The sequence below is a fragment of the Actinoplanes campanulatus genome, from assembly GCF_014647795.1.
Taxonomy (GTDB): Bacteria; Actinomycetota; Actinomycetes; order Mycobacteriales; family Micromonosporaceae; genus Actinoplanes; species Actinoplanes campanulatus.
In genome coordinates this window covers 113,130-228,472 of the sequence record NZ_BMPW01000002.1, presented here as the reverse complement: position 1 = coordinate 228,472, position 115,343 = coordinate 113,130, and the positions used below count along the sequence as shown (strand labels likewise).

Annotated in this window: 102 protein-coding genes and 1 tRNA gene (2 of these 103 cut by a window edge); 30 read left to right on the top strand and 73 right to left on the bottom strand. The window is 70.9% G+C overall.

What is annotated here, in order from left to right:
- A protein-coding gene (locus tag IEZ13_RS05870; protein WP_183217589.1) for a COX15/CtaA family protein crosses the window boundary here: on the top strand, positions 1 to 619 show its 3' portion. 368 nt of this gene lie to the left of the window's left edge; only the last 619 of its 987 coding nucleotides appear in the window; its start codon lies off the left edge, out of view; its stop codon occupies positions 617 to 619.
- A gap of 90 nt (positions 620 to 709) precedes the next feature.
- On the opposite strand, the gene IEZ13_RS05865 is transcribed toward IEZ13_RS05870, so the two are convergent.
- The 3 genes from IEZ13_RS05865 to IEZ13_RS05855 form a co-directional block, all read right to left on the bottom strand.
- On the bottom strand, positions 710 to 1,546 hold the full coding sequence (locus IEZ13_RS05865; protein WP_229794513.1) for an ATP-grasp domain-containing protein: 837 nt from the start codon (positions 1,544 to 1,546) through the stop codon (positions 710 to 712).
- 41 nt (positions 1,547 to 1,587) lie between these two features.
- Complete coding sequence (locus IEZ13_RS05860; protein WP_183217587.1) at positions 1,588 to 1,881, bottom strand: hypothetical protein; 294 nt, start codon at positions 1,879 to 1,881, stop codon at positions 1,588 to 1,590.
- 199 nt (positions 1,882 to 2,080) lie between these two features.
- The gene (locus IEZ13_RS05855; protein WP_183217586.1) at positions 2,081 to 3,040 is read right to left on the bottom strand and encodes a heme o synthase; all 960 of its coding nucleotides are present in this window, start codon (positions 3,038 to 3,040) and stop codon (positions 2,081 to 2,083) included.
- Positions 3,041 to 3,227: 187 nt separating this feature from the next.
- On the opposite strand from IEZ13_RS05855, the gene tkt reads away from it, so the two are divergent.
- The 6 genes from tkt to IEZ13_RS05825 all read left to right on the top strand — a co-directional run bounded on the left by tkt (position 3,228) and on the right by IEZ13_RS05825 (position 10,896).
- Complete coding sequence (gene tkt / locus IEZ13_RS05850; RefSeq protein WP_183217584.1) at positions 3,228 to 5,414, top strand: transketolase; 2,187 nt, start codon at positions 3,228 to 3,230, stop codon at positions 5,412 to 5,414.
- A 40-nt stretch (positions 5,415 to 5,454) separates the two neighbouring features.
- Positions 5,455 to 6,564 carry a transaldolase gene (tal, locus tag IEZ13_RS05845; protein WP_183217582.1) on the top strand — a complete coding sequence of 370 codons (1,110 nt, stop codon included), beginning with the start codon at positions 5,455 to 5,457 and terminating at the stop codon, positions 6,562 to 6,564.
- A gap of 77 nt (positions 6,565 to 6,641) precedes the next feature.
- The gene (gene zwf / locus IEZ13_RS05840) at positions 6,642 to 8,159 is read left to right on the top strand and encodes a glucose-6-phosphate dehydrogenase (RefSeq protein WP_183217580.1); all 1,518 of its coding nucleotides are present in this window, start codon (positions 6,642 to 6,644) and stop codon (positions 8,157 to 8,159) included.
- Positions 8,156 to 9,139 carry a glucose-6-phosphate dehydrogenase assembly protein OpcA gene (locus tag IEZ13_RS05835; protein ID WP_183217578.1) on the top strand — a complete coding sequence of 328 codons (984 nt, stop codon included), beginning with the start codon at positions 8,156 to 8,158 and terminating at the stop codon, positions 9,137 to 9,139. Before zwf ends, IEZ13_RS05835 begins: the two co-directional genes overlap by 4 nt.
- A 62-nt stretch (positions 9,140 to 9,201) precedes the next feature.
- A complete protein-coding gene (gene pgl / locus IEZ13_RS05830; RefSeq protein WP_183217577.1) occupies positions 9,202 to 9,948 on the top strand; it encodes a 6-phosphogluconolactonase in 747 nt (248 codons plus the stop codon).
- Between the two features lie 441 nt (positions 9,949 to 10,389).
- Positions 10,390 to 10,896, top strand: coding sequence for a hypothetical protein (locus IEZ13_RS05825; RefSeq protein ID WP_183217574.1), 507 nt, complete (start codon positions 10,390 to 10,392; stop codon positions 10,894 to 10,896).
- On the opposite strand, the gene IEZ13_RS05820 is transcribed toward IEZ13_RS05825, so the two are convergent.
- Entirely contained in the window at positions 10,838 to 11,413 is a 576-nt protein-coding gene (locus IEZ13_RS05820; protein ID WP_229794477.1) for an RNA polymerase sigma factor, read from the bottom strand. The genes IEZ13_RS05825 and IEZ13_RS05820 overlap by 59 nt on opposite strands.
- Positions 11,414 to 11,460: 47 nt before the next feature.
- A complete protein-coding gene (locus tag IEZ13_RS05815; RefSeq protein WP_183217572.1) occupies positions 11,461 to 11,919 on the bottom strand; it encodes a hypothetical protein in 459 nt (152 codons plus the stop codon).
- 106 nt (positions 11,920 to 12,025) lie between these two features.
- Between IEZ13_RS05815 and IEZ13_RS05810 the strand changes: the two genes are divergently transcribed.
- Positions 12,026 to 12,631: a GNAT family N-acetyltransferase gene (locus IEZ13_RS05810; protein ID WP_183217570.1), complete on the top strand. Its 606-nt coding sequence runs from the start codon at positions 12,026 to 12,028 to the stop codon at positions 12,629 to 12,631.
- Positions 12,632 to 12,702: 71 nt separating this feature from the next.
- On the opposite strand, the gene IEZ13_RS05805 is transcribed toward IEZ13_RS05810, so the two are convergent.
- From IEZ13_RS05805 to rsgA, 14 genes are all read right to left on the bottom strand, one after another.
- The gene (locus IEZ13_RS05805; RefSeq protein WP_183217568.1) at positions 12,703 to 13,044 is read right to left on the bottom strand and encodes an RNA polymerase-binding protein RbpA; all 342 of its coding nucleotides are present in this window, start codon (positions 13,042 to 13,044) and stop codon (positions 12,703 to 12,705) included.
- Positions 13,045 to 13,185: 141 nt separating this feature from the next.
- Positions 13,186 to 13,440, bottom strand: coding sequence for a preprotein translocase subunit SecG (secG, locus tag IEZ13_RS05800; RefSeq protein WP_183217566.1), 255 nt, complete (start codon positions 13,438 to 13,440; stop codon positions 13,186 to 13,188).
- A gap of 92 nt (positions 13,441 to 13,532) precedes the next feature.
- Positions 13,533 to 14,318: a triose-phosphate isomerase gene (gene tpiA, locus IEZ13_RS05795; RefSeq protein ID WP_183217564.1), complete on the bottom strand. Its 786-nt coding sequence runs from the start codon at positions 14,316 to 14,318 to the stop codon at positions 13,533 to 13,535.
- Positions 14,318 to 15,514, bottom strand: a complete 1,197-nt coding sequence (locus tag IEZ13_RS05790) for a phosphoglycerate kinase (RefSeq protein WP_183217562.1) — start codon at positions 15,512 to 15,514, stop codon at positions 14,318 to 14,320. Before IEZ13_RS05790 ends, tpiA begins: the two co-directional genes overlap by 1 nt.
- 8 nt (positions 15,515 to 15,522) lie before the next feature.
- On the bottom strand, positions 15,523 to 16,524 hold the full coding sequence (gap, locus tag IEZ13_RS05785) for a type I glyceraldehyde-3-phosphate dehydrogenase (protein ID WP_183217561.1): 1,002 nt from the start codon (positions 16,522 to 16,524) through the stop codon (positions 15,523 to 15,525).
- Between the two features lie 318 nt (positions 16,525 to 16,842).
- Positions 16,843 to 17,823, bottom strand: a complete 981-nt coding sequence (gene whiA, locus IEZ13_RS05780) for a DNA-binding protein WhiA (protein ID WP_183217560.1) — start codon at positions 17,821 to 17,823, stop codon at positions 16,843 to 16,845.
- Positions 17,824 to 17,880: 57 nt separating this feature from the next.
- A complete protein-coding gene (locus tag IEZ13_RS05775; protein WP_183217559.1) occupies positions 17,881 to 18,897 on the bottom strand; it encodes a gluconeogenesis factor YvcK family protein in 1,017 nt (338 codons plus the stop codon).
- Positions 18,894 to 19,796 carry an RNase adapter RapZ gene (gene rapZ / locus IEZ13_RS05770; RefSeq protein WP_183218345.1) on the bottom strand — a complete coding sequence of 301 codons (903 nt, stop codon included), beginning with the start codon at positions 19,794 to 19,796 and terminating at the stop codon, positions 18,894 to 18,896. The genes IEZ13_RS05775 and rapZ overlap by 4 nt, the downstream gene beginning before the upstream one ends.
- Positions 19,797 to 19,857: 61 nt before the next feature.
- Entirely contained in the window at positions 19,858 to 21,789 is a 1,932-nt protein-coding gene (gene uvrC / locus IEZ13_RS05765; protein ID WP_183217558.1) for an excinuclease ABC subunit UvrC, read from the bottom strand.
- 99 nt (positions 21,790 to 21,888) lie between these two features.
- Complete coding sequence (locus IEZ13_RS05760) at positions 21,889 to 22,419, bottom strand: Rieske (2Fe-2S) protein (RefSeq protein WP_183217557.1); 531 nt, start codon at positions 22,417 to 22,419, stop codon at positions 21,889 to 21,891.
- A gap of 224 nt (positions 22,420 to 22,643) precedes the next feature.
- A complete protein-coding gene (gene uvrA / locus IEZ13_RS05755) occupies positions 22,644 to 25,598 on the bottom strand; it encodes an excinuclease ABC subunit UvrA (protein WP_183217556.1) in 2,955 nt (984 codons plus the stop codon).
- Positions 25,599 to 25,701: 103 nt separating this feature from the next.
- Entirely contained in the window at positions 25,702 to 27,498 is a 1,797-nt protein-coding gene (locus IEZ13_RS05750; protein WP_229794476.1) for a glycosyltransferase family 87 protein, read from the bottom strand.
- A gap of 165 nt (positions 27,499 to 27,663) precedes the next feature.
- Entirely contained in the window at positions 27,664 to 27,825 is a 162-nt protein-coding gene (locus IEZ13_RS05745) for a hypothetical protein (protein ID WP_183217555.1), read from the bottom strand.
- A gap of 259 nt (positions 27,826 to 28,084) precedes the next feature.
- Positions 28,085 to 29,134 carry a ribosome small subunit-dependent GTPase A gene (gene rsgA / locus IEZ13_RS05740; protein WP_183217554.1) on the bottom strand — a complete coding sequence of 350 codons (1,050 nt, stop codon included), beginning with the start codon at positions 29,132 to 29,134 and terminating at the stop codon, positions 28,085 to 28,087.
- A 209-nt stretch (positions 29,135 to 29,343) separates the two neighbouring features.
- Here rsgA and IEZ13_RS05735 point away from each other — a divergent pair, with 209 nt between their 5' ends.
- On the top strand, positions 29,344 to 30,042 hold the full coding sequence (locus tag IEZ13_RS05735; RefSeq protein ID WP_183217553.1) for a maleylpyruvate isomerase family mycothiol-dependent enzyme: 699 nt from the start codon (positions 29,344 to 29,346) through the stop codon (positions 30,040 to 30,042).
- Positions 30,039 to 30,683, top strand: a complete 645-nt coding sequence (locus IEZ13_RS05730; RefSeq protein WP_183217552.1) for an MBL fold metallo-hydrolase — start codon at positions 30,039 to 30,041, stop codon at positions 30,681 to 30,683. Before IEZ13_RS05735 ends, IEZ13_RS05730 begins: the two co-directional genes overlap by 4 nt.
- Positions 30,684 to 30,701: 18 nt before the next feature.
- Here IEZ13_RS05730 and IEZ13_RS05725 read toward each other — a convergent pair whose 3' ends face one another.
- The 3 genes from IEZ13_RS05725 to IEZ13_RS05715 are packed head-to-tail and all read right to left on the bottom strand — an operon-like array spanning position 30,702 to position 36,688.
- Positions 30,702 to 31,376 carry a hypothetical protein gene (locus IEZ13_RS05725; protein WP_183217551.1) on the bottom strand — a complete coding sequence of 225 codons (675 nt, stop codon included), beginning with the start codon at positions 31,374 to 31,376 and terminating at the stop codon, positions 30,702 to 30,704.
- Between the two features lie 15 nt (positions 31,377 to 31,391).
- Entirely contained in the window at positions 31,392 to 31,901 is a 510-nt protein-coding gene (locus IEZ13_RS05720; protein WP_183217550.1) for a SigE family RNA polymerase sigma factor, read from the bottom strand.
- Entirely contained in the window at positions 31,898 to 36,688 is a 4,791-nt protein-coding gene (locus tag IEZ13_RS05715) for a sensor histidine kinase (RefSeq protein WP_229794475.1), read from the bottom strand. The genes IEZ13_RS05720 and IEZ13_RS05715 overlap by 4 nt, the downstream gene beginning before the upstream one ends.
- Positions 36,689 to 36,829: 141 nt before the next feature.
- Here IEZ13_RS05715 and IEZ13_RS05710 point away from each other — a divergent pair, with 141 nt between their 5' ends.
- Positions 36,830 to 37,432: a ClpP family protease gene (locus tag IEZ13_RS05710; protein WP_183217547.1), complete on the top strand. Its 603-nt coding sequence runs from the start codon at positions 36,830 to 36,832 to the stop codon at positions 37,430 to 37,432.
- A gap of 30 nt (positions 37,433 to 37,462) precedes the next feature.
- Here the strand turns inward: IEZ13_RS05710 and IEZ13_RS05705 are convergent, their stop codons facing one another.
- A complete protein-coding gene (locus tag IEZ13_RS05705) occupies positions 37,463 to 37,888 on the bottom strand; it encodes an uL11 family ribosomal protein (RefSeq protein ID WP_183217545.1) in 426 nt (141 codons plus the stop codon).
- 154 nt (positions 37,889 to 38,042) lie between these two features.
- Entirely contained in the window at positions 38,043 to 38,840 is a 798-nt protein-coding gene (locus IEZ13_RS05700) for a lytic transglycosylase domain-containing protein (RefSeq protein ID WP_183217543.1), read from the bottom strand.
- A 150-nt stretch (positions 38,841 to 38,990) separates the two neighbouring features.
- Here IEZ13_RS05700 and typA point away from each other — a divergent pair, with 150 nt between their 5' ends.
- Entirely contained in the window at positions 38,991 to 40,853 is a 1,863-nt protein-coding gene (typA, locus tag IEZ13_RS05695; RefSeq protein ID WP_183217541.1) for a translational GTPase TypA, read from the top strand.
- Positions 40,854 to 40,962: 109 nt separating this feature from the next.
- Here typA and IEZ13_RS05690 read toward each other — a convergent pair whose 3' ends face one another.
- Positions 40,963 to 41,964, bottom strand: coding sequence for a TerC family protein (locus IEZ13_RS05690; RefSeq protein ID WP_183217539.1), 1,002 nt, complete (start codon positions 41,962 to 41,964; stop codon positions 40,963 to 40,965).
- 482 nt (positions 41,965 to 42,446) lie between these two features.
- On the opposite strand from IEZ13_RS05690, the gene IEZ13_RS47435 reads away from it, so the two are divergent.
- A complete protein-coding gene (locus IEZ13_RS47435) occupies positions 42,447 to 42,569 on the top strand; it encodes a hypothetical protein (RefSeq protein WP_260178780.1) in 123 nt (40 codons plus the stop codon).
- 196 nt (positions 42,570 to 42,765) lie between these two features.
- Here IEZ13_RS47435 and IEZ13_RS47430 read toward each other — a convergent pair whose 3' ends face one another.
- The 5 genes from IEZ13_RS47430 to rpsA all read right to left on the bottom strand — a co-directional run bounded on the left by IEZ13_RS47430 (position 42,766) and on the right by rpsA (position 48,669).
- Positions 42,766 to 43,029: a GNAT family N-acetyltransferase gene (locus IEZ13_RS47430; RefSeq protein ID WP_239171090.1), complete on the bottom strand. Its 264-nt coding sequence runs from the start codon at positions 43,027 to 43,029 to the stop codon at positions 42,766 to 42,768.
- Entirely contained in the window at positions 43,026 to 43,388 is a 363-nt protein-coding gene (locus IEZ13_RS47425) for a GNAT family N-acetyltransferase (protein ID WP_239171091.1), read from the bottom strand. Before IEZ13_RS47425 ends, IEZ13_RS47430 begins: the two co-directional genes overlap by 4 nt.
- A gap of 84 nt (positions 43,389 to 43,472) precedes the next feature.
- Positions 43,473 to 45,590, bottom strand: coding sequence for an excinuclease ABC subunit UvrB (gene uvrB / locus IEZ13_RS05680; RefSeq protein ID WP_183217537.1), 2,118 nt, complete (start codon positions 45,588 to 45,590; stop codon positions 43,473 to 43,475).
- A 291-nt stretch (positions 45,591 to 45,881) separates the two neighbouring features.
- Positions 45,882 to 47,039, bottom strand: a complete 1,158-nt coding sequence (coaE, locus tag IEZ13_RS05675) for a dephospho-CoA kinase (RefSeq protein ID WP_183217535.1) — start codon at positions 47,037 to 47,039, stop codon at positions 45,882 to 45,884.
- A 130-nt stretch (positions 47,040 to 47,169) separates the two neighbouring features.
- The gene (rpsA, locus tag IEZ13_RS05670; protein WP_183217533.1) at positions 47,170 to 48,669 is read right to left on the bottom strand and encodes a 30S ribosomal protein S1; all 1,500 of its coding nucleotides are present in this window, start codon (positions 48,667 to 48,669) and stop codon (positions 47,170 to 47,172) included.
- Positions 48,670 to 48,993: 324 nt separating this feature from the next.
- Between rpsA and IEZ13_RS05665 the strand changes: the two genes are divergently transcribed.
- From IEZ13_RS05665 to IEZ13_RS05655, 3 genes are all read left to right on the top strand, one after another.
- Positions 48,994 to 49,794, top strand: coding sequence for a class I SAM-dependent methyltransferase (locus IEZ13_RS05665; RefSeq protein WP_183217531.1), 801 nt, complete (start codon positions 48,994 to 48,996; stop codon positions 49,792 to 49,794).
- 79 nt (positions 49,795 to 49,873) lie between these two features.
- Positions 49,874 to 50,092 (top strand): hypervirulence associated TUDOR domain-containing protein, encoded by a 219-nt coding sequence (locus IEZ13_RS05660; protein ID WP_183217529.1) that lies wholly within the window; start codon positions 49,874 to 49,876, stop codon positions 50,090 to 50,092.
- The gene (locus IEZ13_RS05655) at positions 50,085 to 50,414 is read left to right on the top strand and encodes a DUF3140 domain-containing protein (protein ID WP_183217527.1); all 330 of its coding nucleotides are present in this window, start codon (positions 50,085 to 50,087) and stop codon (positions 50,412 to 50,414) included. Before IEZ13_RS05660 ends, IEZ13_RS05655 begins: the two co-directional genes overlap by 8 nt.
- Before the next feature lie 162 nt (positions 50,415 to 50,576).
- On the opposite strand, the gene IEZ13_RS05650 is transcribed toward IEZ13_RS05655, so the two are convergent.
- The 9 genes from IEZ13_RS05650 to IEZ13_RS05610 all read right to left on the bottom strand — a co-directional run bounded on the left by IEZ13_RS05650 (position 50,577) and on the right by IEZ13_RS05610 (position 60,819).
- Positions 50,577 to 50,963 carry an ArsR/SmtB family transcription factor gene (locus tag IEZ13_RS05650; protein WP_183217525.1) on the bottom strand — a complete coding sequence of 129 codons (387 nt, stop codon included), beginning with the start codon at positions 50,961 to 50,963 and terminating at the stop codon, positions 50,577 to 50,579.
- Between the two features lie 177 nt (positions 50,964 to 51,140).
- Entirely contained in the window at positions 51,141 to 53,834 is a 2,694-nt protein-coding gene (gene polA, locus IEZ13_RS05645) for a DNA polymerase I (protein ID WP_183217523.1), read from the bottom strand.
- 93 nt (positions 53,835 to 53,927) lie between these two features.
- Positions 53,928 to 54,638, bottom strand: coding sequence for an ABC transporter ATP-binding protein (locus IEZ13_RS05640; protein WP_183217521.1), 711 nt, complete (start codon positions 54,636 to 54,638; stop codon positions 53,928 to 53,930).
- Positions 54,628 to 55,521: an ABC transporter ATP-binding protein gene (locus tag IEZ13_RS05635; protein ID WP_183217519.1), complete on the bottom strand. Its 894-nt coding sequence runs from the start codon at positions 55,519 to 55,521 to the stop codon at positions 54,628 to 54,630. Before IEZ13_RS05635 ends, IEZ13_RS05640 begins: the two co-directional genes overlap by 11 nt.
- Entirely contained in the window at positions 55,514 to 56,659 is a 1,146-nt protein-coding gene (locus tag IEZ13_RS05630) for a branched-chain amino acid ABC transporter permease (RefSeq protein WP_183217517.1), read from the bottom strand. The genes IEZ13_RS05635 and IEZ13_RS05630 overlap by 8 nt, the downstream gene beginning before the upstream one ends.
- The gene (locus tag IEZ13_RS05625; RefSeq protein ID WP_183217515.1) at positions 56,656 to 57,597 is read right to left on the bottom strand and encodes a branched-chain amino acid ABC transporter permease; all 942 of its coding nucleotides are present in this window, start codon (positions 57,595 to 57,597) and stop codon (positions 56,656 to 56,658) included. Before IEZ13_RS05625 ends, IEZ13_RS05630 begins: the two co-directional genes overlap by 4 nt.
- Before the next feature lie 63 nt (positions 57,598 to 57,660).
- Complete coding sequence (locus IEZ13_RS05620; RefSeq protein WP_183217513.1) at positions 57,661 to 58,815, bottom strand: branched-chain amino acid ABC transporter substrate-binding protein; 1,155 nt, start codon at positions 58,813 to 58,815, stop codon at positions 57,661 to 57,663.
- Between the two features lie 244 nt (positions 58,816 to 59,059).
- On the bottom strand, positions 59,060 to 60,199 hold the full coding sequence (locus tag IEZ13_RS05615; RefSeq protein ID WP_183217511.1) for a hypothetical protein: 1,140 nt from the start codon (positions 60,197 to 60,199) through the stop codon (positions 59,060 to 59,062).
- Between the two features lie 5 nt (positions 60,200 to 60,204).
- On the bottom strand, positions 60,205 to 60,819 hold the full coding sequence (locus tag IEZ13_RS05610) for an ANTAR domain-containing response regulator (protein ID WP_183217509.1): 615 nt from the start codon (positions 60,817 to 60,819) through the stop codon (positions 60,205 to 60,207).
- Between the two features lie 126 nt (positions 60,820 to 60,945).
- On the opposite strand from IEZ13_RS05610, the gene IEZ13_RS05605 reads away from it, so the two are divergent.
- Positions 60,946 to 61,029, top strand: a tRNA-Leu gene (locus tag IEZ13_RS05605).
- An 815-nt stretch (positions 61,030 to 61,844) separates the two neighbouring features.
- A complete protein-coding gene (locus IEZ13_RS05600; RefSeq protein WP_229794474.1) occupies positions 61,845 to 62,783 on the top strand; it encodes an HdeD family acid-resistance protein in 939 nt (312 codons plus the stop codon).
- Between the two features lie 56 nt (positions 62,784 to 62,839).
- Here IEZ13_RS05600 and IEZ13_RS05595 read toward each other — a convergent pair whose 3' ends face one another.
- The 4 genes from IEZ13_RS05595 to gltB all read right to left on the bottom strand — a co-directional run bounded on the left by IEZ13_RS05595 (position 62,840) and on the right by gltB (position 71,655).
- On the bottom strand, positions 62,840 to 63,709 hold the full coding sequence (locus IEZ13_RS05595) for an acyl-CoA thioesterase (RefSeq protein ID WP_183217507.1): 870 nt from the start codon (positions 63,707 to 63,709) through the stop codon (positions 62,840 to 62,842).
- Between the two features lie 2 nt (positions 63,710 to 63,711).
- On the bottom strand, positions 63,712 to 65,148 hold the full coding sequence (gene pyk, locus IEZ13_RS05590; protein ID WP_183217505.1) for a pyruvate kinase: 1,437 nt from the start codon (positions 65,146 to 65,148) through the stop codon (positions 63,712 to 63,714).
- 458 nt (positions 65,149 to 65,606) lie between these two features.
- Positions 65,607 to 67,079 carry a glutamate synthase subunit beta gene (locus IEZ13_RS05585; protein WP_183217503.1) on the bottom strand — a complete coding sequence of 491 codons (1,473 nt, stop codon included), beginning with the start codon at positions 67,077 to 67,079 and terminating at the stop codon, positions 65,607 to 65,609.
- Positions 67,072 to 71,655, bottom strand: a complete 4,584-nt coding sequence (gltB, locus tag IEZ13_RS05580; protein WP_183217501.1) for a glutamate synthase large subunit — start codon at positions 71,653 to 71,655, stop codon at positions 67,072 to 67,074. The genes IEZ13_RS05585 and gltB overlap by 8 nt, the downstream gene beginning before the upstream one ends.
- A 163-nt stretch (positions 71,656 to 71,818) precedes the next feature.
- Here gltB and IEZ13_RS05575 point away from each other — a divergent pair, with 163 nt between their 5' ends.
- Positions 71,819 to 72,691, top strand: a complete 873-nt coding sequence (locus IEZ13_RS05575) for a GNAT family N-acetyltransferase (RefSeq protein WP_183217499.1) — start codon at positions 71,819 to 71,821, stop codon at positions 72,689 to 72,691.
- A gap of 394 nt (positions 72,692 to 73,085) precedes the next feature.
- Here IEZ13_RS05575 and IEZ13_RS05570 read toward each other — a convergent pair whose 3' ends face one another.
- From IEZ13_RS05570 to trpC, 5 genes are all read right to left on the bottom strand, one after another.
- A complete protein-coding gene (locus IEZ13_RS05570) occupies positions 73,086 to 74,273 on the bottom strand; it encodes an FAD-dependent oxidoreductase (RefSeq protein ID WP_183217497.1) in 1,188 nt (395 codons plus the stop codon).
- Between the two features lie 5 nt (positions 74,274 to 74,278).
- Positions 74,279 to 75,349 carry a prolipoprotein diacylglyceryl transferase gene (gene lgt, locus IEZ13_RS05565; RefSeq protein WP_183217495.1) on the bottom strand — a complete coding sequence of 357 codons (1,071 nt, stop codon included), beginning with the start codon at positions 75,347 to 75,349 and terminating at the stop codon, positions 74,279 to 74,281.
- Positions 75,350 to 75,426: 77 nt separating this feature from the next.
- Positions 75,427 to 76,224, bottom strand: coding sequence for a tryptophan synthase subunit alpha (gene trpA, locus IEZ13_RS05560; RefSeq protein ID WP_183217493.1), 798 nt, complete (start codon positions 76,222 to 76,224; stop codon positions 75,427 to 75,429).
- Positions 76,221 to 77,462, bottom strand: coding sequence for a tryptophan synthase subunit beta (gene trpB, locus IEZ13_RS05555; RefSeq protein ID WP_183217491.1), 1,242 nt, complete (start codon positions 77,460 to 77,462; stop codon positions 76,221 to 76,223). The genes trpA and trpB overlap by 4 nt, the downstream gene beginning before the upstream one ends.
- Positions 77,459 to 78,262: an indole-3-glycerol phosphate synthase TrpC gene (gene trpC / locus IEZ13_RS05550; RefSeq protein WP_183218337.1), complete on the bottom strand. Its 804-nt coding sequence runs from the start codon at positions 78,260 to 78,262 to the stop codon at positions 77,459 to 77,461. Before trpC ends, trpB begins: the two co-directional genes overlap by 4 nt.
- Positions 78,263 to 78,651: 389 nt before the next feature.
- On the opposite strand from trpC, the gene IEZ13_RS05545 reads away from it, so the two are divergent.
- Complete coding sequence (locus IEZ13_RS05545; protein ID WP_183217489.1) at positions 78,652 to 78,918, top strand: hypothetical protein; 267 nt, start codon at positions 78,652 to 78,654, stop codon at positions 78,916 to 78,918.
- 8 nt (positions 78,919 to 78,926) lie between these two features.
- Here the strand turns inward: IEZ13_RS05545 and IEZ13_RS05540 are convergent, their stop codons facing one another.
- Genes IEZ13_RS05540 through hisI form a run of 3 tightly spaced genes read right to left on the bottom strand, consistent with a single transcriptional unit; the run spans position 78,927 to position 81,327 of the window.
- Positions 78,927 to 79,469 carry a Trp biosynthesis-associated membrane protein gene (locus IEZ13_RS05540; protein ID WP_183217487.1) on the bottom strand — a complete coding sequence of 181 codons (543 nt, stop codon included), beginning with the start codon at positions 79,467 to 79,469 and terminating at the stop codon, positions 78,927 to 78,929.
- Positions 79,466 to 80,974: an anthranilate synthase component I gene (locus IEZ13_RS05535; RefSeq protein ID WP_183217485.1), complete on the bottom strand. Its 1,509-nt coding sequence runs from the start codon at positions 80,972 to 80,974 to the stop codon at positions 79,466 to 79,468. Before IEZ13_RS05535 ends, IEZ13_RS05540 begins: the two co-directional genes overlap by 4 nt.
- Positions 80,971 to 81,327, bottom strand: coding sequence for a phosphoribosyl-AMP cyclohydrolase (gene hisI / locus IEZ13_RS05530; protein WP_183217484.1), 357 nt, complete (start codon positions 81,325 to 81,327; stop codon positions 80,971 to 80,973). The genes IEZ13_RS05535 and hisI overlap by 4 nt, the downstream gene beginning before the upstream one ends.
- Positions 81,328 to 81,600: 273 nt before the next feature.
- Here hisI and IEZ13_RS05525 point away from each other — a divergent pair, with 273 nt between their 5' ends.
- A complete protein-coding gene (locus IEZ13_RS05525; RefSeq protein ID WP_183217482.1) occupies positions 81,601 to 83,121 on the top strand; it encodes a hypothetical protein in 1,521 nt (506 codons plus the stop codon).
- 126 nt (positions 83,122 to 83,247) lie between these two features.
- Here IEZ13_RS05525 and IEZ13_RS05520 read toward each other — a convergent pair whose 3' ends face one another.
- Complete coding sequence (locus IEZ13_RS05520; RefSeq protein ID WP_183217480.1) at positions 83,248 to 83,982, bottom strand: DUF2470 domain-containing protein; 735 nt, start codon at positions 83,980 to 83,982, stop codon at positions 83,248 to 83,250.
- 70 nt (positions 83,983 to 84,052) lie between these two features.
- On the opposite strand from IEZ13_RS05520, the gene rpsD reads away from it, so the two are divergent.
- Positions 84,053 to 84,661 carry a 30S ribosomal protein S4 gene (gene rpsD, locus IEZ13_RS05515; protein ID WP_183217478.1) on the top strand — a complete coding sequence of 203 codons (609 nt, stop codon included), beginning with the start codon at positions 84,053 to 84,055 and terminating at the stop codon, positions 84,659 to 84,661.
- A 109-nt stretch (positions 84,662 to 84,770) separates the two neighbouring features.
- Here rpsD and IEZ13_RS05510 read toward each other — a convergent pair whose 3' ends face one another.
- Complete coding sequence (locus tag IEZ13_RS05510; RefSeq protein WP_183217476.1) at positions 84,771 to 86,531, bottom strand: ABC transporter ATP-binding protein; 1,761 nt, start codon at positions 86,529 to 86,531, stop codon at positions 84,771 to 84,773.
- Between the two features lie 73 nt (positions 86,532 to 86,604).
- Positions 86,605 to 88,368: an ABC transporter ATP-binding protein gene (locus IEZ13_RS05505; RefSeq protein WP_183217474.1), complete on the bottom strand. Its 1,764-nt coding sequence runs from the start codon at positions 88,366 to 88,368 to the stop codon at positions 86,605 to 86,607.
- Positions 88,369 to 88,484: 116 nt separating this feature from the next.
- Here IEZ13_RS05505 and IEZ13_RS05500 point away from each other — a divergent pair, with 116 nt between their 5' ends.
- Complete coding sequence (locus IEZ13_RS05500) at positions 88,485 to 89,111, top strand: TIGR03085 family metal-binding protein (RefSeq protein ID WP_183217472.1); 627 nt, start codon at positions 88,485 to 88,487, stop codon at positions 89,109 to 89,111.
- A 66-nt stretch (positions 89,112 to 89,177) separates the two neighbouring features.
- Positions 89,178 to 90,440: an APC family permease gene (locus IEZ13_RS05495; protein ID WP_183217470.1), complete on the top strand. Its 1,263-nt coding sequence runs from the start codon at positions 89,178 to 89,180 to the stop codon at positions 90,438 to 90,440.
- Here the strand turns inward: IEZ13_RS05495 and IEZ13_RS05490 are convergent, their stop codons facing one another.
- A complete protein-coding gene (locus tag IEZ13_RS05490; protein WP_183217468.1) occupies positions 90,441 to 91,316 on the bottom strand; it encodes a carbohydrate kinase family protein in 876 nt (291 codons plus the stop codon).
- A 163-nt stretch (positions 91,317 to 91,479) separates the two neighbouring features.
- Between IEZ13_RS05490 and IEZ13_RS05485 the strand changes: the two genes are divergently transcribed.
- Together IEZ13_RS05485 and IEZ13_RS05480 are read left to right on the top strand one after the other, a co-directional pair.
- A complete protein-coding gene (locus tag IEZ13_RS05485; RefSeq protein WP_183217466.1) occupies positions 91,480 to 93,303 on the top strand; it encodes an AMP-dependent synthetase/ligase in 1,824 nt (607 codons plus the stop codon).
- Positions 93,304 to 93,748: 445 nt separating this feature from the next.
- Entirely contained in the window at positions 93,749 to 94,192 is a 444-nt protein-coding gene (locus IEZ13_RS05480) for a pyridoxamine 5'-phosphate oxidase family protein (protein WP_183217465.1), read from the top strand.
- Positions 94,193 to 94,622: 430 nt separating this feature from the next.
- Here the strand turns inward: IEZ13_RS05480 and yczR are convergent, their stop codons facing one another.
- Entirely contained in the window at positions 94,623 to 96,077 is a 1,455-nt protein-coding gene (yczR, locus tag IEZ13_RS05475) for a MocR-like transcription factor YczR (protein ID WP_183217463.1), read from the bottom strand.
- A 59-nt stretch (positions 96,078 to 96,136) separates the two neighbouring features.
- Between yczR and yczE the strand changes: the two genes are divergently transcribed.
- The gene (gene yczE, locus IEZ13_RS05470; RefSeq protein WP_229794473.1) at positions 96,137 to 96,799 is read left to right on the top strand and encodes a membrane protein YczE; all 663 of its coding nucleotides are present in this window, start codon (positions 96,137 to 96,139) and stop codon (positions 96,797 to 96,799) included.
- Positions 96,786 to 97,214, top strand: coding sequence for a hypothetical protein (locus IEZ13_RS05465; protein WP_183217461.1), 429 nt, complete (start codon positions 96,786 to 96,788; stop codon positions 97,212 to 97,214). Before yczE ends, IEZ13_RS05465 begins: the two co-directional genes overlap by 14 nt.
- Here IEZ13_RS05465 and hisF read toward each other — a convergent pair.
- Together hisF and IEZ13_RS05455 are read right to left on the bottom strand one after the other, a co-directional pair.
- A complete protein-coding gene (gene hisF, locus IEZ13_RS05460) occupies positions 97,211 to 97,972 on the bottom strand; it encodes an imidazole glycerol phosphate synthase subunit HisF (RefSeq protein WP_183217459.1) in 762 nt (253 codons plus the stop codon). The two genes, IEZ13_RS05465 and hisF, sit on opposite strands and share 4 nt — an antisense overlap.
- Complete coding sequence (locus IEZ13_RS05455; protein WP_183217457.1) at positions 97,969 to 98,853, bottom strand: EamA family transporter; 885 nt, start codon at positions 98,851 to 98,853, stop codon at positions 97,969 to 97,971. The genes hisF and IEZ13_RS05455 overlap by 4 nt, the downstream gene beginning before the upstream one ends.
- Before the next feature lie 73 nt (positions 98,854 to 98,926).
- On the opposite strand from IEZ13_RS05455, the gene IEZ13_RS05450 reads away from it, so the two are divergent.
- Positions 98,927 to 99,835, top strand: a complete 909-nt coding sequence (locus tag IEZ13_RS05450; RefSeq protein WP_183217455.1) for a LysR family transcriptional regulator — start codon at positions 98,927 to 98,929, stop codon at positions 99,833 to 99,835.
- On the opposite strand, the gene priA is transcribed toward IEZ13_RS05450, so the two are convergent.
- From priA to hisD, 7 genes are read right to left on the bottom strand one after another with little or no spacing between them, the layout of a single operon-like run.
- The gene (gene priA, locus IEZ13_RS05445) at positions 99,801 to 100,520 is read right to left on the bottom strand and encodes a bifunctional 1-(5-phosphoribosyl)-5-((5-phosphoribosylamino)methylideneamino)imidazole-4-carboxamide isomerase/phosphoribosylanthranilate isomerase PriA (RefSeq protein ID WP_183217453.1); all 720 of its coding nucleotides are present in this window, start codon (positions 100,518 to 100,520) and stop codon (positions 99,801 to 99,803) included. The two genes, IEZ13_RS05450 and priA, sit on opposite strands and share 35 nt — an antisense overlap.
- 17 nt (positions 100,521 to 100,537) lie before the next feature.
- Positions 100,538 to 100,855, bottom strand: a complete 318-nt coding sequence (locus IEZ13_RS05440; protein ID WP_183217451.1) for a hypothetical protein — start codon at positions 100,853 to 100,855, stop codon at positions 100,538 to 100,540.
- The gene (gene hisH / locus IEZ13_RS05435; RefSeq protein WP_183217449.1) at positions 100,852 to 101,469 is read right to left on the bottom strand and encodes an imidazole glycerol phosphate synthase subunit HisH; all 618 of its coding nucleotides are present in this window, start codon (positions 101,467 to 101,469) and stop codon (positions 100,852 to 100,854) included. Before hisH ends, IEZ13_RS05440 begins: the two co-directional genes overlap by 4 nt.
- Complete coding sequence (locus IEZ13_RS05430) at positions 101,469 to 101,630, bottom strand: hypothetical protein (RefSeq protein WP_183217447.1); 162 nt, start codon at positions 101,628 to 101,630, stop codon at positions 101,469 to 101,471. The genes hisH and IEZ13_RS05430 overlap by 1 nt, the downstream gene beginning before the upstream one ends.
- Positions 101,627 to 102,238, bottom strand: coding sequence for an imidazoleglycerol-phosphate dehydratase HisB (gene hisB / locus IEZ13_RS05425; RefSeq protein WP_183217445.1), 612 nt, complete (start codon positions 102,236 to 102,238; stop codon positions 101,627 to 101,629). Before hisB ends, IEZ13_RS05430 begins: the two co-directional genes overlap by 4 nt.
- Positions 102,235 to 103,389, bottom strand: coding sequence for a histidinol-phosphate transaminase (locus IEZ13_RS05420; RefSeq protein WP_229794472.1), 1,155 nt, complete (start codon positions 103,387 to 103,389; stop codon positions 102,235 to 102,237). Before IEZ13_RS05420 ends, hisB begins: the two co-directional genes overlap by 4 nt.
- Entirely contained in the window at positions 103,386 to 104,696 is a 1,311-nt protein-coding gene (hisD, locus tag IEZ13_RS05415; RefSeq protein ID WP_183217443.1) for a histidinol dehydrogenase, read from the bottom strand. The genes IEZ13_RS05420 and hisD overlap by 4 nt, the downstream gene beginning before the upstream one ends.
- Before the next feature lie 121 nt (positions 104,697 to 104,817).
- Between hisD and IEZ13_RS05410 the strand changes: the two genes are divergently transcribed.
- A complete protein-coding gene (locus IEZ13_RS05410) occupies positions 104,818 to 105,513 on the top strand; it encodes an LON peptidase substrate-binding domain-containing protein (protein ID WP_183217441.1) in 696 nt (231 codons plus the stop codon).
- 127 nt (positions 105,514 to 105,640) lie between these two features.
- Here the strand turns inward: IEZ13_RS05410 and IEZ13_RS05405 are convergent, their stop codons facing one another.
- The 8 genes from IEZ13_RS05405 to IEZ13_RS05370 all read right to left on the bottom strand — a co-directional run.
- Entirely contained in the window at positions 105,641 to 106,462 is an 822-nt protein-coding gene (locus IEZ13_RS05405; protein WP_229794471.1) for a DUF2567 domain-containing protein, read from the bottom strand.
- Positions 106,463 to 106,492: 30 nt separating this feature from the next.
- Positions 106,493 to 110,029: a DNA polymerase III subunit alpha gene (gene dnaE / locus IEZ13_RS05400; protein ID WP_183217439.1), complete on the bottom strand. Its 3,537-nt coding sequence runs from the start codon at positions 110,027 to 110,029 to the stop codon at positions 106,493 to 106,495.
- Between the two features lie 60 nt (positions 110,030 to 110,089).
- Positions 110,090 to 111,607 carry a MinD/ParA family ATP-binding protein gene (locus IEZ13_RS05395; RefSeq protein WP_183217437.1) on the bottom strand — a complete coding sequence of 506 codons (1,518 nt, stop codon included), beginning with the start codon at positions 111,605 to 111,607 and terminating at the stop codon, positions 110,090 to 110,092.
- A gap of 179 nt (positions 111,608 to 111,786) precedes the next feature.
- Positions 111,787 to 112,794 (bottom strand): hypothetical protein, encoded by a 1,008-nt coding sequence (locus IEZ13_RS05390; protein WP_183217435.1) that lies wholly within the window; start codon positions 112,792 to 112,794, stop codon positions 111,787 to 111,789.
- A gap of 17 nt (positions 112,795 to 112,811) precedes the next feature.
- Positions 112,812 to 113,741: an RluA family pseudouridine synthase gene (locus IEZ13_RS05385; RefSeq protein WP_183217433.1), complete on the bottom strand. Its 930-nt coding sequence runs from the start codon at positions 113,739 to 113,741 to the stop codon at positions 112,812 to 112,814.
- Positions 113,742 to 113,814: 73 nt separating this feature from the next.
- Positions 113,815 to 114,411 carry a signal peptidase II gene (gene lspA, locus IEZ13_RS05380; RefSeq protein WP_183217431.1) on the bottom strand — a complete coding sequence of 199 codons (597 nt, stop codon included), beginning with the start codon at positions 114,409 to 114,411 and terminating at the stop codon, positions 113,815 to 113,817.
- Complete coding sequence (locus IEZ13_RS05375) at positions 114,384 to 114,806, bottom strand: TraR/DksA family transcriptional regulator (protein WP_183217429.1); 423 nt, start codon at positions 114,804 to 114,806, stop codon at positions 114,384 to 114,386. The genes lspA and IEZ13_RS05375 overlap by 28 nt, the downstream gene beginning before the upstream one ends.
- Positions 114,807 to 115,116: 310 nt before the next feature.
- Positions 115,117 to 115,343 carry the 3' portion of a DUF167 domain-containing protein gene (locus tag IEZ13_RS05370; RefSeq protein WP_229794470.1) on the bottom strand. The gene runs 52 nt beyond the window's last position, so the window shows 227 of its 279 coding nt (coding positions 53-279); its start codon lies beyond the right edge, outside the window — the gene reads right to left on this strand; it ends in the stop codon at positions 115,117 to 115,119.

Below are 115,343 nucleotides of genomic sequence, written 5' to 3'. Positions count from 1 at the left end.
CGGCCAGGGCGTGATCGGCGGCATCACGGTGCTCACCAACCTCAACCCGTGGGTGGTCGGGCTGCACTTCGTCCTGTCGATCGCGCTGGTCACCGGGGCCTTCGCGCTCTGGCGCCGGGTCGGCGAGGGCGACGGCGACCCGGTTCCGCTGGTCCCGGCCCCGCTGCGGCAGCTCGCCCGGGTGCTGGCCGCGGTCAGCTTCGCGGTGATCGCGGCCGGCGTGGTGGTGACCGGCAGCGGCCCGCACTCCGGCGACCAGGGCGCCAAGCGCAACGGCCTGGACCCGGAGCAGATCTCCCAGGTGCACGCCGACCTGGTCTTCCTGCTGATCGGCCTCACCGTGGCGATGTGGTTCGCGCTGCGCGCGGTGCAGGCGCCGGCGGCCGCGGTGCGCGCCGTCGCGGTGCTGTTCTGGGTGGAGATGGGCCAGGGGCTGATCGGCTTCGTGCAGTACTTCACCCACCTGCCGGTGGCCCTGGTCGCCGCGCACATGCTCGGTTCCGCCCTGGTGTGGACCGCGACGCTGGCGGTGGTGTGGTCGCTGCGGGCCCGGCCGGTCACCCCGGTCCCGGCCGAGCCGTCCCCGGCGACCGCGAGCGAGCCGGTCCCGGCCGCCTGACAGTGCGGCCGCTCACGCCGTACCGGAAATGGCCCTGCAACGCGAAAGGCCGCCCCGGAGGGCGGCCTTTCGCGGTGAGCGTGAGTGGCGTCAGAGACGGGCGATGATCGCGTCGGCGAGCCGCTCGGCGGAACCGGGCGCGGTCAACAGGAACAACGACGGCTCGGTGAGCTCGAGCTCGATCAGCATCGGCGCCCCGTCCGGTCCCGGAATCAGGTCGACGCGGGCGTAGAGCAGCCGCTTGGTCCCGCCCGGGATGACCGCGAGCGCCCGCTCGGCGACCTCCCGCTCGGCGGGCGACGGCTGCCGCGGGCTGATCTCCTCGAAGTAGGGATCGACCGGCTCGCCGGCCGGCCCGGTGAGCATCGGGCCCTTCCGGATGCCGTGGCTGAACGTCAGCTCGCCGGTCCCGTCCGGCGTGCACAGCACCGCGGTCTCGCCGGCGGTGTCCACGGCCGACAGGTACGGCTGGATCATCGCGGTCCGCCCGGCCGTGGTCAGCCGCTCGACATGCGCCGTGGCGAGATCGGCCTGACCGGGCAGGGTGTAGCGGGCGGTGTCCCGGCTGCCGGCGCTGACCGCCGGCTTGACCACCCACTGCCCCTCGGCCGGCGGGGTCCAGGCGTCACCGGGCCCGACGAACGTGGTCGGGATGATCGGGATGCCGGCCGCCTCGAGCTCGCTCAGATACCGCTTGTCGGTGTTCCACGCGACGATGTCGGCCGGGTTGGCCAGCCGCGGCACCGAGCCGGCCCAGTCGACGAACTCGTCGTGACGGGCCGTGTAGTCCCACGGTGAGCGGAGCACCACCATGTCGTAGGCGGCCCAGTCGGCCACCGGGTCGTCCCAGCGGACTGCGTCGACCGCCACCCCGCGCTCGCGCAGCGCGTCACGCAGGGGGTGGTCGTCGTCCCAGAGGTCGGGCATGTCCGCGGAGGTGACCAGCGCGACCCGGAAGTCGCGGATCGTCAACGGGCCATGCTCCGGCGGGACATCGAGCGCCACAGGTCGTTGCTGGGCCGCATCTGCTCCAGGAGCTCGCGCTCCCACTCGTTCTCCACCTGGACGCCGGCGTGGTCGCAGGCCTCCCGGGCGACGCCGGTGTCCGGGGCGAACTGGTCGGACCACTCACCGTCCTCGCCGACGAGGACGATGCGGGCGCCGCGCTTACCGACGTACTCGATCACCGCCTTGGCGCCGCCGTGACCGGCGGCGAAAGACTTGATCTCGGAGGTCAGCGTCATTACGGAACCTTCTGCCATGCTGCGCAGCCTAAGCAGTCGGCAACCCCGCCGTGGGCACTCCAAGCCGCTTTTGTGACTGCAATTACCTGCGGGTTTCAGGAGCCAGCGGATTGTTATCAGCCGATTACGCCCCAATTGCGCCCGGGCCGGGAATCCGCCCTACGAGTGACGGACAGTGACTGACACTGGCGACAATCCGGGCATCCTGTGCGACAGATCAGACCAGAGCGTCAACCGCGACGGCCATGAAGACCACGGTGAGGTACGTGATGGACAGATGGAACAGGCGCATCGGCTTCATCGCGACCCCGGCCCGGGTCTGCCGGACCAGCCGGACCGCCTCGGCCAGGAAGACCGCGCCCGCCACGATCGCGGTGACCCCGTAGATCGGGCCCAGCCCGAGCGGCCAGGCGGCGAGCGAGGCGGCCACGGTGAGGACGGTGTAGACGAGGATCTCGAAGTTCACCCGCTCCATCGAGCGGACCACCGGGAGCATCGGGATGCCGGCCCGCGCATAGTCGTCCTTGTACTTCACAGCGAGCGCATAGAAATGCGGCATCTGCCAAAAGAAGACAACCGCAAAAAGCGCCCATGCCATCGGCGGGATGGTGCCGGTCACCGCCGCCCAGCCGATCACCACGGGAGCCGCGCCGCACACTCCACCCCAGAACGTGTTCGCCGGGGTGCGCCGCTTCAGCCAGAGCGTGTAGACGACGTCGTAGTAGAAGATCGAGAAGGCGGTCAGCGCGGTGGCCAACCAGTTGGTGAGAAGCCCCATCAGCGCGACCGAGATCACAGCGAGGGTGAGGCCGAAGATCAGCACGGCCCGTGGCGTCATCTGGTTGTTCGGCAGCGGGCGCCGCTTGGTGCGCCGCATCAGCTCGTCGATGTCGCGGTCGATGTAACAGTTCAGCGCGCTCGCGGCGCCGCCCGCCAGACCGCCGCCGACCAGCACGGCGGCGAAGGTGACCGGGTCGGGCCACCCGCCGGCGGCCAGCATCATGGTCGGCACTGTGGTGACCAGGAGCAGCTCGACGATCTGCGGCTTGGTCAGGGCGAGGTACGCCCGGAACACCGCCGTCCAGCTCTGCCGGGCCCCGGGGCGGGGCGTGCGCGCCGGGCGCTCCGCCGCGCCGGGCGTCCGTCCGCGGACAGGACGCTCGGTGATCATGCTCACGGACAGCCACCTTCCGGCTTCGGCTCAATTTCGCGGCCGTTGACCGGGTGACGATCCGGCGGCCAGCCCGGACAGCCTACGCGCAGCCGTCTCCGCTGCTCGGGGCACCCGGTACGGGTGCAAGCGGTCACACCCGTTGAACCGGCATGTCCGCTCACAGCGTATGTGCCTAGGGCGTTCGCTGCGCATGCGTTTAGCCCGACTGGATAGGGTCAACTCGAAAACGGTTCCATTATTTTGCCCGAGGAGCACAACCGACGTGGCTGCCACAGATCCCGTTCTCAACTGGTCCGACCTCGACCGCAAGGCGGTGGACACCGCCCGGGTGCTGGCCATGGACGCTGTGGAGATGGCCGGCAACGGCCACCCCGGCACGGCCATGAGCCTGGCCCCGGCCGCCTACCTGCTGTTCAACCGTGTCATGCGACACGACCCGACGGACCCGGAGTGGGCGGGCCGCGACCGCTTCGTGCTCTCCTGCGGTCACTCCAGCCTCACCCTTTACGTCCAGCTCTTCCTCAGTGGTTACAGCCTGGCGCTCGACGACCTGAAGGCGCTGCGCCAGTGGGAGTCGCTCACCCCCGGTCACCCTGAGTACGGGCACACCCCCGGCGTCGAGGTCACCACCGGCCCGCTCGGCCAGGGCATCGGCAACGCGGTCGGGATGGCCATGTCGGCCCGCCGCCAGCGCGGTCTGCTCGACCCGGACACCGCCGCCGGTGAGTCGCCGTTCGACCACTTCGTCTACTCGATCGCCTCCGACGGCGACATCGAGGAGGGCGTGAGCCACGAGTCGAGCGCCATCGCGTCGGTGCAGAAGCTCGGCAACCTCGTGGTCATCTACGACGACAACGAGATCTCCATCGAGGACGACACCCGGATCGCCAAGAACGAGGACGTCGGCGCCCGCTACGAGGCGTACGGCTGGCACGTCCAGACGGTGAACTGGCGCGGCTCGGACCCGTACGTCGAGGACGTCGAGGAGCTCTGGAACGCGATCCAGGCCGCCAAGGCGGTGACCGACAAGCCGTCGTTCATCGTCCTGAAGACGATCATCGGCTACCCCGCGCCGAAGAAGCGGAACACCGGCAAGATCCACGGCTCCGCCCTGGGCGCCGCCGAGATCACCGCCACCAAGGAACTGCTGGGCTTCCACGACCGGCCGTTCGCGATCGACGACGAGGTCGTCAAGCACACGCAGCAGGCCGTCGAGCGTGGCCGGGCCGCCCACACCGAGTGGCAGGCGGCGTTCGACGCCTGGGCCGCCGGCAACGCCGAGGGCAAGGCGCTCTTCGACCGGCTCGCCACCCGGACCCTGCCGGTGGGCTGGCACAAGGCGCTGCCCGAGTTCCCCGCGGACGCCAAGGGCCTGGCCACCCGTGCCGCGTCCGGCAAGATCCTGGAGGCGCTCGCCCCGGTGCTGCCCGAGCTGTGGGGTGGCTCCGCCGACCTGGCGGAGAGCAACAACACCACCATGAAGGGCGAGCCGTCGTTCATCCCGGCGGAGTACTCGACCAAGGAGTTCCCGGGTCACGAGTACGGCCGCACGCTGCACTTCGGCATCCGCGAGCACGGCATGGGCTCGATCCTCAACGGCATCGCGGTGCACGGCGGCACCCGCCCGTACGGTGGCACCTTCCTGGTCTTCAGCGACTACATGCGCGGTTCGGTCCGCCTGTCCGCGCTGATGAAGCTGCCGGTCATCTTCGTCTGGACGCACGACTCGATCGGCATCGGCGAGGACGGCCCGACCCACCAGCCGATCGAGACGGTGACCGCGCTGCGCGCCATCGTCGGCCTCGACGTGGTCCGCCCGGCCGACGCCAACGAGACCGCCTACGCGTGGCGGGGCGCCCTGGAGCACACCGACCGGCCGACCGCGCTCGCGCTGACCCGGCAGAACGTGCCCACCATCGACCGTTCGAAGTACGCGTCGGCCGAGGGCACCCTCAAGGGCGGCTACATCCTCGCCGAGGCGTCCTCCGGCCACCCCGAGGTGATCCTGATCGCCAGCGGCTCCGAGGTGGCGATCGCGCTGACCGCCCGGGAGCGCCTGGAGGACCAGGGCACCCCGACCCGGGTCGTCTCGATGCCCTGCCAGGAGTGGTTCTTCAAGCAGGACCTCTCCTACCAGCACCACGTGCTGCCGCACGGTGTGCGGGCCCGGGTCTCGGTCGAGGCCGGCATCCGGATGAGCTGGGACCGCATCATCGGCGACGCCGGCGAGGCCGTCAGCATCGAGCACTACGGGGCGAGCGCGCCGGCTCCGGTGCTCTTCGAACAGTTCGGGTTCACCGCTGACAACGTCGTCGCGAAGGCCCACGCCTCCCTCGCCAAGGTCGGCAAGATCCTCGGCGAGACGACCGGAAACTGAGCTCCTACCACCTGCGACCTTCATTCAGGAGTTGAGGGAAATGACCGACAGACTTGCCGAGCTGTCCGCGCAGGGCGTGGCGGTGTGGCTCGACGACCTCTCCCGGGTGCGTCTGACCAGCGGCTCGCTGGACAAGATGCGCACCGAGCAGCACGTGGTCGGCGTGACCACGAACCCGAGCATCTTCCAGAAGGCGCTCTCCGACGCGCATGCGTACGACGAGCAGCTGCGTGACCTGGCGCTCCAGAAGGTGACGGTCGAGGAGGCCGTCCGTCTGATGACCGCCAAGGACGTGCGCTGGGCGAGCGACGTCATGCGCCCGGCGTACGACACGTCGAACGGCGTCGACGGCCGGGTGTCCATCGAGGTGGACCCGCGCAAGGCGCACGAGACCGCGTCCACGGTCGCCGAGGCGAAGACGCTGTGGTGGCTGGTCGACCGGCCCAACCTGTTCATCAAGATCCCGGCGACGCTGGCCGGCCTGCCCGCCATCACCGAGGTGCTGGCCGCGGGCATCAGCGTCAACGTCACGCTGATCTTCTCGGTCGAGCGGTACCGCGCGGTCATGGACGCGTTCCTGGCCGGTCTGGAGAAGGCGAAGGCGAACGGCCACGACCTGTCCAAGATCGGGTCGGTCGCCTCGTTCTTCGTCTCGCGCGTGGACACCGAGGTGGACAAGCGCCTCGACAAGATCGGTTCGGACGCGGCGAAGGCGCTCAAGGGTAAGGCGGCCATCGCCAACGCCCGGCTGGCGTACGAGGCGTACACCGAGGTCTTCGGCACCGACCGCTGGAAGGCCCTGGCCGCCGCCGGCGCCCACCCGCAGCGCCCGCTCTGGGCGTCGACCGGCACGAAGAACCCGGAGTTCCTCGACACCATCTACGTCGAGGAGCTGATCGCGTTCGGCACGGTGAACACCATGCCGGAGCCGGTGATCTTCGCGTACGAGGACCACGGCACCACCCGCGGCGACACGGTGACCGGCAACTTCGCGGACGCCCACCAGGCCTTCACCGACCTTGCGGCGGCCGGCATCGACTTCGCCGACGTGTTCAAGGTCCTCGAGGAGGAGGGCGTCGAGAAGTTCGAGGCGAGCTGGAACGAGCTGCTGGAGGGCGTCGCGGCGTCCCTCAAGGCGGCCGGTTCCTGACGACCAGCGTTCGCGGCCTGTCGCGGGGCTCCCGCGACAGGCCGCTCCGCCTTCGATGAAACTGGCAGGATGAGAACGTGGGTAATCCGCTGCGCACCGCACAGGACCGAAGGCTCCCACGGATCCCGGAGCCCTGCGCTCTGGTGATCTTCGGGGTCACCGGCGACCTGTCCCGAAAGAAACTCATCCCGGCCGTGTACGACCTGGCCAACCGTGGTCTGCTTCCCCCCGGCTTCGTGGTGGTGGGCTACGCCCGCGCCGACTGGGGTGACGGCAGCTTCGAGTCGCTCGCCCACGCGGCCGCCAAGAAGGGCGCCCGGACCCCGTGGCGCGACGACGTCTGGCAGCGCCTCTCCGAGCGATTCCACTTCATTCCCGGCTCGTTCGACGACGACGAGGCCTTCGACCATCTCGCGAGCACACTGGACGAGCTGAAGGAGCGCAACGGCATCGCCGGCAACGCGGCCTTCTACTTCTCCATCCCGCCCGCCGCCTTCCCGCTGGTGCTCAACCAGCTCAACCGCACCGGCATGGCCGACCCGTCGAAGTCCGGCGGCTGGCGCCGGGTCGTCGTGGAGAAGCCGTTCGGCCACGACTTCCAGAGCGCCGTGCAGCTCAACGAGCTCGTCGACGACGTGTTCATCCCGGAGGACGTCTTCCGGATCGACCACTACCTCGGCAAGGAGACGGTCCAGAACATCCTGGCCCTGCGCTTCGCGAACAGCCTGTTCGAGCCGGTGTGGAACTCGAAGTACGTCGACAGCGTGCAGATCACCATGGCCGAGGACGTCGGCATCGGCACCCGGGCCGCCTTCTACGACGCCTCCGGCGCCGCCCGCGACGTGCTGCAGAACCATCTGCTGCAACTGCTCGCGCTGGTCGGCATGGAGGAGCCGACGAGCTTCGACCCCCAGGAGGTACGGGCGGAGAAGCTCAAGGTCCTCAGGGCGATCAGTCTGCCGGCCGACATCACCACCGGCTCCGTCCGCGGACAGTACCTTCCCGGCTGGGTCGCCGGCGAGCGTGCCGTGGGTTACCTGGAGGAGCCGAACATCCCGGCCGACTCCATCACCGAGACGTACGCGGCGGTCCGCCTCGGCATCCAGAACCGGCGCTGGGCGGGTGTCCCGTTCTACGTCCGGGTCGGCAAGCGGATGCCCCGCCGGGTCACCGAGATCGCGATCATGTTCAAGAAGGCGCCGCACCTGCCCTTCGACCCGGCCGACGTGGAGATGCTGGGCCACAACCAGCTCGTCATCCGGGTGCAGCCGGACGAGGGCGTGGTCCTGAAGTTCGGGTCCAAGGTGCCGGGCACGTCGATGGAGGTCCGCGACATCGCGATGGACTTCCAGTACGGCGAGGCGTTCACCGAGTCCAGCCCGGAGGCGTACGAGCGTCTGGTCCTGGACGTGCTGATCGGCGACCGGACGCTCTTCCCGGACGCCGCCGAGATCGAGCAGTCCTGGCGGGTCATCGACCCTCTGGAGGCCGCCTGGGCGGGCACGAAACCGGAGCCGTACCGGTCCGGTGAGTGGGGCCCCCGGGCTTCCGACGAGATGCTGGCGCGCGAGGGCCGCACCTGGAGGCGGGCATGATCGGTTTGTGGGACACCACCGGCACCGAGGTCGTCAAGGCCCTGGCCGCGGAGCGCCGCAGCGCCGGTGGCGTGGCCTCCGGCCTGGCACTGACCCTGGTCTCGGTGGTCGAGGAGAAGAAGGTCCGGGAGGCCGAGGCGGCGGCTACCATCGCCGCCGCCGCGCACCCCTGCCGGCTGCTCATCGTGGTCCGCTCGGACGTCGAGGGCCGCAGCCGGCTGGACGCGGAGATCGTCGTGGGCGGTCGCCTGGGCCCGGCCGAGGCGGTGGTCATGCGGATGTACGGGCGTCTCGCGCTGCACGCCGAGTCGGTCGTCATGCCGCTGCTCGCCCCGGACGTCCCGGTGGTCACCTGGTGGCACGAGGAGCCGCCGAACATGATCGCCAACGACTTCCTGGGCGTGGTCGCCGACCGGCGGATCACCGACAGCGCGCAGTCGCCCGACCCGGTGGCAGCGCTCCGGCAACGGGCCGCCGACTACGCGCCCGGCGACACCGACCTCACCTGGACCCGGATCACGCTGTGGCGGACGCTGGTGGCCGGCGCCTTCGACAGCACCGAGGCCCGGGTCACCGGTGCGAAGATCGTGGCGCCGGACCGCGACCCCACCGCCTGGCTCATGCTCGGCTGGCTGAAAGCCCGTCTCGGCATCGAGCCGGTGCTGGAGCACACCGACCGGGCCCCCCGGATGTACTCGGTGGAGTTGCAGTGCGAGAACGGCGACTGCGTCCGGGTCACCCGCGAGGAGGGCACGGCGCTGTTCAGCCGTACCGGCCAGGAGGACCGCTACATGCCCCTGCCGAAGCGGCCGGTCGGTGACGAGCTGGCCGAGGAGCTGCGCCGGCTGGACGCCGACCAGATCTACGCGGACGCGCTCGGCGCGATGGCCGGCATGTCCGGGCTGGAGCACCGCAACCCGAACCGGGTGCACGTCTGGAAGGATCCGGCGCTGGCCGCGATCGCCGGTTCCGCCGTCTGATTTCAGTATCGAGGCCGCCCACCGCACCGCGGCGGGCGGCCTCTTCACAAGGAGAGACTCAATTGAGTGAGACCGTGGTCGTGGTGGTACCGGACGCCGACATCCTGGCGTCCACGGTGGCGGCACGTCTCGCCATCAAGATCATCGACGCGCAGGCGGTGCACGGATCGGCGAGTGTGGTGCTGACCGGCGGCCGGGTCGCGGCCAAGGTGCTGCGCGCGGTCCGCGAACTGCCGGCCTCCGCCGCCATCGACTGGTCCCGGGTGGACCTGTGGTGGGGTGACGAGCGCTACCTGCCGTCCGGCGACCCGGACCGCAACGAGACCCAGGCGCGCGACGCCCTGCTGGACAAGCTGCCGCTGGATCCGGCCCGGGTGCACGCCATGCCCGCCTCGGACGGCCCGGACGGCGCCGACGCGGTGGCCGCCGCGGCCGGCTACGCGTCCGAACTGGCCGCCGCCGCGGAACCGGGCGCCGCGCTCCCCCGGTTCGACGTGCTGATGCTCGGCGTCGGCGAGGACGGGCACGTGGCGTCGCTCTTCCCCGACCACCCGGTGCTCCAGCAGACCGGCACGACGGCCGCCACCTTCGACAGCCCGAAGCCGCCGCCGGTCCGGGTCACCCTCACCCTGTCCACCATCCAGAGCGCCGACGAGGTGTGGCTGATCGCGGCCGGCCCGGACAAGGCCGCCCCCATCGGCACCGTCCTCTCCGGCGGTCATCTGCCGGCGGCGAGCGCGTCCGGCGTACAGAGGACGCTCTGGCTGCTGGACCAGGCAGCGGCGGCGAACGTGCCCACACGGGCCTGACCCCCACCCCGGCCATTCCGGTCCCGGGCGCGTGACGCGCCCGGGACCGTCGCCGTCCAGCGATCTTTCGTGGTCGAGGTCCGCGTTCCGCTTCCGGCTCCGGCCTGTCGCCGGGCCGGGTGGTCGCGGTTCCACCAGGGTGGGTGGGCGCACACAGCGGCGATGTCGTGGTCGCCTACGCGGCATATAGCCGTGATGGCCGCGCACGCGCCGTCTTCCGTGTGCGGTCACCACGGCTTCGACCGCCCGACCGTGTGCGCCCACCCGCGGCCAGGCCGACCGTGTGCGCCCACCCGGCCACCGATCTACGCCCGGCGGGCGCGGCACGGGCCGGAGCGGGCAGCAAGCACGCGCCGACCGGACGGAACGGGCTGGATGAGGCGGGACGAGGTCACGCGTACCGGGAATGATCTCTAGCCCGGCGTCACCTGCGGTCCGGCGGTGACCGACCTCGTCCCCGTCGCCGTCGGCGGGGATGTCTCCGGCTCGGCCCTCGTCGGCGCGGACGTCTCCGGTCCGGCCCCCGTCCTCGACGGCGTGGTGGTGATCGCCCGGCTCGGCGTCGCCGGGGCCGACGAGGGCGACGGACCGGCGGGCGACGGCCCGGACGGCGCGGGTGACACGGCCGGGGCGGGCGGCGACGTGCCGGGCCCGGGATCGGCGGGAAGGATCGGTGCCGGCTCGGAAGGGCCGGTGAGCAGCGTGAATCCCAGCGCCACCCCGGCGGCCGCCGTCGTGATCGCGATCGCGGTCGCGGCCCACCATCCGCGCCGCACCGGCGCACGGGCCGTGGCCATCGTCGGCGGCGGCTCGAACCGCAGCCGTTCCGCGGTGATCTGCCCGGCCCGGGCCGTCAGTGCGCTGCGCAACCTGCGCTCCACCTCGTCGGTCACCGCTCCCCCAGTCGCTCGCGCAGGATCGACAGCGCCCGGTGCGCCGTCGACTTGACCGTGCCGCGGGAGACCCGCAACGTATCGGCGATCTCCCCCTCGGAGAGCTCCGACCAGTAGCGCAGCACCAGCACCTGCCGCTGCCGGACGGTCAGGCCGCGCAGCGCCCGCATCATCTCGCGGTCGCTCTCCCCGAGCAGCGCCTCGTCCTCCGCGGCCGGGATCGCCCTCGGCGGCGGAGCGACATAGGCGCGGGCGGTGCGGCGGCGGCGCAGCGCCGAGCGCGCCGCGTTCGTCACCCCGGTCACGAGGTACGCGTTCGGGTCCGTCACCCCGCGCAGATCCGGTCCGTGTCGCCGGTAGAGCGCCGTGAACACGTCCTGCACGACGTCCTCCGCCGTCGGCAGGTCGTCGACCATCAGCACCGCCAGCCGGACCAGGCTGAGCCGCCGGCTGTGGTAGAGCTCGTTGATCGCCGGGGCCCCGCCCGGGTCGCCGCGGCCGGCCGCGCGCACCTCGGCGGACAGGCCCCGCAGCCAGGCGAACAGGGCGGGGAAGGGCAGAACGGAGAGCACAGGCGAACCTCGGGGTCAGGCGGCGGGAACGAACGGTACCCGCCGGGTCAGCGTGACCGCGACGGCGTGACGGCCGGCTTCTGCGGCGCCCGGGTGGCAGCCGGTGTCTCCGGCGCCCGGGTGACGGCCGGCTTTCCCGGTGTGACGGCGGGCTTCGGGGGCGCCTTGGTCACGGTGACCTTCGCGGACGGCGCGGGCGTCGGGTCCTTGTAGCCGGTGGCCGGCGCCGGGGACGCTGTCGGCTCCTGCCCGGTGACCGGCGCGGGGGATGCTGCCGGGTCGGCGGGCCCGGGCGTCGTCGCCTCGCCGCTGGGGCTCGGGGCGGGCTCCGTCGTCGCCTCGCCGCTGGGGCTCGGGACCGGCTCGGCGGTCGGCGCCGTGACCGTCGGGGACGGCTTCGGGGTGGGCGCGGCGTCGTCGGCGAACGCGGCGGCCGACAGCCCGCCGATCCCCAGCACGGCCGCCGCGCCGAGGGTGAGGCTCAGGCCACGGGTCGAGAAACGCATCGGGACTCTCCTGATCATCGGTGCCTTGTCGCAGGAGTAGACGCGCGTCCCGGCGAAAGGTTGGCGCCGCGACTGTGATCGCCGCCACAGTCCTAGACTCCCCGGGGTGCAACCGACGATCCGCGCCTACCGGCCCAGCGACCTCGACGCGATCTACGACATCTGTGTGCGCACCGCCGCGTCCGGTGGCGACGCGCGCGGCAGGCACAGCTCCGACCGCCTGCTCGGCGACGTCTGGGCCGTCCCCTACGTGATCCGGGAGCCGGAGCACGCGCACGTGCTCGACGACGGGACCGGCGCGGCGGTCGGCTACATCCTGGGCACGGCGGACACCCCGGCGTTCGTCGAGTGGTACCGCTCGGAGTGGTTACCCGCCACCGTCGACCGGTTCGCGGCGGACGATCCGCGCGACACCGACCTTCTCGCGGTGCACCGCAACCCGGACCGGATGCTACGGCCGGAGTTCGCGCCCTACCCGGCGCATCTGCACATCGACCTGCTGCCGGAATGGCAGGGCCGCGGCCTGGGCCGTGGGCTGATGGGGGCCTTCCTGGACGGTCTGCGCGCGGCCGGGATCACGGGGGTGCATCTCGGCATGGCCGCGGAGAATCACGGCGCCTACGCCTTCTACCGCCGGCTGGGCTTCGAGGACCTGGTGATCGCCGACCCCGGCGCCCGTTTCGTGGCCCGCGACACCGGCCCACTGGCCTGAGCGGACACACCGGCCCGGTGTGAACCGATGAGGAGCGCACCGGCCGCCCCGCTCGGCCGGTGCGCTGTCGATCATTCGCCGCGTCGCTGGCGGACCTTGGCGAGCGCCTCGGCGAGAATCGCCGCGGCATCCTCCTCGGAGCGCCGTTCCTTCACATATGCCAGATGCGATTTGTACGGCTCGGTGCGCGCCCGCCCCGGCGGGTTGGAACTGTCGAGCCCGGCGGGCTGACCGCAGCGCGGACAATCCCAGGTCTCGGGGATCGCGGCCTCGGCCGCGAACCAGATGATGCTGTCGTGTCCGGCCGAGCAGAAATAGGTCACCTGCCGGCGCGGAGCGGGTTCGGTGCGCTCGTCGGGTCGCATCGGGCTGGACCCGACACGGCTGCCGCGGATAGCGCTGCCACTGGACACGGACGTCACTCCTGTCTCGAGGGGCCTCGAAGGTCCGTCCGGCTCGAAGCGGAGATGAGGAGCAAACCGGACGGTGATGACAAAAAACCGCGCGGCCGGAGAAACCGGCCGCGCGGCAGATTCTACGACTACGAGCCGCCGTCAGGCAGCCAGCTCCAATTTGAGCCAGAAGCCCAGCCCGACGATGCAGGCGAACCAGATGATTCCCACCAGAACGGTGTACCGGTCCAGGTTCTTCTCGGCGACCGAGGAGCCCGCCAGACTGGAGCTGACGCCACCACCGAACATGCTGGACATGCCGCCGCCCTTGCCCCGGTGGAGAAGGATCAGCAGAGTCAGCAAAACGCTGGTGATGATCAGCAACACGATCAACGTGTAAGCGAACGCGATCGGCATCGTCGGGTTCATTCCTCTCGAAGGGCACAGCAGCGGTCCCACAATAGCGGGTGCCCGGCCGATTCATACGGCCGGGCACGCGCTATTTACCATCAGCGTGCGACGTGCTCCGGGAAACGCACGATGGAGACGAACTCCTCGGCGTCCAGGCTCGCGCCGCCGACCAGCGCGCCGTCCACATCCGGCTGCGCCATGATCTGGGCGATGTTCGCCGCCTTGACCGAGCCGCCGTACTGGATACGGACGACATCGGCCACCTCGGCGCCGAACTTCTCCACCAGCCGCGCCCGGATCGCGCCACAGACCTCCTGCGCGTCGTCCGGGGTCGCGGTCTTGCCGGTGCCGATCGCCCACACCGGCTCGTACGCGATCACGATCTGCTGGAGCTGCTCGGTCTTGAGCCCCTCCAGCCCGGCGTCGACCTGGGCGAGCACGTGCTCGACCTGGTTGCCGGCCTCACGGATGTCGAGTCCCTCGCCGACGCAGAAGATCGGAACGAGACCGGCCGCGAAGGCCGCCTTGTTCTTCGCGTTGATCAGCTCGTCGCTCTCGTTGTGGTACTCGCGGCGCTCGGAGTGCCCGATCACCGCGTACGAGCAGCCCAGCTTCGCGAGGAAGGCGCCGGCGATCTCACCGGTGTACGCCCCGCCGGCGTGCGGCGACACGTCCTGCGCGCCGTACTTGATCTTCAGCTTGCCGTCCGCGATCACCGACTCGACGGTGCGCAGGTCGGTGAACGGCGGCAGGACGACCGTCTCGACGGCCTCCAGCTGCTCGGCGGTCAGGCTCGCGGCCAGCTTCTGCACCAGGAGATTCGCCTCGAAATGGTTGAGGTTCATCTTCCAGTTGCCGGCGATGATCGGCTTACGGGTCGTCATCACTTCTCCAGTGCGGCGACGCCCGGCAGCGTCTTGCCTTCGAGGTACTCCAGGGACGCGCCCCCGCCGGTGGAGATGTGGCCGAACGCGGACTCGTCCAGGCCGAGGGTGCGGACCGCCGCCGCCGAGTCACCGCCGCCGACGACCGAGAAGCCGTCGATCTTGGTGATCGCCTCCGCCACGCCACGGGTGCCCGCGGCGAACGGGGCGAGCTCGAAGACGCCCATCGGGCCGTTCCAGAACACGGTCTTCGCTCCCGCGATCGCTTCGGCGAACAGCGAGGTGGACTCGGGGCCGATGTCCAGGCCGAGCCGGTCCGCCGGGATCTCCGACACGGAGACCACATCGTGCGCCGCGTCAGCCGAGAACTCGGCGGCCGCGACGACGTCGACGGGCAGGACGATCCGGCCCTGAGCCTGCTCCAGCAGGTCAGCGCACACGGAGATCATCTCGGCCTCGAGCAGCGACTTACCGACCTCGTGGCCCTGGGCCTTGAGGAAGGTGAAGCACATGCCGCCACCGACCAGCAGCTTGTCGACCTTGGGCAGGAGCGCCTGGATGACGGCCAGCTTGTCGGAGACCTTGGAGCCGCCGAGCACGACGACGTAGGGCTGCTCGGGCGTCTCCGACACCTTGCGCAGGACCTCGACCTCCTTGAGGACGAGACCACCGGCGTAGTGCGGCAGGCGAGCCGGAACGTCGTACACCGAAGCGTGCTTGCGATGCACGGCGCCGAAGGCGTCGTCGACGTAGAAGTCCGCGAACGCCGCCAGCTCGTCGGCGAAGGCGCCCCGAACCGCGTCGTCCTTCGAGGTCTCGCCCTCGTTGAACCGCAGGTTCTCCAGCAGCAGCACCTGGCCGTCCTGGAGGGACTCCACCGCCTGCTTCGCCTCCGGGCCGACGGTGTCGTCAGCGAAGACCACCGACGAACCGAGCAGCTCGGCGAGCCGCGTCGCGACCGGCCGCAGGGTGAACTTCGGGTCCGGCGCGCCCTTCGGGCGGCCCAGGTGGGACGCTACGATCACGCGAGCGCCCGCGTCACGCAGGGCGATCAGCGTCGGCAGCACCGCGCGGGCGCGGCCGTCGTCGCTGATGACGCCCGGGTTTGCCTTGTCGAACGGGACGTTCAGGTCGGCGCGCACGAACACGCGCCGACCCGAGACACCCTCGCCGAGCAGGTCGTCGAGAGTCTTCATGATGAGAATCAGGCTCCGACGAGCTTGACCAGGTCGACGAGGCGGTTCGAGTAGCCCCACTCGTTGTCGTACCAGCCGACGACCTTGACCTGGTTGCCACCGATGACCTTGGTGAGGCCGGCGTCGAAGATGCAGGAACCCGGGTCGGTGACGATGTCGGCCGACACGATCGGGTCCTCGGTGTAGACCAGGATGCCCTTGAGCGGGCCCTCGGCGGCGGCCTTGATCGCGGCGTTGACCTCCTCGACCGTGGTGTCACGGGAGGCGGTGAAGGTCAGGTCGGTGGCCGAGCCGGTGGGGATCGGCACCCGCAGCGCGAAGCCGTCCAGCTTGCCCTTCAGCTCCGGCAGCACCAGGCTGACGGCCTTGGCGGCACCGGTCGAGGTGGGGACGATGTTCAGCGCGGCGGCGCGGGCGCGACGGAGGTCGCTGTGCGGGCCGTCCTGCAGGTTCTGGTCCTGGGTGTACGCGTGGATCGTGGTCATCAGACCCTTTTCGATCCCGATCGTGTCGTTCAGGACCTTCGCCATCGGGGCGAGGCAGTTGGTGGTGCAGGAGGCGTTCGAGATGATGGTGTGCTTCGCACCGTCGTAGAGGCCGTCGTTGACGCCCATCACGATGGTGATGTCCTCGTTCTTGGCCGGAGCCGAGATGATGACCTTCTTGGCACCCTTGTCGATGTGTGCCTTGGCCTTGGTGGCGTCGGTGAAGAAGCCGGTCGACTCGATCACGACGTCGGCACCGAGGTCGCCCCAGGGCAGGTTGTTGGGGTCGCGCTCGGCGAACGCCTTGATGGTCTTGCCACCGACGGTGATCTCGTCCGCCGACGCCTTGACCTCCTGGCCCAGGCGGCCCAGGATGCTGTCGTACTTCAGCAGGTGAGCCAGCGTGGCGTTGTCGGTCAGGTCGTTCACGCCGACGATCTCGATGTCGGCGCCGGAGGCGAGAACCGCCCGGAAGAAGTTACGACCGATACGGCCGAAGCCGTTGATGCCAACCCGGATGGTCACAGGTGGTCTCCTCGTTTCGGTCCGCCGGATTCTGCGACCGGCGGAGGGGTCTGCATGCCGACCGTATGAGCGGCCGACATAGGCGTCCGGCCGCCACACCCAGACTTTCGATGACGGGGGCTCGGCCGAACTGCCGGCAGCGTCGCCGTCATCCGCGACACTATCCGAGTCCGCACGCCCGCGAAGCGGCGGGGCGCGACCTGAACGTTACCTAAACGGATCACCGCGACGTTGCCTAACGACGGCATCAGCCTCACCCCTCCGGCCATACCCGATAAGGACCGAAGGTCCCTCGATGGGCGTGATCGGCATCACCTGTCAGCAGGCCATCATCTCTGGTGTGACAGCGGCCTCAGTGTCCGGAATACCGAGATCCCGGGCGCGTTTGTCGGCCAGCGCCAGCAGCCGCCGGATCCGGCCGGCGATCGCGTCCTTGGTCAGCGGGGGATCGGCCAGGGCGCCCAGCTCCTCCAGGGAGGCCTGACGGTGCTCCAGGCGCAGCCGGCCCGCCGAGGTGAGGTGGTTCGGCGCGTCGTCGGCGAGGATCTCCAGCGCCCGGGTGACCCGGGCCGCGGCCGCGACCGCCGCGCGGGCCGAGCGGCGCAGGTTCGCGTCGTCGAAGTTGGCCAGCCGGTTCGCGGTGGCGCGCACCTCACGGCGAACCCGGCGTTCCTCCCAGGCGAGCACGCTGGAGTGGGCGCCGACCCGGGTGAGCAGCGCGGCGATCGCGTCGCCGTCCTTGATCACCACCCGGTCGACACCGCGCACCTCACGGTCCTTGGCGGTGATGCCGATCCGGCGGGCCGCGCCACGCAGCGCAAGCGCCGCCTCCGGCCCCGGGCAGGTGATCTCCAGGGCGCTGGAGCGGCCCGGCTCGGTGAGCGAGCCGTGCGCCATGAACGCGCCCCGCCAGGCCGCCACCGAGCAGCACACGTTGCCGCTGACCACGTGCTGCGGCAGGCCCCGCACCGGGCGGCCGCGCACGTCGAGCAGGCCGGTCTGGCGGGCCAGCACCTCGCCGTCCTTGACGATCCGCACGATGTAGTGGCTGCCCTTGCGCAGGCCGCCGGACGCCAGGACGTGCACCTCGCTGGGGTAGCCGTACACGTCGGCGATCTCCCGCCGCAGCCGCCGGGCCACCGCGCCGGTGTCCAGCTCCGCCTCGACGACCACCCGGCCGGAAACGATGTGCAAACCTCCGGCGAAGCGCAGCAAAGCCGCCATCTCCGCCCGGCGGCAGCAGGGCTTGGGCACGTCGACCCGGCTCAGCTCGTCCTTGACCGCTGCCGTCATCGCCATCGTGTTGTCACCTCATGCGCCGGATCTTGAACAGTGTGTGCCCCACTACGTCAGTTATCAACGAGTGGCGCCCAATACTGGCACCAGGGCGGCGCCCAATGCCTCAGGATCATGCCGTGGGCTTCCGTCGGCAACGGCCACCGGCACCAGAACCAGCTCGGCGCCGAGCTCCTGAGCGGCCGCGCGGACCGGTTCCGGTTCCCCGGCCCACTTGACGTCGGCCAGCACGGTGTCCACCCGGAGCGAGGAAAGATACCAATGCAGGGCGGCCAGGTGATCGGCGGTGGAGAGCCCGATCGTCTCCTTGTCCGGGCTGAGGTTCAGCGTGACCAGCCGGCGGGCCGGGCTCGCCACGATCGCCTCGGCCAGCCGTGGCACCAGCAGGTGCGGCAGGACGCTCGTATACCAACTGCCCGGGCCGAAGATCAGCCAGTCGGCCTCCCGGACCGCGGTGATCGCCTCGGGGCAGGCCGGCGGATCCGCCGGGTCCAGCCGCACCGCCTCCACCCGGCCCTCGGCCACGGCCACCGAGTGCTGCCCGCGGACCGTCTCGCGGGAGCCGTCGGCGTGCACCACGTCGGCCTCTATCCCGACCGCGTGCAGCGCCATCGGGAGCACCCGGCCCTGCGCGCCGACCATCTCGGCGGCGTGGTCCAGTGCGGCGACCGGGTCGCCGAGCATCTCGATCAGCCCGAGCAGCAGCAGGTTGCCCACCGTGTGCCCGGCCAGGGTGTCCTTGCTGCGGTCGGCGCGCCGCTCGATCCGCGGGCCGCGGCCGGCCACGGACTCCCGCGCGGGGGCCGTCATCGCCTCGAAGCGGTGCTGCATCAGGGTCGCGGTGAGCCGGTGCGTGGGATGGTCGGCGGCCAGCGCGGCGAGCGCCTGGCGCAGGTCGCCCGGCGGCAGCAGCGCGTCCCGTTCGACGCGCAGGCGGCCGCTGGAGCCACCGTCGTCGCCGACCGTCACGATCGCGGTGATCTCCAGATCCAGGTCCCGGGCACTGTGCCGCAGTGCGCGCAGCGAGGCGCTCAGCCCATGTCCGCCGCCGAAGGCGACCACCCGGATCGCCGTCACTCGCGCCCCAGGTCACGGTGCGACGTGTGGGCGGACAGCCGCATCGCGCTGAGCCGGGAGGTGAGCTCCTCGGCGATCGCGACGCTGCGGTGCTTGCCGCCGGTGCACCCGATGGCGACGGTCAGATAGCGCTTGCCCTCGCGCTCGAAACCCGGGGCGGTGGCGGCGATCAGCCCGGCGTACGTCGCGACGAAGTCGGTCGCGCCCTCCTGACCCAGGACGTAGCCGCTCACCCCCTCCTCCAGGCCGGTGTGCTCACGCAGCTCGGGCACCCAGAACGGGTTGGGCAGGAACCGCGCGTCCAGCACGTAGTCGGCGTCCGGCGGCAGGCCGTACTTGAAGCCGAAGGAGAGCACGGTGATCCGCAGCTTGCGCGAGTCCTCACCGCCGAACAGCTCCTCGACCCGGCGGCGGAGCTGGTTCACGTTCAGATGGCTGGTGTCGATGATCACATCGGACTGCTCGCGGGCCTCCTCGAGCAGTTTGCGCTCGGCCGCGATGCCGTCGGCCAGCCGCCCGTCGCCCTGTAGCGGGTGCGAGCGCCGCACCGACTCGAAGCGCCGGATCAGCACCTCGTCGTCGGCGTCCACGAACACGACGCGGGGCGAGAAGCCGCGCTCCTTGAGCGCGCGGACCGCGCCGGTCAGGTCGGTGGAGAAGGCGCGGCTGCGCACGTCCAGCACCATGGCGGTACGCCGGGCCGCTCCCCCGGCGGCGAAGGCCAGCTCGGCCATCTCCAGCATCAGGGCCTGCGGCAGGTTGTCGACCACGTAGAAACCGACGTTCTCCAAGGCTCGCGCCACCGTGCTGCGCCCACCGCCGGAGAGCCCGGTCACCACCACCAGGTCGGTCCCGGCCTCGTCGGGCTCCAGCACCTCGTCGGATCCGAGGTCCGGCATCGCTTCGGTCACGCACGCCTCCTGTGTCGATATCGCGGACAACATGGTAGGCCGGGGAGCGTTACCGCTCTCCAGTCTTCCCCGAGTCGGGTGAACGCAGGGCCGCCAGAACCGATTCCGCCGTCCGCAGGCCGATGCCGGGCACCTCGGCGATCTCCTCCGGGGTGGCCTCGGCGATGCGCTTCATCGACCCGAAGTGCCGCAGCAGCGCCTTGCGCCGCACCTCGCCCAGCCCGGCCACCTCGTCCAGCGCGGACGCCGTCATCCGCTTGGAGCGGCGCTGCCGGTGGAATGTGATGGCGAAGCGGTGCGCCTCGTCACGGACCCGCTGCAACAGGTAGAGCGCCTCCGACGTCCGCGGGAGGATGACCGGGAAGTCGTCGGCCGGCAGCCACACCTCCTCCAGCCGCTTGGCCAGCCCGCACAGCGCCACGTCGGTGACGCCCATCTCGGCGAGCACCGCGGCGACCGCGTTGACCTGCGGCTGGCCACCGTCCACCACGATCAGCTGAGGTGGATAGGCGAACCTGCGCGGCTTGCCGGTCAGCGGGTCGATGCCCGGCAGGTCGCCGTCGTCGGGCTGTTCGAGAGCCTTGAACCGGGCGAACCGCCGCCGCATCACCTCGCTCATCGCCGCCAGGTCGTCGGTGCCGCTGCCGTCCGGGTTGCCGCGCACGATGAAGCGGCGGTACTCGCTCTTGCGCTCCAGCCCGTCCTCGAAGACCACCATCGAGGCGACCACGTCGGTGCCCTGGATCTGCGACACGTCGAAGCACTCGATGCGCAGCGGCACCCCCTCCATCCCGAGAGCCTCGGCGATCTCCTCGAGCGCCCGGTTGCGGGTGGTCAGGTCGCCGGCCCGGCGCAGCTTGTGCCGTTGCAGCACCTCGGCGGCGTTGCGGGCGACGGTCTCCATGAGCGCCTTCTTGTCGCCGCGCTGGGGCACACGCAGGCTGACCCGGCTGCCCCGGTTCGCGGACAGCCAGTCGGCGAGCGCGGCGGCGTCGTCGGGCAGGTCGGGCACCAGCAGCTCGCGGGGGACGTCGGTCTCGCCGTGCTCCTCGCCGTACACCTGCGTGCAGAAGTGGTGCACCAGGTCGCCGGTGGACAGCTCCTCGACCTTCTCCACCACCCAGCCGCGCTGGCCCCGCACCCGGCCCCCGCGCACGTGGAAGACCTGCACGGCGGCCTCCAGCGGGTCGTCGGCGAAGGCCACGATGTCGGCGTCGGTGCCGTCGCCGAGCACCACGGTCTGCTTCTCCAGGGCCCGGCGCAGCGCCACCAGGTCGTCGCGCAGCCGGGCCGCGCGCTCGAACTCCAGATCCTCGGAGGCGCGCAGCATCTCCCGCTCGACCCGCTTCAGGAACTGGTCGGTCCGCCCGGCCATGAAGTCGCAGAACTCGTCGACGATGCCGCGGTGCTCCTCGGCGCTGACCCGGCCCACGCACGGCGCCGAACACTTGCCGATGTCGCCGAGCAGGCACGGCCGGCCGATCTGGTGGGCCCGCTTGAACACCCCGGCCGAGCAGGTCCGTGCCGGGAAGACCCGCAGCAGCAGGTCGAGCGTCTCGCGGATGGCCCAGGCATGCGAATAGGGGCCGAAGTAGCGGACGCCCTTGCGCTTGACGCCGCGCATCACCTGGAGGCGCGGGAACTCCTCGTCGAGGGTGACGGCGAGGAACGGGTACGACTTGTCGTCCCGGTATTTCACGTTGAACCGCGGGTCGAACTCCTTGATCCAGGAGAACTCCAGCTGGAGGGCCTCGACCTCGGTGCCGACGGTCACCCAGTCCACGCCGGCGGCGGTGGTGACCATCTGCTGGGTCCGTGGGTGCAGTGTCCACACGTCGGCGAAATACGAATTCAGCCGGCTGCGCAGGCTCTTCGCCTTGCCGACGTAGATCACCCGGCCGGCCGGATCGCGGAAGCGGTAGACACCGGGAGCGTCCGGGATGGTACCCGGCGGCGGGCGGTACGTGGACGGGTCTGGCACAACTCCAACACTAGTGCCAGGGACTGACAGAATTGCCCGACCGGAGGTCCGGTGCCGCCGCCACGGCGCCGGGCCTCCGGCCTCGAGAACGAGGCGGGATCAGGCCGCCGTCACCACGTTGTCGCCGTCCACGTCGATCGCCACCGCGGCCAGCGGCTGACCGGCCGGGCCCGAGGTCGGGGCGCCGTCCTCGATCGAGAAGAGGCTGTTGTGGCACTTGCAGATGATCGAGCCGTCCTTGATCACGGAGACCTTGCAGCCCTGGTGCGTGCACACGTTGCTGAACGCCTTGTAGGTGCCCTCGGTGGGCTGCGTGACGACCACCTCGTCCAGAATGACGCCGCTGCCGACCGCCACCTTCGACGTCGCCACCAGCACGTTGCCGCTGCCGCCACCCGTGTTTCCGCCGGCGTCACCGCCGTCGCCGGCATCGGCGCTGCCGGCCGGGACCGGGTTGTCACCGAAGTCCGTGCCGTTCGGGTTGGTCCCGCTGGTGCCGGTGCCGCAGGCCGAGAGGACCGCGGTCGCGCCGACGGCGCCGGCGCCCATCAGGACGACGCGCCGGGACGAGGCGGTGCCCGGTCGGTCCTGCTGGATCTCGGCGTCGGTCCTCGGCTGCACGTCAGTCATTTGTCGCCCTCCACTACCTGTTCTCTGCCGCCAATGTCACGCGGAGTCGCCCCGGGGTACGGATCAGATGCCGTGATCAGTTCAACGGTCCCGAGTGAGATTTTCCCGCTTTCTCCACGTTCGCCCGACCGGTTTGCCTGGTGCCGACAAACAGTGCCGCACCCGGGAGACCTTAGGAGACCAACCGGGTGCGGTAGCTGAGAGTCGTCTAAGAAGTTTCTAAATCAGGCGGTGGCCTTCGCCCGGGACCGAGTGGCGCGCGCCCGCGGGGCGGCGGTGGACCCGTTCGCCTTCGAGGCCCGGCCGGTCGCGGCCGCCGAGCCCCGCCCGTCGCCGGTGAGCCCGAGCATGTGCCGCAGGAACTGCCCGGTGTGGCTCTCCGGCACCTCGGCCAGCTCCTCCGGGGTGCCGGCGGCCAGCACCAGGCCGCCCTTGTGGCCGCCCTCCGGGCCCATGTCGATCAGCCAGTCCGCCGTCTTGATGACGTCCAGGTTGTGCTCGATGGTGATCACCGTGTTGCCCTTGTCGACCAGGCCGTTGAGCACGATCAGGAGCTTGCGGATGTCCTCGAAGTGCAGGCCGGTGGTCGGCTCGTCGAGCACGTAGACGGTCCGGCCGGTGGAGCGTTTCTGGAGCTCGGAGGCGAGCTTGACGCGCTGGGCCTCACCGCCGGACAGCGTGGTGGCGGGCTGGCCCAGGCGCACGTAGCCGAGGCCGACGTCGACCAGGGTCCGCAGGTGCCGGTGGATCGCAGGGAGCGCCGAGAAGAACTCCGCGGCCTCCTCGATCGGCATGTTCAGCACCTCGGAGATGGTCTTGCCCTTGTAGTGCACCTCCAGGGTCTCCCGGTTGTACCGGGCGCCCTTGCAGACCTCACAGGGGACGTAGACGTCCGGCAGGAAGTTCATCTCGATCTTGATGGTGCCGTCACCGGAGCAGTTCTCGCAGCGGCCGCCCTTCACGTTGAAGGAGAACCGGCCCGGGCCGTAGCCCCGCACCTTGGCCTCGGTGGTCTCCGCGAACAGCTTGCGGACGTGATCGAACACACCGGTGTAGGTGGCCGGGTTCGACCGGGGCGTCCGCCCGATCGGCGACTGGTCCACCCCGACGACCTTGTCGACGTGCTCCAGGCCGGTGACCCGGGTGTGCCGCCCGGGCACCTGCCGGGCCTTGTTGATCTGGTTCGCCATGACGGTGTGCAGGATGTCGTTGACCAGCGTCGACTTGCCCGAACCGCTGACCCCGGTGACCGCGATGAACTGGCCCAGCGGGAACGGCACGGTCAGGTTGCGCAGGTTGTGCTCGCGGGCGCCGTGCACCACGACCTCGCGCCCCGGCGTCTGCGGCCGCCGGGTGGCCGGCAGCGGGATCGACTTCCGGCCGGACAGGTAGGCCCCGGTCGGCGACTTCTCGTTGGCCAGCAGGCCCTCGACGGTGCCACTGTGCACGATCTGCCCGCCGTGCTCGCCGGCGCCCGGCCCGATGTCGACGATCCAGTCCGCGGTCCGGATGGTGTCCTCGTCGTGCTCCACCACGATCAGCGTGTTGCCCAGGTTGCGCAGCCGCACCAGGGTCTCGATGAGACGGTGGTTGTCCCGCTGATGCAGGCCGATGGACGGCTCGTCCAGCACGTACAGCACGCCGACCAGGCCGGAGCCGATCTGGGTGGCGAGCCGGATGCGCTGCGCCTCGCCGCCGGAGAGGGTCCCCGCGCCGCGGTCCAGCGACAGGTAGTCCAGGCCCACGTCGACCAGGAACCGCAGCCGGGCGTTGATCTCCTTGAGCACCCGCTCGGCGATCATCTTCTGCCGGTCGTCGAGCTCCAGGCCGGACAGCAGCTCGGCGCACTCGCCCACCGACAGGTTGCACACCTCGGCGATGCTCTTGCCGGCCACCGTCACGGCCAGCACCTCGGGCTTGAGCCGGGCGCCGCCGCAGACCGAGCAGGGGACGTCGCGCATGTACCCCTCGTACTTCTCGCGCGACCAGTCGCTCTCGGTGTCGTTGTGCCGCCGCTCGATCCACTGCACCACGCCCTCGAAGCCGGTGTAGTAGGAGCGTTCGCGGCCGTACTTGTTCCTGTACCGCACGTGGACCTGGTCGTCGGCGCCGTACAGCACGATCTTCTGCACCCGGCTGGGCAGCGCCCGCCAGGGCGTCTCGAGGCTGAAGCTCTCGGCGCCGGCCAGGGCCTCCAGCAGGCGCAGGAAATACTCCTGGGTGGTGCCGCCGGCCCACGGCTGGACGGCGCCCTCGCTGAGGCTCTTCTCCACGTCCGGGATGATCAGCTCGGGGTCGACCTCCTTCTTCGTCCCGAGGCCGGAGCACTCGGGACAGGCACCATACGGCGCGTTGAAGGAGAAGACCCGTGGCTCCAGGTCCTCGATGGCGAGCGGATGGTCGTTGGGGCAGGCCAGATGCTCGGAGAAGCGGCGTTCCCGCTCCGGGTCGTCCTCCGGCAGGTCGACGAAGTCGAGCACCACGATGCCGCCGGCCAGCCCGAGCGCGGCCTCGACCGAGTCGGTGAGGCGCTGCTTGCTGGACGCCTTCACGCTGAGCCGGTCGATCACCACCTCGATGGTGTGCTTCTCCTGCTTCTTCAGCTTCGGCGGCTCGGTGAGCGGATGCACCACACCGTCGACCCGGGCCCGCGCGTAGCCCTTGGACTGGAGTTCGGCGAAGAGGTCGACGTACTCCCCCTTGCGGCCGCGGACCACCGGGGCCAGCACCATGAACCGGGTCCCCTCGGCCATCGCCAGGACCCGGTCGACGATCTGCTGCGGGGTCTGCCTGCTGATCCGCTCCTTGCAGACCGGACAGTGCGGGATGCCGGTCCGCGCGAAGAGCAGGCGCAGGTAGTCGTAGACCTCGGTGATCGTGCCCACGGTCGAGCGCGGGTTGCGCGACGTCGACTTCTGGTCGATCGAGACGGCCGGGGACAGACCCTCGATGAAGTCGACGTCCGGCTTGTCCATCTGGCCGAGGAACTGCCGCGCGTACGACGACAGGGACTCCACATAGCGCCGCTGACCCTCGGCGAAGATCGTGTCGAAGGCGAGGCTCGACTTGCCGGAACCGGAGAGGCCGGTGAAGACGATCATGGCGTCGCGGGGCAGGTCGAGGTTGACGTCACGCAGGTTGTGTTCGCGGGCGCCACGGATTGTCAGTCGGTCGGCCACGGCCAGCCTTTCCGCATTCAGGGTCGAACCCGTACAGGTGTATGAGTCGAGCAGACACTCTAGCGACGGGGTATGACAATTTCCCGGACACACCCGCTCACTCTTACGAGTTAACCCGCCAGATCTCGACGCCGCCCACCAACTGCGGCTCGCCGAGCACGTCTACCAGAACCGATCGCAGAAGCGAGCCATTCCGGCTGTCCGGAACCAGCATCACCACGGCGGCGCGCCAGTAATCCAGATCACCGCGGATCCGCAGGCGGTCGGCGTCGGTCAGCACCGGCCGGAAGCCGTACTCCCGGACGCTCCAGAGCAGCTCCGAGGTGTAGCGGTGCGGGGCGAACCAGGAGCCGGTGTCGTCGAACGGCGCGTTGGCCGGGCCCATGAAGTAGCCGCGCGGCGTCGGGTAGTCGAGATTGTTGAGGGCCGCCCAGCGCTGTCCGGTCCGCCCGGTCGTCACGTCCGGCAGCGGGACGGTGACCAGCGTCTTCCCCTCCGGCACGTACTGCCGCCAGATCCCCTCGGTGAGGAACGCCGGCATCGGGTCGCCCTGCACCACCGGCAGCGGTTTCGGGAACAGCGGCACCAGGGCCAGGGTCATGCCGATCCAGAACCGGCGGCGGCGCTCCGGCGGGTACGACCCGATCCGGTCCGCCGCGAAGGCCAGCAGGATGCCGGCTACCGTGGCCGGCACCATGGCGAACCGGGTCACGCTCACCAGGTCGATCACCGGCACGTGGCTGACCAGCGCGAACGGCAGCGGGATCCGGGTGCTGAAGCCCAGCACCCGCAACTGCGGGCCGAGCGACATGACCAGCAGCGCGAGCCCGGCGATCGCGGTGGCCCGCAGCGCCACCGACCGCCACAGCATCACCATCGCCACGATGATCATCACCAGACCGAACAGGCCGAAGAACGTGTTGTCCTCGGTCGCGCTCACGCTCAGCCGCCGGGTCACCACGCCCAGGCCGGCCAGTGACTGCCGGGCGTAGGCGCCCAGCGAGGCCAGGTCGGTGACGTAGGCGGTCGGCTCGAACGGCTGCCCGTGATAGTTGCCACGGGCGAAGAACTGGTACCAGAGCGGGTAGCCGGCCAGCACGCCGGAGGTCAGCGCGGCCACCCCGAGCCCGGCCGTGAAACGTCGCCACACCAGCCGGGCCTCGTCCCGCGCCATCAGCGCCCAGGAGCCCGCGAAGATCCCCAGAGTGAGCGCCGCGAAGAGCAGCGCCTCCTCGTTGATGAAGATCTGCAACACGATCAGCAGACCGAGAATGATCCCGCCCCGCCACACCCGGCCGGGCTCCCGCAGACGCAGCACCTGCCAGACGATGAACGGCAGCACGTAGTTGCTGACGAAGTTCACGTGCCCGTTCGCGTGCGAGACCATGGCCGGGGCGAAGCCGCACCAGACGCCACCGATCCAGGCCGCGAGCCGGCTGCGCACCAGATGCCGGCTGAGCACCCAGTACCAGGCGAAGGCCGTCCCGCCGAGACCGAGAGTGATCAGCAGGGCGACGGTCACTCCACCGCCGAGGAAGTGTGTGACCGGCGCCAGCGGCAACGCCAGCGCCAGGATGGACGTGTTCGCCATCATGTTCACACCGACCGGCACGTTGAACCGGTCCTCGTAGAACAGCGGCGCCCCGTCGAAGATCACCCGCTCGGCGTGGGCCAGCATGAACAGGAAGATCCCGTGATCGTCGTCGTTGCCGGCGAGCACCCGCCCGTTCGGGTCGATCCACAACTGGATCACCACGAGCACGGCCAGCGCCAGGAACCCCAGCGCGATCCACAGATCGACGAGCCGCCACCGGGCGTCCCGCTCATCGCCCGGGCTCGCCGCCGGCTCCTCCACGACCGCCGCCGCCTGCTCTCCGGTCATCCCATCCGCCGCACGCACCGGCCGAATTGTGCCAGAGCCGCAACCGCCCCTCCCAGCGCCGCCACCCGCGCCATGACGTGCGCTTACTCTCAAAAATCAAGATCAAGACCACGCTTTTGTACGCGGCGGACCGTCATCACAGAATCGTTCCAGTTCCGCCCAGCCGGCGAGCACACTGCCCGCTCACGCCTGTGCCGCCCCCGCCGGGCGGAGATCGGTGGCCGGGCCGGCCCGGCTGACCGCCACCATCCGCATGTGCCGCCGCTCACCCCAGGCGTCCCCGCTGGCCACCCCGCGCCCGCCCCTCACGCGGATGGCCGCACGCACGGTCACGGTCACGGTCACCCAGGGAGCGCAGGCGCACACGATCGCAATGCCGTGACCGCCCACCCACACCACAGCCACGACGGGCACACACGCAGGGCCAGTCGTGTGCGCTTGCCGTTCCGCAACGGCCCGGACCACCGCCCGGTTCGGGGCGCGCAGCGCCCCGGAGGCCATGCGGGACAGCCCGGCGGCGGGCGACGGCCTGGGGTGGGCAGCGAGATCACCGGTAGGGCAGCGCTCCGCAGACCCGTACAAGAAAATGGTGTTGATCTTGTATTTACCGGCGGCGGGAACTCGGGGGTGTGGGGGTGCGGCGCTGGCGGGCCAGGCGCACCGAGCGCCGCCCGCTCTCCACCTCGACCTCGCGGCGGAGTTTGCGCCAGCTGGCCAGGCGGCGCGGTGGCAGCGAGCCGTCGGCGAGGGCGGCCTGGACGGCGCAGCCCGGCTCCCGCTCGTGGCGGCAGTCGTCGAAGCGGCAGCGCCCGGCCAGGCCGGTCACGTCGGCGAAGGCGCGGTCGAGGCCGCCGCCGGTGTCGAGGAGGCCGACGCCCCGGATGCCGGGCGTGTCGATGACCGCGCCGCCGCCGGGCACGGTGATCAGGTTGCGGTAGGCGGTGGTGTGGCGGCCTTTGCCGTCCGCGTCACGAATCTCCTGGACCGGCATGACGGTGGCGCCGGCCAGCGCGTTCGCCAGGGTCGACTTGCCGGCGCCGGACCGGCCGAGGAGGGCGAGCGTGCGGCCCGGGCCGACGTGCTCACGGAGCCGGTCGAGGCCCTCGCCGCGCTGGACGCTGATCGGCAGCACCGGCACGCCGGGCGCGAGGGCGCCGAGCTGACGGGCTATCGCGCCGGGGTCGGCGCAGGTGTCGCTCTTGGTGAGCACCAGCAGCGGGTCGGCCCCGGACTCCCAGGCCAGGGCGAGCAGGCGTTCGACGCGGGCGTCGTCGGGCTCCGGATGGATCGGTTCGACGACCGCGATGGTGTCCATGTTCGCGGCGAGGACCTGGCCGGACGCGTCCTTGTCGGCGGTACGGCGGATCAGCGTGGTCCGGCGGGGCAGCACCAGCTCGAGGGTGGTCCGCCGGTCGGGCCATCGGCGCAGCACCACCCAGTCGCCGGAACAGGGCAGGGTGGCGGGGTCGCGGGCGGCGTCGAGCAGGACGCCCCCGCCGAGGGTGGCCCGGGTCACCCCGGTGGCGGTCAGCACCGTGCACACGCCACGGTCGGCCCGCAGGACCCGCCCGGGTTCGGAGTCGGGCCGGTCGAAACGCCGGAAGGTGGATACGAAGTGGTCGTCCCAGCCGAGCTGGGACAGGGGGTACGACATGGAAACCCTTTACGGTCTTGGGGGACGGCGGCGCCTGGGGATCAGGCGAAGGCCCCCGGGTGAAGGGACGCGGCACGGGTGAAACGCACGGTCCTCACCTCCTCCGCTGGGTTCGATCGATCAGCGCGTCTGCCACGACGGTACGGCCCTGGTCAGCGCGGCGAAAGCGAATTCCGTGGCGGCGGGCGCCGCACCGGTAAGGTCGGGCTGTGACCATGGATCCGCTGGTGTTGATGACGGACGTGGAGGACGCCACCGAGGCGCTGCTGCGTGCCTCGGGTTCGCTGGCCGACGGCGAGATGGGCGCGCCGTCGCTGCTTGCGGGCTGGACGGTCGGGCACGTGCTGACCCATCTGGCGCGCAACGCGGACGCCCTGACCAACCTGTTGACCTGGGCCCGGACCGGGGTGGAGACACCGGCGTACGCGTCGCCGGAGGACCGGACGGCGGGCATCGAGGCGGGCGCGGCCCGTCCGGTGGCCGAGCAGCTGGCGGATCTGCGGGCCGCGCACGAGCGGTTCGCCGACGCCGCGGCCGCGATGCCGGCGGCCGCCTGGACCACCCGGCTGCCGCTGGCGAAGAGCGCCGCCGCGGTTCCCTGGCTGCGGTTGTGCGAGGTGGAGGTGCACCGGGTCGACCTGGGCCGCGGCTACACCCCCGCCGACTGGCCGGACGCGTTCGCGCTGCGCCTGCTGCGGGCGATCGTCACCGATCCGCCGGCCGGCTCGCCGGACATGGTGCTGCGCCCGTTCGGCCTGGAGCACCCGCTGGTGATCGGCTCCGGTGCGGGCCCGGTCGTCGGCGGCCCGACCAGGGCGCTGGCCGCCTGGCTGATCGGCCGGGCGGACGGCGCCGATCTGACGGTCTCGCCGGACGGCGAGCTACCCGAGCCCGCGAGGTGGAGATGAGTTCCGAGTACACCGGCGACGTGGTGACCGGCGGCGAGCCGGCGGTCCGTGACCTGGGCGACGGCCTGACCCTGACCAAGGTGTCGGTCGGCGCGATGGACAACAACGCCTACCTGCTGCGGGCGGCGACCGGCGAGCAGCTGCTGATCGACGCGGCCAACGACGCCGGGACACTGCTGGCCCTGATCGGCCCGGCCGGGCTGCGCGCCGTGGTGACCACCCACCGGCACGCCGACCACTGGCAGGCGCTGGACGAGGTGGTGAAGGCGACCGGCGCCGAGTCGCTGGCGCACGCCGACGACGCCGCCGGGATCCCGGTGGTGACCCGGACCCTGCTCGACGGCGACACCGTCGAGGTGGGCGGGCACACGCTCGACGTGATCCACGTGGTGGGGCACACGCCCGGTTCGATCGTGCTGTCCTACCGGGGCGAGCATCTCTTCACCGGCGACAGCCTGTTCCCCGGAGGTCATGGGCGGACGGCGAGCCCGGAGAACCACCACCAGATCATGGACCATCTGGAGGCCCGGGTCTTCGGCCGGTTCGGTGACGCCACCTGGTTCTACCCGGGCCACGGCAAGGACTCGACACTCGGCGCGGAACGCCCGAACCTCCAGGAGTGGCGGGCGCGCGGCTGGTGACGCGCGCCCACCCGTCACCTATCCGTGGGTGACCTTGGCGCTGTCGTCGACGTGGATGCCACTGGCGAACTCGACGACCTGCTGCTCACCCCAGCCCAGGCCGTCCCACACCTGGACGATCATCCAGCGGTTCTCGCCCAGGTTCACGAACAGGGCGTGACCGGTGGTCTGGTCGAGCATCTTGGTGAGCACGGCCTCCTTGCCGTTGATGGTCAGCTTCTTGCCGCCGGCGATGTCCTCGCCCGGCCCGAACTCCTGGAGCTGGGCCATGATCTTGCCCGCGAAGCTGTGCGGGTCGTTGTCGGGAGCGCCCTTCGGGGCGATGGTGATGCCGTATTCGTCAGCGCCCTGGAGCACCCAGCCCTCGGGGACCTTGTCCAGGGTGAAGCCCTTCGGCTGCTCACCCTGGTAGGCGACCAGCGCGGTGGGACCGGTCGCCGGGGAACTGGTGGACGGCCGGTCGCCGGCGGCCTCCGGGCCGGAAGGGCCGGACGGGCCGGAGGCGATGCCGGTGCCGGCGACGATCACGGCGGCCAGCGCGGCGGCCATGAAGACGGAGCCGCCGGCGGCCTGCACGGTACGGCGGCGGCGCAGCGCGGTCCGGCCGCGGGCCAGGTCGGCGGCGACCTGCTCCGAGGTCGGCTCGGCGTCTGGGCCGGCGATCCGCGCCAGCCCGTCGTGGAGGTTCATCATGTCAATTTCTCCTGATCAGAGCAGTGCCAAGGAGGGATTGGGGCCGAGCACGGCCCGGAGCCGGTCGAGTGCCCGGGCGGTCTGGCTCTTCACCGTCCCCTCGGAGCACCCGAGGGCGTCGGCGGTGTCGGCGACGTCGAGGTCGTAGAAGTAGCGGAACACCAGCGCCGCCCGCATCCGCGGTGGCAGCTCCCGCAGGGCCGCGCGCAGCCCGTCGGAGACGTCACCACCGGCATGCTCGGCGGCCGCCCGGTCCGGGACCTCGGCCATCGGCCGCTCACTGCGCCGCCACCACCGCCGCCGCTCGTCGGTCAGCGCGTTGACCAGCGCCCTCCGGACGTAACCGTCCGGGTTGTCGGCACGCTGGAACGCCGGCCAGGCGACGTACAGCTTCGTCAGCGTGGACTGGACGAGGTCCTCGGCCAGGTGGGCGTCGCCGGCCGTGAGCAGAGTCGCCGTACGCACCAGCGCGGCCCTCCGGCTGACCACGAACTGGTGGAATTGCTCATCACGCTCGTTCTTCACACGAGCCCCTCCTTCGCTCTCACGCCTCCCTGACGACTCCCACCTCCCTCAGGTTGCATGAGGGTCACCTCGAAGCTCGATCCTCCTCCGGCGCCGGCCCGGTAGTGGACGTCCCCATGGTTGGCACGGGCCAACTCCCGGACGATGTAGAGCCCCAGACCGGTGCCCGGCACCTTCCCCGCGGTCGGCTCGGCACGGGCGAACCGGTCGAAGAGCCGGTCCCGGAACTCCGGCGGCACGCCCGGCCCCTCGTCGCGGATCTCGATCGTCACGGCCGCGGTGTCCGCCCGGGCCACGACCGCGGTGGCGCCACCGCCGTACTTGGCGGCGTTGCTGACCAGGTTGGTCAGGATCTGGTCGAGGTGGCTCGGCTGCACCAGGGCGACCAGGTCCGGCGGGCACGTCACCGGGACGTGGCCGGTGCCGGCGACGGCCAGGGCCGCCTCGACGTGCTCGGCCACCCGGACCGGGACGGGCGCCGCGACGAGCCGGCCGGCGTCGAGGCTGACCAGGTCGAGAACCTCCTGGACGATGGCGGCGAGCCGCCGGGTGGTCCGGTGCACCCGGATGAGGGAGTGGTGGACGGGATCCGGCAGCTCGTCCTCGTCGAGGATCAGGTCGAGGCCGCCGAGGATCGCCGCGAGCGGGTTGTTGATCTCGTGGCCGAGCATGCCGATCAGGTCGGCCTTGAGCTGGTTCGCGGCCTCCAGATCGGAGGTCCGGACCCGTACGGTGTCCTCCAGCGAGTCGTAGAGCAGCGCGTTGTCCAGCGAGACCGCCAGCTGCCCGGCGATCAGCTCCACCGTCTCCAGGCGGTCGGTGGAGAACACGCCGCCCTGCCGGTGGTTCTCCAGCACCAGGACGGCGACGTCGACGGTCCGGCTCGGGATGGGCATCGCCAGCAGGGAGCAGTGGTCCAGCGCGGCGACGTACGGGTCCCGCGCGAACCGGTCGTCCTGGGTCGCGTCTGCCACCAGCAGCGGGCGGCGGGTTCGGGTCACGTACCGGACCGCGGTCGCCGGCGCCGGCCGCGGATCCCGCGTCCCGGGGTGACGAAGCACCAGGTGCACCCGGGTGGCCCCGGTCATGGCGCTGAGCACGTCCCCGACCTGCGCCTCCAGGTCGGCCAGCGTGATGGCCGAGCTCAGCGCGCGGGAGGCCCGCAGGATCGCCATCAGGTCGATCCGGTCGGCGCCGGTCCCGTGGCCGGAGTCGCTCACCCGTTCCGCGCGCAGGAACGGGTGCTCGGCCTCCAGCCGTCGCAGCGGCCCCTCCGCACCCCACTGACGGTAGGTGTCGCGCGCCTCGGTGAGCAGCTGCCGCCCGGCGTGTGCGAGCCCTCGGTCGAGGTGGAACCGGGCCGCCCGCTGGGCGAGCACGGCCCGGTGCCACGGCCGCCCGGCCACCTCGTGCAGGCCGGCGTCGAACTCGCGGGCCGCGCCGTCCGGATCGCCGAGCGCCCAGCACCGTTCGGCGTCGACCAGACGCAGCAGCGGCCGGAAGTTGCGGGGCTCGTCGGCGGCCCGGCGGGCGATCCAGTCGCGGACCGTGCCGAGCTCGGCGGCGGCGCCGGTGTCGCCGGACCGGACCCGGGCGGCCAGGGCGATCGCGCGCACCACCCGGGCCAGCGCCCAGATGTAGAGCCCGCGGATCGCCTCGCAGTGCTCCATCGCCCCGGCGGCGTACCGGTCCAGTTCCTCGTCGTCCTGGCACATCAGCGCGGCGAGGGCCCGGTTGACGTAGTGGATGGCCAGCGCCACCGGGAAGGTGGGGCGTCCGTGCGGTTCGGCGCCCGGCTCCCGGCCGCGCAGCACCCGCACCAGCTCCCGGTATTCGGTCAGCGACAGCGCCGCGATCCGGTTGCCGGTGCGCCCGGCGAACGCCAGCGAGGCGTCGATCTCCTCGGCGACCGTCTCCAGCGAGTCGGCGGTCTCCAGCAGCACGGCCGCCAGGCGGGCCGAGAGCATGCCGGCGACCTGCACGTCCCCGGCGGTCAGCAGTTCCTCGCGGGCGTCCTGACCGGCCTCGGCGATGTCCTCCAGCGGTTCGAACCAGTGCGCGGCCACGAAGAGGTGCATGTACCGGGCGATCGCGGTCTCCGCCTGATAGCCGTGCTCCCGTCCGGCCTCGACGACGTACCGGCTCAACCGGTGACCGGTGCGGTAGTCGTCGAACAGGTGGATCGTCGCGCAGATCACCGCGCCGAGCGAGCCGACCACCGGCGCGCACACCCCCGCACGCCGCCACAGCCCCAGGACCTGGAGCAGCACCCACGTATGCGGCAGCGGGCCCAGCACGTAGGCCGGCGCGAGCAGCCGGTTGAGCAGCCGGCCCGCCGCGAGCACCCGGGGATCGGTGGTCTCCGCGGCACGGCTCAGGTCGATGGCGCAGTCCCGCAGGACGGCCGCCTCCCGGTGGACCACGGGACCGGGGTCGTCCGGGGAGTCGATGCCGAACCGGCGGAGCAGGTCCACGCCGAGGTCGTACGACTCCCGGGTGTGTCCTCGCTGGCTCAGGCTGTTGACCTGGTTCGCGGTGGCGGCGGCGAGCGCGAGCAGGTCCGGGGACCGGGCGGTCAGCTCCCGGTACACCTCGTCGGCCTCGTCGAGCCGGCCCAGGCAGTAGAGCGCGGTGTGCCGGGCCACGGTGACGGCGTCCCGCTCCCCCGCCGCCGGGTCCATGAGCCGCTCGGCGGCGTCGAGCAACTCGACGGCGACCTGGTAGTTGGTCATCTGGCTGGTCCGCCGGGCGGCGGCGTGCAGCAGGCCGGCGGCGGCCCGCCGCTCGTCCGGCGCGTCCACCAGGTCCACCACCGGCAGGTACTGCTCGGCCGCCTCCTGCCGGTACCGCTCGTGCCGGGACAGCTCGCGGGCCATGCTCAGCTGGAGGTGCTCCCGGTCGCCGGGCGCCAGGCAGTCCCGGGCGGCCTGCCGCACCAGGTCGTGCCGGAACCGGACGGCGCCGTCGGCGAGCAGGATCAGGCCGTCGGTGACCGCCGGGGCCAGGCGCCCGGCCAGGTCCGCCTCGGACGTCCCGGTCGCGGTGGCCAGGAAGCCGGTACCGACGTCACCGCCGAGGCAGGCGAGCGCCGCCAGGATCCGGCGTGTCCCGCCCGCCTGCTGATCCATCCGGGCAGCCAGCAGTTGCGGGACCCGGTGGCGGCGGACGAAGTCACGGATCGCGTCCGGCTCCCACCGCCAGCCGTCCGCGACCGGGCGCAGCAGGCCCTCGGCGCGGAGGGCGTTGAGCACCTCGACCGTCGCGAACGGATTGCCGGCGGCGCCCGCCTCGATCAGTCCGGCCGGCACGGACGCGGCCTCCGGGGGTATCCGGAGCACGGCGCCGATGAGCCGGGCGGACCCCTCGCGGTCGAGTCCACCGACCCGGATCACCGGCTCCGTCACGCCGTCGCGCTGCCAACGGTCGAGCAGCGCCGCGAGCGGCCGTTCCTCGTCCCGGTAGGTGGTGACCAACAGCAGCCCGGGGATCGGCCCGGCACTCACGATCGCGTCCATGACCCGGTGCGTCCCGGAGGTGGCCCACTGGAGATCGTCGAGGACGATCACGATCCGGTGCCGGGCGGCGAGCGCCCGGATCAGGGCGACGGCGGTGGCCACGATCCGGCCCTGCGCGGTCGTGGGGTCGGACGTGGACGGCCCGCCCGGGACGCCGAGCAGGTCGGCCATCTCCGGGATCGCGTTGGCCGCTACCACGGCGTTGGGGCCGAGCTCCGCGACGATCCGCGCACGGTCCGCCGCCACCTCGGATTCGGGTTCGGCGAGGACGAGACGGATCAGGCTGCGCAGCGCCCGGGTGATGCCGCCGCCGCTCGTACCGGTCCGGAACTGCTCGAACGCCGCGGCGGCGAACCAGCCGCCGCGTGCCGTCACCGCCGGCCGCAGGCTGCGGGCGAGGGCGCTCTTGCCGATCCCGGACGGTCCGGTGATCAGCACCGGCCGGCTGCCCTCGGTGAGTGCCCGGTCCAGCGCCGAGGTCAGCGCGTGCACCTCCCGGTCCCGGCCGATGAGGACGGGCGGTGGCACGAAGCGGGCCGGGAAGTCCCGCTCGCCCAGCGGCCAGCCACCGTCGGGATCGTCCCGGCAGCGGGTCAGATCATGGAGCAGCCCCTCGGCGCTCTGGTAGCGGTTCGCCGGGTCCTTCTCCAGCAGGCGCATGATGATCTCGCTGAGGCGTGGTGGCAGCCCGGCGGGCACGGGCGGCGGCTCCACCAGGGTCTCGCGGATCAGCTCCAGGGCGTCGTCGCCGGTGAACGGCGGCTCGCCCATGGCCAGCGTGTAGAGGGTGGCGCCCAGGCCGTACAGATCGGCGCGGGGATCGACCGTCGGGCCGATCCGCCCGGTCTGCTCCGGGGCCAGGAAGCCGAGCGTTCCGACCGGGCCGCCCGCCTCGTCCGCCTCCGCCGCCCCGGCCAGCGCCAGGTCGTAGTCGATGAGCAGCGCCGGCCCGTCGGGCGGCAGGACGACGTTGGCCGGCGTGACGTCGCGATGGACCACCCCGGCGCGGTGCAGGGCGGCGAGCGTCGCCGCCAGGCTTCGACCGATCTTCAGAAGCTGGGGTACGGGCACCGGCCGCTGGACCGGGGAGGCCGCGTCGTCCTCCAGTACGAGCAACTGGCGGGACTGGTGGCCGGCGAGCCTGGGCACTCCGGGAACGCCGGCGAGCCGGATCAGCACGGCCCGTTCCCGCTCGACGCGCCGGGCGGCGCCGGGTCCGGTGGCGCGTTTCTGGATCAGGGTGGAGCCGTCGCGAGTGCCCCGGCGGAGCACTTGGGTCCGTTCGCTGTGATATAAGACGACATCACCCACCACCTTGTTGTCTCATTGCCGGGACATCGGTGGTGGCTCTTCCCCGAAGAACCACGGCTCCCTGGATACGCTGGGCCTACCCCGCGACGACCGGAGGTGCCGATGCCCCTGTTCCCGCAGCCGAATCAGCCACCCGAGTGGCCGCCGCAGCAGCCCGGCTTCCCCGGCTGGCTCGAGGAGCGGCTGTTCGAACGGCGGATCGTGATGCTTCGCGGGCAGCTCACCGGCGAGACGGCGACCGGGATCGCGGCCGCCCTGCTGACCCTCGACTCGGCCGCGCCGGAGGCGATCCAACTGCACGTGGCCGCCCCGGGTGGGGAGCTGAGCGCGGCACTCGCGGTGATCGACGTGATCGACTCACTGTCCGCTCCGGTGCACGCCCTGGTCACCTCGGAGGCGGGCGGGGCGGTGCTGGCGATCCTTGCGGCGGCGGATCAGCGGGCGGCGTACCGGCACGCCCGGTTCAAACTCGCCGAGCCGCGGGCCGCCGGGGTCACCGGCACGGCCGACGAGGTGGCCGCCGCGGCCGGGCAGCACCTGCGTGAGCTGGAGGAGGTGGTGGTCCGGCTGGCCGGGATCACCGGGAAGCCGCGCAGCCGGATCGAGGACGACCTGGCCGCCGGCCGGAGCCTGAGCGCCGCCGAGGCCCTCGAGTACGGCCTGATCGACGAGGTGATCGCGCCCAAGAAGAACAGGCCCCGGTGATCACACCGGGGCCCGTTCTCAACAGCTACTTCAGGAAGCGACCTTCACACCCATGGAACGGGCGGTGCCGGACACGATCTTGATCGCGGCGTCGAGGTCGTTCGCGTTGAGGTCGACCAGCTTGCGCTCGGCGATCTCCTTGACCTGCTGGGCACTGAGCGTGCCGACGGTCGTGGTGAGCGGGTTGGCGGCGCCGGACTGAATGCCCAGGGTCTTCCGGATGAGGAAGCTGGTCGGCGGCGTCTTGTAGGCCAGCGTGTGGCTGCGGTCCTCGTAGACCGACACGATGACCGGGATGATCTCGCCCCGGTTCTTCGCGGTGGCCTCGTCGTACTCGACCTTGACGGCACGCATGTTGGCGCCGGTCGGGCCGAGCATCTTACCGAGGTCGACCATCGCGGCGTTACCCGCCTCAAGCGCGAGGGTTACCTCATGAGTCTTCTTCTTGGGCGGCATTGAGTAGGGCTCCTTTGGGTGAGCTGCACGGGCCGAAACAAACGCAGCTCGCCAGCATCAACGACACACGACAACCCCGAGACAGTACTTGAACGCCGTGGTTAGCACCAAATTGAGGTCTCGGGGAACGTCCCCCAGTGTATCCCGCCTGGCCTCAGTACTTGCCGCAGGGGCAGTCGGCCATGAGCGAGCGCACCGAGTCGACGTAAGCCGGATTGGGCAGCGTCTTGCTCTTCGCCGCCGCGTCCACCGTGCCGTAACCCGCGTTGTAGCCCGAGACGACCACGTTCAGCAGACACCAGCTGGAGTGGCTCTTGCACTTCGAGGGGCTCAGGTCGTAGCTCTCCTTGAAGTACCTGTCCCCGAAGTACCGGGTCAGCCAGGCCAGGTAGTTCGCCCCGGCGTACGCGTTGTCCTGGTAGTTCCCGGTCGCGTCGTAGTCCAGGCCGAACCGCTGGTTCATGTGGTCCAGAGTGTCCGGCATCACCTGCATGAGACCGAAGCCACCGTCACAGTTCCTGATCGCGCTCTGCCAGCCGCTCTCCTGCCAGGACACCGCCTTGACCAGGGTGAAGTTGAGCTTCAGCTGGGGCGCCTCGGTACGCCAGTAGATCCGCCCCGACGCCTTCTTCAGAGCCGCCTTGGCCTTGGTCTTGGAGATGTTCTTGCCCTCGTAGTCGAAGCAGGGCGGAACCTGACTCCAGTCCTGCTCGACCGGGCTCGCACTGGCGGTCGGCGACTTGGTGACCTTCTTCGTCGGCTTCGGCTTCGTCGTGGTCTCCACCGGGGCGGCCGTCGTCTCCTCGATCACCGGCTCGGTGGTGACGGGCGCCACCGACACCGGTGGGGCGCCCACCGAATCTTTCTCGTTCTCGCTGGCACCGGCCAGTCCGCAGCCCGCCGTCACGATCAGTGCCGTGACCGCGGCTACCAGGTTGATGCGCTTCTTCATCGATGCCGACCTTCCCCCGTGATACATCGATGAAGGACGTTAACAGTGATCAGATGATCTCGGGAGGCTGAAAAACGGACAGAAGACCACAAGATTCGGGTCTTGACCCCGTGTCACTATCGGCAACCTGAGCCGGGAACAATGGACCCCATGCAGACCCGCACCGACCTACGCAACGTCGCCATCATCGCCCACGTCGACCATGGCAAAACCACCCTGGTCGACGCCATGCTGCGCCAGGGCAGCCAGTCCCACGCGCGTGGCGAGATGGCCGACCGCGTCATGGACTCCATGGACCTGGAGCGGGAAAAGGGCATCACCATTCTCGCCAAGAACACGGCGATCAGCTACCAGCCCGCCGAGGGCGAAGCCGTCACCATCAACATCATCGACACCCCCGGCCACGCCGACTTCGGCGGTGAGGTCGAGCGCGGCCTGACCATGGTCGACGGCGTCGCCCTGCTGGTGGACGCCTCCGAGGGCCCGCTGCCGCAGACCCGCTTCGTGCTGCGCAAGGCCCTGGCCGCCAAGCTGCCGATCATCCTGATCATCAACAAGGTGGACCGGCCGGACGCGCGGATCAAGGAGGTCGTCGACGAGACGTACGAGCTGTTCCTCGACCTCGACGCCGACGAGCACCAGATCGAGTTCCCGATCGTCTACGCGTGCGCCCGCGACGGCATCGCCTCGCTGACCCAACCCAAGGACGGCACCGTCCCCGAGGACAGCGACTCCCTCGACGTGCTGTTCAGCACCATCCTCGACACCATCCCGGCGCCGAAGTTCCACGAGGACGCCCCGCTGCAGGCGCACGTCGTCAACCTCGACGCCTCGCCGTTCCTCGGCCGTCTCGCGCTCTGCCGCGTCCACGAGGGCACCATCCGCAAGGGCCAGACCGTCGCCTGGTGCAAGACCGACGGCACCATCAGCAACGTGCGCATCTCCGAGCTGCTCGTCACCGAGGGCCTGGAGCGCAAGCCCGCCGAGAGCGCCGGCCCCGGCGACATCATCGCCCTCGCCGGCATCCCCGAGATCATGATCGGTGAGACCCTCGCCGACGCGGAGAACCCGGTCCCGCTCCCCCTGATCACCGTCGACGAGCCGGCCATCTCGATGGTCATCGGCACCAACACGTCTCCGATGGTCGGCAAGGTCAAGGGCGCCAAGGTCACCGCCCGCATGGTCAAGGACCGCCTCGACAAGGAGCTCATCGGCAACGTGTCGCTGCGCGTCCTGCCGACCGACCGCCCCGACGCGTGGGAGGTCCAGGGCCGTGGCGAGCTGGCCCTCGCCATCCTGGTCGAGCAGATGCGCCGGGAGAACTACGAGCTCACCGTGGGCAAGCCGCAGGTCGTCACCAAGACCATCAACGGCAAGGTCCACGAGCCGGTCGAGCGCCTCACCATCGACGCCCCCGACGAGTACATGGGCGCCATCACCCAACTGCTCTCCACCCGCAAGGGCCGCATGGAGGAGCTGATCAACCACGGCACCGGCTGGCTCCGCATGGAGTGGCTCGTCCCGGCCCGTGGCCTGATCGGCTTCCGGACCGAGTTCCTCACCGAGACCCGCGGCACCGGCATCATGCACCACCTGTTCGAGGCCTACGAGCCGTGGTTCGGCGAGCTGCGCACCCGCCAGAACGGGTCGCTCGTCGCCGACCGGGCCGGCGCCGTCACCGCCTTCGCGATGATCAACATCCAGGAGCGCGGGCAGCTCTTCGTCGAGCCCGCCACCGAGGTGTACGAAGGCATGATCGTCGGCGAGAACTCCCGTGACGACGACATGGACGTCAACATCACCAAGGAGAAGAAGCTCACCAACATGCGTGCGGCCAGCGCGGACAACACCGAGAAGGTGATCCCGCCGCGCAAGCTGTCCCTGGAGCAGTCCCTGGAGTTCTGCCGCGAGGACGAGTGCGTCGAGGTCACCCCGGCCGCGATCCGCATCCGCAAGGTCGTCCTCGACCAGACGGCCCGCGGTCGCGCCGCGGCCCGCCGCAAGCACCAGTAGTAACCCGCTTCACCGAAGCCGCCCTCCTTCGAAGGAGGGCGGCTTCTCCGTTCCCCGGACAACGCGAAAACGCGGGGTCCTCGATCGAGGACCCCGCGTTTTCGATGGATCAGCGTTCGGCGGCGATCAGATCCCTTTTCCGGTCGCGGGAGGATTTGATCAGGCTGGCGACCGTGGCGATGGCCAGGGTGCCGAGGATGACCAGCAGGGAGAGCCAGATCGGGATCTCCGGAGCCCAGTGGAAGGGCTGGCCGCCGTGCAGGAACGGCAGGTTGTTCGTGTGCAGGGCCTCGAGGACCAGCTTCACGCCGATGAAGGCGAGCACCACGGCGAGACCGATGTTGAGGTAGACGAGGCGCTCGAGCAGACCGCCGAGCAGGAAGAACAGCTGGCGCAGGCCCATCAGCGCGAACACGTTCGCGGTGAAGACGAGGTACGGCTCCTTCGTGATGCCGAAGATCGCCGGGATCGAGTCGAGCGCGAAGATCAGGTCGGTGGTGCCGATCGCGATCATCACGATGAGCATCGGGGTGAACAGCCGCTTGCCCGTCTCGGTGACGATGCTGAACCGGCCGTCGCCGAAGGACGAGGAGAGCGGCAGCGCCCGCTTCGCCCAGCGGATCAGGATGTTCTCCTTGAAGTCGTCCTCGTCGTTCTCCCCGCCCTTGACCAGCGTGATCGCGGTGTAGACGAGGAAGGCGCCGAAGATGTAGAAGACCCAGGAGAACTGCGAGATCAGGGCGGCGCCGGCGGCGATGAAGGCGCCACGCATGACGAGCGCCAGCACGATGCCGATCAGCAGCACCTTCTGTTGCAGGTGCCGCGGGACCGCGAAGCGGGCCATGATGATCACGAAGACGAACAGGTTGTCGACGCTCAGCGAATACTCGGTGAGCCAGCCGGTGTAGAACTCACCGGCCGCCTGCCCGCCCGCGGCCAGCCAGACCCCGATGCCGAAGAGCAGGGCGAGGCCCACGTAGAACGCGACCCAGCCCCCCGCTTCCTTCATGCTGGGCTCGTGCGGCCGGCGGCCGATGATGAGCAGATCGACGGCTAGCACCGCGATGAGGGCGACCAGGGTGGCGACCCAAACCCAGGCGGAAACGTTCAACGAGGACCTCCGGCAGACACGGGTCGTCGCTGCGCCCACCCGTGACCCGAGCGAGAACAGCGACGTGCGACTGTCGGAGGTCTCTTCCGCCACGAACCTTTTACGGTCCGTGACCACCGGCCCCGGGTTCGCCCCGAAGAGGCGTTCCGTGTTGACGAGACCGGAGCGGGGGAATACTCCCCTCCCACAGCAGCCATTGTTGCGCATCCGAGGCGCGATCGGCACACCGGGAGGACAGGGAGTGGCACAGCTCGCGGCCAAACCACTCATCCAGGCTGTTCTGGCGTCCGGGGACCCCGTCGCTGACCGCTCCCTCAGACTACGCCCTGACCTGCGGAAATCCTCGCGGTCCACCGGCTACGGCAGCCAAGCAATCCAGCGATCCGGTGCGCATGGGGGCTTGCCGGACCTGGTTCTCAAAGTCACGCTGATCGACGTTCTTCGCGGTCGCCACTGATCGCCGGCACGCCCGGTGCCGTTCGGTGCTCCGGCAGCATGGCACCGAGTCCCCGGCACGCTTCCTGCCGCTGGTGGAGCGGGACAGCCTCAAGGCCCCGGAGACCGGCTTCCGCCGCAGTGACCGGTTCGCCCAGTGGCGCGCCTGATCGCCGGCACGCTGGCCCAGCCGCCGCTGGCCGAGTAATTCACCGACATCGCCTCCGGCGCCCGCCGCGACCCGGATCACGACTCTCCACCGGCTGACGCGACCACGACCGCCGGTCACTCTGCGTGCCGCGCCACGACTTCCCCTCAAAATCAAACCCATCCCCGGGTACGCCGGAAGCACTCCCGTGGCTCCGCTCAGTCGAGCCCCGGGCCGCCGCGGGCGACGCGGTGGATGCCACCCGCCGGCCGGTATCGGGCCCGGCGCCCGTGCTGCTGGAACCCGAGCCGGCGGTAGAGCCCGGCGGCCGGGTTGTCCACGTTGACGCAGAGCCACGCCTCGCCCGCCCCCGCGCCGGCCATCCGCCGCACCGACTCCTGGACCAGGGCGCCGCCGAGGCCCGCGCCCCGGGCCGCCGGCAGGACGCCGACCTGCACGATCCAGCCGTCCGCCGCCGTCACGAAGCCGCCCGCGCCGCGGCCAGGGCGGTGTCCAGCAGGTGGCCGCCGTTGCCGCGACCGCGGAACGCCGGGTCCACGAGCCCGGTGATCACCGGGCCGTCCGTGGCGGGCCGGACCGCGGCCGCCCCGATCAGAGCGCCGCCGTCCGCCCGGACGGCGAACCGCACCGTCCCCGGAGCGAACCAGCGCCCACGCAGGAACCACGGCTCCACCACCAGGGGCAGCCCGCCGTCGGCCGCCCAGCAGCGCTCGACGAGCCCGGCGATCTCGGCCTCCGGCGTCTCGCCCTCCGCCAGCGCCCGGAATCGCCCGGCCTGAGCGGGCAGCGTCACACCGGGCACTTCGGGAACAGCCGTCATGGACAGCAGCCTAGGCCGCTCCGGTGGATCACGCTGCCTCGCTTCGGGCGGGTCCACCAGCCGGAGGGACCACCTGAATCAGGGCTATTTCACCCCCGCCGCGTCCATACCGCGCAGTTCCTTCTTCAGGTCGTGGATCTCGTCGCGGATCCGGGCGGCCAGCTCGAACTGCAACTCCCGGGCCGCCCCCAGCATCTGCTCGTTGAGGTCCTGGATGAGCTGGGCCAGCTCGGCCCGGGCCATGCCGGCTCGCGTCGGAACGGCCGCCGTCCTGCCCTTCGACCGGGTCTCCGGGACGGGCGCCTTGCCCCGGGACATCTGCCGGCCCGCGCCGCCGACCATCGGCCCGCCGACCGCCTCGTCGGTGTCCTCGGCCTCGCGATAGATGTCGTCCAGGATGTCGTGGATCTTCTTCCGCAGCGCCTGCGGCTTGATCCCGTTGGCCTCGTTGTGGGCGATCTGCTTGGCCCGGCGGCGCTCGGTCTCCTCGATGGCGTTCCGCATCGACGGCGTGATCTTGTCGGCATACATGTGGACCTCGCCGGAGACGTTCCGTGCGGCCCGGCCGATGGTCTGGATCAGGGACCGGCCGCTGCGCAGGAAGCCTTCCTTGTCGGCGTCGAGGATGGCGACCAGCGACACCTCGGGCAGGTCGAGGCCCTCACGGAGCAGGTTGATGCCGACCAGCACGTCGTAGTCACCCTTGCGCAGCTCCTTGAGCAGCTCGACGCGGCGCAGCGTGTCCACCTCGGAGTGCAGGTAGCGGACGCGGATCCCGTTCTCCAGGAGGTAGTCGGTGAGGTCCTCGGCCATCTTCTTGGTGAGGGTGGTGACCAGGACCCGCTCGTCCTTCTCGGTCCGCAGTTTGATCTCGTGCATCAGGTCGTCGATCTGGCCCTTGGTGGGTTTCACCACGACGTGCGGGTCGACCAGGCCGGTGGGGCGGATCACCTGCTCGACGAACTCGCCCTGGGCCTGCTCCATCTCCCAGTTGCCGGGGGTGGCGGAGAGGAACACCATCTGGCCGACGCGCTCGAGGAACTCGTCGAACCGCAGGGGCCGGTTGTCGGCGGCGCTGGGCAGGCGGAAGCCGTGCTCGATGAGGATCCGTTTCCGCGAGGCGTCGCCCTCGTACATCCCGCCGATCTGCGGGATCGTCACGTGTGACTCGTCGATGACGGTGACGAAGTCGTCGGGGAAGTAGTCCAGCAGGGTGTAAGCGGGTTCCCCGAACGTCCGCCCGTCCATGTGCATCGAGTAGTTCTCGATGCCGTTGCAGAACCCGACCTGCCGCATCATCTCGAGGTCGTAGGTGGTCCGCATCCGCAGCCGCTGAGCCTCGAGCAGCTTGCCCTGCCGCTCGAACTCGGCGAGCCGCTCCTCCAACTCGGCCTCGATGTCGCGGGTCGCCCGCTCCATCCGCTCCGGGCCGGCGCCGTAGTGCGTGGCCGGGAAGATGATCAGCTCGTCGACCTCGCGGATCACGTCGCCGGTGAGCGGGTGCAGGTAGTAGAGCTTCTCCACCTCGTCGCCGAACAGCTCGATGCGGACGGCGAGTTCCTCGTAGGCCGGGATGATCTCCAGGGTGTCGCCCCGGACCCGGAACGTGCCACGCTGGAAGGCCATGTCGTTGCGGGTGTACTGAATGTCGACCAGCTTGCGCAGCAGCTTGTCGCGGTCGATCTCCTCACCGACCTTGACCCGGGCGGCCATGTTGACATATTCCTGCGGGGTGCCGAGGCCGTAGATGGCGCTGACCGTCGCGACCACGATCGTGTCGCGCCGGGTCAGCAGCGACCGGGTGGCGGAGTGGCGCAGCCGCTCCACCTCCTCGTTGATCGAGGAGTCCTTCTCGATGTAGGTGTCGGTCTGGGCGATGTACGCCTCGGGCTGGTAGTAGTCGTAGTAGCTGACGAAATACTCCACCGCGTTGTTCGGCAGCAGCTCGCGGAACTCCTTGGCGAGCTGGGCGCAGAGCGTCTTGTTGGGCGCCAGCACCAGGGCCGGTCGCTGGAGCCGCTCGATGAGCCAGGCCGTGGTCGCGCTCTTACCGGTGCCGGTGGCGCCGAGCAGGACGGTGTGCCGGTCGCCGCGCCGGACCCGCCGCTCCAGGTCGTCGATCGCGGCCGGCTGATCACCGGCGGGCTGGTAGTCGCTGACGACCTCGAACCGGCCGTCGAGTCGTGGGATGTCTAGCGCCATGCCCATCACCGTACGTCGGGGGTATGACAAGTTCTCGAAGCGGCGTGCTGAGGGTGCACATTCGGCCCCACCGCGCGGCATTGTCCGGATTTCCGCCGCTGCCTACGCTGGGCCGGTAGGCCGCTCGCGGCGGCCGCCGGCAGCGCGCGGGTCCCCACACGGCCCGCCGCGCCGCACCGTGGTCGATGCGCCCCGGACGCCCTGGCGCGCGCACCCGCGGTGGGTCGTTCACCGCACGACCCGGCCGCCGCGAGGGCCCCTTCGTGTCGAGGGTCTCAGTCGGCGCCGGGCTCAGTCGGCGCCGGGCTGCCAGCCGGTCGCCTCGGCCCAGTCGTCGGCCGCCCGGGCCTCCTGCTCGAGCCGGTCCCGGCTCCCCCGCACGTGCGACAGCTTCGCCGCGGCGTAGGCGTCGCGCGCCTCCGGAACGGCCCGCAGATGGTCGCGCGTCAGCAGGGCGAACCGCCAGCCGGGTGACCCGGTGACGCGGACGTGCAGGTCGACCCGGTAGCCCGGGTCGGCACAGCCGTGCATCCGCTTCGGCCAGGTGCGGCCGGGGATGCCGAAGGCGTGGTCGGACCAGTCGCCGGTCCGCTCCGGGAAGCCCAGGTCGGCGAGCGTGCCGGCGAGCGCGTCGGCCTCGTCGAGGGTGCGCACGCCGATCATCAGGTCGATGACGTCCTGGGCGGCCAGCCCGGGCACCGCGGTCGATCCGATGTGGTGGATCCCCACATCGTCACCGAGCCCGTGCCGGAGCCGGGCGACGAGCCGGGCGGCGGCACGCGGCCACTCCGGATCCGACGGCAACACGCGCGGCCCGGGGTGCCTCGGGGCGGAGCGCCGCAGCCGCAGGTTGCGCTCGAACTCGACCAGCCGCTCACGCCACACCAGGTCCACCCGGGCGTGCAGCCGGTCCAGGTCGGTGTCGTTCTCCAGGACCACGTCGGCGACGGCCCGGCGGTGGTCGTCGTCGGTCTGCGCGTCGATGCGGGCGGCGGCTTCCGCCGCGGTCATGCCACGCAGGCCGGTGAGACGCTCGAGACGCACGTCACGGTCCGCGGTGACGACGATCACCAGATGGTACGTGGGAGCCAGCCCCACCTCCGCCAGTAACGGCACGTCGTTGACCACCACGGCGTCGGCTCCGGCCGCACGGGTCATCTCGACGGTCCGCTGCCGCACCCGGGGGTGGATGATCCGCTCCAGCCGGCGGCGGGCCTCCTCGTCACCGAACACCTCGGCGCCCAGGGCCGGGCGGTCCAGCTCGCCGTCGGGGGTGAGCACACCCGGCCCGAACGCGGCGACGATCTCGGCCAGCCCCTCGGTGCCGGGCTGGACCACCTCCCGGGAGAGCAGGTCGGCGTCGATGATCACCGCACCCCGCTCGGCGAGCCGGCGGGCGACCGCGCTCTTGCCGGCACCGATACCACCCGTGAGCCCGACTCTCAGCATGGGATCAAGTATCGACGATGGGCCCAGCCGCCGCGCCGGCGAGGCGGACCGCGTTCGCGAACGGCGAAAGGCCGCCCCGACCGGAGTCGGGACGGCCTTTCTGGGTATTACTGGCTGACTCGCGTCAGTTTCAGCTCTTGCCGCCGGCCAGCTTCTCGCGCAGAGCGGCGAGAGCCTCGTCGGTGGCCAGGGTGCCCGCGGGCTCCTCGGCGGAGCGCGCCGGGGCCGACGAGCTCGTCGAGGACGACGACGTGGTCACGCCACCGGCCGGAGCCGGGTTGAGCGCGGCCTCGGCGTCGGCGTCGCGGGACGCCTGCACCTGCTTGGTGTGGGCCTCCCAGCGCTCGCGGGCGTCGGCGTACTGCTTCTCCCACGTCTCGCGCTGCTTGTCGAAGCCCTCGAGCCACTCGCCCGTCTCCGGGTCGAAGCCCTCCGGGTAGATGTAGTTGCCCTCGTTGTCGTACGTGGCAGCCATGCCGTAGAGGGTCGGGTCGAAGTGCTCCTCGCCCTCGACGAAGCCCTCGTTTGCCTGCTTGAGCGACAGCGAGATCCGGCGGCGCTCCAGGTCGATGTCGATGACCTTGACCAGGACGTCCGACCCGACCTGCACGACCTGCTCGGGCAGCTCGACGTGACGCTCGGCCAGCTCGGAGATGTGCACCAGGCCCTCGATGCCGTCGTCCACGCGGACGAAGGCGCCGAACGGAACGAGCTTGGTGACCTTACCCGGGACGATCTGGTTGATCGCGTGGGTGCGGGCGAACTGACGCCACGGGTCCTCCTGGGTCGCCTTCAGCGACAGGGAGACGCGCTCGCGGTCCAGGTCGACGTCGAGAACCTCGACCTCGACCTCCTGGCCGACCTCGACGACCTCGGACGGGTGGTCGATGTGCTTCCAGGAGAGCTCGGAGACGTGCACCAGGCCGTCCACGCCACCCAGGTCCACGAAGGCGCCGAAGTTGACGATGGAGGACACGACGCCCTTGCGGACCTGGCCCTTCTGCAGCTTGTTGAGGAACTCGGTGCGAACCTCGGACTGCGTCTGCTCGAGCCAGGCGCGGCGGGACAGAACCACGTTGTTGCGGTTCTTGTCCAGCTCGATGATCTTCGCCTCGAGCTCACGGCCGACATACGGCTGGAGGTCGCGGACACGGCGCATCTCGACCAGGGAGGCCGGGAGGAAGCCACGGAGGCCGATGTCGAGGATGAGACCACCCTTGACGACCTCGATGACGGAGCCGCGGACGACGCCGTCGTCTTCCTTGATCTTCTCGATGGTGCCCCACGCGCGCTCGTACTGCGCACGCTTCTTCGAGAGGATCAGACGACCCTCCTTGTCCTCCTTGGTGAGGACGAGGGCTTCGATGTGGTCACCAACCGACACCACTTCCGCGGGGTCCACGTCGTGCTTGATCGACAACTCGCGCGAGGGGATGACACCCTCGGTCTTGTAGCCGATGTCGAGCAGGACCTCGTCCCGATCGACCTTGACGACGGTGCCTTCGACAATGTCGCCGTCGTTGAAGTACTTGATGGTCTCGTCGATGGCCGCGAGGAATGCTTCCTCGGATCCGAGATCGTCGACGGTGACCCGGTTGGCGCTCGAGGTGGCCTCGATGCTGCTCGTCATGTGGACAGTTGCTCCGAACGGAATGGATTGGTGGTGTCTCCCGCGCTCCACGGAACTGTCGCCGGAAGCGGCACGAACGAGCGAGACGACCCAACCGTTGAAGCAGTCTGATCACTACAGTCGATCATGCCGAGACCGGCGACCACGGAGCCTGCTCCCTGCCGAGGCACACGATCCGCGAGCGCATCGACTAGCTTACCGTGCGCATTACCACAGGTTGCAAGCCCTCCTGAGGAGCGCGGCACATTGTGGGGCCGGAACCCGTCAGCATGCCCTTTATGGGCCGAATCGGTACGGCAGACACGCCTGCCGTACCGTTGCCGGGTGACGTCGCACCACTCGAACGAGAACCCCATCGAAGCCGAGGCGCGCCGCGGCAACCGGGCCTGGTGGGACCTCGACGCCGATGACTACCAGGAGGAACACGGCGCCTTCCTCGGGGACGTGGACTTCGTCTGGTGCCCCGAGCGGCTGCGCGAGGCCGACGCACGGCTGCTCGGCGACGTACCGGGCAAAATGATCCTGGAACTCGGTGCCGGCGCCGCGGCAGCCAGCCGGTGGCTGCGCCGCGAGGGCGCCCGCCCGGTCGCCATGGATCTCTCCGGGGGCATGCTGCGGCACGCGCGCGAGGCCGCGGACCGCAGCGGGGTGGGCGTGCCGCTCGTCCAGGCCGACGCGATGGCGCTGCCGTTCGCCGCGGACTCGTTCGACATCGTGTGCACGGCGTTCGGGGCGATCCCGTTCGTGGCCGACTCGGGCGCGGCCATGCGCGAGGTGGCGCGGGTGCTGCGGCCGGGCGGCAGCTGGGTGTTCTCGGTCACCCACCCGATGCGATGGATCTTCTGGGACGAGCCCGGCGAGGACGGGCTGGTCGCCCGGAACTCGTATTTCGACCGCTCCCCCTACGTCGAGCGCGACGACGACGGGACGGTCACCTACCTGGAGCAGCACCGCACCCTGGGCGACCGGGTGCGCGAGCTGGTGACGGCCGGGTTCGTGCTGCGCGACCTGATCGAGCCGGAGTGGCCGGCGGGCCACGAGCAGGAGTGGGGCCAGTGGAGCCCGCTGCGCGGCCGGCTGTTCCCGGGAACCGCGATCTTCGTCTGCGACCTGCCGAAACCCTGACCCCGGCCGGCTCGCGAACATCATGATGGGCCGCCGCACGCTCTCGTTTTCGTGGGTGGGCCCGGGGTAACCGGCAGGTATGGGGAAAGCGAAGAAAAGCCTTGAAAAGGGTGAGCCGGTGGTCTGGCGCAGCCATGGGGAGGATGTCCACGGCACCGTTCAGCAGAGGATCACCAAGCGGACCGAGACCGCCGGGCGGACCGTGGCGGCGTCGGCCGAGGAGCCGCAGTACAGGGTGCGCAGCGACAAGACCGGGCGCGAGGCGGTGCACAAGCCGGGGGCGTTGCGCCATGGCTGACACCGACGTGTACGCCGAATTCCGTGACGCGGTGAACATGACCGCCGGCGAGCTGAACAAGTGGCTCGGAACTGAGGAGTCGAAAACGGTCGGCCAGAGGTCGTCACCGGGCACCGAGTCGGTCGGGCACCACTCCGGCCGGAAGATCGTCGGAATCCTCGGCAAGAAGGAGACCGAACTGACCGAGGCCGACGAGCAGCACATGCGCAAGGTCGTCGGCTACGTCCATCGGCACACTGCCCAGCGCCCCGACGGTGACGTGGCCGACAGTCGGTGGCGGCACTCACTGATGAACTGGGGTCACGACCCGCTCAAGAAGTGACCGCCAGCCCGATCCGATGGTCGCGCCGGACCGCGGCGACGCTGTTCGCCCGTCGAAGGCTGACGGTGCCGCGGCGAATGACCGCCCGTCGAAGCCTGACTCGTGGCGCGGACAGATGATCGCCCGTCGAAAGGTGACGGTGGCGCGGGTAGTGACCGCCGGTCAAGGGCAGACTGTCGCGTGGCGGGCATCCAGGACGCCGGCCAGGCGGGTGAGTGCGGCGGGGACGGGCCGGTAGTAGACCCAGGTGCCGCGGCGGGAGCAGTCGACCAGGCCGGCCTCCCGGAGGATCCGCAGATGGTGCGAGATGGTGGGGCCGGTGAGTGGGAACGCGGCGCTGAGGTCACAGACGCAGATCTCCCCGTCCGTAGCCGAGGCGATCATCGACATGAGGCGCAGCCGGACCGGGTCGCCCAGCGCCTTGAACGGCCCGGCGAGGTGCCCGGCCTGATCCTCGTCCAGCGCGCCACCTCCGAGCGCCGGGCCGATCGGTGCGAGGTCAGCGCCGAGGCCGGTGCCGGCCTCCATCGGCATCGATCGGATCGGCATCGGACCAGGGTGCCAGAACGGGGCAAACCAGCGGCCCTGATGCCACCCGGACGGGTACTCCGCTCACCCACCCGGGCCTCACCGCTCACCGGTCCGTGAACGCCGCCCCGCCGGATCCAAGCGGTGCGGCCGGTCTGCGGGAGGCCCGGCCCGGCGGGAGGCCGGGCCGGGAAGGGGTCAGTGGTCGGCGCCGTTCCAGTCGCGGCCCGCGCCGATGGAGACCTCCAGGGGCACGGACAGGGGGTAGGCGGCGCCCATCTCGCGGCGGACCAGTTCCTCGAGGGGTTCGCGTTCGCCGGGGGCGATCTCGAAGACCAGTTCGTCGTGGACCTGCAGGAGCATGCGGGAGGCCAGGCCGCTGTCCTTGAGTGCCTCGTCGACGTGCAGCATCGCGATCTTGATGATGTCGGCGGCGGAGCCCTGGATGGGGGCGTTGAGGGCCATGCGCTCGGCCATCTCGCGGCGCTGGCGGTTGTCGCTGCTCAGGTCGGGCAGGTAGCGCCGGCGGCCGAGGATGGTGGCGGTGTAGCCGTCCTTCCCGGCGCGCTGGACGACGGCCTGCAGGTAGTCGCGGACACCGCCGAACCGTTCGAAGTACTCCGTCATCAGGGTGCGCGCCTCCTCGGTGGAGATGCTCAGCTGATTGGAGAGGCCGAAGGCGCTCAACCCGTACGCCAGGCCGTAGTTCATGGCTTTGATCTTGCGCCGCTGATCGGGGCTGACCTCGTCGAGGCCGACGTGGAAGACCGACGACGCGGTGGCGGCGTGGAAGTCGGCGCCGGAGTTGAACGCGGCGATCAGCGCGTCGTCGCCGGACAGGTGCGCCATGATCCGCATTTCGATCTGGCTGTAGTCGGCCGTCATCAGCTGGTCGAAGCCGGGGCCGACGACGAAGGCGCGGCGGATGCGCCGGCCCTCCTCGGTGCGGATCGGGATGTTCTGCAGGTTGGGGTCGGTCGACGAGAGCCGGCCGGTGGCGGCGACGGTCTGGTTGAAGGTGGTGTGGATGCGGCCGTCGTCGGAGACCGACTTGAGCAGGCCGTCGACGGTCGACTTGAGCTTGGCGACGTCGCGGTGGCGCAGCAGGTGGGCCAGCAGGGGGTCGCCGGTCTGCTCGAACAGGTTCGTGAGCGCGTCGGCGTCGGTCGTGTACCCCGACTTGATCTTCTTGGTCTTCGGCAGGTTGCGCTCGACGAAGAGGATCTCCTGGAGCTGCTTGGGTGAGCCGAGGTTGAACTCGCGCCCGACGACCTCGTGGGCGGCCTGCTGGGCGGCCTTCACCTCGGCGGCGAAGTGCGACTCCAGCTCGGACAGGTAGTCGGTGTCGGCGGCGATGCCGCGCCGCTCCATCTCGGCGAGGACGACCGACAGGGGCTGTTCGACGTCCGCGAGCAGCCGGACCGACTCGCCGCCGTCGCGGGACAGCTCGGCGGTGAGGACCTCGGCCAGGTCGAGGGTGGCCCGCGCGCGCAGCATCACGGCCTGCTCGGCGGTGTGGTCGTCGGTGGTCTCGAAGGAGAGCGCGAGCTGACCGTCCTGTGGCTCCTCGACGCGCAGCTCCCGCTTGAGGTAGCGCAGGGCGAGGTCGTTCAGGTCGTACGCCCGCTGGTCGGGTTTGGCCAGGTAGGCGGCGAGGGCGGTGTCGGTGGTGACGCCGGCGAGCTGCCAGCCGTGGGCGTGGAAGGCGAGCAGCGCCGGTTTCGCGTCGTGGATGACCTTGGGCCGGGACGGCTCGGCCAGCCAGGCGGCGACGGCGCGTTCGTCGTCCTCGTCGAGGGTGGCCGGGTCGAACCAGGCGGCGGGACCACCCGCGGTGGCGACGGCCACGCCGGTGAGCCGGCCGGCGCCGCGGCCGAACGTGCCGGTGACGGCGACGCCGACCGGGGCGGTGCCGGCGTGCTCACGCAGCCACGCGGCGACGCCACCGGAGCGCAGCACGGACGCGTCGAGGTCGAAGCCGGCCTCGGCCTCCGGCTCGACGGCCTCCAGGTACGAATACAGCCGCTCGCGCAGCACCCGGAACTCGAGGGCGTCGAAGACCTGGTGCACCGCCTCGCGGTCCCAGCCCTCCCAGCGCACGTCAGCCGGGGTCAGCGGCAGCTCCAGGTCGCAGACCAGGGCGTTGATCTCGTAGTTGCGCAGCACGTCGGCGAGGTGGGCGCGCAGGCTGTCGCCGACCTTCCCCTTGATCTTGTCGACGTTCGCGACGATGCCGTCGAGCCCGCCGTACTCCTTGATCCACTTGGCGGCGGTCTTGTCGCCGACGCCGGGCACGCCGGGCAGGTTGTCGCTGGCCTCGCCGACCAGGGCGGCCTTGTCGCGGTACCGCGAGGGGGGCACGAAGTACTTCGCCTCGATGGCCTCCGGCGTCATCCGCCACACGTCGGAGACGCCACGAACCGGGTACAGGATGGTGACGTGGTCGCCGGCGAGCTGGAAGGCGTCCCGGTCACCGGTGGAGATGACCACCTCCATGCCGGCGGCGCGGCCCTGGGTGGCCAGGGTGCCGATGACGTCGTCGGCCTCGTAGCCGGGCTTCTCCACGACCGGGATGCGCAGCGCCTCCAGCACCTCCTTGATCAGGCTGACCTGGCCCAGGAACGGCTTCGGCGTCTCGGAGCGGCCGGCCTTGTACTCCGCATACTTCTCGGTGCGGAAGGAGACGCGGGAGACGTCGAAGGCGACCACGATGTGGGTCGGCTTCTCGTCGCGCAGCATGTTGATGAGCATCGACGTGAAGCCGAACACGGCGTTGGTCGGCTGACCGGTGTGGGTGCTGAAATTCTCCACGGGCAGCGCGAAGAAGGCCCGGTAGGCCAGCGAGTGGCCGTCGAGCAGCAGCAGTCGGGGGGTCTGGGCGTCGTCGCTCACGTCCCAGAACTCTAGTCGCCGGGTCTGACAAGTTTCCGGGCGCACCGCGGGGCGGCCACCCGGTGAGGGTGACCGCCCCGCGGCACGGCTGTGTCAGGCGACGCCGAGGTACGCCTCCTTGACCGCCGGGTCGTGCAGGAGGTCCTGGCCGGTGCCCTCCTTGACGATCCGGCCGGTCTCCAGCACGTACCCGCGGTGGGCGCGGGCCAGCGCCTGCTGCGCGTTCTGCTCCACCAGCAGCACCGTGGTGCCCTGCTGGTTGATCTCCACGATGATGTCGAAGATCTGCTGGATGATCATCGGGGCGAGGCCCATCGACGGCTCGTCCAGCAGCAGCAGCTTCGGCCGGGCCATCAGCGCCCGCCCGACCGCGAGCATCTGCTGCTCACCGCCGGACATCGTGCCGCTGATCTGCTTCTGCCGCTCCTCCAGGCGGGGGAACAGCTCGAACACCCGCTTCAGGTCGGCGGCGACACCGGCCCGGTCCTTGCGGGTGTAGGCGCCCATGTCCAGGTTCTCCAGCACCGTCATGCCGGGGAACACGCCACGGCCCTCGGGCGACTGGCAGATGCCCAGCGGCACCCGCAGGTCGGCACGCATCGTGGTGATGTCCTTGCCGGCGAACCGGATCTTGCCGGACGCCAGCGGGTTCAGCCCCGAGATGGCCCGCATCGTGGTCGTCTTGCCGGCGCCGTTCGCGCCGATCAGGGCCACGATCTCGCCCTCCTCGACGTGGATGCTCAGGCCGTGCAGCGCCTCGATCCGCCCGTACCGCAGAGTGATGTCATCGAGCTCAAGAAGCATCTGCGGTCTCCCCCAGGTACGCGGCGATCACCTTCGGGTTCTCCCGGACCTCGGCCGGCGTGCCCTCGGCGATCTTCTTGCCGAACTCCAGCACCACGATCCGGTCGGTCACACCCATCACCAGGCGCATGTCGTGCTCGATCAGCAGCACCGTGTAGCCCAGATCCCGGATTCGCCTGATCAGGTTCATCAGGTCTTCCTTCTCCGCCGGGTTGAAGCCGGCGGCCGGCTCGTCCAGGCAGAGCAGCTTCGGCTCGGTGGCCAGAGCCCGGGCGATCTCCAGGCGCCGCTGGTCACCGTACGGCAGGTTCCGCGCCAGGTCGTTGGCCCGGCCGGTGATCCCGACGAACTTCAGCAGGTCCAGCGCCTTGCGCTCGCCGGCCCGCTCCTCCAGCGTGTGCCGCGAGATGCCGAAGATCTTCGCCGACGTACGCCGGATCTCCTGCCACGCCCGCACGATGCCGTTGGAGGAGGTGACCTGAGGCAGCTCCTCCTCCTTCGGGCGCACCCGGTAGAGCCGGAACAGCGCACCCGGAACACTGGTGAAGTGCTGCGAGTCGGCGCCCACCATGACGTTCTCGAGCGCCGTCATCTCCGGGAACAGCCGGATGTTCTGGAACGTCCGGGCGATGCCCATCCGGTTGATCGCGTGCGGCCGCCGGCCGGTGATCGTCTGGCCGTCGAACGCGACCCTGCCCTCGGTCGGCTTGTAGACGCCCGTCATCACGTTGAAGCAGGTCGTCTTGCCGGCGCCGTTCGGGCCGATCAGGCCGAGGATCTCACCCTTGTTGATGCTGAAGCTCACGTCGTTGAGCGCCACCACACCGCCGAATCGCAGCGTCACGTGGTCGACGTCGAGCAGCACCTCGGTGTTCTCAGACACCTACGGCCACCTCCTCCTGACGGTCCTTCAACTCGCGGGCCCGCCGCCGGCTCGGGATCAGGCCCTGCGGACGGATCAGCATGACCAGCACCAGCGCCAGGCCGAAGACCAGGAACCGCCACTCCGAGAACTCCCGGAACCGCTCCGGCAGGTACGCCAGCAGCACGGCGCCCAGCGCCACACCTGCCATGTTGCCCGAACCGCCGACCACGACCATCGCCACGAACAGGATCGACAGCTGCGCGTTGAACTGGTTCGGCTCGATGAACCCGTTCCGGCTGGCGTACAGCAGCCCGGACAGGGCGCCCAGGGCGGCCCCGATGGCGAACGCCCACAGCTTGAACTTGAACGGGTACACGCCCATCACGGCGGCCGCGTCCTCGTCCTCACGGACGGCCAGCCACGCCCGGCCCACCCGGCTGTTCTCCAGCCGGCGCACCAGCCACACGATCAGCAGCACGGTCGTCAGCGCCAGCCAGTACCACGGCTTCGCGTCGATCAGACCGAACACGTTGTTGTCCGGCGACGGCTTGCCCTGCGGGCCCGGGATCGCGGCGATACCGGCCGGACCGCCGGACCACTCGACGTTGCGGACCACGATGCGGATGATCTCGCCGAAGCCCAGCGTCACGATCGCCAGATAGTCACCGCGAAGCCGCAGCGTGGGGCCACCGAGCAGGACACCGGAGATCATCGCGAGGCACAGCGCGATCGGGATGCAGATCGCCCAGGCGACCGCCCACTCCTCCGACAGACCGAACTGGGCCTGCAGCGACTTCACCACCGGCGACTGCGTCGACCCGAAAAGCGCCACGCTGTACGCGCCGACCGCGAAGAAGCCGACATAACCGAGGTCCAGCAGACCGGCCAGACCGATGACGACGTTCAACCCGATCGCGATCAGCACATACACCGCGCAGGTGAACAGCACACCCGCCCAGTTGTTGCCGTTCGCGATGTAGTCGGTCCGCAGCCACGTCAAACCGGGAATGCCCAGGTAGGGCAGGTAGTACAGGAAGATCACGAAAGCGATGAACGCCAGCGACCGCTGCCACTTCGGCAGACCGGCCCACCGCTCGCCGAACTTGGCGCGCAGACCGCCGATGCCGTACTTCGACGTTGCCGTATCCGTCGTCATGCCCGGGCCCTCCCCAGCGACTCACCCAGCAGACCGGTCGGACGGAACAGCAGCACGACCACCAGCACCGTGAACGCCGCCACATCCTCCCAGCTCGACGTCAGCAGCGTGGCCGCGTACACCTCGACGACACCCAGCAGCAGGCCGCCGAGCAGCGCGCCACGCAGGTTGCCGATACCGCCGAGAACCGCCGCGGTGAACGCCTTGAGACCCAGCAGGAAGCCCACGTTGAACCGGGTGTTGCCGTACCGGACGTTGTAGAGCAGCGCGGCGGCCCCCGCCAGAAGACCACCGAGCAGGAAGATCAGCAGGATCACCCGGTCCTTGTTGACGCCCATCAGCGCCGCCGTGTCCGGGTTCTGCGCCACCGCACGCACGCCACGCCCGTACCGGGTGCGGTTGATGAACACGTCCAGGAGAACCATCATCACCAGCGCCGACACGATCGTCAGCAACTGCGTGTTGGTCACCTCGGTGTTCCCGATCGTGAACAGGATCTCCCGCTCCACGATCGTCGGCATGCCCTTGATCAGCCGGCCCTGCCACAGGCCGAACGCCTCGGACAGCACCAGCGACAGACCGATCGCCGTGATCAGGAAGATCAGCGGCGGCGCGTTCATCCGCCGCAACCGCCGATAGGCGATCAACTCCACGCCCACCGCGGTGGCGCCCGACGCGACCGCGCCGGCCACCAGACCGGCCAGCAGGAACAGGATCATCATTCCGAAACTCGGGTTGCTTGTGGCCCCGAGCGCGGTCCAGGTCCCCAGGACCGCGAAAGTACCCACCATGAAGACTTCCGAGTGGGCGAAGTTGATCAGCTTCAAGACGCCGTAGACCAGGGTGTAGCCCAGCGCGACAAGAGCGTAGATAGCGCCCTTGGACAAGCCGTCCACCGTGTGCTGGCCCAGGTGCCCGAAGAGTTCATCGAAGTTCACATAAACCCCTTTGCACCAGATACGGCCGGAGGCAACGCGCCTCCGGCCGCATCAGAGCTGGACTCAGCTGAGCTTGATCTCCGACAGCGGCTCGATCGCGCCGCCGGCCTTGACCTCGTACGACCAGATGACGACCTTGGACTTGTCCACGTCGCCGGTCTCGTCGAACTTCAGGTACTTCGAGACGCCCTGCTTGTCGTAAGCGTCCACCCACGCGAGCAGGTCGGCACGGGTCTTCTTGCCCGCCTTGTAACCCTCGAGCAGGATCGTCGCGCCGTCGTAGCCCTCAGCACCGTACGAACCCGGAGCCTGGCCGAACTCCTTCTGGTAGTCGGCCGAGAAGGTGCCACCCGCCTCAGCGGCCGGCAGACACGGGCAGGTCACGATCGCGCCGACCGCGGCCTCACCGGCACCCGCCGGGAAACCGGGGTCGTACAGACCGTCGAAGCCCAGGAACTTCGCCGTCACGCCGGCCGCACGGGCCTGCTTGAGCAGCGGAGCCGCCTCGTTGGTGTAACCGCCGTACGCGATCAGGTCCGCGCCCGACGACTTGATCTTAGAAATGGTCGCGTCGAAGTTCTGCTGGTCCGTCTGCACCTTGTCGGAGTTGACGGCCAGAGCACCCAGACCCGTCTTCACCTCGCCGATGATGCCCACACCGTAGGTCTGGCCATCGTCGATCAGGAAGACCTTCTGCGACTTCAGAGTGTCCTTGATGTAGGTGACCGCGGCGGCCGCCTGGGTCGAGTCGTTACCCACCACCCGGTGGAACGACTTGTTCCCCGCCTTGGTCAGCTCCGCGGCGGTCGCCGACGGGCTCACCATCACGAGACCGGCGGCCTCGTAGATCGGCATGGTCGCCTTCGACTCACCGGAGAAGTGACCACCGATCACCGAGGTGAACGACTGGTCCTGCGCCACCTGGTTCGCGATCGGCGTCGCCTGGTCGGCGTTGCCCTGCGTGTCGAACTCCTGCAGGGTCACCTGGCAGTCGGGGTTGGCCGCGTTGTGCTGCTTCACGGCCATCTTCGCGCCGTTCAGCGACGGCAGCACCAGGCCCGCGTTCGGACCGGTGAAAGCACCGAAGATCGCAATCTTGCCGCAGGACGACCCGGACGCGTCAGTCGTGGACCCACCGGAGTCCTGACAACCCGCCGCGGCCAGCATCGCGGTGGCGAGGCCGACCGCACCCAGGGCCCGTACATAGTTACGCCTCAAGGCTTATGACCTTTCATCCCGGTGCAGGGAAGCCGTCACCGAGCCGAGCCGACGCACGCTTTCGCGTCACCGCCCCCGACACCCGAAACCGCTGGACCCTGCGCACTGCTCGTGATGGCGCAGCGTAGCGGGCTGAGAATTCCTTAAGAAGACGTAGCGGCCCTGCATGCCAAACCGTTACAGAGAGCTGCTCAAAAGTCCGACCGATCAGGGCCGGTACCGGCATTCTCAACCACGAACACCGTTACGCTCCGATGTCCGAGGTGTAAACACGGCCAGTAACGCCGTCATCAGCCACCAACACCAAACGGCCACCACCCGCCGTAACCGACAAAGCCACCTCCGGCCGCGCACCCACCGCCACCGGCGGCTCCACCCGGCCCCACGAGACACCCCCGTCGGACGACACCCACAGGGCGTACCCCACCCCGTCACCCGCCGAGACCACCAACCGGGGACCGGCCACCACCACCGAGTGAACCCCCGACCAGGCACTCGGCCGCCACGAACCGAACGAACCCACCGGCCGCCACCGGCCCGACTCCAGCCGCCACGCCCCGAACACCGGGCCCCGGAACCCCACCGCCAGCGGCACTCCATCAACCAGCGCCACTCTATGCAACTCCTCGTATTCCGAGGAATCACCCTCAGCGATCAAGCGCTCCCACGACACCCCCTCCGCCGACCGCCAACCACACACGTCCCGATCGATCCGGCCCACCGGCAGACAACCACCCACCACCAACCAGCCCGAACCCACCGCCAACCCGTCGAACGCCCACGTCTCCCCCGAGGAGTCCGACGCCAACCCGGCGACACGCTCACGCAACTCGAACCGCGACGCGTCACCCGACCACCACACCGCCGCACCCGACATCCGATTCCCCGAGATCAGGAACCCACCGTCACCGGCATCCAACCGCGACACGTTCATCGCCTGCGGACCGCCGTACAACTCGAACGGCGCCGGCAACTCCCGCAACACCCCGTCCGCCGCCCGCAACCACGACGCCGTACGCGGATTCGCATGCGCGCCCCCGCGCTTCCAGCCCACCGCCGCCAGACGACCCTCCCGGCACGCCCCCATCACCAGCACACTGCGCTCGCCGTAATAACTCCGCGGCGCCACCGGAACCACCGACCACGACCGGCCGTCGACACTCGACCACACCGCCGGACGCGTCTCCCCCGCCGCATCCCGCACCGCACCCACCACGAACCAGCCGTCCCCGCACCACACCGCCTCCCGCACCACCGGCACACCCCCGGAAGACGGCAGAGCCGCCTCCTGCCAGCCGAACGGCACAGGAGACGGCTCCGGAACACCACCCGCGGAACAGCCCACCAGTAGAAGCGACAACACCCCCGCCAGCAGCCTGCCCACACGTCTCATCTCGGCGGATCAGCCTCCGCCTGCTGCTCGGCCAGAATCCGGTCAGCCACCTCACGCATCGTCATCCGGTGATCCATCGCCGTCCGCTGAATCCACTTGAACGCCTGTGGCTCCGTCATCGAATACTTCGTCATCAGCTCGCCCTTGGCCCGCTCCACCGACTTCCGCGTCTCCAGACGCTCCGTCAGCCCCGCGACCTCCGACTCCAACGCCGAGATCTCCGAATACCGCGACAACGCGATCTCGATCGCCGGCACCAGATCCGACTTCTGGAACGGCTTCACCAGATACGCCATCGCACCCGCCGCCCGCGCCCGCTCCACCAGATCACGCTGACTGAACGCCGTCAGAATCACCACCGGCGCGATCCGCCCACCGGCGATCCGCTCCGCCGCCGCCAGACCGTCCATGATCGGCATCTTGATGTCGAGGATCACCAGATCCGGCTTCAGGTCCTCGGCCAGGCGCACGGCCGTCTCACCGTCGCCCGCCTCACCGACCACGTCATAGCCCTCCTCGACGAGCATCTCGGCGAGGTCCAGACGGATGAGGGCCTCGTCCTCGGCGATGAGCACCCGCTTGCGCTCGGGACCAGCCTGCGTGTCGGCCACGGAAACCCCTACCCCCAGAACGTCGATGTCGCGACACCCGGGTATCTGGGTGTCGCCGCCCTAAGCCTAGTGGGTAGGCTGTCGAGTGCTCGGGTTGGCGTGACCTAGTCACGTCAGGACGAGCATGCCGGGGTGGTGGAATCGGTATACACAAATGACTCAAAATCATTCGCTCGAAAGGGCATGCGGGTTCGACTCCCGTCCCCGGCACCGGAAAATTTGTCATACCCCCATCGGAAGATGGGGGCATGCATCCCCCTCACATTCGCGAACGAGCCCTCAAGCTTCGAGCCGAAGGGATGCCCTTCGGCGAGATCTGTCGAGATCTTGGATTGCCACGCCGCACGGTCGGGCACTGGTTCTACGGGAATCGCCCACGTCGCCGGGCGGAACGCGAGGCGAGCACACCGCGATGCGCGCGATGCACCGATCCCCCTTACGATCTTGATAATCCGCAGGATTACGCCTACCTACTCGGTCTGTACCTCGGCGACGGCCACCTGGTGACCACTACCAAGGTGCCAGTTCTGCGCGTCTACTGCACGGCCAGCTGGCCAGGGCTGATCGACGCATGCGAGACGGCGATGCTTCGCGTGCTCGCCCTACGGGTGCAACGAATCAACCGCCAAGGCTGCGTGGCCGTGCAGAGCTACTCGAATCACTGGCCGTGCCTCCTTCCGCAACACGGCCCTGGACCCAAACACAAGAGAGCGATCACCTTGGAGGCTTGGCAGCAGAGACTCATCGACGAATGGCCCGGGAGCTTCCTCCGTGGCCTATTTCACTCTGACGGCTGTCGTGTTACGAATCGAATAAGGCACCCGAAGAAGACCTATGAGTATTCGAGGTACCAGTTCTCGAACGAATCCGTCGACATCATGCGACTTTGCCAAAGGTCGCTGGATCTCGTCGGCGCCACCTGGCGGATGTGTCGGCCTAACCTGCTGTCAGTCGCCACCCGGCCGTCTGTGGCTCGGCTCGACGAGTTCATCGGTCCCAAGTTCTAGGACGCTTACGTCGTACCAGTGGATGGTTTTGATCTTGGTCTGAATCCTCCGAACGCCGGGTCACGGCGTGCGCCGGATGCTGTCATGGCAGGGACAGCTTCAGCGGGAGGCCTCATGTTGTCGTCCGGTTCTTCGCCTTTGACCGTCGAGCGCGGGAACACGTGGCGTTTGCTGATGGTCGCGGGCGCGGTGTGGTTGGCGATCGGCTGGACCATGTTGCGGCTGGAACCGGCGAACGTGGCGGCGGTGGCGGGCCCAGTGGTGCTGTTCGGTGCACTGTGTGAGGCGGTCCGGGCGCTGGCGGGGACGCGGACGTGGTGGTTGAACGCGGGTCTGGCGGCGGTGTTCACGGTGACGGCCGGCCTGTTGCTGACGCTTCCGTTCTGGGCGTTCGCGACGGCGTCGGCGCTGGTGGGCTGGTATCTGATGGTTCGCGGCGTGACGGATGTCGCGGTGGGGGTCATGGCCCGGGGTACGGATCGGGTGTGGAGCCTGCTGGTGTTGGTGGGTGTGCTGGAGACGGGGCTGGGGTTCTTCGCGGCGAGCCCGTTCCCGCAGACGGCGCGGCTGGTGATGGTGGTGCTGGGTGCGCTGGGTGTGTTGCGTGCGGTGGCGGAGCTGGTGACGGCGTTGCGGTTGCGTGAGGTGGCCGGGCCGCGGCGGGATGTGCTGAGGTGGCCGGCTGAGAGTTCCGCCGGGTTGCGGGGCTATGCGGCGGGTGTGTCGGATGTGGAGGATGCTCCGCGGTGGCGGGCGCGGCATCGGGCGCGGCCGGTTGGTTCGACGGTGGCGGCGGGGGTGGCCGGCGGGCGGTCGGGTGAGGGTTTCCCGGACCGTGCGGTGCGGACGACCGCTGATCTTGATGCGTTCCTGGCGGAGGCCGGGGTCACGGGTCCGCGGGCCGGTGCGGTGCCGGATGCGCCGGAGAGCGCGGAGTTGGCGCCGGAAGCGCGGTAGGGCTTGTCCTCGTCGGGGTGGACCGGCCGCGAGACAAGCCGCGAGGACAACCGGCTCTATCCGCCGATGCGGCGGAGGAGGCCTTCCTGGACGGCGCTGGCGATGTGCTGGCCGTCGCGGGTGAACATGCGGCCGTTGGCGAGGCCGCGTGCGCCGCTGGCGTTGGGGCTGGTGCTGTCGTAGAGGAACCATTCGTCGGCGCGGAAGGGCCGGTGGAACCAGAGGGCGTGGTCGAGGCTGGCGCCGATGACGCCGCCGGGGCCCCAGACCTCGCCGTGGGTGGACAGCACGGCGTCGAGCAGGCTCATGTCGCTGGCGTAGGTGAGGGCGCAGGCGTGGATGAGCGGGTCGTCGGGGAGTTTGCCGTCGAGGCGCATCCAGACGCGTTGCTGGGGTTGGATGCCGCGGTCGCCGGGTGGGACCCAGCCGGGGACGCCGACGTAGCGGACGTCGACGGAGCGTGGTGAGTTCTTGAACATGGCCATCCGCTCGGGGTATTTCTCGGCCCAGTGCAGGATGGTGGGGACGTCTTCGGGTGCGGGGACGTCGTCGGGTGCGGGGGTGTGGTGGTCGAGGCCTTCTTCGGGGATCTGGAAGGAGGCGGACATGAAGAAGATGGTTTTGCCGTGTTGCTTGGCGGTCGAGCGGCGGACGGAGAAGCTGCGGCCGTCGCGGATGTTCTCGACGTGGAAGGTGATGGGTTCGGTGGGGTCGCCGGCGCGGACGAAGTAGCCGTGGAGGCTGTGGACGTGCCGGGTGGGGTCGACGGTGCGGCCGGCGGCGACCAGCGCCTGTCCGGCGACTTGGCCGCCGAACACGCGCTGGGCTCCGGTTTGCGGGCTTTCGCCCTGGAAGGTGGCCGCGTCGACCCGCTTGAGGTCGAGGAGCTCGAGGAGCTGGTCGACGGCGGCCTGTCCCTGGATCAAGGTCACACCTTGGCGGCGTCGACGAGCGAGCCGATCTGGTGGACGCGGAGGGTGTTGGTGGAGCCGGGTGCGTTGGGCGGGGAGCCGGCCACGACGACGACGTAGTCGCCGGGCTTGGCCAGGCCCATGCTGAGCATCTTGGCGTCGACCTGCCGGAACATGTCGTCGGTGTGCTCGACGAAGTCGGTGAGGAAGGTTTCGACGCCCCAGCTGAGGGCGAGGGTGTTGCGGACCTCGGGGACCGGGGTGAAGGCGTAGAGCGGCAGGTCGCAGTGCAGGCGGGCGAGGCGCTTGACGGTGTCGCCGGTCTGCGAGAAGGCGACGAGGGCCTTGGCGCCGATGTTGCGGGCGATCTGGCTGGCGGCGACGGTGAGGGCGCCGCCGTGGGTGCGCGGGTCGTGCTGGAGGCGCGGGACGCCCATGGCGCCGGCTTCGGTGGTGGTGACGATCTTCGCCATGGTGCTGACGGTGAGGACCGGGTATTTGCCGACCGAGGTCTCGCCGGAGAGCATGACGGCGTCGGTGCCGTCGAGGACGGCGTTGGCGACGTCGGAGGCCTCGGCCCGGGTGGGCCGCGAGTTCTCGATCATGGAGTCGAGCATCTGGGTGGCGACGATGACCGGCTTGGCGTTCTCGCGGCAGAGCTGGACGGCGCGCTTCTGGACCAGGGGGACCTGGTCGAGGGGGAGCTCGACGCCGAGGTCGCCGCGGGCGACCATGACGCCGTCGAAGGCGAGGACGATGGCTTCGAGCTGCTCGACGGCCTCGGGCTTCTCGACCTTGGCGATGACGGGGACGCGGCGGCCCTCCTCGTCCATGATCTTGTGGACGAGGTTGATGTCCTCGGCGGCGCGGACGAAGGAGAGGGCGACGAGGTCGACGCCAAGGCCGAGGGCGAAGCGGAGGTCCTCTTCGTCCTTGTCGCTGAGGGCGGGGACGCTGACGGCGACGTTGGGGAGGCTGACGCCCTTGTTGTTGCTGACCGGGCCGCCTTCGGTGACGAGGCAGTGGATGTCCTCGCCGTCGACGCCGGTGACCTCGATGGCGACCTTGCCGTCGTCGATGAGGAGGCGGTCGCCGACCTTGACCTCGTGCGGGAGCTTCTTGTAGGTGCAGCTGACGCGCTCTTTGGTGCCGAGGATCTCGTCGCTGGTGATGACGACGCGGTCGCCGGTCTCCCAGCGGTGCGGGCCGTCGGCGAACTTGCCGAGGCGGATCTTGGGGCCCTGGAGGTCGGCGAGGATGGCGACCGGGCGATCGGCCTGCTCGGCGGCGGCGCGGACCAGCTCGTACATCTCCCGGTGGTTTTCCCGGGTGTCGTGGCTGAAGTTCATCCGGGCCACGTTCATGCCCGCTTCCACCAGGCCGAGCATGCGCTCGGGTGACTTGGTGGCGGGGCCCATCGTGCAGACGATCTTTGCGCGGCGTGTCACGGCCATCAGGCTAATCCTTCTTTCGGGGCGGCCCGGCGGCCGACCCGCGTCATCGGCATGAACTGCGGGTGTCGACGGCGAGGTCAACCCGCTGTGGGCGGGTGCGCTGCGTCGTCCGCGGGCTTCAGCGACCGCCGGTTCAGCCTAGCGGTCGGCTTCGGGTGGTCGTCGGCACATGCCACAACCCCTTTGGGGGGCACGCCGCGCGCGTACCGTGGGCTGGGAAGACGACCTTGACCGCAGTCATGCTCGTCGATGCCAACCGGGGTTTCGGCGCCGGCTCGGGGCGCCCCGGCGGCTGAAAACTATTCTCAGATCGACGTGCGCCATTGCTTCGGCGGCCGGGCCGGGCATTAACGGCCGTTTGGCGGGGGCACCGGGCGTGACATTAACGGGCGTTTTGGCCGAGGGCGGCGAAAAGGCCCGCCACCGGTGTCGGTGACGGGCCTTTCCGCGGTTCGTGATCAGACGGACAACGGCTGCGAATCGGAGCGGACCGGGGCGGGCAGCTCCCCGGCGGCGCCGAGATAGGAGTGGATGGCCGCGGCGGCGGCGCGTCCCTCGGCGATCGCCCAGACGATGAGCGAGGCGCCCTTGTGCATGTCGCCGGCGACGAAGACGCCCTCGGCGCTGGTCTGCCAGCCCTGGTCGGCGTCGAGGACGTTGCGCCGGTTGCGGCTGATGCCGAACTGGCTGAGCAGCGGCTGGTCCTCGGTGCCCTCGAAGCCGATGGCGAGCAGGACGAGGTCGGCGCGCAGTTCGCGTTCGGTGCCGGGGGCGATGACGACGGTGCGGACGCCGTCGACGCGCTGGACGCTGACGTCGGCGATGCGCACGGCGACGAGGTTGCCGTTCCCGTCGCCGACGAACTCCTGCACGGCGACGCCGAAGACCCGGTCGCCGCCCTCCTCGTGGGCGGCGTAGTTGCGCAGGATCAGCGGCCAGGTGGGCCACGGGTCCTTGACGCCGGCACGCAGGTCGGGCGGCAGGGGGTACTGGTCGAGCTGGGTGATCGACGCGGCGCCCTGGCGGTGGGCGACGCCGAGGCAGTCGGCGCCGGTGTCGCCGCCGCCGATGATGATGACGTGCTTGCCGTGGGCGTCGATCGGCGTGGTGTCCTGGAGCCCGGCGACGATCCGGTTGGCCGGGACGAGGTGTTCCATGGCCAGGTGGACGCCGTTGAGCCGGCGGCCGGGGGTCTCCGGGGTGTCGCGGCCGGCCAGGGCGCCGGCGGCGAGGAGCACGGCGTCGTAGCGTTCGCGCAGGTCGTCGGCGGTGATGTCGGTGCCGACGTCGACGCCGGTCTGGAACTCGACGCCCTCGGCGGACATCTGGGCGAGCCGCGCGTCGATGACGTGCTTCTCGATCTTGAAGTCCGGGATGCCGTAGCGGAGCAGGCCGCCGATGCGGTCGTCGCGCTCGTAGACGGTGACCGCGTGGCCGGCCCGGGCCAGCTGCTGGGCGGCGGCCAGTCCGGCCGGGCCGGAGCCGACGACCGCGACCGACCTGCCGGACGCCACCGGCGCCGGCTGCGGCTTGACGAAGCCGAGGTCGAACGCGTGGTTGGCGATCTCCACCTCGACCTGCTTGATGGTCACCGGGTCATCGCCGATGCCGAGCACGCAGGCCGCCTCGCACGGCGCCGGGCAGAGCCGGCCGGTGAACTCGGGGAAGTTGTTGGTGGCGTGCAGCGAGTCGGCCGCGGCCTCCCACTGCTGGGTACGGACGAGGTCGTTCCAGTCCGGGATGCGGTTGCCCAGCGGGCAGCCGTCGTGACAGAACGGGATGCCGCAGTCCATGCAGCGGGTGGCCTGGTCGCGGATCAGTTCCTCGCCCGCGGGCGGGTAGACCTCTTTGTAGTCCAGGATGCGCACCGGCACCGGGCGGCGCTTCGGGAGCTGCCGCTGGTAGCGGAGGAAACCGTTAGGGTCAGGCACTGGTAACCCCCATGACCGCCTCGTCAACGTTGCGACCGGCGGCTTCGGCGGTCTTGATCAGTTCCATGACGCGCTTGTAGTCGCGCGGGACCACGGCGGTGAACCGCTCGACGGCGTTCGCCCAGTCCTTGAGCAGGCGGCCGGCGACGGCCGAGTCGGTTTCGGCGTGGTGCTTCTCGACGAGCGAGCGCAGCAGGTCGCGTTCGTCGTCGGTGAGCGGTGCGAGGTCGACGAGCTCCGGGTTGACCTGGTTCTGGTCGAGGTCGAGCAGGAACGCCTTGCCGCCGCTCATGCCGGCCGCGAAGTTGCGGCCGGTGGGGCCGAGCACCACCACGATGCCGCCGGTCATGTACTCGCAGCCGTGGTCGCCGACGCCCTCGACGACCGCGTGGCCGCCGGAGTTGCGGACCGCGAACCGTTCGCCGACGCGGCCGCGCAGGAACAGTTCGCCGCTGGTGGCGCCGTACAGCAGGGTGTTGCCGGCGATGGTGTTCTCCTCCGCCGTGAACGGCGCGTCCTCGGCGGGGCGCACGACGACGCGGCCGCCGGAGAGGCCCTTGGCGACGTAGTCGTTGCTGTCGCCGATGAGCCGCAGGGTGACGCCGCGCGGCAGGAAGGCGCCGAACGAGTTGCCGCCGGTGCCGCGCAGGGTGAAGGAGATGGTGTCGTCGGGCAGGCCGTTGCCGCCGAAGCGGCGGCTGACCTCGCCGCCCAGCATCGCGCCGACGCTGCGCTGGTCGTTGCGGGTGGCCAGTTCGGCGTGGACCGGCAGGCCGTCGGTCAGGGCCGGCTGGGCCAGGGCGATGAGCTGGTTGTCCAGCGCCTTGTCGAGGCCGTGGTCCTGGGCGACGACGCCGCGGCGGGCGGCGCCCTCGGGCAGCTCCGGCACGTACAGGACCGGGGCCAGGTCGAGGCCCTTGGCCTTCCAGTGGTCGACGGCCTGGACCACGTTGAGGACCTCGGCGTGGCCGATGGCCTCGTCGATGCTGCGGAAGCCCAGCTCGGCCAGGATCTCGCGGACCTCTTCGGCGAGGAACATGAAGAAGTTCTCGACGAACTCCGGCTTGCCGGTGTAGCGCTCGCGCAGCACCGGGTTCTGGGTGGCGATGCCGACCGGGCAGGTGTCCAGGTGGCAGACGCGCATCATGATGCAGCCGGAGACGATCAGCGGAGCGGTCGCGAAACCGAACTCCTCGGCGCCGAGCAGCGCGGCGACGACCACGTCGCGGCCGGTCTTGAGCTGGCCGTCGACCTGCACGGTGACGCGGTCGCGGAGCTTGTTGAGCAGCAGCGTCTGCTGTGCCTCGGCCAGGCCCAGCTCCCACGGGGTGCCGGCGTGCTTGAGCGAGTTCAGCGGGGACGCGCCGGTGCCGCCGTCGTGGCCGGAGATCAGGATGACGTCGGCCTTGAGCTTGGCCACACCGGCGGCGACCGTGCCGACGCCGATCTCGCTGACCAGCTTGACGTGCACCCGCGACATCGGGTTGACCATCTTGAGGTCGTGGACCAGCTGGGCCAGGTCCTCGATGGAGTAGATGTCGTGGTGCGGTGGCGGCGAGATGAGGCCGACGCCCGGGGTGGCGTGCCGGGTCTTGGCGATCCACGGCCACACCTTGTTACCGGGCAGCTGGCCGCCCTCGCCGGGCTTCGCGCCCTGCGCCATCTTGATCTGGAGGTCGTCGGCGTTGACCAGGTACTCGCTCGTCACACCGAACCGGCCGGAGGCGATCTGCTTGATCGCGGAACGGCGCTCCGGGTCGTAGAGGCGTTCGACGTCCTCGCCGCCCTCACCGGTGTTCGACTTGGCGCCGAGCCGGTTCATGGCGATGGCCAGGGTCTCGTGCGACTCGGCGGAGATGGAGCCGTAGCTCATCGCGCCGGTGGAGAACCGCTTGACGATCTCGCTGGCCGGCTCGACCTCGTCGATCGGGACCGCGGTGCGGTCGGGGTCGAAGCGGAACAGGCCACGCAGGTGACCGGCCTCGGCCGACAGCTCGTTGACCTTGTCGGTGTAGCGCTTGAAGACGTCGTACTGCTTGCTGCGGGTGGCGTGCTGGAGCAGGAAGACGGTCTCCGGGTTGAACAGGTGCAGTTCGCCCTCGCGGCGCCACTGGTGCTCGCCACCGACCTCGAGGCGGCGGTGCGCCCGCTCGGCCTGGTTCGCCGGGTACGCCTTCTCGTGGCGGGCCTTGACCTCCTGGTGGATGCCGTCGAGGCCGACGCCGCCGATCCGGCCGGAGGTGCCGGAGAAGTAGCGCTGGAGCAGCTTGTTGTCCAGGCCGACGGCCTCGAACACCTGGGCGCCGCAGTACGACGACACGGTCGAGATGCCCATCTTGGACATGATCTTCAGGACGCCCTTGCCGAGCGCCTTGACGTAGTTGCGGACCGCCTTGCGCGGGTCGACGCCGACCAGGCCGCCGGTGGCGATGAGGTCGTCGACGCTCTCGAATGCCAGGTACGGGTTGACCGCGGCGGCGCCGTAGCCGATCAGCACGGCGGCGTGGTGCACCTCGCGGCAGTCGCCGGACTCGACGACCAGCGCCACCTGGGTACGCGTCTGCTCGCGCACCAGGTGCTGGTGGACCGCGGCGGTGAGCAGCAGTGACGGGATCGGCGCCAGGTCGGCGTTGGAGTCGCGGTCGGACAGGACGAGGATGCGCACGCCGTCCTCGATGGCCTCCGACACGTGCCGGCAGATCTGGGTGAGCCGGGCCTTGATGCCGGCCGCCCCGTCGCGCAGCGGGTACAGCCCGGAGACCCGGACCGCCTTGAAGCCGGGCAGGTCGCCGTCCTCGTCGATGGACAGGATCTTGGCGAGCTCGTCGTTGTCGATCACCGGGTAGGGCAGGACGATCTGCCGGCAGCTGGCCGGGCCCGGGTCCAGCAGGTTCGCCTCGGGGCCGATGGTCGTCGACAGGCTGGTCACCAGCTCCTCGCGGATGGCGTCCAGCGGCGGGTTCGTCACCTGGGCGAACAGCTGGTGGAAGTAGTCGAACAGCAGCCGCGGCCGGGTGGACAGCGGCGAGATCGGGGTGTCGGTGCCCATCGAGCCCAGCGGCTCGGCGCCGGTCCGCGCCATCGGCGCCACCAGGATCTTGAGCTCTTCCTCGGTGTAGCCGAACACCTGCTGGCGGCGGAGGACCGAGTCGTGGGTGTAGATGACGTGCTCGCGGGCGGGCAGGTCCTCCAGCTCGATCAGGCCGGCGTGCAGCCAGTCCGCGTACGGCTCGGCGGCGGCCAGCTCGGCCTTGATCTCGGCGTCGTGGACGATGCGGCCGGCCGCGGTGTCGACCAGGAACATCTTGCCCGGCTGGAGGCGGCCCTTGGCGACGACCTGCTCCGGCTCGAAGTCGATGACACCGGCCTCGGAGCCGAGCACGACCAGCCCGTCGGCGGTGTGCCACCAGCGGCCCGGGCGCAGGCCGTTGCGGTCCAGGACGGCGCCGATGACGGTGCCGTCGGTGAACGCCACGGCGGCCGGGCCGTCCCACGGCTCCATGAGGCTCGCGTGGAACCGGTAGAAGGCGCGGCGGGCCGGATCCATGTCCGGGTCGTTCTCCCACGCCTCGGGGATCATCATGAGCACCGAGTGCGGCAGGCTGCGGCCGGCCAGGTGCAGCAGCTCGAGGACCTCGTCGAAGCTGGCCGAGTCGGACGCCTCGGGCGAGTTGATCGGGAACAGTCGCTTGAGGTTGCCCGGGATCCGCTTCGACGACAGCAGCGCCTCGCGGGCCGCCATCCAGTTCTTGTTGCCGCGGATCGTGTTGATCTCACCGTTGTGGGCGATCAGCCGGTACGGGTGCGCCAGCGGCCACGACGGGAACGTGTTGGTGGAGAACCGGGAGTGCACCAGCGCGATCGCGCTGTCCACCCGGTCGTCGGACAGCTCCGGGAAGAACGCCGGCAGCTGCTCCGGGGTGAGCATGCCCTTGTAGGTGATGGTCCGCGAGGACAGCGACGGGAAGTACGCCGGGACGCCGCGCTGGGAAGTCTCCCGCTCGGCCTGCTTGCGGATGCAGAACGCCACCCGGTCCAGCTCCAGCCCGGACAGCTGCTCGCCGGCGGGGCCGGCGGGCGCGTCGACGAGCCGGTGCGCGGCCAGGAACACCTGGCGGATCGCGGGGCGGGCGTCCTCGGCGGTGGCGCCCAGGTCGGACGCGTCGACCGGCACGTCACGCCAGCCGAGCACCTCGCCGCCCTCGACGAGCACGTACTTCTCGAAGACCTTGATCGCACGGGCCGCATCGTCGGGGTCCGTGGGCAGGAAGACGAGACCGGTCGCGTACTGACCGGCGGGCGGCAGCTCGAAGCCTGCGGTCGCGCGGTAGTAGGCGTCCGGAACCTGGATCATGATGCCGGCGCCGTCACCGGTGTTCTGCTCGGCGCCGCGGGCGCCCCGGTGATCGAGCCGGATCAGCGCGGACAGACCCTTGGCCACCACATCGTGGGAGCGACGGCCGTGAATGTCGGCAACAAATGCGACACCACAGGCGTCTCGCTCCGACTGAGGGTCATAAAGCCCCTGGGGGTGCGGATATGCCACCGGGCCTCCTGTCGTCACTGGTGTTTCCATCTGAGGTCGGGACGACGTCGGCCCTGCAAAGTCTCTTGAGTCTACGTTAAGAGCCTCTGATCTCCGCCAGATGCGGATTGATCACACCTCGCACCGATCCTGCGCACCGATCGGCGGACGAACTGAATAGCACAGCAGGCGCATCGACCGGTAGTCTCGCGCGATGGCGCCAGTGGATTCCGACCTCTTCGACCGACTCGAGCGGTTCTACGACGCTTTGCCCCGCCCCTGGGCGCGGGCCGAGGAGATCGGCACGCTGGTTCTCTTCGTCCGCGACGGTGAGGGCTGGCCCTACTATGCCCGCCCGGTCCGGGGTTCGCACACCCCTTCCGCGGCCGACCTCACCGCGGTTCGGCGCCGCCAGCGTGAGCTGGGGTTGCCGGAGACCTTCGAGTGGGTTCACGAGACCACGCCCGACCTGCTCGCGGTGGCCCGTTCGGCCGGGCTGGACGTGCTGCTCGCGCCGCTGCTGGTGCTCGACCCGGCGGCCCTGGTGCCGGACCTGCCGCTGCGCGGAGCCACCACCCGGCTGCTCGATCCCGCCACGCCCACGTTCGCCGCCGACCTGGGCGCCTCCCGGGCGGTGGCCCGGCTCGGCTTCGCCGCCCCGGCCTACCAGCCGCCCCTGGAGTCGGCGGAGAACGTGCTGCTCATCGGGGGTGCCGGCCCGGCCGAGCGGGATGCCGCGGCGCCGCCCACCGCGGAGGCGGTGCGGCACGCCCGGGAGCTGGCCGCCACTGGCGACTTCGTGACGGTGATGGCCGAGGCGCCGGAGGAGGGCATCGTGGCGACCGCGACCAGCCAGCGCCGCGGGGACGTCGCCGAGATCGTCGGGGTGGCGACCCTGCCGTCGGCGCGGCGCCGGGGCTACGCCTCCCAGCTCACGGCCACACTCGCCGGGCGGCTGCTGGCCGGCGGGACGCACCTGGTGTTCCTCTCCGCGGGCGACGACGACGTGGCGCGGCTCTACACCCGGGTCGGTTTCCGGCGGGTGGGCACGGCCTGCATCGCCGAGCCGGCCGCCGCGCCTCTCTGACGGTCAGCGCGAATCCCTCACACTTCCCAACATCTGGTACGCGGTAAGTGGCTACCACATGATCATCCCTTACCGACCGGAGGCCCTCGGCCGCTCCGGACCCAGGGAAACGACTGTTTCCGACAGGTCACAGGAAATGTGAGATCTTCCATCCTCCGCGTCCTGCAATCTGAACGTGCAACCCCGGCCGGCTCTCAGGGCTGCCTCGAGGCGCTCGAGACAGCTCCAGAAGCCGGCCGGAACCACCGCTTCGCCCCGACGGGCGCGTTACGGCCGGGATCGGGCAGAGGCTCGCGGTGCGCCACGGAACGGACGGGAATGCGTTTGTTAACGCTCACACTCGTACCGGAATAGGGGTTGGAAAGAATGGGAGGCGAGAAGGGAGAGAAATCCCTCAGTCCGGTGGGGTCCAATCGGCGACCGGATCCAGATGACGGCCCAGCATTCGCGGGCGCATGTGATTGAGCGCGGCGTCGCGGGCGCGCAGCGCGAGCCGGCCGCGGGCCTGAACCACCGCGGACATCCGCCGGTTCTGCCGCACCACCGTGGTGGTGCGCGGGCGGCGCACCCGGCTGTAGGTCTCGACGGCCGCGACGAGTTCCTCGCCCGGCCCGGCCGAGGCGGTCAGCGAGCGCAGCGTCGCCACGTCCTCGAACGCCAGGCACGCGCCCTGACCGAGATGGTGCGGCATGGCGTGGGCGGCGTCACCGATCAGCACCACCCCACCGGAACCCGCGGCGAAACCGTAGGCGCGCGGCAGCGGCCGCAGCTCCCGGACACCCTGCGGAACCAGATCCTCCGGCCGGGTCGCGTCCAGCAGCGCGCCGACCGGCTCGTGCCAGCCGGCGAACCACCGGCGCAACAGGGCCAGCTGGGTGGCCGGCGACTCGGGGCGCGCCGCGCCGGCGGCCGTCGCCACCCAGTAGACCCCGCCCCGGCCGGCGGCCCGGTCACCGAGCGGGATCGCCACGAACCGGTAGCCGGCGCCGAGCGTCTCCCCGCCGAGGCTGCGGTCACCCTCCAGCCGCGGCACCCGGAACCCGGGGATGACCGCCTGCCAGGCGGCGAACCCGGAACCGACGGCCACCGCCTCGGGCGCCACCGCGGCCCTGACCCGGCTGTCGATGCCGTCCGCGCCGACCAGCAGGTCCGCCTCGATCATGGTGCGGCCGTCGCCGACCGCGGGCCGCTGCCGCGGGCCCACCCGAACCGTGGTCGCCTCGAAACCGGTGCGGATCTCGGCGTCCCCGAGACCCGTGACCAGCGCGTCGAACAGATCCTCCAGATGCACGGCCGCCGGGGCCGGGCCCGCGCCGGGCCGGGTCCGGGGCGCGACCAGCCACTGCCCGTCCGGGCGGCGCACGCCACCGTCCGGCAGCGGCGACGCGATCGCCGTCCAGCCGCCGTCCGGATCCAGCGCCTCCAGGGCCCGCAGGCCGGTGGGCCAGAGCACCACCGCGGCCGGCGGCGCGGCCACCCGCTCCGCGCGTTCCAGCACGGTCACCCGCCAGCCGGACCTCGACAGCGCGCCCGCGGCGGCCAGGCCGGCCATCCCGGCGCCCACCACCACGGCCGTACGCATTCCGGTCAGCTCTCGTCGGACGAAGGGGTGTCGCTGGCCGTCGCCGACACCGTGTCGTTCTTCTCCGCGGGCGGCAGGATGTGGGTGCGCTGGTACTCGTCGAACCGCTCCCGGCTGACCACCTGGTAGGCGATCGGCATCTTGCGGGCGGCATCCTTCTCGCCACCGGTCACGTCGACCTGCGAGACGTCGCTCTCCGGCGCGTCGGACGGCTCGGGGGCGGTCTCCGGGGCGTCGATCGGCACCACGTACTCGCGGGGGCCCTTCACCACGAGGAAGTAGATCAACGCGCCCACGAAGACGACGATCGAGACGAACACGTTGAGACGGATGCCGAAGAAGGTGTTCGCCTCGTCGACGCGCAGCATCTCGATCCACAGGCGGCCGGCGGTGTAGGCCATCACGTACAGCGCGAAGGCCCGGCCACGGCCGAACTTGAACTTCCGGTCCAGCAGCCAGACCAGGGCGGCGACACCGAGGTTCCAGATCACCTCGTACGCGAACGTCGGGTGGTAGAGGTCCGGCTTGGTCACCGCCTCGCCGTCGATCACCGTGGCGTGGCCCGGGTTCGCCGAGTCCATCTCGTGCACCTCGAGGCCCCACGGCAGGGTGGTGACCTTCCCGTACAGCTCGTTGTTGAACCAGTTGCCGAACCGGCCGATCGCCTGCGCCACCGGCAACGCGGGCGCGAGGGCGTCGGCGAACACGCTCAGCGGCAGGCCGATCTGGCGCGACGCGATCCAGGCGCCCACCGCGCCACCGGCCACCGCGCCCCAGATGCCGAGGCCGCCCTCCCAGATGTAGAGGGCCCGGACCGGGTCGCCGCCGGCGCCGAAATACTCCTGCGGGGAGGTGATCAGGTGGTAGATCCGGGCGCCGATGATGCCGAACGGCACCGCCCAGACCACCATGTCCAGCGAGGTCCACGGCGCCACCCCCCGGTGGCGCAGCCGCTGCTCCATCAGCAGGGTCGCGACGACCATGCCGGCGATGATGCAGAGCGCGTACGCCCGGATCGGGAACCCGAGGAGGTGCCACACCGACTCGGTGGGACTGGGGATGGCGGCGATGTTCACGGGTGCACACGCTACCGCTGGAGAACCGATATGTGATGCCCAGGGCACCGGCTATTTCTCGCCGGTGCCCCTCTCGCTCAGCGGTCCCGGACGCCTTCGGCCAGTTCGGCGCTCAGGGCACGCAGATCGCGCAGACCGGTGGCCCGGTCGGGCGCCTCCAGCACGGACCGGATCAGGGCGCTGCCCACGATCACGCCGTCGGAGAAGGCGGCCACCTCGGCGGCCTGCCTGCCGTTGCCGACGCCCAGGCCGACACCGACCGGCATCTCCGGGTCGATCGACCGGATCCGGGCGACCAGTTCGGGCGCCTGCGACGACACCGCCTTACGGGCGCCGGTGACGCCCATCAGCGCGGTGGCGTAGACGAAACCCCGGCAGTTCTCCAGGGTCATCGCGATCCGCTCGTCGGTCGACGACGGCGCCACCAGGAACGTCCGGTCGATCCGGTGGGCGTCGGACGCGGCGATCCACTCGGCCGCCTCGTCCGGGATCAGGTCCGGCGTGATCATCCCGGTGGCCCCGGCCGCGGCCAGGTCCCGGGCGAACGCGTCGACACCGTACTTCTCGACGGGGTTCCAGTAGGTCATCAGCACGACCGTGGCGCCCGCGGACGCCACCGCCTCGATGATCTTCAGGGTGTCCCGGGTGCGGACGCCGTTGGCGAGCGCGATGTCGCTGGCCTTCTGGATGACCGGGCCGTCCATCACCGGGTCCGAGTACGGCAGCTCGACCTCGATCACGTCGCAGCCGGCCTCGTGCATCGCGATCATCTGCTCGATGCTGTGCTCGACCGTCGGGAACCCGGCCGGCATACAGCCGACCAGCACCGACCGGTTCTCCGCCTTGGCCTTCGCGAACGTCTGCGCGATACTCACGTGTTCTCCCCCGGTACGACCGTCTCCACCTGGTCCAGCAGGCCGAAGTAGGCGCCGGCGGTGTGCACGTCCTTGTCGCCGCGACCGGACAGGTTCACCACGATCGTCGGGGTCCGGCCGAGTTCCTCGCGCAGCCGCGGGGCGATCTTCGCGGCGCCGGCCAGGGCGTGCGAACTCTCGATCGCCGGGATGATCCCCTCGGTACGGCAGAGCAGCTGGAACGCGGCCATCGCCTCGGCGTCGGTGACCGGCTCGTAGACCGCCCGGCCGGTGTCGTGCAGCCAGGCGTGCTCCGGGCCGACACCCGGGTAGTCCAGGCCCGCCGAGATCGAGTGCGACTCGATGGTCTGGCCGTCGTCGTCCTGGAGCAGGTAAGTGCGGTTGCCGTGCAGCACGCCGACCGACCCACCGGTGATCGACGCCGCGTGCCGGCCGGTCTCCATCCCGTCGCCGCCGGCCTCGAAGCCGTACAGCCGGACGCTCTCGTCGGGCACGAAGGCGTGGAAGATGCCGATCGCGTTCGACCCGCCGCCCACGCACGCGGCCACCGCGTCCGGCAGCCGGCCGAGCTGCTCCAGGCACTGGGCCCGGGCCTCGACGCCGATGCCGCCCACGAAGTCACGCACCAGCTCCGGGAACGGGTGCGGCCCGGCCGCCGTCCCGAGCAGGTAGTGGGTGGTATCGACGGTGGAGACCCAGTCGCGCAGCGCCTCGTTGAGCGCGTCCTTCAGGGTGCGCGAGCCGTTGGTCACCGGGATCACGGTGGCGCCTAGCATCCGCATCCGGGCCACGTTCAGCGCCTGCCGCTGGGTGTCGGTCTCGCCCATGTAGACGACGCACTCCAGGTCCAGCAGGGCGGCCGCGGTCGCGCTGGCCACGCCGTGCTGGCCGGCGCCGGTCTCGGCGATCACCCGGGGCTTGCCCATCCGCTTGGCGAGCAGCGCCTGGCCCAGCACGTTGCGCACCTTGTGGGCGCCGGTGTGGTTCAGGTCCTCCCGCTTCAGCAGGATCTCCGCGCCCAGCGCCTCGGACAGCCGGGTCGCCCGGTACAGCAGCGACGGGACGGCCGCGTAGTTGAGCAGCAGATCCTGGAAGCGGGCCTGGAACTCCGGGTCCCGCTTCGCCGACCGGTACGCCGCCTCCAGCTCGTCCAGCGCCTTGATCAGCGCCTCGGGCACGAACCGTCCGCCGAACCTGCCGAAGTGCCCGGCGAGGTCCGGCAACGTCTCCGCGCTCACCGGACCGGCCTCGGCGTGGCCGGGTGGTTGCCGGCGTTGACCAGCTCGGCCACCGCGTCACGCGGCGACTTCTGGGTCACCAGGCCCTCACCGACCAGCACCGCGTCGGCGCCGGCCGACGCGTACCGGATCAGGTCGTGCGGGCCTCGCACACCGGACTCGGCGATCTTCACGACGTTCTGCGGCAGGCCGGGCGCGATGCGCTCGAACACCGACCGGTCCACCTGAAGGGTGCGCAGGTCCCGGGCGTTGACGCCGATGACCTTCGCGTTCGCCTCCAGAGCCCGATCCGCCTCCTCCTCGTTGTGCACCTCGACGAGGGCCGTCATGCCCAGCGACTCGATGCGCTCGAGGAGGCCGACCAGAACGTTCTGCTCCAGTGCGGCGACGATCAGCAGGACCAGGTCGGCGCCGTGCGCGCGGGCCTCGTGCACCTGGTAGCTGGAGACCACGAAGTCCTTGCGCAGGACCGGGATCCGCACCGCGGCACGGACCGCGGCGAGGTCGTCGAGCGAGCCGCCGAACCAGCGGCCCTCGGTGAGGACGCTGATGCAGCGGGCACCGCCGGCCGCGTACTCCCCGGCCAGCTCGGCCGGGTCGGGAATGTCGGCGAGCGCGCCCTTCGACGGCGACGCCCGCTTCACCTCGGCGATCACCGCCACCCCGGGCTTGCGCAACGCCGCGTACGCGTCGATCGCGGGCGGCGCCGCCGCCGCGAGCTCACGCACCTTCTCCAGGGGCATCGCCGCCTGCCGCGCCGCTACGTCTTCACGGACGCCGGCGAGGATCTCCTCGAGCACGTTCTGCGAAGCCGCTCCGCGCGCGGGTCCGCCACTGCCCGCTTCCGCCTGATCGGATGTCACCTAATGACTCCCCTCTCCGGGTGTCTTCGGCCTGATGCTAGGAGGTGACAGGGGGTGACGGCCTCCTGGGGGTATGGCGCGCCTCACGGAATGGACTCCGGCATAATGCCAGGCTGCCCCGCACCGATGTCTCATCCCTCACATGGTGACGCCGCTCGCGCCCCGCTGTACTGGGGCACCTCCGCCATTCGGCCGATGCCACTCCACGTTGACACGGGTGTCACCGTGCGGAAATAGGACTCGGCCATCGTGTGACTCGGGCAGACTTGTCCCGGCGCCGTCACCGACGCCGTCAGCCAGCCGGACGATTGATGCGGAGTCGACCCATGGCCACCGACATGCTGAACCAGCCGATGAATTTCGCCGCCGTCTCACGGGTCCTGGTGTCCGTCGCGGCCGAGGTCGCCACCGGGGTGCAGCGCGCCGTCGTCGGATCGGACAACGTGCGGACCGCACGCGACAACGCGTGGGACGCCATCCAGGCCGACCGGGCCCGGGCCGCGGCCCGCGCGGAGACCGCCCGCGCGGTCGCCGCCATGATCGCCACCCGTCCGGCGTCCCGGCCCCGCCGGGCCCGCTCGCTGGCCGTCTGACCTGACTCTTACGGGTGATCCGGGCCGCGCGCGGTCGGATCATCCCCCCGATCGAGGGCATCCCACAGTTCCCGGGTTCCGTCCACCGGTTCCGCGGCGGTGGGCGCGGTGCGCTCGTACCGGGCGGACATGGCCGGCCAGAGATGGCCGTGACGCGCCGCCAGCAGGCCGCCCACCCCGACGGCCGCGCCGCCCAGCACGCACAGCACCGGCCAGATCGAGCCGGCCGTCCCGGCCGCGCCGGGATCGAGGGTGACCCGGGCCAGCACGGCGCCCGCCACGATCCCCGCCGCCGCCCCGATCAGCAGCACACCGAGCAGCCGCCGGGCCACACCGCGGGTGGCCAGCAGCGCGCCCGTCCCGGCGAGCGCCACCACGGCCAGGCCGATCAGCCAGGGCTCCACGTCGGCGCCGGTCTGCTCGGTCCGCAGATCGGACAGCCCCGGCCGCCGCTCCACCTGGACCGCCCACACCCGGGTGGCCGCGTAGAGCGCGAGACCGGCCCCGGCCAGGCAGGACACGACCGCAGCGAACGGACCCTTACGGCTCATCGGGCGGCGCGCAGGGTTTCGGCCGAGGCTATGGCGGCCAGCACGGCGGCGGCCTTGTTGCGGGTCTCCTGCTCCTCGGCGGCCGGGTCGGAGTCGGCCACGATGCCGGCGCCGGCACCCACGTACGCCACCCCGTCCTTGATCAGCGCGGTCCGGATGGCGATGGCCATGTCCATGTCCCCGGCGAAGCCGAAGTAGCCGACCGTCCCCCCGTAGAGACCACGCCGGGTCGGCTCCAGGCTCTCGATGATCTCCATGGCCCGGACCTTCGGAGCCCCGGACAGGGTGCCGGCCGGGAACGTGGCGGCCAGCGCGTCGAACGCCGACCGGTCCTCGCGCAGCCGCCCGACCACGGTCGACACGATGTGCATGACGTGGCTGTACCGCTCGATCCGGGCGAACTCCGGCACCTCGACGCTGCCCGGCTCGCACACCCGGCCCAGGTCGTTGCGGCCCAGGTCGACCAGCATCACGTGCTCGGACCGCTCCTTCGGGTCGGCCAGCAGCTCGGCGGCGAGCGCCGCGTCCTGTTCCGGGGTGGCGCCGCGCCAGCGGGTGCCGGCGATCGGGTGCAGCAACGCCGTCCGGTTGGCGCTGACCTTGAGATGCGCCTCCGGCGACGAGCCGACGATGTCGAAGTCGTCGAAGCGCAGCAGGTACATGTACGGACTCGGGTTGGTGGCCCGCAACACCCGGTAGACGTCCAGCGGGTCGGCGTCGGTGGGCCGCTCGAACCGCTGCGCCACCACGATCTGGAAGCACTCGCCGGCCCGGATCGCCTCCTTGGCCTCCTCGACCGCCTTCTGGTACTCCCCCGGAAGGGTACGGCTGACCGGCTCCCCGGCCGGGCGGCGCTCGACCGTGGACACCATCGGCGGCGTGGGCCGCGACAGCGCGGTGGTCATCGCGTCCAGCCGGCCGACCGCCTGGTGGTAGGCCGCCCGCCGGGCCGCGTCGTCGGCGTCCTCCGGCAGCACCGCGTTGGCCACCAGCAGCGCCGAGCCCTCGTGATGGTCCAGCACCACCAGGTCGGTGGCCAGCATCATGCCGAGTTCGGGCAGCCGCAGGTCGTCGGCCGCGGTGGACGGCAGCCGCTCGAACCGGCGGACCAGGTCGTAGCCGAGGTAGCCGACCATTCCCCCCGTCAGCGGCGGCAGGGCCTCGTCGGCGGCCGGGCCACCGGTCAGCGCGGCCACCGTCTCCCGCAGGGCCACGACCGGATCACCCCCCAGGGGTACGCCGTCCGGAGGAGTGCCGAGCCACTCCGCCTGGCCGTACCGCTCGACCAGGGTGGCCGCGCTGCGCACTCCGACGAACGAGTACCGGGACCAGGCCAGGCCCTGCTCCGCCGACTCGAGCAGGAAGGTGCCCGGGCCGCCGGCCAGCTTGCGGTAGACGCCCACCGGGGTCTCGCCGTCGGCCAGCAGCTTGCGGGTGACCGGGACGACCCGGCGCCTCGTGCCGACGAAAGTCGCCTCGTCGGGGACGGTCACTCCGCTGGTCACTGTGCCTCCAACAGGTCGTCGGTGAAGCAGGTGTGGGTGCCGGTGTGGCAGGCGGCGCCGGTCTGCACCACGGTGACCAGCAGCGCGTCGCCGTCGCAGTCCAGCGAGACGCCCTTGACGTGCTGGTGGTGGCCGGAGGTGGCGCCCTTCACCCAGTACTCCCCACGGCTGCGCGACCAGTAGGTGGCGCGGCCGGTGGTCAGCGTGCGGCGCAGCGCCTCGTCGTCCATCCAGGCGAGCATGAGCACGTCGCCGGTGCCGTGCTCCTGCACGATCGCCGCGACGAGACCGTCGGGGGTGCGCTTGAGGCGGGCGGCGATCGCCGGGTCGAGGATGGTCTCAGCTTCGGGCACGGACTGGATTCTCCCCCATCGTCTTCGCAACCTGTAACGACCCGCTCCAGGGCCCACGATCCGGTAACCGGGGATGTGCGGGACGATCCGGGGCGGTACCGTCGCCGGGAGCGCCCGCCCTGCTCCACCACAGCGGCATACGGCAATCCCGGCGGGCGCCGCCTCGCGACGGGAGTGGTGAACCCCATGGAGCCGACGTCCAGCCAAGACAACACGCGGCCCTCGCCCGGCCTCGCACGGTTCTGGCAGGTTCGACCGGATACGGACGATCCGGTGGCCCCGGAGCCGCCCCTCGCGCCCGAGCCTCTGGAGACGCCGGCCGATCTGCTCACCGGGTCGAAGCTGGGCACGTTCCGCAGCCGTCCCATCCCGCCACTGGCGCCGATCGCCTCGGCGGGCGGCCCGGCCGACCCGTTCGGGCTGAACCGTGCGGCCGCCCGGAGCGGGTCCACCGGCGGCCGTCCGGCGCCCGCTCCACCGGCCCGGGAAAGGCACGGCGATCCTGATCACTCAGTGCCTCCGGACGACGAGCCGGAGCCGCCGCAGGACGTAGAGTCCTCCGAGCCCGAGGGCGTCGGGGGCTTCGGCCTCGGCGGGCGTGCCGGGAGACTCCTCTTCGGCGGCCGGGACGGCGACGATCCCGCGACGGTGGCGGAGGACGGCGACGAGGAGCCCGAGGCCTCCCCGGACGGCCAGGAGCCGGCCGGCGAGGCGACGGCGGACGCCGACGCCGATCAGGACGCCGCCGAGGTGGCGGAACCCAGCGACGAGAACGGACGTGAGGACATGAACGGACGGGCAGGGGCGCCCGGCTACGCGCAGGCCGCCGACGCGGTCGCGGACGGGACGGCCGAGGAGACGCCGGGCCAGGTCCCGGCGGAGCCGCAGCGGCCCGCCGCCGGCTGGGCCAGTGTTCCCGGCACCGCGCAGCCGGCCACGCCGATCTCGGGCGGGCCGGTCTCCGGCGCCCCGGTGTCGCCGGCCTACGCGCCGAACCCGTACACGGTCGCCGACTTCACCCCGGACCACCCGGCCGGCACCCTGCATCCGGTCTCCGGACAGCCGGGCGGCCCGGAGGGCCAGAGCGCCGAGCCCGCCGACCCGGCGGTGCCCGCCCCGGTGTCGCCGGCACAGGTGCAGATCCCGGCCACCCGGCCGCCGGCGGAGGACACCTCCGGCTACCCGGACCTGCCGCCGGCCACCGACGGCGGCTTCGGCTTCGCCTCGTCCGGCTACAGCCTGGGCCGGCCGCCGGAGGCGTACGGCGTGGCCTCGGTCACCCCGGCCGCGCCCGCCCCGCCGGAGTTCCCGTCGAACGCCTTCGGTGACGCCCTGGGCGGCCTCACGGTGAGCATCCCGGGCCTGCGCGCCCGGGAGGAGACGGTCGTCGAGGAGCAGATCCCGTCGGCGCGCCGCTCGGCCAGCCTGGAGGACATCGAGCCGGTGCGCCGCGCCGGCCGCCGGGCCCGTGAGGAAGAGGAGGAGCCGGCCGCGGAACCGGCCGCCGAGGAGTCACGGCCGGTGATCGGCCGGACCGTCTGGGACGAGGACGCGGCCCGGCACTTCCGGGCGGCGTGGCACGAGGTGAAGGCCGAGTTCGTCGACGACCCGGAGCGGGCTTTGACCCGGGCGCACGACCTGCTCACCGACGCGGTCAACGAACTGACCGAGGTGCTGCTCGCCGAGCGCGACGAGCTCGACCCGCTGCGCGGCACCGGCACGCCGGACACCGAGAGCATGCGGATGGCGATGCGCGGCTACCGGGAATTCCTGGACCGGATCCTGTCCCTGTGACGGGAATCGCGGAAGAGTAAGGGCCCTGCCACCCGCGGCACCGGGTGGCAGGGCAGAGGCCGGGCTCCCGCGGCCTGACGGCGGCAGAAGGTTGGGCCGCGGGAGCCCGCCTCGATCAGGGGGTCCTCAGGCCGCGCTGTCGCAGCAGCGGCGGCAGAGGACCGGGTGCAGCAGGTGTGCCAGGTCGTGCCGGTCGGTGACCGGGCGGGGGAAGGCGAGGCGGGCGCTGCGGCCGCCCATCCGGACCAGGAAGCCGTAACGGTCCATCCGTACGACCTTGGGCTCGTCGCCCGGGCGGGCGGCCTTGCCCAGCTGACGGCGTACGTAGTCGCTCATCTCGGCCATGTGGTGATCGGCCAGATCGGCGATCAGGTCGAACTCGACGGTCCGCAGCGGGTCCGGGGTGGCCTCGGCGTAGTCGTCCGGGTCGATCTCGACGAGCTTGTCGTTGCGCTCGTGACGGACCTCGGCGACCTCCATCCGGTAGAGGCTCTGACCGTCGCCGATGTCCAGCAGGTCGCCGCAGGCGTCGGTGTCGGCGTAGTCCAGGGCGGCGACACGGGCGTCGTCACCGGACAGTTTGGCGGCCCAGCCGGAGACCCAGATCCGGCCCAGCGAGGGCGAGGACGCCATCGGCGGGACGTCCCGGATGTCCAGTACCAGGGCGGTGTCGTCGTTGCCCTCCTGTGGGCGCAGAGCGCCGGCGAGGGTACCCTCGCTAGGCACTAGCAGAAGCACGCGTCCCTGTGCATCGGTGACGTGCCGGACCGGAGTCGGGCCGGGACGGCAGGCGATATGGGCGACGGCGGGCAGGTGACCGGCGGCGAGCGTGCGCGCGATCTCGGCGGGACTGGGTTGCATGACGAGCACCTCCGGGCACCGGTTAGGCTTACCTAAGTTAGGCAAGGCTTACCGTAACAGGAGATCGCAGTTGAACAACTCTCGACCCAAAGCCAAGCTCTCCCGAGCTCTCGGCATCCCTCTGACGCGTAAGTGCGTCAAGTACTTCGAGCGGCGCCCGTTCCCGCCGGGCGTGCACGGCCGTGGCCGGCGTAAGAGCTCGGACTACCAGGTCCGGCTGCTCGAGAAGCAGCGCCTGCGCCACCAGTACAACATCAGCGAGGTCCAGATGCGGGCCGCGTACGACGCCGCCCACAAGGCCGAGGGCAAGACCGGCGAGACGATGGTCACGCTGCTCGAGCGCCGGCTGGACGCCACGGTGTTCCGCGCCGGTTTCACCCGGACCATCTACCAGGCCCGCCAGCTCGTCGTGCACGGTCACTTCACCGTGGACGGCAAGAAGGTGGACCGCCCCGGCTACAAGCTCAAGCCGGGTCAGGTCATCGAGGTCAAGGAGACCTCCCGCTCGAAGCCGCCGTTCCAGATCGCCGCGACCGGCACGCACATCGACGGCCCGACCGCGCCGTACCTGTCGACCGTTCTCGAGGAGCTGCGCACCACGGTGATCCGTGCCCCGCAGCGCTCCGAGGTCCCGGTGCTCTGCGACGAGCAGCTGGTCGTCGAGTACTACGCCCGATAAGTAACAGGCTCTTGAATCGCTGAAATGGCGGGCCTCTCGCCGCGGCTGCGCAGACCGTGCAGCCGCGGCGGGCGACGTGCTCATCTCACCGGCGCTCCACGAAAGCCGGTCAGCGTGTTTGTTCCAACCAGCTGGCGTAGAGCTTGGCGTAGATCGAATCCTCCTCGGTGAGGAGGACGGAGTGCGGGCCGCGTTGTACGACGCGGCCCGCATCCACCACGATGACCTCGTCGGCGGCCTGGGCCGTCGACAGGCGATGCGCGATGGCGACCGTGGTCCGGCCCCGGGTCACCAGGTCGAGCGCATGCTGGAGACGGACCTCGGTGGCCGGGTCGACGGCGCTCGTCGCCTCGTCCAGCACCAGTAGGTCGGGGTCCGCGACGTACGCCCGGACCAGCGCGACGAGCTGGCGCTCCCCGACGCTGAGCGCCTCCCCGCGCTCCCCCACCGGGGTGTCGAGCCCGGCCGGCAGGCCGGCGAGCCAGTCCCCCAGCCCCAGTTCCGTGAAGGCCTCCCGCAGTTCGCCGTCGGTGAGCGCGGGCTCGGCGAACCGGATGTTCTCGGCGATCGTCGCGTCGAACAGGAATCCGTCCTGGGGCACCATCACCACCCGCGACCGCAGTGACGAGAACCGCACCGCGGTCAGCGGCACCCCGGCGAGCAGGACCGTGCCCTCGGCCGGGTCCATCAGCCGGGTGAGCAGCTTGGCGAAGGTGGTCTTGCCGCTGCCGGTCTCGCCGACCACCGCGTACTTGCGGCGCGCCCCGAGTTCCAGGTCCACGCCGGAGAGCACGATCGGGCCGCCCGGATAGCGGAACGACACGTCCTGGAAGCGCACCGACAGCGGGCCGGCGGGCAGTTCCACACCCTCGTCGTCGGGGTCGGCCACGTCCGGGTCGACGTCCAGCACGTCCAGGATGCGCCGCCAGCCGGCCACCGCGTTCTGCGCCTCGTTGAGCTGCTCGGTGGCGATCTGTACGGGCTGGATGAAGAGCGTCACCAGGAACAGGAACGCAGTGAGCCGGCCCACCGTCATGTCACCGTCCACCCCGAGCAGGGTGCCGACGACGACCACCCCGGACAGGGCCAGGCCGGCGCCGATCTCTCCGCTGGAGAAGCTGGTGACGCTGGTGCGCATGGCCCGCTGCTGGGCGGTCCGCAGATCGTCCACGGCGGTGTCGATGCGCTTCTCGGTCCGCCCGGCCACCCCGAACGAGCGGATCACCGTGGCGCCCACCACGCTCTCCGCGACGGTGCCGAGCAGCACGCCGCTGCGCTCGCGGACCGTCCGGTAGACCGACGCCAGCCGCTTCTGGAACAGCCGGATCACCGCGACGGCCGGGCCGAAGGCGAGCAGCACCACGAGGGTGAGCTGCCACGAGTACGCGAACATCACCACCGAGGAGACGATCAGCTGACCGCTGGCGAGCATCAGCTGCACGCCGCCGGTCTGGAGGAACACCGAGATCTGGTCCACGTCGCCGGTGACGCGGGAGACCATCGAACCGCGCCGCTCGGACTGCTGGTGCAACATCGACAGGTCGTGGATGTGCCGGAAGGTCCGCGACCGCAGCCCGCCCAGCGCCGTCTCGCTGACCGTGAACAGCCGCCGGGTCATCAGGAAGCCGCAGAACGTCGACACGGCCAGCACCATCAGGGTGATCGTCACGTAGCCCAGCACCAGCCGGGTGTCCGGGCCGGACGGGCCGTTGATGCCGTGGTCGATGCACTGCTGCACGGCGACCGGCACCGACACCCGGCCGGCCATCTGGAGCACCGCCAGCGCGATCGTGCCGGCCAGCCCGGTCCGCAGCTCCGGCGACAGCGCCAGCCCCCGCCGCAGGGTGGAAAGAGTGCCGACGTCGCTCATGCCGTCACCTCCGCTGCGCTCCGGCGCCGCCATGAGTTCAAGACTGAGCCCGATGGTTCGCTCGCAAGCTCGCTCACATGTCCGCCTTCTCGTACGCCGTGACCAGTTCCCGGTACCCCTCCTGGGTGGCCATCAGCTCCTGGTGCGTGCCGGTCGCCACGACCCGGCCCTGATGCAGGTAGACCACCTCGTCGGCGAGCGCGATGCTGGCCCGCCGGTACGCCACCACCAGCAGCGACGTCCCCGCCGCCCGGAGCGCGCCGAGGATGGCCGCCTCCACCCGCGGGTCGACCGCGCTGGTGGCGTCGTCGAGCACCAGCAGCCGGGGCCGGCCGGCCAGCGCCCGGGCCAGGGTGAGCCGCTGCCGCTGCCCACCGGACAGCGAGGTGCCGCGCTCGCCGACCGCGGTGTCCAGCCGCTCCGGCAGCCCGCCGGTGAACCGCTCCGCCTGGGCCAGCCGCAGCGCCGCCCACACCTCGTCGTCGCCGACGCCGGGCCGGTCCAGGGACACGTTGCCGCGGACCGTGTCGTCGAACACGAACGGGATCTGCGGCACCAGCGCGCCCGCCCCGGCCAGCGCGGCCGCCGACAGATCGGGCAGTTTCACCCGGTCGAGGGACACGCTGCCGGAGTCCGGGTCGACCAGGCGCAGCGCCAGCGCGGCGATCGTCGACTTACCGGAACCGGTCGCGCCGACCAGGGCCACCGTGCGGCCCGCCGGTACGGCGAAGCTCACCTCGGACAGCACCGGCGGCCCGTCGGCGTACCGGTAGCCGACCCGGTCGAACCGCAGCTCGGCCGGTCCGTCACCGGGCAGCTCGCCCTCGCCGTACCGAAGATCGCCCTCCGCCGACAGCACCGCCTGGACCCGGTCCCATCCGGCCACGCTGCGCGGCAGCTCGCCGATCACCCACCCGATCGCGCGCACCGGGAACGCCAGCACCGTGAACAGGAAGGCCACGCTGATCACCTCGGACACGGTGACCGCGCCGTTCTGCAACCGCCAGGTGCCCAGCACCAGCACGGCCAGGGTGCCGACGCTGGGCAGGCTCTCCATCAGCGGGTCGAAGACGCCGCGCAGCCGGCCGACCGCGACCAGGCCGTCGCGCAGCTCGGTGACGAAGACGGCGAACCGGCGCGACTCGTCGGCCTCCCGGCCCATCGTCTTGACCACCAGCGCGCCGTCGAAGCTCTCGTGCGCCACGGTGGCGACCTTGGCCCGCATCCGCTGGGCGTGGATCTGCCGCGGCGACATCCGCCGCGAGTAGAAGAAGTTCAGCGCGAACAGCGCCGGGAACAGCGCGACACCGACCATGGCCAGCACCCAGTCGGTGACGAACAGCGCGATCATCGCGCCGGCGAGCATCACGATCGTGCCGACCGCGAACGGCAGCGGCGCGATCGGCGCGAACGCCGCCTCGACGTCGGAGCTGGCGTTGGACAGCAGCGAGCCGGTGGCGTGCCGCTGATGCCACTCCGGCGGCAGCGACAGATAGCGGCGGGTCACCGCTCGCCGGTACCGCGCCTGGAGCCGGAACTGCATGAACCCGGCCCCGAGCCGGCGGGCGAAGATGCTCGCCACCCGCAGCGCGCTGATCCCCAGCAGGGCCGCGACGGCCAACGCGAGGCCCGCGGCGCTCACCCGGTGTGTCGCGAAGGCGGGCGCCACGACATGGCCGATCAGAAACCCGACGACGTACGAGTTCGCGACGATGAGAAGTCCGAAGAGGCTGCTGCCGAGCGAGCTGACGATGAAGAGCCGTGGCTCCGCCCGGATCGCTTTCCCGAGCACCCGCAGTCCCCGTCCCAGCACGTCGTTGCCGGTACCGCTGCTCAATGTCCTACCTGACTGGTAAGTGTTCGCCGGGAGGACCGGCCTTACCCGTCCATCCTGCCGCCCATACAGGTTGTTTACGGTGTGGCCACAATTACATCGAGGCCTACCATCGACCCATGACCAACTACGCCCGGGCCGAGCGGGCGGCGCTGGCCGACCTGCTGCTGAGCGAGGGACCGGACGCGCCGACGCTCTGCACCGGCTGGACCACCCGGGACCTGGCCGCGCACATCGTGGTCCGGGAGCGGCGGCCGGATTCCGCGGTCGGGCTGCTGATCCGCCCGCTGGCCGGGTACGGGGAGAGGGTGCGCCTGGCCCGCGCCGCCCTGCCGTACCCGGATCTGATCGCGCAACTGCGCACCCCGCCGGTGTGGAGCCCGGTGAGCAACCCGCTCGTCGATCCGCTGGCGAACACCATGGAGATGTTCATCCATCACGAGGACGTCCGGCGCGGCGGCGGCGCCTGGGCGCCCCGCGCCCTGGACCGGGAGCTGGAGGCCGCCCTCTGGCGCAACGTCCGGCTGATCGCCAGGGCCGGGCTGCGCCGCCTGGGTGTCACCGCCGCGATCGAGCCGGCCGGGTTCCCGGCGGTCCGCGACAGCGCCGAGCCCCAGGTCCGGGTCACCGGTGACGTGGGCGAGCTGGCGGTGTTCTTCTTCGGGCGGCAGCGCGCCGCCCGGGTCGCCGTCGACGGCTCACCCGAGGTGGTGGAACGGCTCCGGACGGCCCGCCTGGGGATCTGAGCGGCCCATCGCAAGTGCCGGGAATTGGCTCGATCGACAGGCCGGGCCGGCCCTAGATTCGAACCCATGTCGGAACGCACCAACCTGTCGGTCGCCCAGGGCGCCGCGCTGTCCGTCGGCGCCGTGCTGGGCACCGGGCTCATCTCGCTGCCCGCCCTCGCCGCCGAGGCCGCCGGCCCGGCCTCCCTCGTCGCCTGGCTCACCCTGATCGTCCTGTCCGCCCCGCTGGCCTGGACCTTCGCGGCGCTCGGCGCCCGCTATCCGGACGGCGGCGGGGTGTCCACCTACGCGCAGATGGCGTTCGGCCCGCGGGTCGCGGCCGCGGTCGGCTGGTGCTTCTACTTCGCGGTCCCGCTCGGCGCGCCGGTCGCGGTCGGCTTCACCGGCGGGTACGTCTCCGACATCCTGGGCGGCGGGCGGCTCACCGAACTGGCCGCCTTCCTGGCGATCGTCGGCACGGCGTACGCGATGAACTGGTTCGGTCTGCGCGTCTCCGGCGGGGTCCAGCTGGCCCTGTCGATCTCCCTTGCCACCCTGCTGGTGGTCACCGTGGTGGCCGCCCTGCCGCATGCCGACCTCGACAACCTCGCCCCGTTCAATCCGCACGGCTGGACCGGCATCGGCGCCGCCGCGGCCCTGCTGGTCTGGGGTTTCGCCGGCTGGGAGGCGCTGTCCTCGCTGTCCGGGGAGTACCGCGACCCGCGCCGTGACGTCCCCCGCGCCACCCTGATCGCGGTCGTCGTGGTCGGTGTCCTCTACCTGGCCGTCGCCACGGTCAGTGTGCTGGCCCTGGGCCCGGCGCTGGCCGGCAGCCGGGCGCCGCTGGCCGATCTGCTCGCGATCGGCCTGGGTGGCCCGGTCCGGATCGTCACCGCGATCGTGGCGGTGGTGCTCACCCTCGGGGCGGTGAACGCGTACTTCGCCGGGGCGAGCCGTCTCGGCGCGGCGCTGGCGGCCGAGGGCGCCCTGCCGGCCCGGGTGTTCGGCAGCCAGCGCCGGTCGCTGACCTTCATCCTGCTGGGTAGCATCGTGGCCGTCCTGCTGCCGCTCGAGCTGCACACCGCCGCCCTGCTGGTGACCGGCTGCTTCACGCTGGTCTACGTGATCGGCACGGCGGCCGCGCTGCGTCTGCTGCCGGCCGGCGGCTCCCGGGTGGTGGCGGGGATCGCGTTCGTGGCGGTGGTGTGCCTGCTCTGGCTCAACGGGTGGCCGGCACTGCTCAGCCTGGTGATCGCCGGCGGCGCGGTGCTCTATCAGGCGGTCAGCGCGCCCCGGGCCACCCCGGAGCCGGCGGCCGACCCGGAGACGGCCGGCGCCTCCGGGCCGTGATCAGGTCCAACGGGCGGTCAGGGTGTCCCGGTCGATGAACGAGCCGGCGCCGACCGGGGCGGTGCACGCGTACGCCCCGGCGATGACCGCCCGGTCCATGCAGGCGTCGTCGCCGGCGCCGGACAGCCAGGCGGAGAGGAACGCCGCCGCGAACGCGTCACCGGCGCCGTTGGTGTCCACGATCGGCGCGCCCGGGTCGGCCGCGTCCCGGTGGGTCAGGCCGCCGGCCGTGTACAGGTCGGCGCCCTTGCCGCCGTTGGTCACCACGACCCGGGTGGCCACGCCCTCGGCCAGGATCCGCTCGGCGGCGCCGTCGGCGAGCTGCACACCGCTCACGAAGACGAGGTCGGCGCCGAGCGCGAAGTCCAGGTGGTGCGGGTTCTCGCCGTCCCAGTCGTGCAGGTCGGTGGAGATCGACACACCGGCCGCACGCAGGTCGGGCAGCAGGTGCCGGGCGTAGTCCATGATCGTCACGTGGACGTGCCGGACGTCCGCCGGCAGCGGCCGGTAGTACTCCACCGGCAGCCGGTATCCGGGGACGTCGCGCCCGTCGTACAGCGACAGCCGCCGGCCGTCCGGGCTCATCAGGTTCACCGCCCGGCGGGTGCCGGTCGGGGCGGGCGCGGCACGCAGACCGATGCCCCATTCCGCGAACGCCGCCCGGACCCGGCCGCCCGGCTCGTCGTCACCGACCGTGTCGATCACCGAGACCCGTTCGCCGAGCGCACGCAGCGCGAGCGCCACACATGTGCCGGTGTGTGAGACGTGATCGAGGATGGGTCCCTGCGGCCGGGCCGAGTCCGCGCCGAGCACCGGCAGGTCCGCCACGGGCACCACGGTGTCGATGCCGGTGCCGCCGATCACCAGGAATGTCATGGCGGCAAACCTAATGGGAGATGTGCGGTGCTCTGGACCCGGCCCGTCGGCTGACTAGGATGGGGGCGATTGAACCAGACTCTTCCCGTGATGCCGCGCGCCCATTACTGTGCGGTAACACTCACGTTACCTACCCCCCGTTCAGGTTGAAGGTGGTCGCCCGATGGCACTCGAGGTTCCCTACCGGTCGATCCCGGACATGCTCTTCCAGCGCGTGGCCAAGACCCCCGACGCTCAGGCCCTGGCCGGGCCGAACGCGACGGACACCGGCGCCGACTGGCTGACCTGGCGGCAGGTGGGCGAGCGGGTCAAGGCGATCGGCGCCGGCCTGCGTGAGCTCGGCGTCGGCCTGGAGGACCGGGTCGCGATCCTGTCCAACACCCGGCTCGAGTGGATCCTCGCCGACCTCGGCATCAACGTGGCCGGCGCGGCCGCCACCACGGTCTACCCGACCACCGAGCCGGAGGACACCGCGTTCATCGTCTCCGACTCCGGGTCGAAGATCCTGATCGCGGAGAACGCGAAGCAGGCCCTGAAGATCTCCGGCGCGGAGACCGCCATCACCAAGGTGGTGCTGATCGACGGCCCGGCCGACGCCGGCGCCACCCCGCCGCAGATCACCCTCGCCGACCTGGAGCAGCTCGGCGCCGAGGCGCTGACCCGCGAGCCCAGCCTCATCGACGACGTGGTCGCCCAGCTCGGCCCGGACACCCTGGCCACCCTGATCTACACCTCCGGCACCACCGGCCGTCCCAAGGGCGTCGAGCTGCTGCACCGCGGCTGGACGTGGGAGGGCGTCGCGCAGGAGAGCCTCGGCCTGTTCGCCCCGACCGACCTGCACTACCTGTGGCTGCCGATGTCGCACGCGTTCGGCAAGACGCTGCTCTGCGGCATCCTGCACGTCGGCGTCCCGACCTACGTCGACGGCCGCGTGGACCGGCTGATCGACCTGCTCGCGGTGATCAAGCCGACCCTGATGTGCGCCCCGCCGCGCATCTACGAGAAGGTCTACAACAAGACCGTCACGAGCGGCCTCTCCGGCACCGGCCTGAAGCCGAAGATCTTCAGCTGGGCGGTCGCCACCGGCAAGAAGCGGGTGGCCCTCCAGCAGGCCGGCAAGCCGGTCCCGGCGAGCCTGGCGTTCCAGTACTCGATCGCCGAGAAGCTGGTCTTCTCCAAGCTCCAGGCCAAGCTCGGCGGCAACATCAAGGTCCTGGTCAGCGGTTCGGCCGCGCTCAGCCGCGACATCTCCGAGTTCTTCGCGGCGGCCAACCTCCAGATCCTCGAGGGCTACGGCATGACCGAGGCCTGCGCCGCCAACTTCGTGAACCGCCGCGGCAAGCTGAAGATCGGCTCGGTCGGCCAGCCGCTCGGCGACCTCGAGGTCCGCATCGACACCGACGGCGAGGTGCTGATGCGCGGCGCCCCGGTGATGCGCGGCTACCACAACCTGCCGGAGGCCACCGCCGAGGCGTTCACCGAGGACGGCTTCCTGCGCACCGGCGACATCGGCGAGATCGACGCCGACGGCTACCTCAAGATCACTGACCGGAAGAAGGACCTGGTCAAGACGTCGGGCGGCAAGTTCATCGCCCCGTCCGCGATCGAGGGCTCGTTCAAGGCGGTCTGCCCGTACACCTCGCAGGCGGTCGTCATCGGCCAGAACCGCAACTTCGTCACCATGCTGATCGCGCTCGACGAGGAAGCCATCGTCACGTGGGCGGCGTCCGGCCCGCTGGCCGGCAAGTCCTACGCCGAGATCGTCGCCGCGCCGGAGACGATCGCCCTGGTCGAGGGCTACATCCAGGAGCTCAACGGCAAGCTGAACCGCTGGGAGACGATCAAGAAGTTCACCCTCCTGCCGCGCGACCTGAGCATCGAGGCGGGCGAGGTCACCCCGTCCATGAAGATCAAGCGCCGCAGCGTCGAGGCCAACTTCTCCGACGAGATCGACAAGATGTACGAGGGCAGCCTCGCCCAGATCTGACCCGATCTTCGCGACGGTCGGCGGTCCATCAGGGACTGCCGGCCGTCGTTCGTTTCCAACCCCTTTTCTCGTACGGCTACGCCGCCCCCGCCGAATCCCGTCCGCCCCGCCGGCGCCACGCGAGCATCTGCCGTCCCCAGCCCGTGCCGCGCCCGCCGGGCGTAGATCGGTGGCCGGGCTCTTCTTCGCCGGCCCTCCCCACCCCGCCGGCCACTGACCGCGGCCGGACGGGGCGGACGAGCGCACACAGTCGCCCTGCCGTGGTCGCCCACATGCCCTATGACCTCGATGACCGCACACACGACATCTCCCGTGTGCGCCCACCCCGTATTCGACAGCCGGACCGTGTGCGCCCATCCACCGTCACGACCGATCTTGTGCGCCTACGCCGAAACAGCGCTGCGAGCCGGCGGGGCAAGATCGACGCGTGTCTAGGCTGGTGGCCATGAGCGATGTCGTGAGAACACGAGCCCAGCGCAAGGCCGACACCCTCGCCCGTCTCGCCGCCCCGGTGGTCGATGCCTGGGTGGCGACCGACGGGCCGTACCTGGTGCCGCTCACCGTCGCCTGGCACGAGGACCGGATCGTCCTGGCCACCGACCGGGAGTCGCCGACCGCCCGCAGCCTGATCGCCACCGGCAGGGCGCGCGTCGGGCTCGGCCCCACCCGCGACGTCATCATGATCGACACCGTTCTGGACCGCTGGCTCCCGGTCTCCGAGGCGCCCGGGATCGGCGAGGCCTACGCCGGCCAGAACGACTGGGATCCGCGCACGGCCGGCCCGTCGTACATCTTCCTGATCCTGCGCCCGGACCGCGTCCAGGCCTGGCGCGAGGTCGACGAGATCCGCGGCCGCACCCTGATGCGCGACGGCGCCTGGCTGATCTGACCGGCTGGCTCCCAGAGCTGTCTCAGGCCCCGTTGAAACAACCCTCACAACCAGCCGGGGACCAGCACAGCCGGACACCGGCTGGCTCCCAGGGCTGTTTCGAAGGGCGTGAGACAGACAGCTCTGGGAGCCGGCTGGACCACTGACTGGCCGGCGGGCGCGCTGCGGCCTTGAGGCGGCAGGTGATCGCGGGAAGCGGGACCACCGATCTGAGCCCGGCGGGCGCGGCACAGGCCGGGGCACGGCAGATGCTCGCGCGGCGCCGACGGGACGGCCACGATTCGGCGGGGACGGCGTAGCCGTACCGGAAATGGGTGTGAGGAAGCGCGAGGAGGCCGCGGAGAGCGAGCGACCCGGCCAAGCGCGAGGAACCGGCGGAGAGCGAGCGGCCCGCACGGCCGTGACGGCTGCCGGAGAGCGGGCGAGGAGGTCAGGCGATGACGGCCGGGGTGCGCCAGGACGGGCCGGGGGCGTGGTCGAGGTCGTGGCGGACCGAGGCGATGCGGCGGACGGCCTCGACCAGGTCGTCGGCCGGGAGGGTGAAGGGTAGGCGCAGGAAGCGTTCGAGGGTGCCGTCGAGGCCGAAGCGGGGGCCGGGCGCCAGGCGGACGCCGACGTCCTCGGCGGCGCGGGAGAGGGCGCTGGAGATGGGGCCGTCGAGTTCGGCCCAGAGGGTGACGCCGCCGGCCGGGGTGATGAAACGCCATTCGGGGAGGCGGTCGCGGAGTTCGGCGACCAGGGCGTCGCGGCGGAACCGCAGCTGGGCCCGGCGTGCCGCGACGATCTCCGCGGAGTTGCGGAGCAGGTGGACCGCGACGAGCTGTTCGAGAACGGGACTGGCCATGTCGACGCCGACCCGGATGGCGGCCAGCCGCTGCACGACCGGCGCGGACGCGCGCACCCAGCCGATCCGCAGGCCACCCCAGTACGCCTTGCTCATGCCGCCGATCGAGGTGACCCGGGAGTGCCGGTCGAAGACGGCGACCGGCGGCGGCATCTGCGCCCCGTCGAGTGGAAGGTCCACGAACGACTCGTCGACGATCAGTTCGGTGCCGGTCGCGTGTGCCGTGGCGACGAGGCGTTCGCGCAGCGAGGCCGGCATCAGGTGGCCGGTGGGGTTGTGGAACTCGGGGATCACGTAGGTCATCCGCGGCCGGGTCTGGCGCAGCGCGCCGAGCAGCATCTCGCCGTCCCACCCGGCCTCGATGTCGAGGCCGTGGGTGCTGATCCGGGCGCGGCGGGCGGCGAGGGCGGCCAGCGCGTTCGGGTAGGTGGGCGTCTCCACGAGGACCGGCGCCCCGACCGGCACGGACAAACGCAGCACCAGATCGAGGGCCTGCTGGGTGCCGCTGGTGATGAGGATCTGCTCGGCCGAGGTGGGCACGCCGCGGACCGAGTAGGCCTCGGCGACGGCGGCCCGCAGCTCGGGCAGCCCGGTCGGGTGGTAGCCGGCGCTGCCCAGGTAGCGGGGCAGGTCGTCGGCGGCGGCGCGGGCGGCCGGCACCAGCTCGACCGGCGCCGCGGAGGCCGCCACCCCGAGGTCGATCATGTCGAGGTCGTCGTCGGGCGTCCACAGGCCGGAGGTGGCCACCCGGTGCCCGTGCGGCAGGGTGGTCCAGCTTCCGGCGCCGCGCCGGCTGGTGAGGTGGCCGGTCTCGCGGAGGTTCCGGTACGCCGCGGACACCGTGGTCCGGCTGACCGCGAGCGCCTCGGCCAGCTCCCGTTCGGCCGGCAGCCGGACACCCAGCGCGAGCCGCCCGTCGGACAGCAGCCCGCGGACGGCGGCGGCCAGGGCGGCGTAGTCGGGGCTGCGGCGGCGGCCCGGCAGTGCGTGCCACCGGCCGAGCAGGCGGGCCAATTGGTCTCCACGTACCGACGTCGTCATAGCCACCTCCGATGAATTGGCACTTTAGCACCGGCCGATTGGCATGAAGAGTGGCTGTCATGAGCCTGCTGCGCCGTGTCCCCCAACTGTTCGCCGGTCTCGTCCTCTACGGAGCCAGCATGGCCCTCATGGTGGAGTCGGGCCTCGGCCTCAACCCGTGGGACGTCTTCCACCAGGGTGTCTCCGAGGTCACCGGGATCAGTTACGGCTGGGTGGTGCTGCTGACCGGCATCCCGGTGCTGCTGCTGTGGATCCCGTTGCGGCAGCGGCCCGGGTTCGGCACGATGGCCAATCTGGTCGTGGTCGGCTTCGCGGCGGATGCGGCCCTCGCGCTGCTGCCGTCCGCCGCCACGATGCCGGGCCGGGTCGGCTATCTGATCGGCGGCATCCTGGTGAACGGGTTCGCGACCGGCCTCTACATCGGCAGCCGGATGGGGCCGGGGCCGCGCGACGGGCTGATGACCGGACTGGCCGGGCGGTTCCCGCGGGTGTCGCTGCGGGTGTTCCGTACCGGCATCGAAGTGACCGTGCTGGGCGCCGGTTTCCTGCTGGGTGGGACGGTCGGGGTGGGCACGATCGCGTACGCGCTGGCGATCGGTCCGCTGGTGCACCTGTTCCTGCCGTTGCTGACCGTCCGGCGACCGGCCGGCGGTGATCTTCCGGACACATTCGCTTCCCGGTACGCCGACGGCACGGCATCATTGCGGCATGGGGGCCGGTGACTGGAACTGGAACGACGCTTGGATCTTCGTCTCCGCGGTCATCGCCGAGCGCCTGGAGCGTGACCGGGCACTGCACGCGGCGCTGCCGGTGACCGGGGCGACGCTGGCCGACCTGCTGGCCGCGGCGGATTTCCTGCACCACAGCGTGCCCGCCCGCGAGGATCTCGAGGAGTCGATCCGCCGGCTGTCCGGGGCCGGGCTGATCACCGTGGACGACGACGTGTTCGAGGTCGCCCCGGCCGGTGAGCAGCTCTGGCGGACCCGGCCGTTCAGCGGCCTGTCCTCGGCCGTGATGACGTTGCAGGCGCAGCTCAACCGCGCGGCCCGGCCCGGCTGGACCGAGTGGACGCTGGACGAGCAGGCCTACAACGCCGCGGTTCGCGAGTACAGCTTGCGGCTGGCCGACGGCCGTTAGCGGACCGGGTTACCGGCCGCCCGCAGGCTCTCCTTGACCTCGCCGATGGTGAGGTCACCGAAGTGGAAGACGCTGGCGGCGAGCACCGCGTCCGCCCCCGCCTCGACGGCCGGCGGAAAGTGCTCGACCGCGCCCGCACCACCGCTGGCGATCACCGGGATGTCGACGACCGCCCGCACCGCCCGGATCAGGCCGAGATCGAAACCGGCCTTGGTCCCATCGGCGTCCATCGAGTTGAGCAGGATCTCCCCGGCGCCCAGCTCGGCCACCCGCGCGGCCCACTCGATCGCGTCGAGCCCGGCGCTGCGGCGGCCGCCGTGCGTGGTGACCTCCCAGCCACTCGGCTGCTCGGCGGAACGCCGCACGTCCAGCGACAGCACCAGCACCTGGTTGCCGAACCGCTCGGCGATCTCGGAGATGAGCGCGGGACGGGCGATGGCCGCCGTGTTCACCCCGACCTTGTCGGCGCCGGCGCGCAGCAGCACGTCGACGTTTTCCGGGGAGCGGACGCCGCCGCCCACGGTGAGCGGGATGAAGACCGTCTCGGCGGTCCGCCGGACCACGTCGAGCATGGTGCCCCGGTCGTCGGAGGACGCGGTCACGTCGAGGAAGGTGAGCTCGTCGGCGCCGGCCGCGTCGTAGGCGGCGGCCAGCTCGACCGGGTCGCCGGCGTCGCGCAGGTCGACGAAGTTGACACCCTTCACCACCCGGCCGGCGTCCACGTCCAGGCAGGGGATCACACGCACCGCGACCGTCATGCTCCCACCCTAACCAGCTCCGGCTTCCGGGCCGGGCGGGACCTGACCAGTCCCAAAAGCACGCCGCTGACCACCAGCGCGCCGCCGGCGACGTCGGCGCCGTGGATCCGCTCGCCGAGGAACAGCGTGGCCGAGGCGATGCCGAAGAACGGGACGAGCATCGAGAACGGGGCCACGGTCGAGGCGCCGTACCGCCGCATCAGGTAGCCCCAGCCGGCGAACCCGGCGAGGGTGGAGACCAGTGCGATGTAGAGCAGCGCGAGCACCGCCTCGGTGTCGACGGCACGCAGCGCGGCCAGGTCGGCGGCCGGTCCGTCGACCAGCAGGGTGAGGATGATCAGCGGGCCGGTGGCCAGGGCGCTCACCCAGACCATGAAGCGCAGCGTGTCCGGCGGCGACGCTTTGCGGGTGGCGACGTTGGACACACCCCAGGCCGCGGCCGCGCCGATGACCAGCAGGAAGGCGGGCAGGTTCGCGGTCATCCGGGTGGCCACCACGGCGACTCCGGCGATCGCCACCGCCAGCCCGGCGAGCTGCACCGGGCGCGGGCGCTCACGCAGGAACAGCGTGGCGAAGAGCATCGTGAAGATCGCCTGGCTCTGCAGGACCAGCGAGCTGAGGCCGGCCGGCATCCCGGCGTGCATCCCGATGAAGAGCAGGCTGAACTTGACCACGCCGAGGACCAGGGCGACCGTGACGAGCCAGCGCCACGGCACCTGCGGGCGGCCGACCAGCAGCAGCGCCGGGAAGGCGGCCAGGCCGAACCGCAGGGCGGAGAAGAGCAGCGGCGGGAAGTGCTCCAGCCCGGCGTCGATGGCGACGAAGTTGAATCCCCAGACGGCCGCCACGGCGACGGCGAGGGCGAGGTCACGCGGTCTCATGGGGCCTAGCCTCGCCCGGCCGGAACGTTAAGCACCAGCAAAATAAGCTACACCGTCGATGTAGCATCGCTACATGATCGACGTGGGGAGACTCCGGGCGCTGCACGCGGTGGCCAGCTACGGCACGGTTCTCGCCGCCGGCCACGCGCTGCACTGCACGCCGTCGGCGGTCTCCCAGCAACTCGCCAAGCTGGAGCGGGAGACCGGCGCCACGCTGGTCGAGAAGGACGGGCGGCGGCTGCGGCTCACCGAGGCCGGGCGGGTCCTCGCCGATCACGCCGAGCGGGTGCTGACCAGCCTGGACGAGGCGGAGACGGCGCTCGCCGCGCACCGGGACACGGTCACCGGGCGGCTCACCATGACGGCCTTCGCGACCGCCTGCCGGGCGCTCATGCCGCACGCCCTGCGCCGCCTGGCCACCGATCATCCGCAGTTGACCACCGGGCTGATCGAGGTGAATCCGCACGAGGGGCTCGACCTGCTGCGCCGCGGCCATGTCGATCTCGCGGTGCTGGACGACTGGCCGGAGGTGGCGCTGCGCTATCCGGACGGGATCTCGAAGGTCACGCTCGGGGAGGATCACGCCGACCTGGTCGTGCCGCATGATCATCGCCTGGCCGGGACCATCGCCCTGGAGGAAGCCCGTCACGAGCGCTGGATCGGCGTCCGGGCGGGCGACGTCTGCTACGAGTACCTGATCCGGCGACTGCCCGGGGTGGTGCCGGATTTCCAGGTGGGCGAGTTCGAGACACAGTTGACGCTGATCGCCGCCGGGCTCGGGGTCGGCCTCATTCCGCGGTTGGCCCGCGCCGACATTCCGGATAAATTGCGAATTGTCCGTCTTGACCCGGTGCCCACTCGGCGCGTCGTTCTCGCCTGGCGGGACTCCTCAGCGGCCCGGCCCGCCATCCGGGCCGCTGAACAGGCACTACGTGAGGCTTGGAAGATCAACCGAGAACGGCAAGAGCTTCTCGTACGGTGAACGCGCCCGCATAGAGCGCCTTGCCCGCGATGACCCCCTCCACCCCGACCGGCTCCAGGGTGGCCAGGGCCCGCAGGTCGTCCAGGGTGGAGACGCCACCACTGGCGATGACCGGCTTGTCGGTGGCGGCGCACACCTCGCGCAGCAGGTCCAGGTTCGGGCCGCGCATGGTGCCGTCCTTGGTGATGTCGGTGACGACGTAGCGGGACGCGCCCGCCTTGTCCAGCCGGGCCAGCACCTCGTACAGGTCGCCGCCGTCACGGGTCCAGCCGCGCGCCGACAGGGTCCGCCCGCGCACGTCCAGGCCGATCGCCACGCGGTCGCCGTACTCGCCGCAGATCCGGTCGCACCACTCCGGGTCCTCCAGCGCGGCGGTGCCGATGTTGACCCGCTGGGCGCCGGTGGCCAGCGCCCGGGTCAGCGACGCGTCGTCGCGGATGCCGCCGGACAGCTCCACCTTGACGTCGAGCCGCCGCACCACGTCGGCGAGCAGGTCGGCGTTGGAGCCACGGCCGAACGCCGCGTCCAGGTCGACCAGGTGGATCCACTCGGCGCCGTCGTTCTGCCAGGCCAGCGCGGCCTCCAGCGGGTCGCCGTAGGCGGTCTCCGAGCCGGCGGCGCCCTGCACCAGGCGGACGGCCTGGCCGTCGGCGACGTCGACGGCGGGCAGCAGTTGGAGGGTCATGTTTCTCCTGATGGAAGCTAAGCCCGGCGGCCGAGCACCACGACGACGAGGGCCGGCACGGCGAGAACGAGCATGGCGGTGAGGATGATGCGAAGTGGCAGGTCCGGGATGAGCGTCCAGACGGCGGCGACGGCCAGCAGCGTGACGACCACGATGCCGATCCGCTGCCGGCGGCTGCGGTGATAGAGCCGCCCGTCCCGGCCGAACCGTGGTTTCAGGGATCGCAGGAAGACGCGGCGCCGGTCCCGGCGGGCCACCCGGCGGGCACGGACCGCCTTCTCCCGCTCCTGGACGGCGAGCCGCTCGGCCCGGCGCCGGGCACGTTCCCTACTCAAAGCGTCGCGACCCAGTTGCTCAGCAGCAGGTAACCGGAGTCGGCCGACTTCTCCGGGTGGAACTGGGCGGCGCTGAGCGCGCCCGCCTCCACCACGGCCACGAACGGCCGGTCATGCGACGCGGTGGTCACCCGGGCGTGGTTGAGAAGATCAAGATCCTGAGCGGCGTACGAATGGACGAAGTAGAACCGTGCCCCAGCGGGAAGGTTGTCCAGCAGCCGGGAGCCCTCGGCGACGTCGACCGTGTTCCAGCCCATGTGCGGGATCCGCTGCGCGGACAGCTTCGTGACCGAACCGGGCAGCAGGCCCAGCCCCTTGGTCTCCACCCCGTGCTCCACCCCGGACTCGAAGAGGATCTGCATGCCGACGCAGATGCCCAGCACCGGCTTTCCGGCCGCCACCCTCTCGGCGATCACCGGTCCGGCGTTCAGCGCCTCGATCCCGGCCATGCAGGCCGCGTACGCCCCCACGCCGGGCACCACGAGACCGTCCGCCTCGGCCGCCGCCGCCAGATCGCTGGTGACCGTCACGTCCACCCCGGTACGGGCGACCGCCCGCTCCGCCGACCGCAGATTCCCCGAGCCGTAGTCGAGGACGACCACACTCTTCGCCATCACGCCTCCCCCGAGGGCCACCAGGCGAACCCGCCGGCGACCGCGAGCACCGCCAGCACCGCGGTGATCCCGATGCTGAACCGGGTCGCCCCCGACTTGACCAGCTGGATCACGCCGCCGATCAGGATCCCGGCGAGCGCGAACAGCACCAGCGAGATCACAGCACCCCCTTGGTGGACGGCAGCGAGCCGGCGTTGCGCGGGTCGATCTCGACAGCCTCCCGCAGTGCCCGGGAGAACGCCTTGAACTGGGCCTCCACCACGTGGTGCGCGTCCGGGTGACCGCCCGGACGGCAGGCGCGGAGCACGTCCACGTGCAGGGTCACCTTGGCGGCGTGGCCGAACGCCTCGAAGATGTGCCGGGTCATGCTGGTCGCGTAGACCGGCCCGATGTACGGCGTGAGCAGCGGCTCGTCGTGCACCACGTAGGGCCGGCCGGACAGGTCCACGGCGGCCCGGACCAGCACCTCGTCCATCGGGATGGTGGCCGACCCGTACCGCCGGATGCCCCGCTTGTCGCCGAGCGCCTTGGCGAACGCCTCGCCGAGGGCGATGGCGGTGTCCTCCATGGTGTGGTGCGAGTCGATCTCCAGGTCGCCCTCGCAGCGCACCGTGAGGTCGAACCCGCCGTGCTTGGCGAGCTGGTTGAGCATGTGGTCGTAGAAGCCGACCCCGGTGTTCAGGTCGCCCTTGCCGGTGCCGTCGAGGTCGATCTCGATGAGCACCTTGGTCTCGTTGGTGACGCGATCGATGCGGGCGGTACGGCTCACAGCCCCTCCTCACTACGTTCGTCGGGGCTGTGAGCCGCATTCGCGGCGCTGCGCCCACTGGGCTCGCTTCGCTCGCCGGAAAGGATCTCCTCGGCGGCGTTCAGGAATGCGGTTGTCTCGTCCTCGGTGCCGGCGGTGACCCGCAGCCAGCCGGCCAGCCCGACGTCCCGGATCAGCACGCCCCGGTCCAGGAACGCCTGCCAGTCGGCTTTTTGATCTTTGGAAACGGCGAACAGCACGAAGTTCGCGTCGCTGTCGGCAACCCGCACGCCGCGCTCACGGAGAACCTGGACGATCCGGTCGCGCTGCTCCTTGATCGCCTCCACGGTGGCCAGCAGCGACGCCCGGTGCACGACGGCCGCCCGCGCGGCCGCCTGGCTGATCGCCGACAGGTGGTAGGGCAGGCGCACCAGTTGCACGGCGTCGACCACGGCCGGGTCGGCGGCCAGATAGCCCAGCCGCCCGCCGGCGAAGCCGAACGCCTTGCTCATGGTCCGGCTCACCACCAGGCGCGGGTGGTGCGGCAGCAGGGTCAGCGCGCTCGCCGTGCCGGGGCGGGAGAACTCGGTGTACGCCTCGTCGACGATCACCATGCCGCGGGCTCTGTTCAAAATCGCATCGATCACGGCCGGATCGAGGGCCGTGCCGGTCGGGTTGTTCGGCGAGCAGACGAACACCAGATCCGGGTCGTGCTTCTCGATCTCGGCGACCGCGGCCTCCGGGCGCAGGCCGAAGTCGGGGTCACGCAGCGCCCCGATCCACCGGGTGCCGGTGCCCTGCGCCAGCAGCGGGTGCATCGAGTAGGAGGGCCCGAAGCCGAGCGCGCTGCGCCCCGGGCCGCCGAAGGCCTGCAACAGCTGCTGCTGCACCTCGTTCGACCCGTTGGCGGCCCACACGTTCGCCGTGGTCAGGCCGTGGCCCAGATAGCCGGCCAGCTCGTTGCGCAGCGCGATCGCGTCCCGGTCCGGGTAGCGGTTGAGGTCACGCAGCTCGGCCTGCACGGCCTTGCCGATCGCCTCGACCACGTCGTCCGGCACCGGGTACGAGTTCTCGTTCGTGTTCAGCTGCACCGGAACGTCCAGCTGGGGTGCGCCGTACGGCGACTTGCCCCGCAGATCGTCCCGGATCGGCAGATCGTCGATGGTCGTCACCGGGCGAACCTCACAGTCACCGCGTCACCGTGGGCGGGCAGGTCCTCGGCGTTGGCCAGGGCGACCACGTGCCCGGCCACATCGCGGAGAGCCTCCTCGGTGTACTCCACGACGTGGATGCCCCGCAGGAACGACTGCACCGACAGCCCCGACGAGTGCCGGGCGCACCCGGCGGTCGGCAGCACGTGGTTGGACCCGGCCGCATAGTCGCCCAGCGACACCGGCGCATACGCCCCCACGAAGATCGCGCCGGCGTTACGGACCCGCATGGCCCACTCGCGCGCGTCCCTCGTCTGGATCTCCAGGTGCTCCGCCGCGTACTCGTCGACCACGCGGAGGCCCTGCTCCAGGTCGTCGACCAGCACCACACCGGACTGCTGGCCGGTCAGCGAGGTGCGCACCCGCTCGGCGTGCCTGGTCGCGGCGACCTGCTTCTCCAGCTCGATCTCGACCGCGTCGGCCAGCTCCAGCGACGGGGTGACCAGGACCGAAGCGGCCAGCGGGTCATGCTCGGCCTGGCTGATCAGGTCGGCCGCGACGTGCCGCGGGTCGGCGGTGTCGTCGGCCAGGACGGCGATCTCGGTGGGCCCGGCCTCCGCGTCGATCCCGACGGTGCCCTGGAGCAGCCGCTTGGCCGCGGTCACCCAGATGTTGCCCGGCCCGGTGATCACGTCGACCGGCGCACAGCGGTCGCCCTCGTCAACCCCGTCGGAGCCGTAGCCCAGCATCGCGATCGCCTGCGCGCCGCCGACGGCGTAGACCTCGGTGACGCCGAGCAGCGCGCACGCGGCCAGCACCCGCGAGTCGGGCAGGCCGTCGTTGGAGGCCTGCGGCGGCGACGTCACCACCAGGCCCTCGACGCCGGCCTCCTGGGCGGGCGCCACGTTCATCACCACGGTCGACGGGTAGACGGCCAGACCGCCGGGCACGTAGAGGCCCACCCGGCGCACCGGCAGCCAGCGCTCGGTCACCGTGCCGCCGTCGACCACCTGGGTGGTGACGTCGGAGCGGCGCTGGTCGGCGTGCACCTTCCGGGTCCGCCGGATCGCCTCGACTAGGGCGGCCCGCACCTCGGGGTCGAGCGTCTCGGCGGCCGCGGCGATCGCCTCGGCCGGCACCCGCAGGCGCTCCAGGGTGACGCCGTCGAACCGCTCGGTCGCCTCCCGGATCGCACTGAACCCATGCTCATGGACCGCCTCGACAAGCGGGCGAATCCTCTCGACGGCAACGGAGACGTCGAGCTGGGCACGGGGCAGCAGACCGCGCGGGTCCCGGCGGGAGCCGCGCAGGTCGATCCGATTCAGCACGCCACCCAGTCTAGGTTGCCGCCCAACCGGGTTTGCGTGCGCGACTCCCCAGGCCCAGGCGTTGAGACACCCGCACGCCGCGCCGGGTTGACCATGGTCGGGTGGGGACTAGGCTGAACGCGTGAGCGATCGGCTGCCGGTCTTCCCGCTGAGCACGGTGCTCTTCCCCGGTCTGGTGCTGCCCCTGCACATCTTCGAGGAGCGATACCGCACCCTGGTGCGCGAGCTGGTGGCCGCGTCGGAGGAGACACCGCACGAGTTCGGCGTGGTCACCCTCCGGCATGGCAGCGAGGTCGCCGAGGACGGCGACTCCCCCCAGGGGCCGGTCACCGCCACCGACGTCTACGAGGTCGGCTGCACCGCCGAGCTGCGCCACGTCACCGAGCTGCCGGACGGCCGCTTCGACATCATGACCGTCGGCCGCCGCCGGTTCACCGTCCTCAGCGTCGAGCAGGGCGCCGAGCCCTATCTGACCGCCCACGTCCGCTGGCTCCCCGACGAGGAGGAGCCGAGCGGCCACGCCACGCTGCTGGCGCCCCGGGTGCTCACCGCGTTCCGCGCCTACCTGGAGTTGCTGCGCCCCAACAGCGAGACCCTCGAGCAGGTGCCCGACGACGCGACCGTCCTCTCCCACCTGGTCGCCGCCACCGCCCAGCTCACCGTCGAGGAGCGCCAGATGCTTCTGGCGATGCCGGACACCGCGAGCCGCCTCCGCGCCGAGCTGCGCATCCTCAACCGCGAGGCCGGCCTGCTGGCGAGGGTCCGGGCCGTCCCGGTCCCACTCTCCGACCTGGCCAGGCCGGCAAGCCCCAACTGAGACGGTACGGGCTACGCGAACCCGCCGTACCAGACCCGCGAGGCGGGTGGGTGGTCAAGACCATGCCGCGCCCGCCGGGCGTGAGTGGGTGGTCGGACCGCGTGCGGCGCCGGCCGCACGGTCAGGCTCAGGCGGGAGGGTGCGGCTCCCGGTGGGGATGCTCGCCGCCGTCCGTGATCCGTTCGCCCGGCGCCGTGCCGTTGGCCGCCGTCGACTCGGCGTCCGTCACCAGGTCGTACTCGGGCGCCGCTGCATCGTGATGGTCCACAAAGGGTGGCTCGTAGGCGTGGTTCGGCCCCCACCCGGGCTGCGCGCCCGGATGGTCCAGGTCGGGGTCGTTGGACCAGCCGGCCAGCAGGGTGAGCAGGATCGCCGCCACGAAGGCCGGGATCAGGGTCGGCCCGAGCGACTGCACCTCCGGCGGCGCCAGATAGGTCGCGCCGATCTGTGCGGTCGCCTTCCACTCCTCGTACGCGCCGCGCCCGAGCAGCTCGCCCACCGAGGGCGCCACCCAGTGCCCGGCCACCAGGGTGCCGACGACCACACCACCGAGGAGGTACGGTCCCCGGTCCCGGCGCAGGATCAGCCAGGCCGAGAGCGTGACGAGCACCCCGAAACCCAGCCCGAGCAGGGTCATCCAGCCGTCGGCCGCGACATACCGCTCGGACATGTCGTAGGCCTGCGCTTTCCCGGCGCCGGTGAGGACGACCGGGACGGTGGGCGTGAGCCACGCCCAGAGCAGCCCGAGGAGCACCCCGAGCACCGCGATCGTCCCGGCGACGCCGGCCGCGACGGCCAGCGAACGCCGCCACGGGCGCCGGCTGCCCTCGTTCAGCCGCCACATCTGCTGCCAGGCCTGGTTCAGGCCGGCGCCGGCCGCGACGGGCCGCGGGCCGTCCTCCGGCGTGGAGGGTCCGGACGGCCCGGCCGGCTGTTCACTCGGGTACACCCTGCGATCCTTCCAGATCAGCCGGCACTGTCAGGCGACGGCCGACGGACCGAGGATCATCTTGAGGTCGGCGCGCAGGGCCGGCGTCGCCGCGACCCGCACCCCGCCCAACCGCATGATCGTGGTTCGGCTGCCGTTCTGGAGATGGACGTGCACCTCGGTGTCGCCCGGGTGGCTCACCAGGATCTCCTTGAGCTCGTCGACCAGCGGTGGCGTACACCGGGTGATCGGCATCGTCAGGGTGACCGGCTTGGTGTCCGGGTTGTGGGTGATGTCGGGGATCGACATGTCCATCGCCATGATCCGGGCGGCGCCGTCGCGGCGTTCGATCCGGCCCTTGACCACCACGATGGCGTCCTCGGCGATGTACTGGCCGACCAGCTCGTACGTGTTCGGGAAGAACAGCGCCTCGACGCCACCGGCCAGGTCCTCCAGCGTGGCCGACGCCCACGACCGGCCCTGCTTGGTGATCCGCCGCTGGACGCCGGTGAGGATGCCGGCGAGCGTGACGACCTGGCCGTCCGGGACCGAGCCCTCCTCGTTGAGCGCCGCGATGCTGGTGTCCGCCGAGCTCTGGAGCAGGACCTCGAGCCCGGCGAGCGGGTGGTCGGAGACATAAAGCCCCAGCATCTCCCGCTCGAAGGCCAGCTTGTCCCGCTTGTCCCACTCGCTGTCGCCGATCGGGGGCATGGTGACCGCGGCCGACCCACCGGCGCCGGCGTCGTCGCCGAACGCGCCGAACAGGTCGAACTGCCCGGCCGCCTCGTTGCGCTTGACGTCGGCGTAGGCGTCGATGGCCTCGGCGTGCACGGCCAGCAGGCTCTTGCGGCTGTGCCCCATCGAGTCGAAGGCGCCGGCCTTGATCAGGGACTCGATGGTCCGCTTGTTGCAGGCCACCGCGTCCACCTTGGACAGGAAGTCGTAGAAGTCGCCGTACTCGCCCTTCTCCTTGCGGCAGCGGGCGATCGCCTCGACCACGTTGGCGCCGACGTTGCGGACCGCGCCGAGGCCGAACCGGATGTCGGTGCCGACCGGGGTGAACGGCCCGGCGGACTGGTTGACGTCCGGTGGCAGCACCTGGATGCCCATGCGGCGGCACTCCGCCAGATACATGGCCATCTTGTCCTTGTCGTCGCCGACGCTGGTCAGCAGCCCGGCCATGTACTCGGCCGGGTAGTGCGCCTTGAGATAGGCCGTCCAGTAGGAGACCAGCCCGTACGCCGCGGAGTGCGCCTTGTTGAACGCGTAGCCGGCGAACGGGACCAGGACGTCCCACACGGCCTGGATCGCCTCGTCGGAGTAGCCGTGCTCGCGGCACCCGTCCCGGAAGGGACCGAACTCCTTGTCGAGGATCTCCTTCTTCTTCTTACCCATGGCCCGGCGGAGCAGGTCGGCCTGGCCGAGGCTGTAGCCGGCCAGGATCTGCGCGGCGCGCTGCACCTGCTCCTGGTAGACGATCAGACCGTAGGTGGGCTCCAGGATCTCCCGCAGCGGCTCCTCCAGCTCCGGGTGGATCGGGGTGATCTCCTGGAGCTTGTTCTTGCGGAGCGCGTAGTTGGTGTGCGAGTCGACACCCATCGGGCCGGGCCGGTAGAGGGCCAGGACGGCGGAGATGTCCTCGAAGTTGTCCGGCTTCATCAGCCGCAGCAGCGACCGCATCGGCCCGCCGTCGAGCTGGAACACGCCCAGCGTGTCACCGCGGGAGAGCAGCTCGTACGCCTTCGGGTCGTCCAGCTCCAGACCCAGCAGATCGAGTTTCTGGCCGTGGTTGAGCTCGATGTTCTTGTTGGCGTCGTCGATGATCGTCAGGTTCCGCAGGCCGAGGAAGTCCATCTTCAGCAGGCCGAGCGTCTCGCAGGTCGGGTAGTCGAACTGCGTGATGATCGCCCCGTCGGCGTCCCGGCGGGACAGCGGGATGTGGTCGATGATCGGCTCGGCGCTCATGATGACGCCGGCGGCGTGCACACCGGTCTGCCGGATCAGGCCCTCGATGCCCTGCGCGGTGTCGATGACCTTCTTGACGTCCGGGTCGGTCTCGTAGAGCCCGCGCACCTCGCCGGCCTCGTTGTACCGCTTGTCGTCCTTGTTGAAGATGCCGCCGAGGGTGATGCCCTTGCCCATGACGTCCGGCGGCATCGCCTTGGTGATCTTGTCGCCGACCGCGAACGGGTAGCCCAGGACCCGGGCCGAGTCCTTGATCGCGGCCTTCGCCTTGATCGTGCCGAAGGTGGCGATCTGCGCGACCTTGTCCTCGCCCCACTTCTCCGTCACATACCGGATGACCTCGCCGCGCCGGCGCTCGTCGAAGTCGATGTCGACATCGGGCATCGAGATGCGCTCGGGGTTGAGGAACCGCTCGAAGATCAGGCCGTGCTGGATCGGGTCGAGGTCGGTGATGCCCATCGCGTACGCGATCAGGGAGCCCGCCGCCGAGCCACGGCCCGGGCCGACCGCGATGCCGTTGGTCTTCGCCCACTGGATGAAGTCGGCGACGACGAGGAAGTACGCCGGGAAGCCCATCTCGATGATGACGCCGAGCTCGTACTCCGCCTGCTTGACGTGCGACTCCGGGATGCCGCCGGGGAACCGCCCCCGGAGGCCCTCGAAGGCGACGTGGCGGAAATAGTCCGGCTCGGTGAACCCGTCCGGGATGGGGAACCGGGGCATCAGGTTCTTGAAGGTGAACATCCCGGTGATGTCCACCTTCTCGGCCACCAGCAGGGTGTTGCGGCAGCCCTCCTGCCAGGCCTCGGACGAGTCGACGGCACGCATCTGGTCGGGCGACTTCACGAAGTAGCCGGAGCCGTCGAACCGGAACCGGTTGGGGTCGGCGACGTTGCTGCCGGTCTGCACGCAGAGCAGCACGTCGTGCGCGGCGGCCTGCGCCTCGTGGGTGTAGTGCGAGTCGTTGGTGACCAGCGGCGGGATGTTGAGCTTCCTACCGATCTCCAGCAGGCCGTCGCGGACCCGCTTCTCGATCGACAGCCCGTGGTCCATGATCTCGAGGAAGTAGTAGTCCCTGCCGAGCGCCTCCTGATAGCGCGCGGCGGACTTGAGCGCCTCGTCGAAATGACCGAGCCGCAGCCGGGTCTGCACGATGCCGGACGGGCAGCCGGTGGTGCCCATGATGCCCTCGGCGTGCTCCGCGATGATGTCGAAGTCCATCCGCGGGTACTTGCCGAGCTGGCCCTCGATGGAGCCCCGCGAGTTGAGCCGGAACAGGTTCTTCAGGCCGACCGCGTTGCGCGCCCACATGGTCATATGCGTATACGCACCGTTACCGGAGACGTCGTCCGACTTCTGCTCCGGACGACCCCACTTGATGCGCTTCTTGTCCAGCCGGGACTCCGGCGCGACATAGGCCTCGACACCGATGACCGGCGTCACTCCGGCGTCTTTTGCCTGCTTGTAGAAGTCATACGCCCCGTGCATGTTGCCGTGGTCGGTGATCGCCGCGGCCGGCATGCCGAGCCGCTTCGCCTCCGCGAGGAGTTCCTTGATCCGGGCCGCCCCGTCGAGCATTGAATACTCTGTGTGCACGTGAAGGTGCACGAACGAGTCAGACACCCGGAACCCCCTCTTCCCCGAACAGTGCCGTGAAGCCTAGCCCCGCCGTACGACAGAAACCTACTCCGCGAAGGGCTCCAGCATGGTCGACGCCGCGCGGAGCCAGGCCTGCCTGGTCTCCTGTTGCAGGTCGCCGTACTCGATCGAGGAACCGACCTCCAGGGCCGGGTCGTAGGGCACCACGGCGACCGCACGGGTACGCGTCGCGAAGTGCTTCTTGAAGTCCTCCAGCAGCGGCAGGTGACCCGCCGACGGGCAGGAGATGAGCGTCACGGCGTTGGACACCATGTCGCCCATCCCGCTCTCCTCGAGCACGTCGAGCATCCAGTCGGCGGTGAAGGCGGCGTCCTCCCGGGGCACCGTGGTGATCACCAGCTGGTCGGCCGAGCGCATCACGGTCTGCCAGTTGACGCTCTCCACGTTGTTGCCGGTGTCGACGCAGATCACGTCGTGGGTGCGGCGCAGCAGGTCCATCACCCGCCGCACGGTGCCCTGGTCCAGCCGCTGGGCGAACCGCGGGTTCTCCTCGCCGGCCAGCACGTCGTAGGAGCCGTCCGAGGCGTGCCGCAGGTAGGCGTCGAGCTCCTGGAGCAGCGCGTCGCCGTGCAGGCTCTCGATCCGCATGAGGTCGGCGAGCAGGTGCTTTATGGTCCGGGCGTGCCGGGCGCTGCCGGCCCGCAGGCCGAGGGTGCCGCGCAGCTCGTTGTCGTCCCAGGCGAGCACGCCACGGCCGCGGACGCTGCCGATGGTGGCCGCGGCGAGCACGGTCGCGGTGGTCTTGTGCACCCCACCCTTCGGGTTGGCGAACGCCAGCACCCGGGGTTTGCCCAGCTTGCGCCGCATGATCGAGACGGCGCGGTCCATGCCGTCCTCGGTGCGGCTCTGCCGCCACTCGATCCGGGCGGCGGCGGGCGCCGGCGAGACCGGCGCGGGCTGGGCGGCGGGCTGCCGGACCGGCGCCGCCTGCGGCGGAGAGACCTGCGGGGGTACGGGCGGCGGCGCGACCGGGGCCTGGGGGTACGCGGCGGCCTGCGCCCCGTACGCACCGGCGGGCGGGGCATAGCCGTTGGCCGGCGGCGGCTGGTAGCCGTTACCGGGCGGCGGGTAGCCGTTGTTCTGCTGGGGGTAGCCGCTGGGCGCGCCGTACTCCCGCGCGGGCGGCTGAGCCGGCTGCTGCTGCGGGGTGCGCGGCGCCGGCTCGAAGAAGCTGTGCTGCTCCGCCTCGCGGCCACGCTGCCAGCGCGGGTCGAGCGGGTTGATCGGCCGCTGCGGAACGGCGCGCTCGGCCGGCGGTTCCGGGGCACGGCGCTCGAAGCCGCCCGGCTGCGGCTGCCCCTGCTGCCGGCCGTCGAACGCGGCCTGCCGCGGGTCCAGCGGGTTGAACGGCCGGCGTTCGACCGCGGCCGAGCCACGGCTCGGCTGTTGCTGGTTCCACTGCTGCTGCGGGGGTGTCTCCGGCTGCTGCGGAGTCTCCTCCGGCTCCTCGCCGCGGCCACCATGCCGAGCCCGGTCGAGCAGCGCCCGCCAGCGCGGGGCTGGTTCCGCAGGCCGGCCCCAGCCGGTCTCGGTCCCGTCCACGGCTCGTCCTTTCTGCGCCTACCCGATCATTCACGGCGATGGTCTCGCCCTTGACAGGCTACGGAGGAGAACCCTATTCGGGCCACCGGCCGAGCGCCCATCCCCCGGTCGTTCTTGATCACATGACGGAACCCCGGTCGTGCACGTGCATCCACCCGAACGTTTCGCGGACGGAAAACCTAACGGCCGGAATCGCCGGTGGATGCTCCCGGTGACGCATCCGGACCGTCATGAGCAGGACTCGCGTCCGACGCCGAGGGTACGGCAACAGGATCCTTGGTAGGCAGTACGGCCGCGGACGGCGTACGGCCTGAACTTTCCGGTGAGGTGGATGTCACAGGGACCCCGATCGACGACGGTAACGGTCCGACGGCGTCCGGGGCAACGCCGGGATTCCCGGATGGCACGGCCGACGGCGACGGATCCGCCGGCGCCGCCTCCAGCTCCTCGGGCCGCGGCGGCCGGAACTCGGTACGGTCCAACCCGCGCACCTCGGGAGCCGGGTCCACCACCCGCACCCCGGGCCGGTCCGCGATCCCGTCGAGCGCGGCCGGGGTGCCGCGCACCACCGCCGCGAAGACGCACGCACACCCGGCCCGGTACGCGGCGGCCTCCTCGGCGGCGATCCGGGCGGCGCTCTCGTAGACCGCCCGCAACCGCATCTCGTTGCGCCCGTCGCCGGTCAGCGCCCGGCCGAGCCGTTGATAGTCGGCACGCTCGCGTTCCCGGGCGACGGCCGCCGAGATCATCCCGGCGGTCACGTCGTCGGGCAGCCGGTAGACCGGGATCCGGTTCACCGCGGTCCGCGAGCCGGTCAGCGGCACCCGCGTGTACACCTGCGCCACCTGCGCCCCGGACAGCAGATCGGGCAGTCCGGCGGGCGCCGCGTAGCGCCGGAAGGCCACCAGCGCCCAGGTGTCCCCGGCGGCCGGGGCGGACGGGTCGGTGAGCCGCGCCAGCTCGTCGCGGGACGCCGCCAGGTAGCCACCCACCGACTGGCCCTCGACCACCCCCACGCGGAGCACCTCACCGGGCTCGGTGCCGGCCGGCGGCTCCCGGTCGGCCCAGAACACCGCGAGCACCAGCGCGACGGTAGCCGCCAGCGCCACTCCGGTCATGATCTGCAACCGGAGAGAGGCGCCCCCGAACCCGACGAGGACTGCCCGCATGCGGTGCGCGCGGCCCACGGTGATGCTCCCGACGGTCAGCCGGCGTCCTGGAGGACGTCCAGCGCGTGTTTCAGGTCAGCAGGGTAGTCGCTGACGAAGCGGACCTCATCGTGCGTACGGGGGTGTGCGAACGCCAGCTCCCGTGCATGCAGCCACTGCCGGTCCAGTTGGAGGCGGGCCGCCAGGGTCGGATCGGCCCCGTACGTCAGGTCGCCCACACACGGGTGCCGCATCGCCGAGAAGTGCACCCGGATCTGGTGCGTCCGCCCGGTCTCCAGCCGCACATCCACCAGGCTGGCCGAGCGGAACGCCTCGACCGTGTCGTAGTGGGTGACGCTCGGCTTGCCGCCGGACATGACGGCGAACTTGTAGTCGGCCGTCGGGTGCCGGTCGATCGGGGCGTCGATGGTGCCCCGCAGCGGGTCCAGGTGCCCCTGGACCACCGCGTGGTACCGCTTCTCCACCTCGCGCTCCTTGAAGGCGCGCTTCAGGATGCTGTACGCCATCTCGCTCTTGGCCACCACCATGAGGCCGGTGGTGCCCACGTCGAGCCGGTGCACGATGCCCTGCCGCTCGGCGGCTCCGCTGGTCGCGACGTTCTGCCCCATCGCGGCCAGGCCGCTGACCACGGTCGGGCCGGTCCAGCCGGGGCTCGGGTGGGCGGCCACGCCGACCGGCTTGTCCACCACCACGATGTCGTCGTCGCTGTAGATGATGCCGAGGCCGTGCACCGGCTCGGCGACCACCGCGGGCGCGGCCACCGGTGACGGCAGGGTCACCTCCAGCCAGGAGCCGGCGACCACCTTCTCCGACTTGAGCCGGGGAACACCGTCGACCAGCGCGTCACCGGCCTCCACGAGGGTGGCCGCGGCCGTGCGGGAGAGCCCGAAGAGCCGGGAGACGGCCTGGTCCAGCCGCATCCCGTGGAGCCCGTCCGGGACCGGAAGAGAACGCTGCCCGCTCATACCGACACCTCCGCTGCGCTCCGGCGTCGGCATGAGTTCAGAACTGAGCTTGATGATTCGCTCGCAAGCTCGCTCATGCGTTCTCCTCCGTCTGGGTGCCGGTCACCGGTTTCGCCTTGGTGATCCGGGTGCCGTCGCGCTGGCGGCCGGTCAGTTCCAGCAGCACGGCGAGGCAGACCCCGACGGTGAGACAGGCGTCGGCGATGTTGAAGACCGCGAACCTCTCCCCGTACGGCGCGAAAACGCTGATCATGTCGACCACGTGGCCCTGGAACGGGCCGGGCGCACGGAACAGGCGGTCGGTCAGGTTGCCCAGGGCGCCGCCCAGCACCAGACCGAGCGCCACCGCCCACGGCACCGAGCGCAGCTTCGTGGCGAGCCACACGATCACCCCGACGACGACCAGGGTGATCAGCGGGAAGACCCACGTGTAACCGCTGCCGAAACTGAACGCCGCTCCGCTGTTGCGCAGCAGCGACAGGTAGATCAGGCCACCGAGGAGGCGAACCGGCTCGCGGGGATCCAGGTTCTCGGTGGAGAGGTGCTTGACCCACTGGTCGACCGCCACGGCGACCGCCGTGGTGACGGCCAGGACAGCGACCGCGCGGGGTGCGAACCCCGGCGCGGCCTGTTCGTCGGCGTTCAGCGTCGTTCCTCCAACTGCTTGCACGAGACACAGAGGGTGGCGGAGGGGAACGCAGCCAGCCGCTCGACCGGGATCTGGGTGCCGCACCGCTCACACCAACCGTAATTGCCCGACCCGAGCCGATCGATCGCACGTTCGACCTGTGTGATCCGCTCGAGCAGGTTGTTGGCCAGCGTGATCTCCTGCTCCCGCTCGAACGTCTTGGTGCCGGTGTCGGCCTGGTCGTCCCCGGCCGAGTCGGCGAGCCGCTCGCGCTGCAACTCGGTGATCTCACTGAGCGCCTGATCGTACTCGGCCTGCAGCTCGTCACGCCGCGCGACCAGCGCCGTCCGGATCTCCTCGGTCTCGGCGGCACTGCGGTTGCGCTCAGCGGCGGACGTACCGGTCGAACCGGGCCGGATGTCGGTTGCCTTGGCCATCGTCGCTCCCTCGGCCGCGCGCGTGGCGCGGCGGTCAGCGGTCTACGGAACTCCGGCGGCGCCGGCTCGCCGGGCCGTGCCGTCCGTCCCTTTGTCTGGTCCCCGTGCCACCGCGACGACCGCGGTAGATCTTGCCCCACCTGCACAAACGGCGCGGCTGAAAGGGCGGCCGCGCACTCGGTGAGGTTGGCAAGGATACGGAACGTGAAGTATCCCGACAACCCGGCGCGAACCGCGGAAACGACAAACGGCCACGAAGCGCGCACAGAGGCGTCGGATAACCGACGATACACCCACCGTGACGGAAAGATCACCTGTTGTCGTCGCGCAGGTCGGCGAGCCGCCCCTCCCACTCCTCCGGTGGCGCCGCCACGGTGAAGACCTTGTCCCGGCTGGTCGCCCCGAGCCGCAGGGACACCTCGGCGGCGCGGACGCCCAGTGCGGCCGCGAGCGCCCGGCGCACCGCCTCGGTGGCCTTGCCGTCCACCGCGGGCGCACCCACCGCGATGATCAGGGCCGGACCGTGCGGGCCCTCGT

What these genes read in the sequence shown, in the direction of transcription:
- IEZ13_RS05865 (WP_229794513.1), bottom strand. Translation starts at nt 1,546, where the DNA reads ATGCCCGACCTCTGGGACGACGACCACCCCCTGCGTGACGCGCTGCGC.
- IEZ13_RS05860 (WP_183217587.1), bottom strand. Translation starts at nt 1,881, where the DNA reads ATGGCAGAAGGTTCCGTAATGACGCTGACCTCCGAGATCAAGTCTTTC.
- tkt (WP_183217584.1), top strand. Translation starts at nt 3,228, where the DNA reads ATGCGTTTAGCCCGACTGGATAGGGTCAACTCGAAAACGGTTCCATTA.
- tal (WP_183217582.1), top strand. Translation starts at nt 5,455, where the DNA reads ATGACCGACAGACTTGCCGAGCTGTCCGCGCAGGGCGTGGCGGTGTGG.
- IEZ13_RS05835 (WP_183217578.1), top strand. Translation starts at nt 8,156, where the DNA reads ATGATCGGTTTGTGGGACACCACCGGCACCGAGGTCGTCAAGGCCCTG.
- IEZ13_RS05815 (WP_183217572.1), bottom strand. Translation starts at nt 11,919, where the DNA reads ATGCGTTTCTCGACCCGTGGCCTGAGCCTCACCCTCGGCGCGGCGGCC.
- secG (WP_183217566.1), bottom strand. Translation starts at nt 13,440, where the DNA reads ATGCCGATCGCGTTCGCTTACACGTTGATCGTGTTGCTGATCATCACC.
- tpiA (WP_183217564.1), bottom strand. Translation starts at nt 14,318, where the DNA reads ATGACGACCCGTAAGCCGATCATCGCCGGCAACTGGAAGATGAACCTC.
- IEZ13_RS05790 (WP_183217562.1), bottom strand. Translation starts at nt 15,514, where the DNA reads ATGAAGACTCTCGACGACCTGCTCGGCGAGGGTGTCTCGGGTCGGCGC.
- whiA (WP_183217560.1), bottom strand. Translation starts at nt 17,823, where the DNA reads ATGGCGATGACGGCAGCGGTCAAGGACGAGCTGAGCCGGGTCGACGTG.
- rapZ (WP_183218345.1), bottom strand. Translation starts at nt 19,796, where the DNA reads ATGCCGGACCTCGGATCCGACGAGGTGCTGGAGCCCGACGAGGCCGGG.
- IEZ13_RS05760 (WP_183217557.1), bottom strand. Translation starts at nt 22,419, where the DNA reads ATGACTGACGTGCAGCCGAGGACCGACGCCGAGATCCAGCAGGACCGA.
- rsgA (WP_183217554.1), bottom strand. Translation starts at nt 29,134, where the DNA reads ATGTCGTACCCCCTGTCCCAGCTCGGCTGGGACGACCACTTCGTATCC.
- IEZ13_RS05730 (WP_183217552.1), top strand. Translation starts at nt 30,039, where the DNA reads ATGAGTTCCGAGTACACCGGCGACGTGGTGACCGGCGGCGAGCCGGCG.
- IEZ13_RS05725 (WP_183217551.1), bottom strand. Translation starts at nt 31,376, where the DNA reads ATGATGAACCTCCACGACGGGCTGGCGCGGATCGCCGGCCCAGACGCC.
- IEZ13_RS05710 (WP_183217547.1), top strand. Translation starts at nt 36,830, where the DNA reads ATGCCCCTGTTCCCGCAGCCGAATCAGCCACCCGAGTGGCCGCCGCAG.
- IEZ13_RS05705 (WP_183217545.1), bottom strand. Translation starts at nt 37,888, where the DNA reads ATGCCGCCCAAGAAGAAGACTCATGAGGTAACCCTCGCGCTTGAGGCG.
- IEZ13_RS05700 (WP_183217543.1), bottom strand. Translation starts at nt 38,840, where the DNA reads ATGAAGAAGCGCATCAACCTGGTAGCCGCGGTCACGGCACTGATCGTG.
- typA (WP_183217541.1), top strand. Translation starts at nt 38,991, where the DNA reads ATGCAGACCCGCACCGACCTACGCAACGTCGCCATCATCGCCCACGTC.
- IEZ13_RS47425 (WP_239171091.1), bottom strand. Translation starts at nt 43,388, where the DNA reads ATGACGGCTGTTCCCGAAGTGCCCGGTGTGACGCTGCCCGCTCAGGCC.
- uvrB (WP_183217537.1), bottom strand. Translation starts at nt 45,590, where the DNA reads ATGGCGCTAGACATCCCACGACTCGACGGCCGGTTCGAGGTCGTCAGC.
- coaE (WP_183217535.1), bottom strand. Translation starts at nt 47,039, where the DNA reads ATGCTGAGAGTCGGGCTCACGGGTGGTATCGGTGCCGGCAAGAGCGCG.
- rpsA (WP_183217533.1), bottom strand. Translation starts at nt 48,669, where the DNA reads ATGACGAGCAGCATCGAGGCCACCTCGAGCGCCAACCGGGTCACCGTC.
- IEZ13_RS05660 (WP_183217529.1), top strand. Translation starts at nt 49,874, where the DNA reads ATGGGGAAAGCGAAGAAAAGCCTTGAAAAGGGTGAGCCGGTGGTCTGG.
- IEZ13_RS05655 (WP_183217527.1), top strand. Translation starts at nt 50,085, where the DNA reads ATGGCTGACACCGACGTGTACGCCGAATTCCGTGACGCGGTGAACATG.
- IEZ13_RS05650 (WP_183217525.1), bottom strand. Translation starts at nt 50,963, where the DNA reads ATGCCGATCCGATCGATGCCGATGGAGGCCGGCACCGGCCTCGGCGCT.
- IEZ13_RS05640 (WP_183217521.1), bottom strand. Translation starts at nt 54,638, where the DNA reads ATGCTTCTTGAGCTCGATGACATCACTCTGCGGTACGGGCGGATCGAG.
- IEZ13_RS05630 (WP_183217517.1), bottom strand. Translation starts at nt 56,659, where the DNA reads ATGACGACGGATACGGCAACGTCGAAGTACGGCATCGGCGGTCTGCGC.
- pyk (WP_183217505.1), bottom strand. Translation starts at nt 65,148, where the DNA reads ATGGCCGTGACACGCCGCGCAAAGATCGTCTGCACGATGGGCCCCGCC.
- gltB (WP_183217501.1), bottom strand. Translation starts at nt 71,655, where the DNA reads ATGGAAACACCAGTGACGACAGGAGGCCCGGTGGCATATCCGCACCCC.
- IEZ13_RS05575 (WP_183217499.1), top strand. Translation starts at nt 71,819, where the DNA reads ATGGCGCCAGTGGATTCCGACCTCTTCGACCGACTCGAGCGGTTCTAC.
- IEZ13_RS05570 (WP_183217497.1), bottom strand. Translation starts at nt 74,273, where the DNA reads ATGCGTACGGCCGTGGTGGTGGGCGCCGGGATGGCCGGCCTGGCCGCC.
- IEZ13_RS05545 (WP_183217489.1), top strand. Translation starts at nt 78,652, where the DNA reads ATGGCCACCGACATGCTGAACCAGCCGATGAATTTCGCCGCCGTCTCA.
- IEZ13_RS05540 (WP_183217487.1), bottom strand. Translation starts at nt 79,469, where the DNA reads ATGAGCCGTAAGGGTCCGTTCGCTGCGGTCGTGTCCTGCCTGGCCGGG.
- IEZ13_RS05520 (WP_183217480.1), bottom strand. Translation starts at nt 83,982, where the DNA reads ATGCAACCCAGTCCCGCCGAGATCGCGCGCACGCTCGCCGCCGGTCAC.
- IEZ13_RS05510 (WP_183217476.1), bottom strand. Translation starts at nt 86,531, where the DNA reads ATGAGCGACGTCGGCACTCTTTCCACCCTGCGGCGGGGGCTGGCGCTG.
- IEZ13_RS05500 (WP_183217472.1), top strand. Translation starts at nt 88,485, where the DNA reads ATGACCAACTACGCCCGGGCCGAGCGGGCGGCGCTGGCCGACCTGCTG.
- IEZ13_RS05495 (WP_183217470.1), top strand. Translation starts at nt 89,178, where the DNA reads ATGTCGGAACGCACCAACCTGTCGGTCGCCCAGGGCGCCGCGCTGTCC.
- IEZ13_RS05490 (WP_183217468.1), bottom strand. Translation starts at nt 91,316, where the DNA reads ATGACATTCCTGGTGATCGGCGGCACCGGCATCGACACCGTGGTGCCC.
- IEZ13_RS05485 (WP_183217466.1), top strand. Translation starts at nt 91,480, where the DNA reads ATGGCACTCGAGGTTCCCTACCGGTCGATCCCGGACATGCTCTTCCAG.
- IEZ13_RS05480 (WP_183217465.1), top strand. Translation starts at nt 93,749, where the DNA reads ATGAGCGATGTCGTGAGAACACGAGCCCAGCGCAAGGCCGACACCCTC.
- yczR (WP_183217463.1), bottom strand. Translation starts at nt 96,077, where the DNA reads ATGACGACGTCGGTACGTGGAGACCAATTGGCCCGCCTGCTCGGCCGG.
- yczE (WP_229794473.1), top strand. Translation starts at nt 96,137, where the DNA reads ATGAGCCTGCTGCGCCGTGTCCCCCAACTGTTCGCCGGTCTCGTCCTC.
- IEZ13_RS05465 (WP_183217461.1), top strand. Translation starts at nt 96,786, where the DNA reads ATGGGGGCCGGTGACTGGAACTGGAACGACGCTTGGATCTTCGTCTCC.
- hisF (WP_183217459.1), bottom strand. Translation starts at nt 97,972, where the DNA reads ATGACGGTCGCGGTGCGTGTGATCCCCTGCCTGGACGTGGACGCCGGC.
- IEZ13_RS05455 (WP_183217457.1), bottom strand. Translation starts at nt 98,853, where the DNA reads ATGAGACCGCGTGACCTCGCCCTCGCCGTCGCCGTGGCGGCCGTCTGG.
- IEZ13_RS05450 (WP_183217455.1), top strand. Translation starts at nt 98,927, where the DNA reads ATGATCGACGTGGGGAGACTCCGGGCGCTGCACGCGGTGGCCAGCTAC.
- priA (WP_183217453.1), bottom strand. Translation starts at nt 100,520, where the DNA reads ATGACCCTCCAACTGCTGCCCGCCGTCGACGTCGCCGACGGCCAGGCC.
- hisH (WP_183217449.1), bottom strand. Translation starts at nt 101,469, where the DNA reads ATGGCGAAGAGTGTGGTCGTCCTCGACTACGGCTCGGGGAATCTGCGG.
- IEZ13_RS05385 (WP_183217433.1), bottom strand. Translation starts at nt 113,741, where the DNA reads ATGAGCGGGCAGCGTTCTCTTCCGGTCCCGGACGGGCTCCACGGGATG.
- IEZ13_RS05375 (WP_183217429.1), bottom strand. Translation starts at nt 114,806, where the DNA reads ATGGCCAAGGCAACCGACATCCGGCCCGGTTCGACCGGTACGTCCGCC.